This window comes from Rudanella paleaurantiibacter, assembly GCF_009184635.1.
GTDB lineage: Bacteria > Bacteroidota > Bacteroidia > Cytophagales > Spirosomataceae > Rudanella > Rudanella paleaurantiibacter.
This window is the reverse complement of sequence record NZ_WELI01000014.1, coordinates 1-115,343: the sequence shown is the minus strand read 5'-3', so window position 1 is coordinate 115,343 and position 115,343 is coordinate 1. Positions and strand designations below refer to the sequence as shown.

Here is a 115,343-nt window from a genome sequence, read left to right as displayed (position 1 = left end):
ATGCTCACCGGGATGCGCTGCCACTGGGCAATGGTTTGTCTGAGTTGCCGGGCAAACAGAGATAAGTCCGGGTAGATAGTTTCGTAATCGTTTAGATTTAGAAAAGCCTCGTCGATGGAATAGACCTCAACCTCCTCAACGAAGCGGCCGATGGTGGCCATGATGCGGGCCGACATATCCCCGTAGAGGGTGTAGTTACTGCTACGTACCTGAACGTTGTGCTGTTGTCGTAGCTCCTCCAGTTGAAAAAAAGGCGTACCCATTTTGATGCCGAGGGCCTTGGCTTCGTTGGAGCGGGCAATGACGCAGCCGTCGTTGTTGGAGAGCACCACAACGGCTTTCCCTTCGAGGGAGTGGTCGAAGCTCCGTTCACAGGAAACATACATATTGTTCACGTCGAGAAGCCCCAGCATGGTCGTCAGCGCGGTTTTTGAATAACCCACGTGACCACGCCAAATACCCGAAAGTTTTCGCCTTTGTGGACGTAGATGGGATCGTACTCGTCGTTCGATGAGAGCAGCACAATCATTTCCCCCGCCAGCCGCACGCGCTTGACCAGATTATCACCGTTAAGACTGACCACGGCAATGCGACCATCAACGTGATCGAAGGAGCTATCGACAATGAGAATGTCGCCCGGTTCGATGCGGTCGCCAATCATTGAATCCCCCGCAGCTCGCACAAAGTAAGTAGCTTCGGGATTGGTGATGCACAGATCGTTCAGGTCACAAACCCGCTCAATGTAGTCGGTGGCCGGCGAAGGAAAACCGGCCTGCACTCTGGAACTAAAGAAAGGAATCAAATACCGAGTTGTGCGCTTTGCCTTCACCAACTCGCCCGGCAATAACTGTTCGCTACAGGGTATCATAGGCTTAGTGTATAACTAAAATATACAATAAGCCGCTATGTTATACTTTTGTTATGGTTTCTCCAAATGTTGACCGGTTGACGGGGGTGGTTAGGACTCGACAAGGTGCAACAGCCGATTCAGAGCACTTTCCTTGTCGGCTTCGCCGAGACCATAGAAACAGACTACACCGTTGACCAGCCGGACACCATCCCAACGACCCATACTGTCCCGATAGATCACCGAGTAACCAGCCAGGTCGCCGAGTTCTGCGCGAATTTCATTCAGAACAAGCTCCATGTCGTTCGTCACGCTCCGATTTCCTAAATCAAGATCGACGATGGCAATTACGCTGCCCTCGACTGTGTAGGTGTAGTCGGCACTAAATCGGGTACGTTTCATAAGTCTGTTGAGTCAGGAGTTTTGATCAGGCTTCTTCCAGTTTTTTTATTTTCTCCAGGGTCTTCGCCACCTCTTCGTTGGCGTAGAAAACTTCTTCCAGAAATTCCCGCATATTCTTGCCCAGCAGGGCCGACACCTTCTTCAGGTCGCGATGCATGTAGGGCTCAATCAGCATCGTCTTGTACTCGTTGGGATTGGCTTTCTCTTCGCGCCTGATCTTAGATTTCGGACGCCCAGGTCCCTTGTTTTCAGTTGCCGCCTGCTCTTCCATATTACTGTGTATTTTTAATTATTATGCACAAGTTGCAAAGGTAGCTATTTGTTTGAGTATAGCAATTGCAGCCTGTCGCTGGCCCGGACACTAATCGGCACTTCCTACGTCAGTTTCGATCCGTGTTCGGGCCTAAAAAGCACAGGTTCGTACCTCACCCGTGCTGTCTGGTTTCTCGTTGCTTAGTGGTATTAGTTGCTGAAAATCAGCTATTTGTATTCAGAGAAAAAGCCATCCGGTTGCTATTAGGGCCTAAGGGAAACAAAGACCGGAGTTGTTAAAATAAGGGTGCAAAAATAATTATAGTGCATTGTATTTATTAGTGCTGTGTATTATCTTTACAGAGTAATCAATGATACAGAAAAGCACATGAAAACGACCAACCAACCACAAACCGAGCAGCCGACGACGGACGTAAACCGCGAAATGGTCAGCCTATCGGAGAGCCGCCCCAACTATCACAGTTTCGAGGAACGGGGAACGCTCAATAGCACGATTCAAGCCTTGTATATGCCATCCGTCGAGGAATTTTTCACCGAAATCTACTGACCATGACGACGACAGTAACGCTTGAAATCGAACTCGAAGTTGAATTCAGCCATACGCCCGGAACACCTGCCGATTACTGGTATCCCGGAGACCCCGCCGAGGTCGATATAAAGGCGGTGAGATTAGGAAACCACCTGATACCGCTAAGTGCCTTTAGTGCCGACGACCAGCAAGCCATCGAAGAAGCCGCGCTTTGTGAAGCCGAAGAATTTGAACCCGAATACAACTAATCAACTAACGGCCCGGATGGGCAACCACCGGGCCACTAACCAACTTTTTAACCCCTCAACGCCATGAAAGCAAACGGCAAAGTAACCCCCTCAGCAACAGTAAACAACAACACAACCGAACACATGGAAGCCATCCAGAACCCCGACGTTTCAACGGAATTAGTAGCCGCTCCCTCCCTCAAAATTTGGGAGAGAGTACACCCCCTGACGGGTGAAGTAGTCCCCAAGTATAAGTATTTGGAGGGCCACCCCAAGCAATACCGGTTTGATGCCAAAGAGGGCCAGTTTAATATAAACGGCGTGGATAAAATCGGTCAAACGCTCACGTTTCAGCCCCTTGCGTGGCGCATCTTCACGGATAATATCCTGAAAATGGGTACGAAAAACTGGGCGGAAATTTTCTTCATCGACGCGCAGGATTGCGTTTCGGCGGTACTCTTTCACGGGTATTCTGTGGACAATATTTTCCGGCTGATTGAGCCGCTTTACTACGACGACATGACGCTTGCCGACGTGGTGATAACGGCTACCGCTGAGAAGAAGGAAAACACCAAGATTCAGCCAAAGGGCATTTACCACATTGCCAGCTTCAAATATCAGTTTGGCGACCCCGAACGTACCCGCGAGTTAAAGGCATACGCCGAGGGCCGTAAGTTTTTCCGGCAGGAGACCCTTACCGACGTGGCCGACGTGAAAACGGCGTACAACTTCTTTAACCCGTTCAACGGCAACGGCGACGAAGAACCGGCATTACTGACAAATTAAGCAGGAATATGGCCGGGCGTTTCGCCCCACAGGTTGCAGCGTAACGGCTGAACGTCCGGCCCCCTCTCCATCCATTTCAAAACTTTTTAATTTCATCAATGATAATGAGCAAGCCTTTCAAAGTAATCAGCATTGACCCGACGCGCCGGGTAGTCGAAGAAATTGAACTGAAAAACAATAGCCTGAGAGCGGTTTACGACCACATCGGCTGTCAGTGCATCGACATCGTTTGTCGGCAACCGAACGGCGACGCGCTGACGGTGGACGACGAGGCCCTGTTAGTGGAGCCGCAGCCGCCCGCCTTCCAGTTTGACGGGTATTACGGGCGCATTCACGGCATCGCTATCGTAACGGGTTGCGACGACGAGGGCAACACCATTGCACCAGCATCGACGGTCGAAGAAATCCGGCAGAAGGTAAAGTTTATTGGCGACGTATATACAGAGCCGTTTTTGATGGTGGTGTCTTTCGACTGGCCGTAATATGGCCGAGGGAAGGTGGCAGGGGGTACTTCCCCCCTGCACCCCCGCCGTTCCAGGCACTACCCACCCTGCTGGTCTTTCTTCCCCTGTGGCCCAAAATCAAAATCTATGGATTACCGACAATTAAACCGAATTGCCAACAGTGACCTGACCGAACTGAAAAATCACATTTTTGGTCTGCCGCAGCGCAACACCAGTCAGGCGCAGGAGTTTGGCACCCGCTTTCATGACTACCTGCTGCTCGACAGCGACACCGTACCGAGCGGGAAAGGAGCCACCGCGACCCGGCGAATGCTGGACGTAGTGCGGGCCGATGCGTTCTTCGCCCGGCTCCTGCCCGAAGCTGAAATAGAAACCCCACAGTTCTGGAACGACGAGCAGACCGGCTTGCCCTGTAAGGCGCGCTTAGATATTCGCCTGCCCGGTGAAGGGTTGATTGTTGATGTAAAAACGACCTCGGCCCGTAGTCAGCGCGAGTTTGAATCAAATTGCTACCGCTACGAATACGACCGGCAAGCCGCCTTTTACCTCGACGGCTGCCGACAAGCCGGAGAGTGCGCCGACCGCTTCATCCTGCTGGGCATTCAAAAACACAAACCCCATAACCTGTACGTAGTGGAGGTGCTGGCCGACAGCATTTTTATGGACGGTGGCCGAAGGAAGTACCACCGACTGCTCCGCTCCTGGCAGGAAACGGGTTTCAGACCCTCATCGTGGGGCGGCTAAAGAAGCGTACCTTTGCGCCGGGCTGGTATCCAGCTTTATTATCATTGATTACTCGACACCCCGTCGGCGGCTGCTGACGGGGTGTTTTTGTAAGATGTCTAATAATATTTATGTTTCAGTCAAATTTTGATCCCAATGAATAACTCATCTACAGAGGCATTCTCATTAGAAATACTTCTTAAACGATACTGGCAAATACCCGAACTGCGATTTATAGGCCGTTATGTAGCAGACCCTGATGGTAAGAAGGCTAAGTTTGCAGACCTACGCTCCATGTCAGGAGACGCATTGTTTTTTCCGCCTAATAATGAGGCTATTGGTTTAAAGACAGGGAGAGCCTTCGCCTTCGTATTTGCAAACCCAAAACTGGCTGAAGGCGAGTATTATCAGTTTAATGCCCAGATCAATCAAAATGAAAGAGAGATTAAAAGAAACCCCCTTTTTGCTCCCCCTCAGCCTTTTGGTAAAGTATCAAATCTGGTTCAAAAGAGGATGGAAAAAGAGGAGTTTATAAAAAAGATTTTTCGTCAAACGGGAGCATCGCCTAAGGACGCAAAGGACTTAGCCAGATCCTTGAAAAACTTCCAGTTGGAGTTATATACCCGAACCGAACGGTTCATATTTGAGATTCTACAAAATGCTGACGATTTCCCGGTAGACAACCGCCCCGTTCAGGTAAACTTTGCGGCTTTGGATGAAAACATTTTGATTCAGCATAACGGCCGCTCGTTCGATGAAAGGGATGTCAGGTCAATTTGTAGTATAGGAGACAGTGCTAAGTCACAGACTGCATCTGCAACGGGCTACAAGGGTATTGGCTTCAAATCGGTGTTTACCCAGTCGAAACGGGTGTTTATTTCATCAGGTGGATATACATTTTGCTTCGACAAAGAGTACTCTGTCTATTCAGACTTTGGCAAGATGTACCCCAGAGCCGAATCAGAGTTTTTAGCAGAACAGCAAACTTACATTGGTTCAGACAACGTACCCTGGCAGATTAAGCCTATCTGGCGAGAAAAATACCTGTTCCCACGTGAGGTAAGAACCCGCGAAGATTTTTTCAGAGAAAATGTTTCTTTCTGCCTTGAGTTTGGTGAGACGAACAGTAAAGACTTCAAAAACAAAGCCTTGAAGTTTTTCGGGGAGCCGCGCTTTCTACTGTTTCTCAAAAACATAAACAGAATTTCTTATACTGAAGGAGAAGGAGCAAACCGTCTTTTTGTAGAACGGTCTGTGGACGGAGACATGATTACTCTGCTCGGTAATCAAAATCCTAAAACGTACATCATCTACCAAACACCGCAGGTTGATTTTTCCGATCACAGTAGTGAATTAATTGCGATTGGTAACGTACCAAAAAAACTAATTGATTATCCTTACCTTAACCTAACCTTCGCAGGGCTGTTGGAGGATGGGAATATTGTTCCAGAACCTGATACAGTTCTATTCACTTATCTGCCCACTGAGGATAAGACCTATGGATTTCCTTTTCTGGTTAATGCAGACTTTGTGATGACTGCTAACCGGGAGCAAATTCCGCCAGACAATAAATGGAACGAACTGGTCTTCAAAGAAATCGGCTACAACGTATTTGTCTGGATCAAGCATATTATTGAGACGAATCCAGAGCGAGTTGCGTCTGCCTATCGGCTGATTCCAGAACCTCCTGCTCAAGACACCTTAGTTTGCCAGGCGTTTCAGGAAGGGTTTGATAAAGCCATCCGGGAAATTCCATTTATTCTCAACCAATCAGGAACACTCCAATGTCTCGATGATACGCTGATTGATAAAGCGGGTTTGAGCCAATTATTACAGGATGACTTTGCTTCAATCACTGGACAGAGTAAACAGCCAATCAGTGATAAGGCCGAGACTCGACCTATCGAAAGACTCTGCACAACCACAGGGTTAGGCCAGGTATTTGGCAGGGAAGAGTTACTGTCGCTAACCGATGAATCCACATTTCAGGACTGGCTAAAACACCCCACCAACAACGCCAATTTCCTCCAACTCCTCCACGAAAAACGCTGGCTTGCTGGATTTAAAGACCAGGCTATTTTCCTCAACCAGCACAATGAGTTGCAGACTGCCAACGGCCTTTGGCTTGACCTCGGCGATGACCAGCCCCTGCTCGACTGGATGCCAGTGGCTTACCTTCATCCGGAAGTACGCCAGCAAACCAGTCAGTTCAAAGTTCCTGTTGAGTCATACAATCCCATTGAATTCATTGCGGAGGCCATTTTGCAGAACAAGCAGGCTGTTAATGACCTACTCGGCCAAAAAGCCAACAACCTCAGCTTTTATCGATACCTGTTCAAACATCGCAATAAGCTCACCACCGACCATCTTAGTAAGGACAAACTATTCTGGTTCAAAGTATGGGGTAAGCAAGACGATGAAGAGCATATTATCAGCTTTCAGAATGACCTGAGTTTGTACGCTCATCATTCTAAACTAAACCGCCTGTTAGAAAGCCAAGCGTTTCCGAAAGGTCATTTCTGTCTCCTCTCCTCCGAGTTTGCAGAAACGCCCAACCAACAACCAGAATGGGATAAATTCTGGCAACGGTTCAACGTCAACTTATATTCTGCGGCCTCATTTCTAAAGGATGAAATTCTGGACCAAATTTCTAAGCTAAACGCCCACTTCGGCAAGTACACGGCTTTTGATGACGAGGCATCAGAGGAATATCTACAGCTTCAGCAAGGCAGTATTAGCGTATGGCAATCTATAAATGACAGCCTACCTACTATCTCTGCCAATGAGCTGAAGAGTACTCAGCGAAAGTTGAGCACGCTTGTCGTTTTCACAGCTAATGAAGGCCAACCCAAACCACTGAAAGATTGCTACTTGCCAGAAAGCTACACTGGTAGTGATGCCATCAAGCAGCTCGTGAAGGAATATTCCTTAACCGATATTCATTTCGTCTCGGACGTTTATCAAGACCAAACGGGGGTTAATTGGAGAAAGTTGTTTGGGGATTGTGGCGTTGACACCGATACCTCTGATGCAGTTAGGAAGCATGTCCTACCGAGTCTTAAAAACCTGTCAGATGCCCAGAAAATCGTTTCTTTTACCGGGCTGATAATCAGCGAGTACACCAACCTTAAAGCTGACTCAGCAGCCATTGCTGAGCTAATAAATCACCTCAAATGCAAAACAGCCGAGGGTAATCTCGTACCTATGCGGGATGCTTTACTTGGTTCTTACTATGAAGAGAATACACTGATTAACTCGATACTGCCATCAGTAGAGCTGCCCAACCAAATTTCTGACGAATATGCTACGTCCGGGTCCGGCAAGGCGAAATGGGTTGAGTTCTTCAAAGCACTTGGAGCTATAGTACCCACCGAGCAGGACATTATCAGCCGTAAGATAGATCAACTACTGGCGAATCAGTCAACCTATAACACGCCCGAAACAACCGTTTCACTGGTTGGCGAATTACTGATCCTGCACCAGCAGGAAAAGCTGACAGAAGTTCATCTCAAAAAGTTAGCAGAACTCTGGTTGTTAGTTAGCTCCGATGAAGGCACAATGTTGGCGGTCAGCCGGTGCCATCTGCCGAGCGTTTTGAAACCAGCCCTCGATCTGGAACAACTCTTGCCACAGGAGGTTAGACCCAAGATTTTCGTAACGCCTGACTACATCGTTAGACAGGAGGATCAGTTAGAACTTAAAGACTTCCTGATTACTATTGGGGTTCAGACTGATTTAAGGTTCATTTATAAAGGGTCTGTTGGTCGGGATGAATTACCGGATGAGTATCGCAAGTATGCGGATACTACACATAACTACATACCTGACAATGCTAAACTTTATGCGTCTCAACACAGCATAAGCCCTTGGAGTTTAATTAACTATCAGTCTTACCTATCCAGCCCTCAGATAGCGGCCTACTTTTGGGATAAAGTATTGAGTACGAAATGGCCCTTGGTCAAACATCTCGCAAATGTGACCTATAGCTGTAGGTACAATAATTACACATTTAAAAACTATATAGCCTTTACGCTTCAGACAGCGAGAGTTATTCCAAACCTCGCAGGTGAATACGTCACGGCATCGGCCTTGTACTCAATCCAGCATAAAGACCTGATTGACGACCCCGCACTTACCCCAGCCATTGACTTGAGCAGCATTGAGGTTGAAAACAAGGTACTGGAAGAATGGCTGGGCATCCGGCAGTCGGTTCCGTTACGCTATTACCTCCGCCGAATCAGCCAAGTGCATGATCTTTATTCGCTCAAAGAAGCAGGTATCTGGGATAAGGTAGCTGACATTCTAAAAAAGCCATCGCCAGTTCTCGAAGAAGCCGACAAGACCGACCTTGACGATTTTAAGGCCAATGGCACTTTGCCCAACCAGTTGGGCGATTGGCGACCCGTGAAGGACCTCTACGTCATCATCGATGGCTTCAAATTGGGTATTGGTAAATGGAAACAGCTTATCCACAAAGATTTAGTCAAACTGGCCGAAAAACTTGGCGTTACTACCTTAACAGAAGCCGATTTTGAGTTTGCATCTGAAAAGCCGCATCAGGACTGGAAGTTGAGATATGAAATCATTAAACGCTTGAAATTCATAGCCTTTGCTGAAGATAACACCCGTTGGCAAAATCTTGAACAGGAATACCGCCAACGCATAAACAGTTTCACCTTCTATCAGACTGATGAAATTCTCTTTGTGTGCAAAAAGGTGGCCGACCTGAAAAGTACAGAAAGAGATTTCTATGAAAACGGAACAGAAATATACTATCTCGGCTCCTGGAATGAGCCACGTGCTGGAAAACTCATCGAATTCCTTTATCGGAAACTGAGCCTTGAAAAAACTTCACAGAAACAGTTTAATGATTTTCTGTTTGGTACCGAGAAGAAAATAATTGACCTTTTTGACCAGCGCAACCTACCTGTCCCTGAAGAATGGCGACCCAAATCACCTGTTGTAAATCAGCCCGTTCAACTTACAACATCTCAAACGTCGGTTGGGATCTCTCAGCCTGGAGATAATCCGGTAGGGTCATCTGAACAGGAAGATGAGTCTGAATCGGAGCAGACAGTTACCCCAATTGACACCCTCGCCAAAAAAGCAGCTATATCCGTTGGCCTAAGCCCCGAAGAACAGAAGCAACGCAACCAGGAAGCTAAAAATGTACTATTGAACTGGCTTAATGCTCATCCAGAATATGACTGTTCGGATGCCGAATCAGACGACTACCAGATAGCAAACGTGCGGGGGCGGGCGACTGGAAAAACCCTGACCTTCTTTATCAGCAGTGTGGTTAAGGGAACGCTGTACGTTTGGCCCGCCCGATGGCTTGAGTTCGGGAAACCAAACACGCGCTGGGCGTTGGTGATTAACGACCATGTCGAAATATTGAGCGACCAGCAAGAACTGCTTGATCGGTATAGCCGTACCCTACTTCGGGTGCATAACAATGCTGCACCTGTACTGGAAGACCTGACTGCCGTTGCTGAACAGACACAGTATTCTCAAACGTGGCAGTTTATGTTCTACGATCCCACAGACGAATATTACAGCACTCCCCGAACACGACGACCCCAGAGTGATACCGGCCCCGTAGATGTTACCCCCGCCGAAGATGATATTCTCGACTGATGCAAATAACTATCAAACAACACGAACGACTGCTCATTCGGGAGCATAAGTTACAGGAAGACGAACACGCCAGGATTCTGAATGAGTCGGCAATTAACCTTCGGGCGGCTGGCAAGTTATACGTGGCAATGCTGGCTGGCATTGACGAGTTGCGCGGAAACGTTATACTTCGGTTCAGCAGCAAACGTCCGTTTCCCCGGCGCAATGAGCATATAACAGCCATTGTTGCTGCCAGAGAACACAACGACCCGTCCAGATGGCAGCACACCACATACCGTACCATTCAGGCCAAAGCACAGCGTTTTTGTGAGTTGGTGGCAGTCTGGTATCGCTTTGAGGAAAATGACCGGCTTGTCATCGGCTTTCGCGGAGCGACCGCCAATTTCCTCGCTGACTTGCCGCCTGGTACTGCCCTTATACTTGGCCCCCAGGAACCACCAACTGCCTACCTCGAAAATCTGATTTCGTTACTCCAGGATGCTCACCTGTACCCGCGCTTTCAGGATACCGTCAGTATTGATGTATCGGGCAAAACCTGGAACCCCGAACCACTGACGAACGATAGCACCACGTCCCTACTGCTGTCGGCCCAGTTAGCGCTTCACCGGGATATAATTATTCAGGGGCCACCGGGCACGGGCAAATCGTTCCTCATTGCTAATCTATGTGCCGACTTTTTACGACAGGGGAAAAAAGTACTGGTCACGGCCTTGACTAACACCGCTCTGATGGAGTTAGCTGAGAAGGATGGTCTGACTGATTTTTTACAGTTAGGAAGCGTGTATAAAACCAGCCTTTCGACCGATGAGTCCAAGCGACTACCAAAACTGAGAGAGGGTGCCGACTATGCACATTTACCAGGCACATTGCTCCTATGCAGTTACTATAAACTGAGCGAAAAAACACGGCTGGCAACAGGCGCACAATTTGATTTGGTCATTGTTGAGGAGGCCAGCCAGGCGTTCCTGGCTACGATTGGAGCAGCCCGGCATCTCGGCGAACAATGCGTTATCGTTGGCGACCAGATGCAGTTACAACCTATTCGGGCCACTACCGACGGCGACATCGAGCATCCTTCACTCAAAAAAGCCTTTAACGGCCTGTCCACCCTGGCCGACAGTGAACTTACTACTTCAAAATTTATTCTTCAGCAAACGTTCCGGCTACCCCCTTACAGCACGTACCTGACCAATGCGTTCTACGGCGGGCGTTTGCAGTCGGTACAACCTCAACTCAAACCTCTTCACTATCCGCCTGCCTTTCCGGTTCCAGAAAAGAGCGTTCACCTCATTGAATTGCTCATGGCGGCAGGTGTAAAGGCTCCCCAGAATGCCATTGCCCAGGTTACTCAACTGACAGGGGAGTTGCACCGATTGAATCTGAAAGCTACGATTGCCGTTTTGTCGTTTTATGTTGTTACGGTCAAAGAGCTTCAACAGCGTATTTATGCTGATCTTGGCTACTCAGAGCGGGTAACCGTGGAGACTATTGACCGCATTCAGGGGTTGACGGTAGATGTTTGTATCTTACTCATCCCAAACAATGGGCTTAATTTTTCGCTCAACCCGAACCGATTTAATGTGGCAACCAGCCGCGCTCGTCATAGGACGATCATCGTTTTGCCCAATGACCTGGATGTTGATGAACTCGAGCCGCGAGTAAAAAAGTACCTCACTGAGGCTAAGCAAGAATATTAGGAGTACAAAAAAAGCCGCTGATTAAATCAGCGGCAGTAACATCGAATAGAGATTTTTACAACGGCTTCGCCTTCATAATCACCCGATTATTCACCGAAAATGCCAGTTGCCGCCCGCCGTTGTGTTCGCCGGTCTGGACCTGCAAGACCTTGTCGGCGGGGATGGTGAACCGCTGGAAAGCGTAAACTTTCTCGACCTGCGAATGGCCTTTCACGGTGCGAATGGGGCCGTTATGGATGTAGATCGGGCGTACCTCGATTTCCTGATGGGAGGCTTCTTTGGCAACGGTCTTATCAACGATAAAGAAGCGGACGTAATCGAGGTCGTAGTTGAGGTTTGAGCGGTTGCGGAACGCCACGCGGTAATACAGGACGTTTTCTTTCACAAAAACGCCTTTCAGCTTCACGGCCATCTTACTGCGATCATCACCGATGCGCCGGATTCGGCGGGCTTTGTGCAGCACGCGGTCGCTGGCCAGAGCCAGATCAGACTGAGAGGCCGCTACATTGGCGAAATGCACGGAACCCGGGCTGGATTGCCCCGGTCTGGATTGACCAGCCTGCGATTCCGTTCCGCCGAGCGGTTGTGTGCGAGCTTTCAGATTGACCTGGTCGCCCACCAGATTCATGGCCAGGGCAGCCGGGCTTTCGTTGTAGCTGACTACGAAACTGTAGAACTTTCCATCGGCCGTGATGACCGAGAAGTTTGTTTCGTTGAACCCGATTTGATTAGCCTTTACTTTTAGAACGTTCTCGACGTCGGCGGCTTTATCGGCGATGATGTCGCGGCTCCCCAGATCAACGGAGCGCACCGGAGCCGGAAAAATGATGCTCACCGTTTTGTTATAGGCCAGCTCAACCGGGTACGACCGAATAACCTGCGCAGTCGGCGCGGCCATTTCCGGTAACAGGGCCGTTGGAGTAGCCGCCGTATTCGCCGGAGCTGCCGGCATTGCTGGGGCTGTGTCAGAGCCGAGCGAAGCGGGTACGTTCACCGGACCTTTCGCCGACGTAGCCAGCGCCGTAGAGGTCGAGGACACAGCCCGGCGTTTATACGATGCGGGAATTGCTTTCTTTTGGGCGTAAACGCTCGTCAGTGATGTGCTTCCAATCAGCAGGAAACAGACAATCTTTTTCATGATTTCAGTTTTACTAAAAATTAGTAATACAGTTTTATAGTGTTACTGTCTATCGCAGCAATACGTAGTAATTGCTCTTCAGGGCGGCTTTCTGTAATCGGGCTTTGCGCTGGAATAGGTTCTGCACCCCACGTACCCCTGCCTGAGCCGCTGAAGCAGCCGCTGCCTGACCAATGTTGCTGCCGCTGGTTGGCGTATTGATGTTCACCCCGCCAATGGCCTGCGCGGTTGCCAGCCGTCCTTCCTGCACCGCAATCACGTTGGGTACGTAGATGCCGGGTAATCCATCCATGTCATACACCGATAGCCGAATCGGGTAAATGCGGTTTTGAAGCTGCACCGATGTGATCTGCACCCCTACCCGCTCTGCGCCAAAGTTGCCCACGCCGTAGAGCAGTGTTCCGCGAGGGATGACCACGTCCTGAATCGTCATGTCTTCCAGCAGCCGCAGTTGAACGCGCCCCCCGTTCACAACCGTCTGATTCTGGTTGATAACAGCACGGAAGGTACCATTAATGGCCTCATCGCGGCTTTCGCTCTCCTGACGGGATTCCTGCGAGAAAAGTCCATAGAAACTGTTCCGCGACCGGTCGAGGCCATCCAGACCGCTCACCACATCCGACTTCGCCAGCTTTTGGGGCTTTAATTCAGCTTCCTGACGGGCCACCGCCTTAGCGTCCTTGTCGCGCTTGTATTCTTCGAGCAGGGATTTCAGCCGGTTGAGGTCCTGGGCTTTTTTGTATTGCACGGCGGGCGATGCCTGGGGTTTATCATCATTATCATCCTCATCGTCGTTGTGTGCCACAGTACGAGGACGGGCTGAGGACCGGTTCGGTGCCGATTCAGCAGGCGTTTCGTAGTAGTCGCTGAGCGTTTTGAACTCCTCATCGGTGGGGACGTTTCGGCGGTACATATACCGGTCGAGCGAACCCGGAACGGACGCGCCGGGCGCAGCAGCTACCCCTCCCCCACTTGCTGCACCAGTCATGCCAGGCAACGCCATCGAAGGCGACACAGCCGGTGACGAGGGGCTAACCGTTGGAACGCCGACCGTCGGAGCGCCGAGCGGCTGCATCCCTGCACCGGTAGCTGTAAGCGATGCCTGACTGTCTGCACCGGGCAGAGCCATCGGCACCGACTCGTGCGCCTGTGCCATCAGGTCTAATTTCGATTTCGATGTAGAATCGACGAGGGCAGAGGGTACGGTCGTGTTGAGGTTATTGGCTTCAAGTAGTTCAGGTTCGCGGTTCTTCACCTGGTGAACTACAAAAGCGGAGATAGACAGGAGCAACAGGCCGAGGGCCAGCCGAAACCGCCCATCGGCAAGGAGTTCACGGACGTCGCGCTTGTGCTGTCCGGTTTGTGTCAGAGTTGCCATACAGAGTATTTGTCGAGTTTTGGGAATGCGTGTTTTTAAACAGATGCTGGCGGCCATAAAGGACGCTCAGAGCCAGTAGGCATAGCACACCGGCAAACGCTGTCAGGAGGGCCAGTCGCCGTAGTTGTAGTGGATGCCTTTCCCAGCCACGTACCTGCCGCAGCAGGTACCGGGCCGATACCCACCACAGCCGCCTGAGTAATTGGCGTAGTGGATTGGGGTTCGGGCGTAGGTCAATCACGGTTGATGGTTTCGAGATCACCGTTTTCCAGTACTTTCAGCCGCTCAATCATGAAGCCGTGCGAATTGTTGTCGGACCGGTCGATGTCGATCAGGTTGCACTCAGTTATGAGTCGGCGCGTGGTGATGGTGTTGGCCCGCACCAACAATTGCCGGGCGTAGGTACGTACCGAAAAAGGCGACTGGTTTCCTGTCAACGCAATCGAATCAACTTCCACTTTCTGAATCACGTTGCCCTGAATAAGCTGGGTGAAATACCCTTTTTCCCTGAGGTCCGTGTAGAGCCGCATGATCGATGCATCGCCGTAGTATGCCGCTTCGCGGATGTGGGTGTCGATGGCCGTTTCGTCGGGGTCGAGGTTGAAAAACAGCCGGTGAAACGCCCGGACATGGTCTTTTGCTTCGGCAGACCGGTTCACGTTCATATCCTGCGCGAGAGCCAGCGTCAGCGACTTACCATTGTCAAGCACGTAGATTTTCTCCCGGCTCTTCTCGACCGTGTCCAACGCCCAGAAGGCAACGACCGCAGCAAAGGCCAGCGAGAGTACAATCGCGCCGATGGCTACCAGCCGCACCAGCCGAAAGGAGCTTTCCAAATTGGTCAGGTATCTGAAATTAGTGTTCATAACGTAGTTGAATTAGCGAATAGCCCGTTGAAACCGTCCTGACGCACTACCCGCCAGCGCACCCGCCCCGGCACTGCCGACGTTTACCGTTGTTTTGCCTGCCGAGGCAATTGGTTGAATGGCTGACGAAGCCCCGCTGCCCACCCCGGCCGATTCCAGTATCCAGCCGGTAACTTTCGGCACGAGCAGGTAGCCGATGGTACCGATGACATAAAAGACAATCATCGTGAAGTCGGTACCGACGGTGGCTTCGGGAGCCGTGTTCTGCAACTGGGCAATGTCGATGCGGAGCATGGTGATGTGTACCTGCTCTATGATACCGCCGAAAATGTTGGCCACCGGAATCCACAGCATCACGTGGATGACCCGCGCCAGCCAGGTGGCCAGCGATCCATAGAACCAGTCGAAGCAGGCCAGCCCGAACGTCAGTGGCCCCACGATGAAGAGAATGAGCAGAAAGAACGTCTGAATCACTTTGAGCCCAGTTGCCGCAGCCGTGTACAGCATCTCCGATACCCACCGGATCATTTCGTCAAACCAGACGCTCATGCCGTACTGCATGGCATTGGCCGCCAGCCGACCCAGGGCCACCCCCGGAATCACTTTCTGAGCCGTCGACCACCAGTCGCTACCCTCGCCGGTGATGATTTCAGTATTGGTCTGTTCCCACTTTTTCTTGAGCAGGGCATCTTTCTGAGCATTGAGAATCTTCACCTCCTGCCGACTGTCGTTCACCAGTGTCGAGGTGCCGCTATCCAGTGCGTTACCAATGCCGGTCAGCCCATCGACGAGAAAGGGGTAAGCAATGAGGGCCAGGGCCAGCGCAATAGGCCGCAGCAGTGGAAAAACATCAATCGGTTGTCCGCGAGACCAGTCGCTCCAGATTCGATAGAAGACGTAGCAAACGGCACCCAGCCCGCCCACGGCCTGCCCCAGCGAGATGAAATCGCCGAAGTGGGGCCGCATTGTAGCGAACAGTTGCTCAGTGGCCACCTCCACCGATGAGGCTACCGGTGCCTGTAAAAGAATTGTCGATAGCATCCTGATAAAGCGTTAGTAGGTAGTAGTACCGAGCTTCTGCCGTAGCTGCCGTTCGGTTCGTTGTTTCTGCTGGTATTTGATGGCCGAGTTCACATCCTGCCGCATCCGAATCAAACCATTCTGCCGACGCAGGGCCTCCTGCCGGGTTTGCCGGATGAGTTCCAGCCGCTCGTAGGGAGACAGGTACGTTAGCCGCCCGCCCTTTTTTGCCAGGGCCAGCTTCGCTTCCAGCACTTTAGTATCGGCCAGCCCACCCGCCGACGTAGCGAACAGAGCATACCCCACTTCGCCGGGGTACTCGTCTTTCAGCAGTTTTTCGATGTCGGCTTTGCCGTAGTAGTCGTTGATCAGATTCACCGTGTTGCCGTAGAGGTCTTTCATGACCTTCTGCGCGTTAGGCATCCGGCCATTCTGCTCCCACCCTGTCGGGAGTTCGTTCATCGCTTTCTGATAGGCCACCCGCAGTTTCAGATTCTGATACCGCAGTTTGTTGGTACGGCCCATCCCATCCTTCATCAGCGCGGTCAGTTTGCGTAGCTCTTCGGCGAGGGCCTGCTGCTTCTGCTTGTAGCGCATCTGCATGATGGTGACGGCGGGTACGGAAAACACCGTGCTCTCGGCAAGTCCCTTGTACACCTCATCCAGTACCTTCTCGGCAATGATGCTGCCCCAGTCGAGGCCCGGATCGGTCAGACCGCTCATAATCGCCTGCTCGTTCTCGCCGAGTAGCTGATCAATGGCCTGTTCCAGTTCGCGTTGGGAGGCCGGGCCGTTGCGTAGATCGCTCGCGCCGGGTACGTATTGTTGGGCCTGCGCTCCTGACAGCGCAAAGAAACCCCAACCCGTCAGGCAGCACAGCCCGACTCGTAATAGTCGTTTCATAAGAATACAGGTTTTCGGATGCGTCAGGCTGGCTATTTGCTGCCGACGTACCGGTTCAGACTCGATTTGTCTTTATAAAATGCCCTTGCCGCAGCCGTCTCGTAGGTCTGTTTGGCGCGGTAAGCATACGCCCGTTGCAGTTCGCCATGAACGGCCCGTAAGGCCCGCTGCCGGTCGGCCAGCTCCTGCTGTACGTTCTCCAGTATTTTCACCCGTTCGCCCTCCGACATCCATACCGCTTTCTGGCCCAGATTGACTGTGAAGCGCACCTCCATGGCCAGGTCATCGGTGTTGGCCAACTGATCGACGATTTTCCGGTAGGCGGTTGCCTCGCCCGGCGCAAAGACACCCTTGTTGAGCAGCGACCGTATCGGGGTCGCTACGTTGCCAACCTGCGTGAAGTCCGACTTCAGGTTGAGCTGGTCATAAAACTTTACGAACGTAGGCGAAAGCTCCGTGTGCGCTTTCTTCCATTCGTAATTGACCTTGTAGTCCTGATACTCAATCTTCTGTTGCCGGGAGAAGCCTTCCTTCATCATCTTCCGCAGCCGGGCCACCTCGCTCGTCGGCGATACGTTCAACAGATCACCCAGGATGTTCATCAGCTCGTCCTTGATGCCCTGCATGATGTCCCGTTCAGCTTCGCCCAGAATATCCTCAATCTGCCGGGTAATGTCATCCTCCATACCTCTCTCCATCCGATCACCAGGCAGAATAGCCTGCGCGTGAGTCTCAGCGTTCAGGAAGAAGGCTAACAGGGCCGTACCAATCCACTTACATTTCATCCGCACTTCGTTGCATTAGGGTTTATTGTCAGGCTTGCGGGTGAGCACGAGCGGGCCACGACCTGCTGCCGTCCGGTTAGAGGCAAGCGGGCTTTGATTGACCAGCTTACCCGATTTCACAAACAAACTGTCCTTTACGGGCTGCTGATCAGCACCACAGGCCAGACACGCACGATCTTGTATATACGTGCAGGTTAGCGGGCCAGCCGACAGGTTCCGAAACCATTCTTTGCCGGTTTTCAGGTCGACCGCGGCTGCGTACTTGGTCAGCGTGGTTATACCACCGCTTTTCTGAATGACATACTCGGTTCGGTCATAATGGTCCGGCTGAGGGTCGGGCGGTGTTCGTGCCGGCACATCATTCACCCAGGCCCCGACGAATGATTCGGGTACGTCCTTTGTCGCTGAACTGGCACCGGTCTCCGAAGAGCCGGTGTTACCGGAGCAGGCCGTCAGTCCGGCCCACAGGAATAGAAGTATCCGTTGCTTTCTCATCTTATGCGTAGCGGATTTCGTCGGCGTATTCGCGGAGGGCCACGTCGTAGCTGCCTCCATTGTCGTACACTTTCTTCTGAAGCCGCAGTTTTTCGGTTTGTTCGGTAGAAAACGCCAGATACTCCTCCAGCGATACCTCAACCCCGTAAACCTTAGCCATCTGACCGCCCCATGAGATAAACACCTCCTTGTACTTCCGGCGCGGATCGAGGTCGCGGTTCAGCGAGAGGCACAGGTCCTTTTCTTTCACCGTCAGGGCCAGCAGGTCCATCACCTGTTTGAACTTGTTCTGATACTTCCGCTGATCGAGCAAAATCTTTGTGTCAGCGTTGTTGATGATGGATTCCTTCACAATCGGCGAGCCGATGATGTCGTCCACTTCCTGCGTTACAATCCATGCCTCCCCGTAGAATTTCCGCACGGTTTTGTACAGATACTTGATGTACTCCGCCATGCCGTCTTTCATGATCGCTTTCCAGGCTTCCTCGATCAGGATAATCTTACGTACCCCGCCCAGCTTCCGCATCTTCGAGATAAACGTGTCCATGATAATGATGGTCACAACCGGGTACAGAATCGGGTGGTCTTTAATGTTATCCAGCTCGAAGACGATGAATCTTTCGTGGAGCAGGTCTAGCGTTTCCCGGCTGTTGAGCAGGTAGGCGTACTCGCCACCCCGGTAAAACGGCTTCAGCACGTACATGAAATTGTCGTAGTTGAAGTAGTCATCCCGCAGTTTGTGTTCAGCGATGTAGGTCCTGAACTCCTCCGCCATAAACTCGTAGAAGCTGTCGAAGCCCGGAAAAACATCCCGGTTCTGGGCCAGATGCTCGTAGTAGCCAGTAATCGCAGCCGACAGTGCCGTGTACTCAGCCATCGTCTGCCGCTCGTCGCTCCGTTTCCAGAGCGTCTGGAGCAGTACTTTCAGAGCTTCCCGCTTTTCGACATCCGGGTAATGACGACCCTCAATATAAAACGGGTTGAAGCTGATCGGCGATTCTTCGGAGTACGTCAGATACCGACCACCCAGCAGAGCGCATAGCCCCTGATACGAATGCCCCACGTCGACAATGACGGTGTGGCTACCCTGCGTGTGGTACGACCGAAGCGCATGGTTTGTAAAGAACGACTTGCCACTCCCCGAAGGCCCAATAATGAACTTGTTCCGGTTGGTCACCCAACCTTTGTCCATCGGCTCATCAGAGAGGTCCACCAGAATCGGCTTGCCCGACAACCGTTCCACCAGTTTCAGCCCATGCGTACTGGCTGAGTCCTGATAGTTCGTTTCGTGATTGAAGAAACACACCGCCTGGGGCACGAACGACCAGAATTTGTCTTCGCGGGGCAAATCGGCAGCATTGCCGGGAATACCCGCCCAGTACAGTGTAGCCGCATCCAGACTGTTCTCACGGGGCCGAACGCCCATCTTCGCAATGGCCGACGTAACCTGATTACGTAGCACCGGTAGTTTAGCTTTGTCCTCCGTCCAGATCTGCACGTTGTAATGCACCCGCACCGGTGAATAGCCCGTTTCGGCGGCATAATTCAGAAACTGGTCAATCAGCCTTGAATTCACTTCGTTGTTGGTCGAGAAGTTCGACAGTGACCGCATCTGCGTGGCCCGCTGCTCCAGTTGCGGAAACACCTGCTGCCGATCCTCGACGAAGATGTATTGATTGTAGAGGTGGTTGCAATTCAGCATCAGGCTCACCGGCGTCGCGTAGCCCACCGATACGTTGGAATTCTCCGACGACAGGTTCTCCAACCGGTTGTTGGTGCCAAGCTGTTCGGGCAGGTCTTCTACGTCCGAGATCGTGTAGAACTTCGAGTATTTGCCTCCTACTCGTAGCTCTTCCCCCATTTCAATGTCGGCCAGCGTAACGACTTCATCGCGCAGCGACAAACTCATATACCGTTCCAGCAGTCCAGGCGTAGCCGCTTTCCCGGTTTTCCGATCAGCATCGCGCCCGGCCAGGTCTTCGTTGGTTAGCCGCCGGAGTGTGATGCGCCGGGTACTTTCCAGAATTGCCTTGAACTGCTCAATTGAATTCAGAAACTCATCAATCTTGCGTTTATCGCTGAATTCCCTCGGCAGCAGCCGACCTTTAGAGAGCGTGGTTTGTACCGACGAGGCATTGTGCCGGTCGGCATACGTTTTCGTAATGTACAGGTAGCAGGCGTGGTGCAGGAATGGACGTTCGTTGAAGTGCCGCTCACTGGCCTTGTCGAGGAAGTTGGCCACCTGACCACTGGGCGCGTAGCTTTCCTCCACGAACCAATCCTGCTTATGGACAATCGTATGCACAGGCAATACGCCGATGGCTTTCGTCCAGGCTTCGCATAACTCCCGGTAATCGCCCAGCTCGACCCGCTCATCGTACTGCACGTTCAACGTGAAGATTTCGGGCAGCGTCAGGGCAAAGGCAACGGTGATGTCGCCATGCTTGGAGAGCAGGCAGTCGTTTTCAATAGCACCAATCGGAAACACCGACCGGATGTCTTTCATGCGAACTTTCATACCGTTGAGTTTTCGTTACGCCCGACGGGCGGTTGTCTTCCTGAGTTGCCGATAAACCGCTGAGTCCCGTACCAGCACCACGCCCGGCTGTTGTTTCCGGCCCCGCTGTTTATTAATGCCCCGCTCTCCGTATTGCTGCGACAGCCTGGCGAAAAGGGTGTACAGAACCAGCAGCACGAGGATGTAGCCTCCAAACGCAATCTTGGCTGGAATGCCGAACAGGAACATCAGCACGCAGGTCACTAAAAGCAGGCCCACGGCGGCTCCAGCCAGGTAGTAGATGAAATCCATTCCCCGGATGCCCAGTACTTCGGGTGGCCGGTCAATGCCTTTGTTGACCTTGAACATTACATAAAAACCGCTTCGAGCACCACCACCGAGACAGCCGCAAAAATCAACGCACCTACCCAGGAGCCAGCCGACTTGCGGGTATCCGGGTCACCACTCGACATCTTGGAAAACACCTGAATGGCACTGACTACCCCGATGGCCGCGCAGACGTAAAACATGAGCTTCGTGAGGGACTTGAACGTACCCTTCACCTCCGAAGCGGCCTTTTCTAACCCCGAATCAATCGGGCCGGCGTGAACGCCCACCACACAAACCAGCAGCAGTATCGCTGCCATCAACCACACGTTTGGCTTTTTCATGGTACTTGTTGACTATTAGGTATTGAAATTATTGGTTGCTGCACGATTGAGACGGACTTTCAGACCTCAGCTAATTCCGACTCGTGGGCCATTTCGTCGAAGAGACTGGCATAAAATGCGAAGCCTTCGGTGTGTCGGTCTCCCGCATGACCCTCCCCTACCCCATCGGGGTTTGCCGCGCCGACACCGACATCTTCGGCCACAGCATTGACAACCCGCTCCAGGTTGGTATCTCCAAACTGTGGAAGCGATTCGAGATAAGACCGGAGTTGCGGCCACAACTCGTGACTGATGAGGGCGGCAATCTTGGGAACAATGGGCGTCCAGCTATCGACGTAATCGGTGAGGTCCACTTCGGGTAACTCCACTGATTCGCCTTCCTGATCGGAATCAGGAACTACGACAAAATCCTCGTCTGTCGTAGCTAAGAAAGGGCTTACGCCTATTTCGGGCTGTGCAGGCTGAACTACGACAAAATCCTCGTGGGTCGCATCCGGTTGGGCGACACTCCGTCGAGCCGCGTCCGGTTCAGTGGAGGGATTCATGTCAAAATCAAGCCCCTGAGCTTCCGGCTGGACAGGCATCGACGGGTCAACTACGACAAAATCCTCGCGGGCCGCGTCCGGCTGAGTCTGCCCAGCCGGGTACAAACTTGTGAGATCATGTACCCCATCCCACCGGGTATTGGTCTGGCCAAGCAGGTCGTTCTCATCGATTGCAACTGCCTGACTGTCTTTCTGATATGTATCCGTATTTGCCTTTGTATAAGGCATACTACGGCTGTTAGATGCGGAACGTACACTGTTCCAGCCGAATGCCGTCCAATCGTAGTCCCGGTAAACCAGCCATCCAAACCATCCTGCGCCAGCCAGGCCAGCCGCCGATATCCACAATAACATGCGAAGACCGGCGCGACCCGGCATTACGCTAAAATCCTTTAGATAATCGTTCCAGATGCTCTTTCTGCATCTGGTTCAGTACACTTTCATTGTCCTTAATGTGTTGAGCGACAATATTTTCTAAGATTTCCGGCATCGTTATCTTCGTATTGCTCTCTTTCGAACTACGGAGCAAAAACGTTAATAACCGATACGTCTTCTCGCTCATATACATCATGTTCGTCGGCTTTTTAAAGCCTTCGATCCGTTTGAAAAACTGGGCTTCGTAGCGTTCCCGCTGCTTCCCTGGCTTTCCCGAAGCAGGCTCCTGCTTCACGCTCTCCTCCTGTCGGGGAGCAACTACGACGTTTTCCTCCTGTTTTTCCGCTTCCACCGGCGTGACCTGGGCCTTAGCCTGTGGTTGAACGGCTTTCGGCTCCTGCTCCTCGGCTCCCTTCGGCACTTCGATTGCCGCTGGAGTAGTTACTGCCGGACTCTCGCCGATGCCCTGTTTCGACAACCACGAGTCGAGGTCAGAGCCAATGCCTGAGATGCCTGAGGTTGCCATCAGCGCGATGTCGTCGGCTGCTCCCTTGTTCGATTTTTTTGCCATAAAGGTACGTCTGTATTTTAATTCAAAGCAAATTTTTGATTTATCTCGTAAATCAATCTTTTAATTTCGGGATGGGGAAACAACGTTGACCGGTTGTTTTTCCAAATCACCGAATCTTTAATCCGGGTCTCCAGGATGGTCAGGTCACCCCGCTGCGCGGCCATGCTCTCGATGGATTCGTAGATAGCCTGCCGCTCGCTCGACTTGTACTTGTTCCAAAGCAGATAGCTTTTTAGAGGCTTCCCTTTTGTCCGCCCAATTTTACTGAAAGCGTCCAGAGTCATCATGCCGGCTGCGAATGTGAGCTTGTCGGCTTCCATGGGCAGAATAACGTAGTCCAGCCGTTTGACGACCTGATCGTAGCCCGCAATGTTGATGGTGCCGGGCATATCCAGAAATACCAGCGTATCGGGCTGATCGGCGAGACTGTCGAGCATAGCCGGTGCATCGGTCATCGACACTTTCCTTACGTCGTAGGGGGCGCGGCCCTGTTTCTGAAGGTCGGCAAGGAGTTCGGTATCCTGCCGGAGCTTGGTGATTTCAAGCGCCCGCTCGTTAAAGAACGAGTGCTGCGGGAAGTCGGCATCCAGCACAATCACGTTCTTTTTCTCCACTGCGTGGAAGTAGGTCGCCATGTGCATAGTCAGGGTCGTCTTGCCGGTGCCCCCCTTCTGCGTACAGATAGAAATGAATACTGCCATATAGTAGTGTATTATTTATGACAAACATAAAGACTTTCTGTCAGTCATACATACTGTATACCATAATGACTGCTATGCTGACTGTATGACTTACTGCTTAAAAGCATGACAGTTATTATAAAATACTAAAATTATTACAGTAATCATAAAATACTAAAAAACTGCAAACAGTATAAAGATTGTGGAGGGCCTGAGACTAAATTTTAGTATGACAGTATTGTAAGATTACAGTGTTGCAGTGTTTATAAAATACTGAAGGAGGGCGGCAGTTGATACCAGGGAGAGACAACCAAAGGACAGGTTTAATAAAACACTAAAATTTAGTATTACTGCTTTTTAGTATTGTTGCAATAGCTCACTCTCCTCTAACAGACGCCATCCCGAAAAAAGCAAGATGTGTTTTCTGGTACGGAATTCTCCAAAAAATGGCTATACTTATCAGAAAAAGGGAAAAAAGTGCGTAAAACGTGGCGACAGGAAAAGGAGGAAGAAAAGAAAAAAGTGAGGAACAGCAACTCACTCAGGTAGTTAAAACAACCCTAACCAAAACAGACCTAGAGGGACTTCAACGAGCCTACAAACAGCAGACAACTGGCCAGAAAATAAGTTTCGCGGAGTACATCCGTCAGCAATTACTGGCAAAGTCCGACCCGAAAAGCGGTAACGAGGAGCGGTCTAAATTGCTATCCATTCAGCTTGAACTTGCCGAGATAGGCAGTCAGTTGGGCCAGATTCTGGGTAAGATCAGGCAACAGGAAGGTCTTACATTGCCCGAATCAGATCCTGATGGTGGTTCAGAAACTGATAGTGAAAAGGAGCAGTTACAGCTTAGGCTCGCTCAAAACCTTGACTGTGTTGAAGCAACAATCAAGCAGATTTCACAATGGTTGTACGACTGCTCACCGGAAAAAATATAGCGGGTGCCCTGTTCTACAATGAGCAGAAGGTCCGGGAAGGCGATGCCGAACGGCTGGCCGCTGGCAACTTTCCCGACCCGAAGACGGCCCTGGCTTCGTGGCTGGCGAAGCGGGAAATGCTGGAGTTCCTGGCCAGTGGCAACCCCCGCGTCGAGAAACCGACCGTACATCTGTCGCTGGCATTCCACCCGACTGAGCGGATGGGTAATGACCTGTTACGACGTATTTCACAAGAGTTTCTTGACGAGGCCGGGTACGGAAAGCAGCCGTATCTGCTCTACCGACATCACGATACAGCGCACCCGCACGTCCACGTCGTAACGGTGTGCGTTGACCGGAAGGGGCAAAAAATTTCGGACACGTTTATCCGAAACCGGATGAACACCATCCGGCAACAACTCGAAAGAAAGTTCGGACTTATCGAAGCCGAAGGGGAGAAGCCAGCATTACAAGATGGGGTAGGGGAGGGGCAGGCCCGGAGCCGACTCGGCCAGCGGGAGACAAAAGCCGCCATTGAAGCAACGCTCGAACGTGTAACCAGCCGGTACAGTAGCAGCAGTTTCGACGATCTGAAACGGCTACTGTCCACGTACCATATTGATGCCCGCACGGTTCATCACAAGGTCAGCGGTCGGCCTATTACGGGTGTCGTGTTCCGCCTGACGGATGGCACGAAGCCTATTTCTGTAGCCATTAAGGCCAGCAAGCTGGAATGCAAACCAACGTTTGACCGATTGCAGGAACTGTTCAAAGAAGGCCAGGAGCGCAAGGTTGACCGGAAACCACAACTGCTGAACACGCTCCGGCGACAGCTTTCCGGCTACCAGTCACTAACCGAAGCCGACTTCTACAACGTAGTTCGTAGTGCAGGTGTACAGGTTGTCGAGACAGACGGAACGTACCTGTACGTCGATCACAGCCGGGGGAACGTCTGGCACGAGACCGAATTAGGCGGGGCGTGGAGCTATGACCGGCTCAGTAAAAAGTTTGGGAACGCCACTGCGAAGGTACGTACAGATATCGGCCCGGAGACCGGGAAGCAGTTGGGTCAGCAGATTTCCCGGCTTTTTGAACAGTACAGACAACAGGCAGGCAAAGCGGAAAGTGAGCTTGTTGGGGAGTTTCCGTTTACTGAGTTAGTTCAGAGGCTACGGGGCGAAGGGATACCGCTCGAACAGGCTGTTCTGACTGTCCGACAGTTTGAAGAATACAAACAGAGCCAGTTGCCACAGATCAGAGCCAGTGAGCTATTAGGTAAACCAATAACATTGGAGCAACCTCAGCAACCCAATCTGTCGAACAGAAACGAGGGCCTAAAGACAGAAGATACGGTCATTAGTCACCGGATTCGATGATGTATTGGGGCAATCAGCGAAAGGAAGGGGCAGGATTTTATATGATTGATTTGATAAATCAATTTTGACCTATTTCTTTTGTGTCGAACTTGCTGCCAAAGCAGCGCATCGCAGGTTCAATTCAGCTATTACTAACGATAAAATAGCCCCGGATTACCCGGCCACAAAGCCCCTCAAAACGGCTGGCTGGAAGAAGAATCAGGCCATTGACTACGTGGAGTAAGTTGGGGCCGTGAAGCAAACGACAACGATTTAGCGGGCCTCCGGGCGGTTAACATTCAGGTAGCGACCGAAGCGTCGGACCGCGAGGATTTTGTCGTAGTTGGATTGCCATGCACTCCGCGAGGAATCTGTCGTAGTTCAACGGACAAGCCGAACGTGGCCCGACGGAGTGCCGCCCACGAGGTTTTTGTCGCAGTTCACGGACCCAGGTACGTGAAGTAGGGTAGGAGCGGGGCAGGTTTCACTATGAGTTCAGAACAGGAGAAGGAGTATCGAGGCATACTGTCGGTGATACTTTATCTGGCATTTGCCGTCATTGCCGCCCACTTGTATTACGTTGGGTACGATACCTGGCACCGCAGGGGTCTGACGCTGCCGGTGCTCGATCAGTTTCTAATCAACCTCAACCAGAACCTGCATCTGTTCGATAGCCTAACGGTTAGCAAACTGGTAGCATTGATTCCGTTGGCCGTGTACACCTTCGGAAACAAACCCCGCAAAACGCTGACGATTACGTGGCGCAGGGTATTGACGGGCCTGGGAGTTGGGCTGCTGTTGTATTTCGGCAACTCAGTGCTATTCAAACTCGGCTGGCTATCGGCTGACTCGCGGGCCATCGGCTACGCCCTTACGACCGTCACGGGCTTTCTGGTGCTGATCAGGGCGGGCAGCGATGCTAACCGCATCATCAACATCCGGGTGGATAAGGACCTCTTCAACGAGGAAAATGAATCATTTCCGCAGGAAGAAGACCTGGTCAGCAATGAGTACTCCATCAACATTCCCACGGAGTACTACTACAAAAACCGGAATCGGCGGGGCTGGGTTAATGTCGTGAACCCGTTCCGGGCCGCGATGGTGCTGGGTACGCCCGGCTCCGGGAAGTCGTTTGCCGTGGTGAACAACTACATCCGGCAGCACATCGAGAAGGGGTTCGCCATGTACATCTACGATTTCAAATTCCCCGACCTCTCGACCATTGCCTACAATTACCTGCTGAAACACCACCGCAGCTATGAGGTACGTCCCAAATTCTACGTTATCAACTTTGACGATCCGCGCCGGTCGCATCGTTGCAATCCGCTTTCGCCCGAAGGCATGACCGACATCGTGGACGCGCAGGAAGCCGCCCGGACCATACTGCTCAATCTGAACAAAACGTGGATTCAGCGGCAGGGTGATTTCTTCGTAGAATCGCCGATGAACTTCCTGACGGCCTGCATATGGTTTCTGAAAAAGTACCAGAATGGCCGCTTTTGTACGTTCCCCCACGTCATTGAGTTTGCCAACCGGGAGTACGACAAAATTTTCCCGGTGCTGCTGTCAGAGCGCGATGTCGAGAACTACACCATCCCGTTTGCGAGTGCGTTGAAGAAACGGGCGTTCGAGCAGTTGGAGGGGCAGATTGCGTCGGCTCGTATTCCGCTCGCCCGGCTGGCATCGCCCGCGCTCTACTGGGTGATGACGGGTAACGACTTCACGCTGGAGATCAACGACCCGAAGGCCCCTAAGATTCTGTGCGTGGGGAACAACCCAACCCGGCAGGAAGTGTATGGGGCGGCTCTGGGTCTGTATAACGCCCGGCTCGTTCGCTTGGTCAATCGCAAAGGGCGGCTCAAATCGTCAATCATCATCGACGAGCTACCGACGATCTATTTCCGGGGGCTTGACAACCTCATTGCCACGGCGCGGAGCAATAAAGTGTCCACCTGCTTGGGCTTGCAGGACCTCAGCCAGTTGAAGCGAGACTATGGCGACAAGGAGGCCACCGTGATTTTCAACACCGTTGGCAACGTGTTTTCGGGGCAGGTAGTGGGGGAAACAGCCAAGACACTGTCGGCCCGGTTCGGGAAAATTGTGCAGCGTCGGCAGTCCTACACCATTAGCGACCGGGACACGACGACGAGCATTTCGACCCAACTTGATTCGCTGATTCCTGAGTCTAAACTAAGTAATCTGTCGCAGGGCTTTTTTGTGGGGGCGGTAGCCGATAATTTTGCCGAGACGATCAGTCAGAAAATCTTTCACGGGCAGTTAATCGTAGATGAACCGACGCAACGGGACATGCAGACGTTCGGCCCGATACCAGAACTGACGAGTCGGGAGCAGTTATCCGACGACGCACTGGCTACGCTGCTGGAGCAGAACTATCGACAGGTGAAAACCGACATTGATACATTGCTGGCAGATGAGCTTGACCGAATTGAGCAGGACCCGGAACTCAGCCATTTGCTGGCAGGCTCGTAGCGGCCCCGGCACCACCAACCAATGAGATGACCGTTGACATAGACCCTTATCGTACAGAACTGGCCCGTCGGCTCGGGCAATTGAGAACACAGTTTGGCCACTCCCAACGCGACTTCCAGGAAACGCTGGGATTAGGGCAGAATATCATCTTCCGGGCCGAGGGCGACCTGAACGTAAGCGTGGAAGCCCTGCTTAAGCTGGCCCTTTTCTACGTGCAGGAACACCAGATCAACCCAGACTGGCTATTTAACCCTGACAATTCCGACCTGCCGCAGCAGAACGAACAGGCTATACGGAATCGGAGGAAGGTGGTGATTTTTGATAAGATGGTGGAGGAAATGCGGGTGGCGGAGTTAGTCTGACGACTGCAAGCTACCTTGTTTGTAAACGGCGTGGCAAAGGCTAAATATCTGTTCAACGGGGAGGTCTAAGAATGCTGCCAGTTCGCTTATCTCGTGGATGCTTACATTACGAAGGTGCTTTTGCCTTGATTTATACCAGTTGTTGTAGGACATCTGCATTACCTCGGCAATCTTTCCCTGTTTGATCCCCCGAAATTCAATCAGTTCAAGAATATCCTCATAAAGCGGTTTTACTGACTGATCCATAGACGTGTTTCAATTTGCTTAATCATACTTATTCACCAACGCGATAGTTATCTATTTATTTTATTTAACATAATTAATTATCTATTTGTATTGAATAAAATGGCTGTCTCCGATAACTGCCAAAAAACAATACCGCATCGGGTCAACATTTCGCCCCCTGAGCTGCACAATATAATGCAGGTGTGGCCCAGTCGCCGTGCCGGTTTGCCCGACCCGACCAATTGGTTGCCCGCGTCGTATCCATTGGCCGGGCTGAACCTCGTATCGGCTCAGATGCCCGTATGTGGTAACGTACCCACTGGAGTGTTCAATTCGTACCGACAATCCCAAACCGTCTGGTTTTAGGCCGACGTGCCGAACGTACCCGTCGGCGGTGGCATACACTGGGGTTCCGGCTGGTTGCGGGAAATCTATGCCATTGTGCAGATGGCGTTGTCCGGTTATCGGATGGCAACGTACCCCGAAGTGACTGCTGATACGGTACTGCTTGCGGCTCAGTACGCGCAGGGGAGGAATGGACGGTACGTTTTGCCATCGGTCAGCCAGAACCGAAGGTTTTTCCCGGTCAGAGGATAATACCGGTTGAGTAGGGTAGTGGGAAGATACAATCAGACCTGTATCCTTACGCTGCACTTTTTCGCTCCTCTTTGGGAAATTACTGATTGGTTTGGTAAATCGAACTGTGTCATTGAAATGGCTGATTCTTAACGATTCAGGTGCGGCTGATTTCGACCGAAAAATGACTTGAGCCATTAAAGGCATTTCAGAAATGGTGGTTTTGACAATAAAAAGCCAGAAAAAGAGGCATTTCATACGTTGAGATATATAGTCAGAAAATCTATCTTTACTATAGTAAATGTAGAAAAATGATTTTTCTTGTAAATCAACCGTATGAATAAAGCGCAAACAATTGCCGAACGACTGGAGACGGAAGAATACTCGTTACTTCTGCCAGCTAAGTCGGAGCATCTACGTCAATACCTCGGCAATGATGGACTGTTGTCGAACGAAGAAATCTGCCGGGCTTTGTACGACGATGCCCTCACCAAAAAAGCACTTCGGGAAAAGGTCGGGCAGGCGGGCGTTACCACCGACAAAAAGCTAATCGACGACCTCACAAGCCATCTGTGGCAGACGCATCAGTCAGTTCAAAAAGTCAAACACCTGCTACCTGCCGAGGGCATAGACCCGAAGGCAACGTACCGGTTGACGATTGAGCAGAGGCAGGCCCAGAAGCTGGAGCCGGGTAAGCAGGTGGTCGATGCGACACCGATCCCCAAAGTGGTGGTTGTGAACGGCAACCTGCTGGCCAACTTCCTGCACAACTACCGGATGAACCGGGATATGCAGCTACGGGTGGAGAAGCTCCCCGCCAACGAGCGGCAGAGCCAGACCAATACAGCCAGTTTGGGGGAAAAAGCTACGGCAGAAAAGCCGTCGGTTCAGGCAACAGTGCAGGAAGAGCGAAAACCAGCCGTAGAGCTAAAGCCCGCGTTGGTGGCAAGTGCTCAGGCTCCTCAATCATCTGTCGGAACCAAACCGAAACAGGAGCCGAAAAACCTTGATTGGGATCGGTTGGCTCCGCAACTAGCCGCGCTGGGCATCACCCGCGAACAGCTCGAAAAGTCGGGACAGTTAAAGCAGTTGCTGGCAGGTCAGCAAACGGGTCCGCTGACTTACGATCAGAAACTGAGCAACCGCTACGTATCCATGACGGGAAAGCTACGGGTTGTGGAGGTCAACGGGCAGTACCGGCTTCGTTTCCAGCCTTTAAAAGACGAGAAGGTTGTCCGGGCGTTGATCATTCCGAAACAGGTGCACGGCTACACCATCACGCCTGACGACCGCGCCAGCCTCATCCGTACTGGTGAACTGGGCCGTTTGGTACAACTCACCGATCCGGCCACTAAAAAACCTTACCAGGCGTATGTTGGCACGGATAGCCGCACCGGTCAGGTGGTGGTAGCGCGTCCTGAACAGATCAAGCTGCCTAAGACCATCAACGGAGTGCCACTGACGCAGACTCAGCGTGAGCTAATTGGGCAGGGGAAAGCGATTCGGCTCGACGGGCTAAAGGGCGAGAACGGGCAAACGTTTTCGGCCTACGTTCAGGTTTCGGCGGCAAAGAAGGGGCTGAACGTATCGACAATACCAGCCAACGCCGTCCGCAAAACCACCGATGTGAAAACCGCCCTCGATCTGAAACGGCCCAGCGACCGGCTCGAAGGCACCACGTCGGGGCATAGTGCTAAAACGGATAACAAGGCAAAGCAACGTCAGGCACCTACGAAAGAACCCGCCATGCGTGAGGAAATGAATCGAGGAGTACGGATACGCTAATGAAGCCATGCAGCATACACATGGGAACGCCCACCGCTCGTTGGACGATTACCGAAGGGAGATTGATTTAGTGTCGTTTTTGGAACAGGAGGGGTTTCGGGTCAAAACGAGTAAAGGGTCGCGGCACAGTAAATGGGTAACGATGGAAGAGCCGGATTCGGGCCGCTGCCTGATCGTTTCCCGCAAGCAGTCGGGCGAGTACCGGTACTACAACCCCAGCGACGACTTCGACAAGGGCACCATCATCGACTTTGTGGCCGGTAAGAAGCATTACGACCTGAGCACAAAAAAAGGCTGGCGCGAAGTGGCCGACTACCTCAACGATTACCTGGGCAGGCCCACGCACCACCTGCACACCGTGCAGCAGCAGCCAAGCGAAGAAGTCAAACGAAACCGGGCGGTTACACAGTATTTTGAGCTGGAGCCGCTCCGGGACACGCGCTACCTGGAAAGCCGGGGAATTCTGCCCGAAACGCTTTCTTCTTTCCCCTTTGGCCAACGAATCTTCAACCAGACGTTTACCAACGAGGAAAAGACGTTCCGGGTTACTAACACCGTGTTTCCGCTCGAAAACGAAAACGGAATGCTGGGCCTCGTCGTCCGAAACGATGGCTACAACAAAATCCGGGGGAGCAAGGAAGACGGTGTTTGGGTAAGCAACATTGACCCAACCCGGCCACCAAAGGAGGTGTTTATCTGTGAAAGCCCTATTGATGCGCTGTCGTATCACCAGTTGTGCCCGCCCGCGCAGCCGCACGAACGGATGTACATTTCTTTGGCCGGAACGCCCTCGCACACGCAGCCGCTGACGGTGCAACGCTTAGTCAGCCGACTTCGGCCCGAACGTATCGTGCTGGGAAACGACAACGACCCGATGGGCATCTACTACAATACGCTGTGGCTGGCCCAACTGAATCCGGCCCGCACACCGGTTGGCGTTGGGCCGGTGGGCCGGGTGCTGGCCAGCGAGCGGAAATGCACCGTTCTGTTCGATGGATTGCCAACAGGAACACCCCAAACGGAGGCTTATATCCGTTATTGGCAGCAGGGCGTAGCGATACTAAACAAAGGTTACGAGGCCAACGACCAGCGGGCAAAACTGGAGGTAGTAGGAGGGGGGCCTTCGGCCATCACTCAGCTACGGCTCGACCTGCCCAAACAACGCCCGTTTCTGATCCGGCTCGAAAAAATGATGGCCGATTTCCGGGGATTAACGCAGGTTGTCGGCATCAAACGACCGATGGAAAAGGACTGGAACGACCAGCTCAAACAGAGTCAGCAGGAATCGCTGAAGGCCATGCAAAAGCCTCCTGTAAGCCCGAAGCCGGAAGGGGAAAATCAGCGAACATTTCCGCGCCGGTAAACGTATAAGAAGTTACTCAACCCAACCGCCGTAGCGTTCCGGTGCTGTGGCGTGCCGACCAACTATTAAACATGGAATCCCACATTTTGGAGTATCGGAGTGCTGCTTTTGAAGTATGCCAGTGTCAGATTGAGGTGTGTCGAACGATGAATGTGGTAATTGCAACAGAAACCCCCGATGGTATCGAGGTAACGGAGAATGTCGAAACCATCGCCAACGAAGTGGTTCGCCAATTCGACCTCAACCCACATGGTCTGTTTTTCATCGAACGGTGCTACCCCGAAACGCCTTTTGAGAATGCCAGTCTGGTAGAATTCTGCTTAGACGAAGGCGCGGAGCTACGAAACCCAAAGCGTTTCGACCTGCCGCCCTCCGTCCTGGCAAAAATCAAAGGTGTCGGTGTTGGCCCACATTATGACCGTTTCAACACCGTCGTTACGGTTGATGACGACGAACTACCGGCAATAGGTTGCTGACGGGTCAACCGTAACGTGGTTTCATCACGAGTAAGCGCGTAATCCGTTGAGGTACCGTTGGGGGCCGTGAGCGTCAGTTTGCCATCGTTCACGGCCCACCGCGCCCCACCAAACCCAGCCAGCGGCCCGGCATCGCCCACACTCCGGCACGTTGCCGGGTTATCAATCCCCGCTGAGCCATCCGCATTCAGCGACAGTGTAATGTCGCGCAGGCAGGTCGTGCCGGTAAGTTGCTGGTAGAAAGCGGCTACGTCGGTAACGGTGCCAAAGGGTGGTCCCAAGGCAAAGCCGGGGTCTGCCGTGATCGTGCTGACTCTGTATTGTCCGGCAATGCTGGCCGGTGATATGTCGCTGTTGCGGGAGCAGCTAAAGGGAATAGCTAATGCAAGCAAACCAATGTAAGCTTTTTGCCTGAATTTAATACTTAACAAGGTTTTCATAAATGCGTTGAGTTGAGCCAAATTTCGGCTATTTGAAAGCGTCGTCCATGCCCATCTCTTTCAGAGCAGCACGTATTTCCTCGATTTTCTGATCGGTAAGCGTATCGTCTTCTACCTCGAAACTGACTTTAATCTTGAGGTTTGGATTATTAACCAGTTTTGCGAGGACTTTCGTATAGAGTACGTTCCACTTCTTAGGTTCGACTTGATTGGACCACGACACTTTCTTAGTGGCAGAAGAAGGCTTTTCAGAATTGTTAGTGGTCTGTGTGCCGGAAGCGCTATTTCCCGGTTCAGCGACCACCGGTTGGACGCGCTTCTCTACAGTGAGTGTTGCGGTACCAACGATTGATCCACTGCGGGCGGTTATTCGGTACGTTCCTATGTCCTGCCCAACGGTTAATTTGCCTGTCTGCGGGTCGATAGTGCCGGAGGTAGTTTCCCACGTGAGATCATCAATTATAATTTCATCGCCATGCTGATCGTAACCTCGGGCCATAAACGTATAGCTTTGACCCGGCTCCGTTGTGTATGATGGGGGAACAACCTTTAATGTTACTAACCGACGAGGTTCTTTGTGCTTTTGCGCTTCAGTAGCCGTCAGGATGTACATGTCGTCAGAAAGTTCGACATCGGCAGCCTGTAGCGGTTGATTGAACAGGAATGGTTCATAGCGCCCGTTCACTTTCCCAACGTAGGCCAAAAGACCGTTTGACACGCCTTTAGCAATCGTATGTCTGATTGAATCTGCCTTGAGCGGGCGGGGAAATTTAGGCGAAGCATAGAGCGTATCGCGAACGTTGCGGATGCTCCAGCCATCGACAAACGCTGGGGGCCAATTGCGAACCAGAAGAGTAGGAGCCAAATCCTCGACTACTTCGCCTTTACTGAGTAAATGGCTGATCATGTAGTCAGGCAGACTTCGTGACTGACTACTATGTATTAACCCCAAATTCTCTTCTTGTAACACGTTATCACGATCCAAGTACACCAACGTTCGGTAGCTTTTCCATACGTTTTCTACCAAATCGTTTCCTGCCCGTTTGATGTTCGCTGCAATCTGTTTCCGCTGTTCCTCGTCAAATCGTAGATCGGCGGCATCGTCCTGAATGGCTTCCCACGCCAGCTTCTTACGAGCATCCTCACGCAATTGGCTATCATCGTCGGCTACACAAAACAGCAGGCCGCTTTTGAAAGTACGGGTTGTTTGACTGTTGTTACGAACAATGTCTTCCAACAAGGCTTTTGTTTCGGGGTAGCTCAGCTTCTTTGAGGGGTGCATGACCACCAGCGAGAGCGCGGGTCGGTCTGTTACCTGATTGTTTCGCTCTGGAAAGTAGATGCGCTCAATACCCGCCCCTTTCTCAAAAACCTTCCGTACTTCTGCTTCGACCAACTCGTTGATAGCTGGAGCAGCAATGCTGGCTTTACGGTCTGTGAAGCGTTTGATAAGGTTCTCCTGCGTCGAAAACTTGAACTTGTTATTATTACCAGTGAGGTAATAGCAGTTGTCCAACAGCGTTTGAAGCACACTATCCACATGACCGATGTCGAGGTCCGGTTCGCCGACGTTGAATTTAATTTCGGGAATACTTGCCTGTACCTGCCCGGTTTGCCCACCATTTGATTCAAAAAAGATGATGGTGGCACATTTGCGATTGAGTCGGCTCTTCCGAACACTTTCAATAGCTTCGGCATCCATCCGAATGGCATGTGAGTCGGCCTTGCCTGCAATATCAGTTGTTACGGCTGCCTCCAGTCGATCTTCACCCAACTGTCCGAATACAGCCGCCCGAAAATTCTGGTCATCGAGGGGGGCCGTACCGAGCGAGATAAGCGTGTCTTTAAGCCCACGTTGGTAGCCGTCATTATAAGCACGTGCTACCCACAAGGCCAACAATCGGAGTACACCGCGCGTTTGTTGAAATCGGGGAAGCGATTGCCATTTCCGCTCAAACAAGGACAAAACCTGTGGATGAAACGGGTAGGTTGCTTCAAACTGTTCGCGGGCCGCATCGGCGTTGAACGTACCCGGCAACTGAGAACGGTGTTCCTGTACCCAGTTGACGTATTGACCGATGATCGGTTTGGCTTCGGGGGGTAATCCCTGCCACTCGAAAAGTCGTCGGCGAATGATCTCGGTGGTTTCTTTGCCCGCCGACATAAACAAGGGCTTACCCAGACGGTCGAGCATTTTTTTAAACCGGTCATAGTCAGCCTGGTCTTCCGCGTTCATTTCCATTTCCGAAGCCGGGATCGATACGGCCAGCACGATGTTGGACCGACTACGAACAAACTCTGTCAGAGTTTGCAGAAAATTGTAAAATTGAGCCGCAAGGTCTTTGTAATGACGGTGCCGACTGACGTAGTTAAGCAACTCGTCGTACAGCAACAAGTAAGGTGTATTAGGGTCGAAAAGCTGTTTGAGGTCGTCGCCAGAGGGGGGCGTAAAGCTTTCGTCATGTTGGCGTATCAATTCATAGCCAGCCGCTTCACCAATCTGATAAGCCAGTTCGCCCCAGGGCGTTTTGCGGTTGGGTTCGTTGATGCCATCGCCCCGACCCGATACCGAACCAAACTCCGTACCGACAAAAATTCCCACCTTGGCTACGGGGATGTCGGCCACGCCTGCTTTACGCACCACTTCGCCAATGCCCTGGTAGTCGAGGGCCTTTGTTCCGCATTTGGCAAGGTGGTAGAGCATCGTCAGCGAGTGCGTTTTACCCCCACCAAACTGCGTAGTCAGGTTAAAAACGGGCGATGTTTCCGTCGTAATGCCGTTTAGCCGCCGAACGGTTTGCGCGGCCATGTCCAGCAGCGTTTGCGTCAAATAGGTACGTTGGAAAAAACGTTCTGGGTCAACGTAATCGACCGGGGCCGTTCCGGCCCGAACATGGTCGAGGTGAACAGCGAACTCCGAAGCGTCTAAGGGTTTGTTTTCGCGTAAATCTTCGCGGGGAGTAATAATCTGGTGCCAGGCTTTCAATGCCATCAGTGTATAGCGTATCCGCATCGGCCGGTACCGGCTCCCCGGACGGGCCGATGCGGGATGGTTTATAATCCTAAACTTTTTTTGAATGTTTGAACGGCTTCGACCCACCGGCGTTCGGGTGTGTCTTTAGGGTAAAGCGCGTTTAGGGCCTGTGCTAACTTCCAGAACCGTTCGTCGCGGCCAACACCGTCTTCAACCAGAAACCGTTTCAACGCTTCGGTGCGGCCACTATCGAACAGCAGCATAGCCTGATGGAGTCGATCCAAGACGGTTTTGCCCGTTTCCTCTACTTTTAACTCTGGCATTTCATAGCCGACTGCTGGCTCTGCTACGCTTTCCAACGTGGCCGACGCAAAGTTTAAGGCTAACTGCACGACTGGCTTCTTGCGAATCGGAGCCGCCCGCAGCCCCGCCTGACCAAATAAGGGTCGGGTACGTTCCGAGACGGGCAGTAGTCGGGCTTTATCGCCCTTGACTTCGATCAGGCCGTCTTGTTTGCCCAAATCAGCTCCTAAGCCCTGGGCAATTTTTCGGGCCGTATCGTAATCGAGGACAAAGCCGCTAAGTTTTTTCTTGGATGGGGTATTGTTCTCGTCTTCTTCGTCCCCCTCCTCGTCGCTGTCTTCGTCAGTGACCGGGCCTGACGTACTGGCCGAGAGCGTCCAAAGCCACATAGCCGTTAGGCGAGCGTCTTCCTCAAAGCCTTTGGCATCGCCACCCGCGAAGACCTGATTTAACGCTTCCTGACTGACAGCCGCCCAGACCTGCTCAAGATATTCCCGCAGCGGAACGACATCACCGTTGGGTTTTTCGACTCGGCTGTACTGGCTGAAAATCTCCAGCGCAGGGCCTAAGCAAGCGAAAATAGCATCGGCACCTACTACGCCCTCGGCTGCCAGGCGGGGCATCCACTCGTGAATGCGTTTGGGTAAGGCCCGCAGCACATCGCGCCAATCACCTACTTCGTCTTCAATTAACGTACCGTCGGCACATTCACGAGGGCGGCAAACGAGGTGAATGGATGAGGCAAGCGTAACTTGCCTTTGGGCAACTAAGCGTGTCCCCATTTCTGTATCAATTGGCCATGATGCAGTAACATACCAACCTGCCGAAATAAGAGCCGTTAAAAGAGCTTCCCAGGCAGATGTTTCCGTATGGGCGAAAACTAAAACGCTAACAGAATTAGGTTTGGTTATTCTACGCCCTTCAGTCAAACAATCAAGCATTTTAGACTCATAAAATTGCTTGTCTTTTTGAAGGTGAGCAACTGCTGAGTGAGCAAGATTTTGTACGCACTCTTCACCTTTTGGTGTAAGTTGCTCTGTAAATAAGTCTGGGTAAAGTGGGCCTAATGAACGTTTCAACCACACATAGAAGAAATCGGATAGGTCAGAATATGGGACAGAGTAATAGTAAGGTGGGTCTGTTACAAAAGCGTCTATACTATCATCTGGCATTGGATGAGATGCAGCGGATGACTGAACCGAACTTCCAGATACAGCAGTAAACTGACCTGAGTTAGAATCAAGCATCTCGCAAAGCCAATCTAAAAGCGCACCTACATCCCCACTCGCGTCTCCGAAAATGTTAACCTCTGCGAAATCCCAAACCATTGGTAATGCCTGCCTCCCAAAGGTATCCACAACGTTCTCCCCGCTCGACTTCCATCGGCAAAGTGTCGAGTTATACTGAGCAATCTTGTCAATAAGAAAAGCTAAACATGTAGTTATAGCCAATATTAAGTCCTTGCTTAATTCAGAACTATTGCTGTTTTCATGTATCAGCCTACACAGAAATAGAAGAGAATACTGTTGACGAACGGTAAAAATCTCCCCAAATGAATTAATACCATATAGCGGTAGTGGTATTCTCCTTGGTTCAATACCTGTAAACTTTTCATCTGGAACCGTAGCAATTGTTCCATTTCTTAAATTCTCTTGCAGAGTTTGTTGTACTTTCTCAATGGATTCGAGATCGATCTTTTCTGGTAAACGATAGTATCTACCTTTCTCAGAAAATGTTTCCTTTGCTCCACTATTGAGACGCTCTGTTTTTAACGTTGTAACCACCGTCAATAAGCGGGCATCATTACCTCCACCTTGCCTTTTTTGTAGTTGTTTTCTAACTGACGCTACTGGTGTTATAAATCCACAGCAGGGGCAAATTGCGTTTCCTTTCTTAACACTTCCATTTGTATCGGCAGCTCGTATCTCATTAACTAATTCAATGTCAACACGCTTCTCAGTGCGGTTGGGAACCATCCGCAAACCAACGGAACGACTTCCCTTTTTCGCCAGGTACGTACTTCGCATCAGGGGTATTTCGGCCCCACAGCCAGGGCCTTCGCAAACGACGGTTCGCGCCCAGAGGTAAGCAATGGGCGTTTCGGCCACAATTCGCTTTAGCTTCCAGACACGCCCCTGCCGTTTCACCGTTTCAGGCACCTGAGGTACGTAGGTGTCGAGAGTCGGTTCGGATAGGGAGGGGTAAAACTGAGCCAGTTCGTTAGCCGCTTCCTCTTTCATCCAGGTTCCCCACTTCCGTACCTCCTCGGCCAACTGCTTACCATACTTCGGTATGTACTCCAATTGCACTTTGTTGATCAGCACCGGAATAGGATTCAGGTCTGACGCAAACGCATCGGCCCCTACGCGCAGGGCTTCGAGAGGAATAGACCCACCACCCGCGAAGGGATCAACTACCAAGGGGCGGGTGCCGGGTATGCCCCCAAGAGCCTCGTGAGCGGCTACGGTCAGGGCCTGAGCTGTAGCTAAGTAATCGGGATGGGTAGCGTTATCCCAGTTAGCAAAATCGGCGATGAAATCGAGCAGTACATTTCGCAGACAAGCCCGGTCTTCTAAAAATTCTGGTTCAGTACGTACCCGAACGAAGTGGTCATGGCTTTCAATGGAGTGCAGTCGCGCGTTCTCGTGCCGGCACCAATGGGCCATATGCTCCGTTGCCGCCTGAGCAAAGGCTTCGGGGCAGTTGGGGTCGGCGGGATCGGGCCATAGAGCCGCGCATAGCACCGCCCGGCAGGCCGCCAGTGGCCGACGTGCCCACCAGATATGCAATGTACTGATATGGCCATGCCGGATGGATTTCTCACGCCGAGCATGGGCCGAGATTCGTTTTATTGGTAAATCAACTTCGATCAGTCGCTTCGGGTAGTGGTTCATTTTCCTAAAATGTCGGCTGGTTTAGCCATGTACTGTTCTACGCGGGTTACGGGTTGCCAGTTGAGCGACGCCGGGTTTTGGATCACGTGTACGGTTGGGTTGGTCGCACAGTCGTACACCACGTAGAGAAAATAATCTTGTTGGAGCCGCTGGGCCGTGCGGTATTCGTTGGCCGAGAGCGCAATCTCGCCCACGCCCGCCCGTCCTTTTACCTCAATAAATCGCACGTCGATGGCCGTAGCGGGATCTTCTGAATGGAACCGCCGACTGATGAGGTCAAACCCTCTGTTTTCGCTTTCGACACTGTTTACCCTGTAGCCCCGTGCCTCTTCGTAAGCGATTACGGCCCGAATCGCAATCTGCTCGATCTCGGCGTTACTAACCATTGGCTGCATGGCAGGTTGGTTACGGTCTGGGTGGGGCAGCATCCAAGCTGTGCCGAGGTGCTGTGTTGAGGCAATCGTGCATTGACCCTCTTTGGCCAGTTCGCGCCGTCGGTGGTCAAGCCGGTTGCTTAGTTCCAGAATCCGATTCTCAATCTGTGTTTTAAGACCAAGCAGATTGATGGGTAGTGGTGCTTCCATCTCCTGATCAATCAGTTCGCCCAGTTTCAAATTCTGTTTGTTCAGCAGTTCGTTCAGGCTCAACTCAACGTGGCGCGTCACCACCGCTACCTCGCGTTGCCGCTCGGCCTGCACCTCGGCCAGATAATCGCGCAGTGCGTATTGAACAAGGTGTTGTTCCAGGTGCTGTTGGTCGGGCAGATTGGTAGAATCCGGCACAGCGGGGGCATCTGTAGTCGGCACGATGTCCAGAAACAGCGTGGGCTGCTTTAGTTGTACGGTTCCGTCGAGTCTGGTAGCTAACACAAACAGTCGGCGGTGTAGTACATGGCCCATGCCATCGACGATGGCCGCCGAAAAAATATCCAGCTTGGAGGGCTGATCGAGATTAAGTCCGTAGAACACGGCCCCCTTTTTCAGTTCAGAACCGAATTGCTCAACCGTTTCTTCCCGCACTACCTCAAATAGCGGATTACCGGGCGTAATCCAGTCAAGCGTACTGTCTTTGGCAATGATGTCTTTGGAGAACGCTACCTGCCCGTACTCATGCCCCAGCATGCCATATCGTTTCTCGTTCAACTCGCCCCGGTGCCACAGGTTGCGTGGTACCCGCCCGACCGTGAACACGCCACTGTGTTTGCGGGTCTCCCTGGGGGTGATTCCCTGATAGGGAGCCGCTTGTAGAAAGAAATCTTGAATGACTTCGGGCACTAACCGCCGTTCTTTCGCTTCCGCCGATTTCCCCAGAATAGCCGATAGGTTCAGCTCACGCTTAGCCAGACCCTCCAGTGTTGAGTTGGTAATCTGTCGGAATCGCTCAGTATTGGTTTCATGCACAATCCGCTCGACAATCGGTAATTCGCTGTCGTAGTTACGAGCGTACATTTCCCGCAACATTTTTTCCAGCAGGTTCGAGGGGAAAATATCACCCAATACGTTGAAGACTTTGCCTGTGTGGCCAGGGTCCAGATCATCCTCAATCTGGGAGATGCGCTCAAATAGTTTGTGCATCACCCGCCCCTCGCGGGTATTAGTCGAAACAAAGTTCAGAATTAGACAATCCTTCTCCTGCCCGTAGCGATGGACGCGACCCATCCGTTGCTCTAACCGGATTGGGTTCCAGGGGATGTCATAGTTAATCATCAGCCAGCAGAACTGTAAGTTTATCCCCTCGCCGGCGGCTTCGGTGGCCACCATGATCTGCGCTGACTCTTTGAACTCACGTTCAGCACAGATGCGCGTTCCGGGCGTATTACGGTCGCCAATCTTCATGCCGCCGTGGATTTGCGTAGTCTTCAAGCCCCACTCGACCAGTTTACCCAGTGGTCGGCCTTCCTTACCATCGCCAACCAGATAATCAAGCGTGTCTTTGTGCTCTGTAAAAATGAGCAGCTTCATTTTCGGGTCTGAGAAAACGCCCTGTTTGGTCAGTACGTCTTTTAGCTCCACTATCTTATTCTCAACCTCCTGTGCTTCAAGCTCTTTTGCCTGCCCTATTAGCCGACGCAGGGCTTCAATATCTAAGCGCAAGTCGGCAGGATTATATGTAATAATAGCTGCTTCCAGTGATTCCAGTAACGTCTGTTGGTCCTCATCAGGCATCTCATCATAGTTATCAGGCAGACGGTTAATAATTTGCCGCTGTCGGTAGGCTTCGGGGTCACGCAGGATTTCTTCTCGACGTGTTTTCATTCGCTCTAAACTCCGACGTACTGCGAACAGACTCGACGCGAATCGGCGTTGGAGCATGGCCATTGTGAAGCCGACCGCCCGTCCTCGCGCCGTGTTGTCTTGTGAGGCCCGAATTGACTGATCTTCGACGTATTTGGTCAGTTCGTTGTAGAAAGCCCATTCTTCATCTTCAATGCGGAAGCCAATAGTTTGCACATTTCGCCGGGTAAAAAGCGACATGGCTTTGCCGGTTGTCGGGTCTGGAAATGAGACTAAGGCTTCTTTCACCCGGCGCAGGTAAAATGGAGCTTCGTTGTGTTGAATGGCTTCATCCAAACTGGCCACATCGGCATACACATCCCGGTCGAGTAGTTTCAGGAACAGTTGAAACTGTTTTTTGTCGCCTTTGTGGGGCGTTGCTGTCATCAATAGAAAGTGGTCGGTACGTTCAGATAAGGATTCCCCTAATTGGTATGCATAGGTCTTATTATCTTCCGTCGAAGCACTCATTTTGTGAGCCTCATCCACAATGACCAAATCCCACGTTGCCCGAAGGAGGCTTTGATTGGCATCTTCCTGGAGCGCGGCCCACGATACGGACGTTACTACCTGACTTTTCTCCTGCCAGGGGTTGGAACCATAATTTGCCCGTAAGACATCGCCCCGCACGACCTCGAAGTGTTCGCGAAACTTGTCTTTCATCTCGCGCTGCCACTGAAATGTCAAGTTAGCGGGCGTTACAATAAGTATTCGCCGTGCCAGTCCACGCGCCTTTAGTTCTTTGATGAGTAGCCCCGCCATGACCGTCTTGCCAGCCCCCGGATCGTCGGCCAGTAAGAATCGAATGCGGGGCATCTTCAGAAAGTAGTCGTAGACGGCTTCCAACTGATGGGGAAGTGGATCAACCCTCGCAATAGATAACGAAAAATAAGGATCGTATTCGTAGGCGAGTCCCAATCGATGGGCCTCGACGGCCAGCCGAAATTTTTGTGCGTTTCCGTCGTAAGAACCCTGTTCTACGAACGTCAAGCGGTTGAATTGCTCTGGTGCTACAACCCGATCATACGACTGGTTACTGTCGCCCCGACCAATAATTCGTACTGAATCGCCAAACGGCATTGCTACAATGACGTGTACCTGTTCTGGAAACAGGTCACCAGTGATAATTGTATTTGGCTTTAGACGTTCGATAAAAGTTGCTACCATCGCTGACGACCTGGATATTTTGATTCTTAAAGCTTTACTAGGGCAGGGCGAGATCGATAATGATTAGCCTAACGTCGCACAGTACCAATAAAAAAAGGCTTCTGCTGAGGTCTTCTTCAATCTGTTCAACCGGTTAAAGGTCAAGTCAGTGATTTGCAGGTCAATTACTTGGTTTGTTTCCCGATAACGTTGTGGGTCTTCGGCACCGGTTCGGAGTAGGCGGCTCAGGTATGCAGCTTTTGCACCGGCTGTAATCGCGTCCTCGATGCGAAAATCGCTGACGATGAAGTTATTCATCCGCTTGATGCCATCCTGTAGAAACAGGAACTGAGCCTGTTTAGTATCCCGCTGGGCAAGCAACACAGCCGTGTTGAACACATCTTCCAGTACGTCGTCCGGCGAGATGGAAAGCCCACGGAATCCAATTTCCTGCCGGGCCAGCCGCTCAAACGTTGTCCGAACCGACGCGATATCGGTCATGTAGTCGAAGAGCAAAGCCACGTCGAATAACTGTTTCACCACTTCGAGCGGACGCTTCTTGCTGTAAAGAATTCCTGTTGTGTTAGGGGCAAAGGCCGTCAGTTTATCGCCCAGAAGACAGTTCACATCTGGGAGCTGCACTATTGGGTACGGCGCGGCTGTCTGTAGCCACGGATGAGTCAGGGGCTTTTCTACCAATATCTCATAGTCAGGTTCGGCATACAGGATGTCAAGCAGGACAGGCTCAGGACCGAAACCAGCCTGCGCGTCGATGACGCTATCGTAATAAAATTTGTAGTGCTCGACAGGTACGTGTTGGTGGCTCTTGCGCCCGGAATCGTCGCTCCACCGCGTAAACAGGCCTGTTTCTACGATGGCATCGAACAGCGCGGGCAGCGCAGCGTTTCGCTCAACCATCACAATATCAATGTCGATTGATAACCGACGTGGCTGATCGAAGTGCAAGACCAGCGACGTACCCCCTTTGAACACGAACGTAAGTCCCCCGAGTCGTAGTTGTTCCAGCAGGCTCAACGCCCGCAACACCTTCTCCAGTAACTTTAGATCAACAGGCTTCGTGAACTGACCGGCAATGGTTTTAATCCAGCCGGCCGTAAAGGTTTCATTAAGAATCATATCCGGTGGGTAACTGGCTCAAATAGTTTTCTACGTTCGGAAGCTGATGCCGACGGCGGGCATAGCGTCGCAGCCGGTCCAGATTCAGCGCGAAACGGCTATTGAACTCCATGTAAATGTTGGGAAGCTCCTCGGCAAACAGATCAAACACCCTCCGGTCGGCAACCAGGTCAACCAGGATCTTCTCAGCGGTCGGCACGTTCAGGCCGTTACCGTCCTGCTGAAGCGGAGCTTCGCTGACCAGTGGCTTGACCAGCAGGGAGATGGACGAGTCTCTGTTGTAGCGTTGAGCCAGTCTTAGGTCTTCTGCCCGAAGAACAGGGGCCATCTGGAGGATACCTTCACGAGGATGGCGCAGGATGGCATCCAGCACAGCATCTACGGCATCGCGTTCCGTCTCGACCAGCCAGTACGCCACAAAAGGCTGCTGAATCGTAAAGCTGTGTACGGTAGCCGTTGACCAGAAACAGGTAGTCAGGAGAGGAAACTGTTCGCTCAGGTGTCTGCCGAGGCTGACCAGTTCATCCGGCAGGCCCGGCACAAATGACTTTCGGGCCAGTGGCTCCCCGGCTACTTCATAACGCCCTCGTCCGCGTCGTATCAGTTGGCCAGCTTCAAGCAACGTATGAATATACCAGTCCAAGGTCGTACTCGCTGCGTTCGGGTGCGCTTGCTTGAGTGCAGCGCGTAACGCCGACCGCTGTATCATACTGTTTGGCCCGAGTGCCTGTAGGATGCCGGTGTGTTGCATGAGTCCTTCACTACAATATTTTGGCAAATATAAGAAAAAGTGCCGTATTTTGGGAAAATCCTAAATAGGCTGTGTTAAATTCTGAAGCGGATAAAATCAGCAGAGTTTTTAAGCACTTAGCAGGTTTTTGCCAAATCCAATTTGGGTTGTATGACATTCTGTCAAATAATATACTTTGTAAAGCAACTGTCGCAGCAGCAAGCGCATGACGAATTCGCTGACCCACACAGATTCTATGTCATCGTGACATACTGCCCTAATCGGCACTATCATTGACTGGGTGTGTTTGGCACTGTAGCTGCTCGGAGAGCTACCACATTTGAGTTGTACAGTATGATTTTAGATATTTTACCGGCATCATGTGGAGACGCTTTATTATTAAAGTGGCAAGGATCGAGTGGTCGAAATCGTAATATCTTGATCGATGGAGGTGTTACTAATACATATAACCAGTCCCTAAAGTATGAAATTCAGCTTTTGCTTGAGCGAAAGGAGGTAATTGACCTACTAATACTCAGCCATATTGATTCCGATCATATCGGGGGAGTGCTTCGGCTGGTTAATGAAATGGAACTGAGACGGTTGCCTGATAAACTGCTTTCGGCCTGTTGGTTTAACTCTGCCCGTGTCATTTCACGCTACTTTTATAGGATTGATGAGCATCAACACGATGTCATGTTGCCTCATACCGATAAGCAGATTAGTACAAAACAAGGCAATACGCTTGAACGATTTCTTGAACGCTTGCAGATATCCACTAATAAGACGCCAATAGCTGCGATTCAAGAATATGATTTGGACGGGCTTACAATCAATGTAATCTCGCCCGACGAACCGTCTCTCCAAAGACTCAGCAAGGATTGGCAAACGGAAATCATGCCTTCAAAAAATGTACCACTCGCTGGTCGGCAAGTAGATTACCATCTCAGTATTCAGGAGCTAATTGAACGACCCATTCATGAGGACAGAGGAGTGCCAAACGGAAGCAGTATCGCATTTCTGGCAACTCATCGGGAAAAGCAAGTGTTACTTCTGGCCGATGCACATCCTTCGGTAATCATAGCCAGCTTGCAGAAGCAAGGATACAGTGACGTTCATAAACTCAAAGTGGATTGCGTAAAGGTGTCTCACCACGGTAGTAAACATAATACTAATGAAGCACTACTGGCCTTACTCGACTGCAACCGATTTATTGTCTCTACAAACGGGAGCAACACGCACGGTCTGCCCCATAAAGAAGCATTGGCAAGAATCATCTATCATAATTACCAGCGAGGTCAGCCAACCGAGCTAATCTTTAATTACCGCAATGCTATTACTGAGGGAATCTTTTCGCCTTCAGAAATGCAAGCGTTTGGTTTCCAATGTTCGTTTCAAAACGAGATCGTCTTCTAAGTATGACTATATCTGAACTTTTGCAAAAACTAACCATTCGTATCAATCGGCAAGGAAGTGGTATCCTTTTTACGCATCCCAACGACCCGCAACACTACTACGTTTTCACGGCTAATCATTGTATTGAACCAAATCCTAATTTTTGTCTGGTAGAGTACGAGCCGGAGGTTGGTAGTTTCAAGAAGATCGTTGTCGATAAAGAGAACTTCTTTGTCGATCCTAAGCATGATTTTGCGTTACTGCTAATCAACCGATCTGATTTTCCAGTAGGTGAGTCCGCGATTCCGACCATTACAATTGGTCGGGTCAACGATGATTCTGGTACATTTCATTTCAGAGGTTATCCAGCGGCATTGGGAGGAGAAGCGACTAAACTTGAAGCTAGGTTCATCGAAGCGTCTGGACAAGTGTTTAAGATACGAACGAATACCAGTCTCAGCGATTCGTCGGGCGATCTGGCGGCCAGTTCAGTTGCGGGGTTCTCAGGCAGTGGAGTTGTGGTTGAAGCCGATGGCAAACCCGTTTTGGTAGGAATAGTCACGCAATTAGGCAATTCAGCCGGATCATTTAACCAAGTTCATTGTTGTAACTTTTCAATGGTTAATCAGCTCTTCAATCGGTATAGCCTGCCGGAGCTAAAGCTTGAGGATGTTGAGGGAAGCCTGGAAGACAAAACGACAGAAACCCTTTATTCATCGCTTCTGAAGGTCCGTTTACCGGAACGAGTGTTCATTGGGGAAGTCGCTACCACCCGTAGTGAACTCTTCGAATACGGCCGAAGGGAAGAAAAATTCATACCCTACAAGCTGGATAGTCGGCAGTTTGTATATGAGCTATTGAAGATGAAAGGGCTTAAGCTGAGTGGTGACTTTGCGGTTTCCAATAATAAGATCATCACGTTTTATGATCTTACCCAAAGTGATAACTCGTTCCACCATCTGGTTGAACCAGGAACCGTAGAATCGTTTGGTATCGATGAATTCTGTGCGGTAGCCGATCAGCAGCGCACATTCGTGAGCCTGTTGAACACATGCCTAAGCCGAAAGCTTCATCATATGGGTATCGCTTGGAAACACGAGGACAGAACGTACATTTTTGCGCCGGAAGATGATCTCTTGTCCAAACGACAGATTAGATGGAAGGGAAAGGTGAGAACTGAGCGGACTGTGTTTGAAGCGAAAATGCATTCAAAAACGAATCCTGACGAGCCCGACAAGCTTTGGCACTGTACTCATTTCGCCTTCCAATGTAGTTTTCGTCAATTCGGTCAGGAGTGGTATTTAAATATCAGCCCTGATGCTTATGCCACTCACGACGGCAAGAAGAAACACTTTTGGAAAACGCAGGAATTAGCCACTTACAAAAAGAAAAAGGAGCGAAACGGCGAAGTATTTACCCACGTTCGATTTCTGGCTTATTTCCTAAGCCAAAGCAAGGACTTCTTCCTGAACTTTGATGAATTAGTGAGCTTTGACAACGCGCCCAAGCTGACGGATGATTATTGGCACATTAAAAAAGAAAAAAAGTCTTTATGAAGCTGAAATATATTCAGGAACCTGAACTTGAGTTTGCCCAGGACAAACATATTTGTCCCCGAGCTGGAATCAGTACCTTCGATACTTATGAATCGAAGAATGACTATCGGAAGAAGGAAATCAACGTTGGAGGAGTTGGAACCAGTGACAACTTGGGTAAATTATCCGACTGGATTGATAAATGCAGCCGCTTCATTCCTCAGAAAGCTGACAACAATCATCCTCGACTCTATGCCGCGTTCTCTGGATTTAATTTGTCGTCAGGGTTTAAGTCGAATCTGCAATACGGGGAAGCGTTAACCAAAGACATCAACAATTCTGACATTAAACGAATCATTAAGATTGCTAACGATAATGAGCGCATCACAGAGGCCATTGATTTGTATTACGAAAAAGTAAAATTTGTTGCCCAGCACCGCAATGTTGATCTAATTACCTGTGTCATTCCGGCGGAGTTGTTTCCTTACATTGCAAAGGAACCCAAGACGGATCAGGAAGAGACGATTGAAGGAAACGAAGAAGAACCTTCTGATTATGAATTAAACTTCCGGCGTGCTTTAAAAGCAAAAACGATGCACCTGGGTAAGCCTTTACAGTTGGTACGTGAACAGTCGTTAAGTCCCTCCCGTTTTCAACAGGATGAAGCAACGAAAGCATGGAATTTTAGTACGGCTGCTTACTACAAAGCGAATCAGATTCCTTGGCGTCTACCCCATAACATCAATCGGCCGTCCGTCTGCTTTGTCGGTATCAGCTTCTATAAAAGTCGGGACAAGAAAGTTACCCACACCAGTTTAGCTCAGATATTTGATGAATTAGGTAATGGCGTTATCTTAAGGGGAACCCCCGTTAAGATCGATGAGCGGGACCGTAAACCACACTTAGAGTCGGAGCAAGCATTTGAACTCTTAAAAGGTGCCTTAAGCGAATACAATCTGGCTATGGAAACGTTTCCAGCCCGGTTAGTCATCCATAAGTCATCTAATTATAACGAAGACGAATTAGATGGTTTTCGCAATGCGGTCTATGAAATGGGTATCGGTAAAGTAGATTTTGTCACCATACTGGACTCAAACGTGAGAATGCTACGGGATGGTATGTATCCTGCCTTGAGGGGGACTCACATTGAATTAGATAAAAATATTCGACTGTTGTACACAAAAGGGTCGGTTGAGTATTATCGCACCTACCCAGGTCCTTACATACCTCAACCCCTTGAAGTTAGAGTCGTTGAAAGTGATGTATCGCCTGATATCATCTGCGAGGAAATTTTAGCCTTAACCAAAATGAATTGGAATAATACACAGTTTGATGGCAAGTACCCAATCACGATGGTTTGCGCTAGGAAGGTGGGTGAGGTGATGAAGTACCTCGATATTCATGAAAAAGCTCAAATAAAATATGGCTTTTATATGTGATAAATTTGAAAAATCTTTGGAAAAATTCATTTATTTTCCCAAAGATTTGTGTAGTCTATCAACCTTATTGAATTTGACTAAAAAATCTCATTAAGTAGTATGCGTACAATTTCTGTAGTGCCATCTAACATTACACCAGCCTTTAATGACCCGTCAATCGAAGTCCTGATTGACCGGTTCGCGCTGGATCAGGATGTGGTGGAATCGTCGAGGGAGCTGTACGTGCGAACCCTGCGGCTGTTTATGAACTGGCTTGGGGAAAAAGGGTATGCGTTAAGCCAGGTAGATCGGTCCGTGATTATTCAGTACAAGGAGGATGGACTGGCCAAGGGGCTGAGCGGCCTGACGGTTGGCTCGTACCTGACGACGGTTCGTAAGTTCTACGAGTGGGCCGAGGCTAACAAGCTCTATCCGAACGTAGCGCGGGGCGTGAAGTCGCCCAGACGGAAGCGGCAGTTCCGCCGACAGCCCCTCACGGCGCAGCAGGGAAAAGATTTACTGACCAACACTGCGCCCACTGTTGAGTCAACCGAACAATATACCGTAGCCGATCAGGAACACCTACTGACGTTGCGCGATCATGCCATCGCTAACCTGCTGCTGCGAACAGGGCTGCGTACTATCGAACTGATCCGGGCCGACGTGGGCGACATTGCGATGAAAGCCGGGAAACGAATTCTGAAGATTCAGGGCAAAGGCCGCGACGAGAAAGACAACTTCGTTATCCTGACCGATAAGGCATATAGTCCTATTGCAACTTATCTGAAACAACGGGCTGCCGCCACCAGCCGCAAACCTCGTCAGCGACCAAGCGTGGCCCGACCAGATCCTCAGGAGCCGTTGTTTGTGTCCCACTCCAATAATAACCGGGGTGGACGACTGACCACGCGCACGATTCGGCAGGTGGCTAAGGAGCAGCTACGCGAGATTGGTATAGACAGTCCAGAATACACCGCGCACTCGTTTCGGCACAGCACGGCTGTGAACATTCTGCTCAACGGCGGAACAATCGAAGAAGCGCAGGGCGTGTTGCGGCACGCATCACCGGCCACTACGCAGATTTACACGCACACAGTTGAGGAACAGATGCGTTTGCTGCGGGCCAGCGAGGAGCGGTTGGACGATGTGTTTTGAAATGCTATTTTCGACTTCCGTAATGTAATGTTTATGGAAGTCGAAGAATCAGGGATAGGGGAGCGGGGTACTTTGAGTAAAACCATCCTCGTTGCCATTTAGTAGAACGACATCCTTTTTTTGAGACAATCTATGGAGACTCCGCAATTATTCCCGAACCCAGATTCCTTACTTGAGCTGCACCAGTTTCTCCGGCAGCTTGTATCAGTCGATGAAGCAGCCATCCGGGGCGAGCCGGATTTTGCCCGCGTGGAGGCTTACTGGCACATTGGCCGTATCATCGTCGAGACCGAGCAACAAGGTCAGGATCGGGCTGATTACGGTGTACAACTCATCGAAGGTTTATCTCGGGAGCTTACCCACCATTACGGAAAGGGGTACAAGACCTCCAATCTATGGTGGTTTCGGCAGTTCTACATGGCATTTCCAATTCTCCACGCAGTGCGTGGAGAATTCAGTAACCTCCGGCAGCACCTGCGTACCGAACTCACCTGGACACACTACCGCTTATTGTTAGCCATTGATAACCAGCAGGAACGTCATTTCTACCTGCACAATGCAGCCGATGAGGGCTGGTCGTACCGGACCCTAAACCGACTGATTAAATCCCGGTACTATTACCAGGTCGCTTTAGGGGAGGACCAACTGCTCACCACTACTCTGGCCCCAAAAAAGGTCACTAAAACCGGAACGCAACGAAGCCGGGTTGCCCAGGCCCGACAAACGTTGCTAAACCAGTTAGGCTGGGCGTTGGTCAGCCGGGTTGCGTCAGAATTACCCATGTCGGTACTGAAACCCGACGTACTCTTTTTTCACTACCGGCTCCACCGCTTCGTTGGCCTGTGGGTAAGTGAGGCTACACCTGCATTGAGTGAGCAAATACGGTATCAACTTACGGAATGGGAACAGCATCAGCCTGCGGAAACTTCTTCTTTCCCTCTGGCCCTGTTACTGAGAGGTAACAACGAAATACATCTTATTATGACCTCGGCTACTCCTCCCCTTTCGGACTTTGAGACAAGCCTGTTACCCAAGTCATTATAAATCAGACACCGAAGGATTTAGCCGTATAGCCTCCTATGTTCTGAATCTTGTTATCAGAACGTAGTATCTGAATATCATAAAGACGCTTCTGAATGTCGGCGGCACTGAACCGGTCAATCACCATCTGAGCCTGCTCTTTACGGAGCCGGAAATCATTTACTAATCGACTGAACAAAGCAGTGTTCTCATCTTTGTAGTCAATCACCATCTGCTGTGGACCAGCTTTAATGATAAAATGAAGAGAAGCCACCCGTCGTCCCATCTTAACGGGTGTATAAGTTACACGAAGGTCTGTCTTCTCATTGATTTCTTTCTGAGCTACAATCAGTATCCTTCGCTCAAAGTCAGCCCAGTTCTTATACTGCTCAGTTCCCGTTTTATCATCGTAGAGGTACAGCCGTCGTTTCAACTCAATAACATCAACCTTCAGCTCACCCAAGTTACGATATTGAGCCAGCATCTCATACACCCGTTTCGCATATTTACTATCTAGACTCAGAGCCATATGAAGCTGGAAGGCCGTGAAATTCTGTTTCAGGTCAAAGAAGAACGGGCGTATCTTAGGATCAAGGCCAATCTCAATAATACCCTGACCAACTACGTACTCCGCCGAGGAGATCATGGCCACCTGCAACAAATTGCCGTTGGGACGGTGTATCTGGAGTACACGACCTACCAACTGTTCAGTAGCTCGCTTGAAGTCGTCATAGGAGTTTCGGGTTCCGGTCTTATCCATTAACTCCCGAACCGAGATATAATAAATCGTATCCGCCTGATCATCTTTACGGAGCTGAGCCATCATCATATAGATAATGTTCTTTTCCAAAGCATTCATCTCGTACCGGGCACTGGTAATCGCATTATCCTGAACAATCAGCTTACCATCCATCTATCATATAGTTTCTATAATCATACGCAAGTTATACACATCTACGACATATAAAAACGACAGTCGTAATATATTGTCGTAGTTCACGAGGAATTTGTCGTAGATCAACGAGGAATCTGTCGCATTAAACGAGGAATCCGTCGTAAATCAGCGAGGAATCTGTCGTATAAAACGAGGAATCTGTCGCATTTAACACTTACAAACTACAGACAATCAGTGAGTTAAGGAGTACCATAAATAGTAAATAAACCCAAAAATTCCCAAAATTTGTGAGTACGGCTTCTAAAGGTTAAAAAAACAATGCTCATAACTAAAACAATAGTTCTTCTACCATACTGAAAACAAAGAAAAAACAAAAAACAAAAAGGGAAATATACTAAATAGTAAGTGTTGCCGTCCTATTCACGAGGATTTTGTCGTAGTTCACGAGGATTTTGTCGTAGTTAGCAGTAATGAAATAATCGGTCTGATAAAAAACAGCTCCTGTTGAATCCAAGGACGGCTTTTTCAGCAGGTCAAGTGTACGGCTCAAATCACCTGATTTTCATTCTGGCTTTTCGTTCAGAAAGCACTAACGCTTATCGTATCGGTACCGAAACCGGGCGTTGGGGGCCGCGTCGCCTTTGTCGAGCCAGTGGAGCGGGTCACCATCGGCGGGGGCATTGTCGGCCCATTTGAAGTCAAGCGTGAATGTGTTGCCCGTGATGCCGAGTGCTTTTTTGGGAAGCCGAATTTCGAGTTCGCTGCCATTGGTGCGATAGCTCACATCGGCCAGCGGTTCCCAGTTCCAACCGCCCTTTGAGCGTTCGAGGGTGGTCGTGGCGTTTTTGGGCGTTCGGTTCACCATGAACTCAAACCCTTCCCAGGCGGGTTTTGACCCGTCTTGAACGCTGATAAACAGCCGCATCCAGTCGGGGGAGTTCCAGGCCGTAAGGGGGCTGGCGGTGCGGACGTAGAATGAAACGAATTCGGCATCGCTTGCCACTTTCGATTCTACAATGTCGTTGCGGCCCGTAGTGTTCACGTACTCCCGGACGCGGCCCCAGCCGGGGTGTTTCCGGTGGGTCACGTCCCCGACATCGTCCAGAAAACTATTTTTCACGGATTTCCAATCCGCAAATTTCCCGTCGATGGCGATTTTGTAGTTTTCCGAGACAGCAGGCACCGCCCGCGCTCCTTTGAATTTGCGGATATTATCGACCAACTGATAATAGTAATTGTCGGTGAATGCGCCCCGCACCGGTTCGGCATCGCGGCTGTATTCGGCGTTGTAAAGGTCCACAAAATAGGTCTCGCCTTTAGCGATGGGCTTGCCGATCATGGTTTTGGATTTACCGTCGTCGAACCGCATGGCTACCCACTCGTTCCAACCCGTTACGAACACAAATTCCGGGTCAACGTCAAGGGCGCGTTTCCACTGTTCGGCAAAATACAACCCCTCGCCCGACCGCTTTCCGTCGGGTTCCTTGCCATCGTGAAAGCTGCGCCCAATGTTCGACATGGGGTGTTCGGCAATGGACACGCTGATCTGTTCGGGCTTGTCCTTCGACTCGTGCCAGCCGTAGGATTGGGGCGTGTGGTCCAACCACGTCCATTTGTCTTTGCCATCGCCAAACCATGTTTGGCCCTTGCTCCAGGCCCACGACTGCCGGGTGGTAAACGCGCTGTCGATGTCGGGCGTGACGGCTTCGGGCGGGCAAAGTAACAGGGGTTTGCCCTTCCATTGAAACCACAAATCGTTGAGCAGAGCCGGTTTATAGATGGTTTTGTAGAGCCGCTGCACAGTCTGTTCGGGCTTGCTGTTCACGATAAACGATAGGGCGGGCGTCGATTTTCCCTCCCGGCGCATGGCCCGATACACCTCGGCAATCTTCGTCACCTGCGACTGAGGGGTTCTTTTTCCAACGGGGCATTCTTACACGCTAAGCAACTAATGCCTTAGTTATTCCTTGTCAGCACGGCGTAAGGGACGCAGATTACCACTACCAAACCCAGAGCTATTGTCAAAGCTGTATTTTCCCAACCGATTGATGTGTTCAAAGCGACAAGGCGATAAATGCTCAAAATGAGTTTCATCAATCGCGTAGCCTTCCGAGGCCAATTGCCGCAGCACTTCCTGCATATACACCGTGTTCCATAACACCACGCAATTGGCCACAATCGTCAGGCTCCAGCTCGACTCCATCTGCTGCTCGTGTTGTTTGCGCCGGATCACCCCATCCGAGCCGAACCACAACCAGGCCCTCAGACCATTCAGTTCTTCGCCCTTATTTAACTGGCCATGAATGCGCTGACGCATTGGTTTGCTTTGAAGATAACGCAGAATAAAGACCGTTTTGATCAGTTGACCATACGCTTGAAGAACATACGTCAGGTTGTTTTGACGCGGATATGCTTGCAGTTTTCGGATGAACAACGACGCGGCTACCTCACCCGACTGAATCGAGCCCGCCAGCCGAAGCAACTCATCCCAGTGACGCTCAATATAATCAGGATTGATTGTTCCGGTAAATTTCAAGCCCGGGTAAGTCCAGTCTTTTCCCTTGATCTTGCACAGCCGCTGATCGGCAATGTCCCGTAGGCGGGGGGAAAACTGAAGTCCAAGCAGATCGAACAAGGCAAAGATGATATCGGTATAGCCAGCCGTGTCCGTGGTATGTTCGGTGATCTTCAGATCGGTCTGATTACCAATGATTTCGTCCAGGACGACCGTGGCATCTCGTAGCGTGGCGGGTACAACCTTGGTCCCATATTGGGCATACTGATCGGCAGTGTGGTTTTGCTGGGTAACGCCTTTTCCGGGTCCAAAGTAATTAGGTAATGGACGAGCATTGCGGATTTTTCCGCTGACGGGGAAACGCTGACCGTCGGAGGAAGAAAACGTGCCATCGCCCCAATAGGCGGCTAACCACTGGCGATGCTGCTCATTGACCAGCACGTTATTAGCCGCGCGTAGGGTTTCTTCCCGTAAATAGTTGGCTCCTGTCCACCAAAGGCTTTGATAGGCTAAACCCGATGAGCGGGCCATGTCGGATAAAGGGATGTTACAGCCTAACGCCAAAAGGGTGGCCAACAGCCGAGTGGGGTGGTCCTCACCCCGGGCGGCATGTTCCAGACCGGGTAGGTGATGCGTAAAACCTACCCAACTGTCCACCTCAACCAGAATATCCGTCAGGTCAACCGCTGGCATACGCCGATTGATCTCCTCTTGCAGTGCTTTGGTCGTCAGTGGCACTTCTTCAGCAGTTAATCGGGTCAACACCAGATGGCCGTCCTCCAACCGCAAATCGCCACCCGCTTCCAGTAGCTTCTGCATGGGGACCAACAACGTTTCCAGCTCGGTGATGCGTTGTTTAAGTCGGTCAGATGATGGGGCTGGTAGGTTCAGTTGCCGACATAGTTCGTCCCGACGGAGTACCCATTCTGCCGGTGCCATGAGATAACTGTTGAGATTGCCATACTCATTGGAAGTGTCCACAAACACATCCCCCGAACGGAGCCGGTCCCGCAAGGTGGCCAGCACACTCAGCTCATAACCAGCACGGTCCCAGCCCGTTTCGGTATTGTAGGCAAACTTGCGCCAAACAGGTTTGATAAAGTTACTGGGTGGCGCAGGTGGTAATTTGCGTCGACTACCCTGTTGGAGTTCAATCACCAGTTGCAGTGCTTTCTCAAAATCATCTCCGGTAAACCCTTGTTGAAAGACGATCTGACCTAAAAAATAGGGCGTAAACTGCTTAAAAAAGCCATAGCGTTTAGTTAGAAAACTCAGTTTAGAGTGGCGCGTAGGGTACAACAAGGCTTCCACCGCTTGCCAGGCCAGCAGAAGTTTATCGCGGGGAGTCGTCTGGTAAATTTGGGGGCGCACCTGTTCGGCAGGCGTCCCAGCTTCATCCAGCACGACCTTCACCGCTCCCCCCAGCAGGTGCATGGCCGTGTCTTTGGCCGCAGCGACCTCCTGCTGGTAGGCTTCGTATTCTTTTCTGGCTTTGGCCAGATTGTATTCCCAAAAGGCATCGAACATGCTCAGAGCCTCATCAGTCAGTGTCAGTAGCCGTTCGCGTAGAAAAGCCACCAGAATCGGATAGCGTTTATGAACTGGTAGACGTTCCAGATGACGATTCGAGCGATGTCGGCCAATCATACTCAACCTCTTTTGGCGATTGCCAGTCATCAGATCGTCTGGCCAGGTAGGTACGCCAAAATCCCGAAGGTATTTCAGTTTATCCAGTACGGTGCGAATAGCTGCCGGATTGCTTCCCGTTGCTGTCTGCACTAACCATCGGTGTCGGGTGATTGCCCAATCCTTCTCTGGTGTCAGCAACCCATCCAGACGGGTTTTCAATTCATCGGTCAGTAGTGGACTCAGGCGACGGTAGGCTTCTTGATGAGCCAACTCATTGATACTGCTCACCAGCCGCTCCAGTACGGCAATAGGGGGACGTACTACCCCTTGCTGGTGCAGTTTTTGAACCGACATGGCCAGTAACACCCGCTCTCCATCATGTTCCAAAGCGCGTTCCAGCAACCAGGGTTCGAGCCAGACCACATCCAATGGTTCCCATCGACGGAAGCCCAGGTGTTTAACGACTAATAGGAAATGGTCGCTGCGCGTTTGTTGGCGATGCCCATAGGTAGTTAGGTTGCCAGGTTCGATGCGAAGTTGGGCAGCGACAAATTCGACTACGTCAAGGGGGAGTTGTGTCCACCAGTTATCGGGTAGAAAACCCATCAGTCGAAGCAGGCCGATCTGCAAGGCGACGCCTAACCGATTGGTCTCTCCCCGTAAGGGAAGCACGATCAAGCGGTCGGCATAAGTCAGGTGAAAATGTTGGCGGATGTCTACTTCCAGAATGGTGGGTGGAACGATCTCGTAACGCGTTCGTTCAGGCATGGAGAGAAAATCGAGAGGCATTGGGATGGGTTATCAAAAAGGGTGTCTAAAACGGCCTTCGTTTTTAGCGTCTCAGGGCCGATTTTCGAGCTAAAAAGTTAGCTTTGTAAAGGAACTCCTTTTTGATAAGTCAAGATGACCAGGAAATCGTCTGATCAGCCCAAACGGGTAGCCCTATACGCCCGCGTATCTACCCTCGACAAAGGACAGGACCCAGAAACGCAGCTCCGGCCGTTACGGGAGTATGCCGACCGGCGTGGTTTCGCTATCGCGGCTGAGTACGTCGATACAGCTTCGGGTACAACGGAAGAGCGGACGCAGTATCGGGCCATGATTGGGGCCGCCCGCAAACGACAGATCGATGTGGTGCTGGTCTGGCGGTATGACCGCTTCGCCCGTTCGACGCAGGCACTGGTCAATGCCCTGAAAGAGTTCCAGAGTTTGGGGGTTGACTTCATATCGTATCAGGAGAATATCGATACGACCACGCCGACGGGCGAGTTGATCTTCCATGTGATGGCCTCGCTGGCCCAGTTCGAGAGTTCGCTCATCAGTCAGCGGGTACGAGCGGGTATGGCACGTGCCAAAGCGCAGGGCAAACCCATTGCTCGTCCCCCGTTGGCCGAATCGAAACAGATCGAGATCGCCGTGTTGCATGGTCAAGGCGTATCAATGAATCAAATCAGTAAGCAGCTAGGAGTCGCCTATGGGACTGTTTACAATTATGTACAGAAAATCAGGCTTAAAACTAAGGCCTTAGTTGCTTAGCGTGTAGAAATGCCCCGTTGGAAGAAGAACCCCTAATAGCAGTCTGGATGCCGAACACGAATACAGTAGGTGAAAACAAGTGGAGTAACTACCGCGTGAGTGTCGATGAGATTGAGCAGCGGACGGGGTACAATCTGTTATCGAACGTGCCTGAATCGGTGCAGCGAGCTATTGAAGGGGGAGTGGATAAGGTAATGGTGCAGTCGGTTTGGCTGGAACTCTAGTTAGTTTGTGAGTAAGAATAGAAGACAATGTAAATAAAAAAACTATTATGGGTACATATGCAGAATTGTTAGAGGATTCCAGATGGAAAGAAAAGAGGTTAGAGATATTAAGAAGAGATGCATTTAAGTGCCTTCATTGCAGTAATCAAAAGGTTGTTTCAAACTTTCTGATCTCACCCACCGCTGTTGGAAAAGTCAGCCGCCTGACAGGAAGTAGTTTGAATTTTGTAGTTTATGATAATCAATTAAAAACGCATCATCGAATAAAAGCAGATTCCTCATTGTCATATCAGACTTTTATGGAGACTTTGGGCAATCACAAAGACGCGACCCCTGTGCTTTTGTTTAAGCCAAGACAGATGTATTGTGAGTTGACAGGTCTTTTCTTCACTAACACAAAAGTTCATTTCTCAGACTTCGTTGGACTTGATCTGGTAGCCCAGTCTCAATCTCGACTTAATGACATTGTTAATTTTTTAGATACATGTTCAGTTGAAGACTTTCGCGAATTTGATTGGCTTTTTTTAAAAGGACTTCATGTTCATCATCGATATTATCAAAAAAAACGGTTACCATGGGAGTATATGAATGACGCGTTGATGACTCTTTGTTGGAGTTGTCATGAAGAATTACATAAAAATGAGAAAGTACCATATCTGGATGAAGAAGGAAAAGAAATTGATAACCTAACCCCATGTCCAAAATGTTATGGAGCAGGCCGTTTTCCTGAATTCAGACATGTTCAAAATGGTATTTGTTTTGATTGTAAGGGAGCTAAGTATATAGAGTTTGTGTAATCGCTTCATTATTCATTAGCCAGTATACTTGAGCACTTCTGGTTTCATCGATGCATTAATGATAATTAGCTGACTAATAAATTGAATTGTGAGATTATCACACAACTGCTATTAAGATAGTGTCTATTATAAATCCTAGTGCGCTTGCTCAATTAGTACGTGCGACAGAAAATACCATAAGGCGGTATGCGACGACTACCAACTATTATGCAATTGGCAGTCGTCAGGGTAGGATTAATGTCTACTCTTTCCTAATTTTTATGTTGTTAAAATCAACAATTGTAGCTTTGTACGTACATCCCATTTGCCCTTTAGCATTAAATATATCTTTCAGACCTGTATGGTAAATACGAAGATATTTGGGATTGTTCTTATCCCTTCTCAACTCACACCTAAGCCGTTGCCCATTCCACAATGTTACGGTGACTACACTTCCATGTGAACCAAAAAACGACTCAAATTCAGTGGGAATATTTATTGTTCCACTTGTATGACTGGCGACCATCGCTGTAAAAGAGAAATGCGGGGCGGGGCGGCTGTTTGAAACACACATAGTTTATCTTTTTTGTTTAGACTACAAAATTATAGATCCATATTTTATAAAAAAAATAACAATAAATGTAATTATTTAATTTTAATTACAATAAATTATAGGTAATTCAATATAAATAGATGAAATTCAAAAGAATTGAATATAATTAATTAGAAAAATAACTAAGTCCGTATCATGCCTTGACATCTCTTTGGCCCACAAATGCTTCCACTCGGCTCTCAGAAAAGAAGCTCTAAAACAGCAACATCAAGATAATAGCCGAGCAAATGAAGGTCATGCCTTGCTGCCTTGACTCGTGCTCCAATGCTGAAACAGAATAAGCAAACCAAGCCGTAACAACAGATACGGTCTAGCGTAGATCTCTCGCGCCTCGTGACCATGATATTCACTCGGCGTTTGTATTGTACTCCTGCTCAACCGGAAAATTTCGATCTTCAGCTGAGTAACTATTTGAATGACACGAGATAGGGGAATATTGCATAGAGCAGGGTAATCATAGTTCGAAGTCCCCTGCGTATTCTGTACCACTCTACGTATGGGTTGACTTGAAGCTTAGCGCTTATTACTTTATTTGTTATTCATCAGGTATAAAGGCCTAATTAAACAAAAAACAATTTTCGATTTTGGTTTGTAAATAATTGTAAGACAGCTATTTAAATATTTGGGCATCTGCCGTAAAGAGATACTTAGGGACTGTCTAAGAAATTCGCCAATTCCAAATTTTTTTTCAGAAATTTAATACATTCTAAAATTGACTATTTAACCTAGTACTGAAACGGTACTAAGCCCCTATTAAGGCCCTTTTCTTATGTAAAATTCTTAAAATTTTCCTTATTTAAGTGTTTGTTTATCAGTTATTTATGCCTTTGGACACCTGCCGTAAATCTATATTTACGGACTGTCCAAGAAATTCTTGAATGCCTGATTATGAGCATAAAATATCGTATTTGGATCGCGGAAATTTCGAAGTATCTAACCTATTCAATGCGCTTGTTGAATGCTGTATTTCATCTGTGAAGCAGGAGTTGTAATTGCTTAACTATTTGTATATCAGTTATTTAAGACTTGGACACCTGCCGTAAATGGATATTTACGGACTGTCCAAGAAATGGTCTAACTTGTTGGTTTTCAGTAATTAAATTTTAAGGTCTACTGTGTTAATATACTTTATTATTGACGTGTTTTTTCAATTAAAATACCGAAAGTGGTAGCTTTAATTTTTAAGTTTTTAAGGTGCTATACCGCCAATCCCCATACTTAGATGGTTAACTTAAAAAATGAGAATGGTTAGTATATGTGTAAAATAGAGATAATGGCAATGGCTAATATCTACCTGCTATAAATTAGATACACTCTATCATCTAGAGCATAGGGAGGTTCGTCTTGAGTTGACAAAGTAGGACTAATATTGTAATAACGGTCCGCCCAAAATCAGGTACGATGGATCTACCTGCTGAGTCGGTTTGTGGACCTTTTTGGGTGATTCTCTGCAGTTGGTGCTGGGGGACCGCAGCCTTTTAGGCGCTGAATGGCCAGGGCTACTCGTTGGGCAGTAACTAGCGGTTTCAATTAGACTCCGCCAGAATTAATGGGCATATCGTCGGGCAAAGATCCGGTTTAATTCCAAGGGTTACTGCATGTTCTAGCCCTGCATTATGCACGCCAATTTATTAAGCCTTAGTTGGTAGATTATTTAGTATAAAATCCAGTTATTTGAATCGTATGACAATAATTTGATTAGTATATTCAACGATTCTAAGTGCATCAATACAAGATCACTTTTCCCCAAACTGATTGCAAACCTTAAGTTCGGTTTGGGTATGAGAATCTTTTTCTTACATTCTGGAGTTTGGCGATGTACTCCTCACATAAATTATCGTAGCTTTTTGAAACGTCAGAGTTAACCTGAAATGCATTGATCACCGTTCGCATGGCCTTGCTTTCTTGATAATTAGCCATGTATTCAATCTGCGTTTTGAAAATATTACGGGATAGAGTTTTACTAATTTTCTCTTTAACGATATCTGCAGCAGAGTTCTTCTTCACCATCGTAAATACGATACCGTCAATCACCAACTCAAAATTTGTATTTTCACTCACATTTCTATAAAGTCTTAAAAATGAATTGGCCACGTTAGTTGCTAAAGTATCGGGTATCAGTGTAATTAAACAACTTTTTGCGGCATTCATAGCTGAGGTCGTTAACATGCCCAAAGAAGGTGGACAGTCAATTAGTACGTAATCAAAGTCAGTAAGGAGAGGTCTTATCTTATTTTTCAACCGTAGATAACCAAACATAATTTGATGGAGCTGAACTTCGGCATCAGCAAGTTTAAGATCAGACGGGGCTAGACTCAAATTTTCTGAAATTTTGACAACCGGTAGGGGAGCTTTTGTTAACAAGGCTTGTATTACCTGGTGTTCGGGTTGCTCTATTCCTAAAATCTGACTAAGGTTACCTTGAGGATCAAGATCAATCAACAATACACGATAACCACGTCTCGCTAGCTCAGAACCGAGCAAGGCTGTAGTTGTCGTTTTACCAGCTCCGCCTTTGTGGTTAATTACTGCAACAACTCGCGCTTTTGTGTATAAGCCGTTCGTGTTTGGGTGTAAGTAATTGTCATAGCCATATTTATTTAAAATAGGGATAAGTCTATCCAGAAGGTTTTTATTGAGGGGGCGTGAGCCTGTGACCGCATGTGCAAGCGTTCCTTTGGGTAGGCCAGCTTCTCTTTCTAATACTGAAAATCTTAATGCAGAATTATACTTTAAAAATTGCCTTACACTTTCCATCGGTTGCATTATACTAATGTGTTTTAAAGATAAGGTGAAGTTTCAGTCAAATAAATGCAGACGAAGTACTTATCAAGAATCGATATTCTCAAACTTTGACTAGAGGGAGGAAAAATATCTCTTTGCGGTCAGTCTGGATGCGCACACCTGGATACTTTTCTCCAAAAATTGCGGCTTGTTTATTCGAAGGCAATATACCGATTCTTTGCACAGTTTAGCCATTTAAAGATTCCAGTAACCACAGATTTCGCACTTCATCAAAAGCACATACTGTGATTATCCGTTTAAGTTGTATACAGTAACGAATCGGTAAAGCATGTATTAAATACCCAATCGTTACAAGCCCAACCCATACAATCAATCTCAATTCCTCTTGTGGATTGCTCGAATAAGTTCGTTAGTAATTAAAGCGATGTGGACAGGCGGAAGCAGATACAGGTCCTTTTTGCTGTTTGCAACTGTCTCCTTAATTTATTGGCAAGTGAGGTGGTGTATTGCATTTTTTACTTTCAGGTAGGGTGGCTATGTAAAACGGGCTCAAAATGAGAGGCCATTCTGTCTAACCTAGGGCGTATCCTACGTTGCAGGAGATACAGATTGGAAGGCCCACGAAATGCCTCAATCCCAGTATTGAGCTATCAGCCAAAAATACCCTGACGGATCCTCGCCTTTCACACCCTTTTCTCAAAGGTTAGGCTGAGTATGGCCTTTATCTTGCCAATCTTGAACAATCGACTGTCCCATTGGCAAAATCGACCTTGACGTTATGCTTATACAAAAAAATATATTAATTGTGTTGCTTTGATCTTGCCGTCAGCTTGTCTAAGTGCTTGTGGAGTAACGTAGTCTTTTCTCCATTCGAATATAGCCGGTATCTGAACGCCTTGAGCAATGTTAATGACACGTATATTTTCTTAACCAAGTAAGGAGCTTATGCCATGTTACTTCTTGAGAGCTGTCTAAAGTGAGTTAACAGATAATGCAAACAATTGTCCTTATTTTGAGACATTTTATTGTCTAATGTCCTATATTTATCCCTGAATCAAATTCAGTTTTTTTATGGTCACGCATGAACAGGTCGTAAGTTTCCTTCAGCGTAATCCTGCTTTATCAGCCTCAGCACTAGAAAAAGAAGCAGGTTTACCTGCCAGTACGTTGAGAAAAGCGGTAGCTGGTGATCGTACGCTTAATGTCAAGCACCTGACTGCTTTGTTTCCGGTTCTAGTCCGGTATGGGTATCAAAATAACCCTAAAGCCAAAGTGATTTCTATAGTTAATCACAAAGGGGGAGTTGGTAAAACCACCACTACTCTCAATCTTGGACGAGCCTTAGCCAGAATGCATAATCGCGTACTATTAGTTGATATGGATAGCCAGGGAAACCTGTCGCAGGCGCTGGGAGTTGATGAACCCGATAAGCAGGTACGGAACGCTCTCCTCAACAATGAACCACTGCCTATCTATTCCATTGATGAACGTTATGATCTGGCCCCAAGTGATTTGGAGCTGGCTTATGCAGATTTAGAACTGGTACAGGCAGTCGGTGGAGTCAATCAACTTAGAAATGCGCTGACACCCTTACGTTCCGATTACGATTATATCCTGATTGATTGCCCTCCCGCTCTTAATATTTTCACAAATTCAGCGCTAGTGGCTTCTCAGTCTTGTTTGATTACACTTCAACCCGAGGCTTCCGCTCTCAAGGGCGTAAATAGTTTGCTGGAACGAATTATGCAGGTTCGAGATCGAATCAATTTTGAATTGACCATCGAAGGAATATTACTAACTATGGTTGATCGTCGGTTGAAGGTACATCGTGATATGATTGAATACATCCACGGTAACCTGAGCCACCTCCGTATTTTTCAGACTGAAATCAGGCAGAACGTTACGCTGAAAGAATCACAGGTAGCTCAAAGTGATATTTTTACTTACGCGAAGGACTCTATTGGTGCTCAGGATTATTCAAAATTAGCTCAAGAATTTTTGATGCCTTCTTCGGCTTCTAAAGCAAACTAAGTTTTACTCACGATGAAAAAAGGGTATTTGGACGCATTAGGCAGTAAGAAGATGATCAAGGATCAGGGCTTGCTGCGTCATGAAGACATTCGGCATCGTTTGACCATTTTACCGGAGCTGCAGGCATTAATCCCCCCTCTCCTACCCGATGAGTTATCTCAACTGGAAACCAACATTCGACGGGATGGGTGTCGGGAGGCTCTGCTGGTTTGGGAGACAACCCAGGGCATTGTTCAGCAAACGGAAGATCTTACGCCGGCCTACGTTCTTATTGACGGACACAACCGCTATACAATTTGCCAAAAAAACGGTCTTGATTTTCGTATGAACTTGCGGTCCTTCAGTAGTATGGAGGAAGTCCGATCGTTTATGATCGAAAATCAGCTGGGCCGACGAAACTTAACCCCGGAGCAGACTTCATATCTGAGGGGACTTCGTTACCGTCAGGAGAAAGGGGAGAGAGGTCAGTATGATCGAAGTGGGCATAAAGGACAAAATGTCCCTTATGAGCAGGAGGCAACAGAGTCTTCACTTGTAACGAAAGTAGAATCGAGTTCAATGACAACAGCGCAACGTTTAGCTAAGCAGTATAATGTCAATGAAAAAACAATCAAGCGTGATGCGGAATTTGCGGCTGGGGTTAACAAACTGAATCCAGACTTAAGAATCCAGTTTTTGGCAGGTAAGCTTTCCATTAATAAATCCGCCATTCAGCAGCTAGGCAAAACGAATCTGCCTGATGAAAGCGTTGATACAATGGATGAGCTGATGGCAAGTCTTCTCCCGATCCAACCCGCTCCAGTGACCGAAAAAAGTAAGGCCGCTGGGCAATCGTCTTCGTTGAAAAGAAAAGCAAACGCTATGGCCTTACGAGTTAAATTACAAAACTTGTTAACCCAGATCGCTGAACCTTCAGAGAAAGATCTTGAGCTTTGCGATGAAATTATCACGTATGCATCACAGCTTAAATCAGCGATACAAAAAGGAGCTTAGTACAAAATAGGTTTTCCTATTTATACTGGTCCCTTAAGGCTGACCTACTGAAAAGAGAGCAAACAACTTAAATTTTTACGATGGTCACCGAATTGCATGCGCGGACCTCTGGAGCGGTGATAGTTTGGTTGATGGGCGTAAATTTCGCTCATTAAGTTTAGAAGGTGGATTAATTGGCATCCTCTTCCCGGCTAAAGCGCGAAGGTCGGCCGCTGTCGCCTGATTACCATCATGAACTTTCTCCTTGTCAGACTAGCATGCTTAAACTGTCTATTGTCCAAATGACGAATTGTTGGGGCGGCCCGTGCCGTACTTTTCGGCAGAACGACCTCTATTGGTAATGTAAGCGATCTGTTAGCTAGAAGCGGCTTGACATTATTGATTAATAACTCTAACTTTCATCTCTACACTCAAAGTCATCACTCGACGGTAGTTTATGCGCATCAAAAGAATTAGTTATCCTGAATGGGAAAAAACATACATACCTGTTCAAAATCACCTGCTGGCATCAAAATCAGAAAGCAGTTCAAACCCAAACTTATTTGAACCACAAGGAGAAGATCTAGCCTACGTTCATCAGATATATGAAGTTGAAGATGGGCGGATTTGGACGTTAGTTAGGAATTACTTGTCAGAGCTTCAAGGTTCTCAAAGCGAAGATAGCCCAACTTTGGCAAACGAGCTAGTCATCCTCTCGGGCTATCATGAACATGATCGAGTTGGCTACTTTATCACAACTCAAGGCGTTGAAGCTGCCAATGTTTTAATTGAGGTTTACACCCAAGAAGTGCTTCCCCAAGTAGAAAGATTGGTAAGGGAGGAGGCTTAGAGTCTATTAATTTCGTCTTACCAATAATTTGGGTGCTCACAATGCTGGAGTCTATACGGAATTTATTACATCAGAACTTCGAGCTCCCAAACAGTCGTAAATGATTTAAACAAGAAGCCCCAGTTTACTGGGGCTTCTTGTTGTTAGTAGGAAATTAACCTGTGGAAGGTCCCCCTTAGGGAATAAAATACATAGAGCCTATTTTAGGCTTTTAACTTTACAGGAAATTCCCAAAATCGGGTGAATTTTGAGAAGTGAACTTCAAATAAACGCGAACATGGTGAGTTTAACCAGCTTCTAAGTTTCCAAATCAAATTTTATGACACAACATTTACAAAAAGCCCAATTAATTAAGCTGCTTTTTTCTAGTTCAACGGCTATAAAATTGATCTTTTATTTTCTGATTGCCTGTACCTTACAGAGTTCACCGGTCCAAGCTCAGATTGGCATGGGTGGACAGCCGCACCCCTCAGCCGTACTTGATCTAAAAACTACTGATAAAGCCTTTTATCCACCACGTCTTACAACCTCCCAGCGTAAAGCAATTGCAAATCCTCAAGCGGGTGCTTTTGTCTACGACCTTGATCAAAACTCGCTTTACTTATATGATGGTACCAGTTGGTTACCCTTATCGTTTGCAAACATTCCTCCGATCAACAGCTCAGCTACTGATGGGGCAGCTTTTGATTCATTTGGTCTTGTAGTTGCTATATCGGGGGACTATGCTTTGATCGGGGCGTTTGGAGACGATTTCGGTAGCACTCAAGATCAGGGTTCGGCTTATATATTTATGCGCAGTGAAAATAGCTGGGTACAGCAAGCTAAACTCATCGCCAGTGATGGTGCTTCTGGGGATACATTTGGACGTAGTGTAGCTATATCCGGGGATTACGCCTTGATTGGAGCTCCTGGAGATGATTTAAGTAAGGGTTCGGCTTACGTATTTATGCGTACTGGTACCACCTGGACTCAGCAAGGCAAGCTTGTTGCCAGTGATGGGACGGCTAGCGACTATTTTGGCTTCAGTGTAGCTTTATCAGGGGATTATGCCTTGGTTGGGGCATATTATGATGATAATAGAAAAGGGTCAGCCTATATGTTCATGCGAGATGGCACTACATGGACTCAGAAACAGAAGCTAACGGCTGATAATGGTGTAGTTGATGAATATTTTGGATATAATTTGGCTTTGTCAGGAGATTACGCCTTGGTTGGAGCCTATGGTGAATCCCAAAATAAAGGATCAGCTTATGTATATATGCGTACTGGTACCACGTGGACTAGGCAAAGTAAGCTTGTTGCTAGTGATGGAGTAGCGAACGACTATTTTGGTTACAGCGTAGCTATATCAGGGGACTATGCTTTAGTGGGAGCATATAAAGATGATAATGGTAAAGGGGCGGCTTACATATTCGTACGGGACGGGAGTAACTGGACACAACAAGAGAAGATAACAGCTAACGATGGATTGGCTGGTGATGGTTTTGGGTGCAGCGTAGCTTTATCAGGGAGTTATGCTCTCGTTGGTGCCCGCGAAGATGATCTGTGTTGTAAAAATGATCAGGGTTCAGCATATCTGTTTGTTCGGAATACATCTACTTGGAAGTTAGTTCGGAAGATTACAGATAATGCTCCTGCTGGGACAAATAATGGCTATAGTGTTAGCCTTTCAAATAATGCATATATTATCGGTGGCCCTTATTTTCAGAACTATCAAGGTAAAGTTGCTTTCGGAATAGTTGAGAACTGAATAAACTTAAGAAAGGCCAAGAACCTACAATGCATAGATGCATGCATTGTAGGTTCGATAATTCAAGATCAAACACTCAACTTTCGGCTTCTTATCGTTGCAGCATCCGACCCCGATGAGCGCCTTTACAAGGAGCTATTGTTGATACGAGAGCCCCTTTTTTACTACAGTCATGTGTTAGTTGCTTCGCGTTAAGTTCTAGAAGTGTAGGCCTTTCTGAATCTCAACAGAGCAATGCCCTCCAGCCTGTCACTGACATGGAGCTCTTGAGCTGAAAAACTGGCTCTGATTAGAAAAAGAGCAGGATAGTTAACCCATCTGTAAACCCGACAGGCTCTCTGCTCGAGGCCTTGGTCGACTGCCTGAGAGGAGAAGCAGCTGGGTGTACACTCTCTCAATTCCTTACGTGAAATTATTGTTGCGGCATTGGATGTGCTCAACAAACTTTTAAGAATTGTTCAAAGGAGCCTCGCATGATTCACGAGGATTTAATAGTTTTCATTACGCTCTAAAAAAGGAGGATATATAGTCCGGAAACATTTTTTGCATAAAGCCCTATCTACATAAAGCCCTATCTAGCTGATACTGACCAATGGTCCATGGTCGAAAGTATGCTCTTGGAGGTAGAACGAAATAACAAATTCATCAATGCTGTTACCATAAGCAATAATAGCTTCTGTGACTGGCCTATAGCCTATGCAGGATGACCGGGATATGTCCACCATTGGACGAATATTGATCAGGATCGCCATACTGTGGATAATAGCTGAGCAGTTCTGTATTGGTCAGGGTTCTGAAAAAATAGATGATAAATAAATTATTCGTTTTCGCTGATGTGCTTTGATGTTAAAGAGTTAATACAAGTAATGTAAGTTGATTGGTACGCGTTAGCATATCTCCCATATTTTAGGGACAGTATGGTAGGATTTAAAAGTCATCAGGAAGCTTTGTCATATAGAGTTCTTTCGTTTTACGCTTAGTGTAAAGCTGCGTCGTGTCGAAGCGGGCATGCCGTAGGTGTTGCTGCACATACACGCCATCCACGCCTGCTTCCAATAGTAGCTGCGCTGCCGTGTGTCGTAAGGAGTGTGCTGAAATACCTTTTGCTTTCAAACCAGATTTGAGGAAAATGGCATCTACATGATGACGTACTTTGCGAGTAGTTAATTGTGGGAACAGCAGATCGTCAGCACAGCCGCTGTGATGGTGTTCTAAATAGCATCGCAGGTGGTCCATTGTCGGTTTAAAGAGTTTGACTTTCTGCTGCGTATATTTTCCTTTTCCAAGGACGAGAATCATTCCCTCCACGAGGTTAATGTCTCCGTGACGTAACCGGATCAGCTCAACCGTCCGAAGACCTGAATACACCATCAGGCTAACTAAACAAGTGGTCAGTGGCTCTGTGCATTGCTCTATTAATTGGTACCTTTGTTGTTTAGTAAGTGCTTCTTTGTAAAATGTTTTTTCAGTTGCTAGTGGGGTAACCCGGGTAACTAAATCCATACCTTTCTTCTGAACTTCGTTGAAGGAGAATCGTTCGGCGTTTTCTAGTACCCACTTCGCTAGCGCTTTAAGTGCTGCTATACGCAGGTTGATCGTAAAAGGCGAGAGTCGTCTTTGCCGACAATCATGCACGAAACGCTCTACACCTGGGCCATCGAATCCAACGCTCATATCGCCTTGTTGCCGCTGCTTTTCAAGCCAAAGGAAAAAAGCATTGAGTGATTTTTGATAGGTTGATTTACTCTCATCACCTCGAAGCTGGCCAGCTTCGTATATAAACTGAAGCACAAGCTCATTGCCGGCCGGTGCTCGTTTCGTTTGGATAGGATCAGACGTGACAGGTGGGCAGCCGAGTTGCTGATAAAAGAAGAGAAAACTTTTGACGGGCGATATATAGCTAGGCTTGACCATAGACCGGTAGTCAATGTGTCCGAACGCAACCGGCTTGTTATTCTTCAGGCAGTAGATCAAATATTTCTTAACCAGCTTGGCATAGTTGGATGTGTAACGTCGCTGCTGACGTTCGCCTGTAAAATACCAGTTCGCATAAGCTTCTACCAGTTGAGAAACTGTGAAGTGGTTACCAGCGGGGTAGGGGTGATGCTGCGAGGTACTGGTGGGTACAGGAATTATGGAAGAGAAAACAGTGTCCATCTGTGCTCCTTTTACGTTACGAGCTTAAGGTATTGGCCTGTGTAAATTTAGGCTGTAAAAGGATTTTTTCAAACTGCCGGAAATGTTGATTTCCGGCAAAATTTGAAAAATGCTAATAGACGGTTTTCTTAAGTAAGGCGAGGTACACGATAATGCCCTAGCCAAGTCAGTGGCTCTGGAGTTTCCTGCTGGTCAGTTGTTACAATAAGATACGGGCTATCAACCGCAGGGGGCTCTTTATGCTAATCCTATGAAAAACTATGCAACAAGACGTTGACTGACTCGCAAAAAGCCAGCAACAAGGTGATCTCCTTCCAGCAAGTCATTGTTGAACATGCCACTGATGACATTAATCGCCTGTATTACCTAGAGTGTGGCTATGGATGAAAAGGTGGAGCATTCGTGATGCGTTAACATGGGTAGATACTGCCTTGCTTAATCAGTGGATTAATAGTCCTTACTGAGCTTACAGTACCCTCATGCTCACTTGGACATTGTATTCCGAACCCGAAATTATAACCTCTAATTTGTCTAGTCTGACTAGCTATTAATTGCCACAACATTTGAAGAACTGCCCATTTGCTTTACAATGGTCCAATCATATGTTTCGAATTTGGGGTTTACCGTAAAAGGGAGCTCTTGTTCTATTCTTGAAAGGGGGATAATATCGATACTTTCTTGGCGAATACTTATTGCACTCCATTCTACTTTATGTAAAGAAATATCCTCTTCTTGGTTGAATAGCCAATGTCTGAAACAGGACTCAATATGCCAATTCGTTGTAAGCAAGAAAGAATGTCGCAGAATCTTGTGTAAAGTCTTTTTGTCTGAGCTTTGTAAGTATTCGTCGATCATAAATTCTAAACCTTTACCTCCGCACGCCTTGCGAGCGCGTATCACAACTTTACTTTCCTCGTCGTTATCAAAATATTCATCTCTATAGAACAAGTTACAAAACGCATCTATCTCTGCATCGGACATGAGAACTGGATAAAAAAAGTGCCCTCCTCGAGAAAAATGCCGCAAATGCCCTGGCCTAGCGTAGGCGTAAATCGCTTCATTAAAATAAGTACTGATTGGCTGTTTTCGAACAACAGCATGTTCTTTCGCTGCCGCCAAGGAAAAATCGTCCACGCGAAACGTTACTTTTACCTTTCTAGTTCTATGCGTTTTCATTGTTTGTGAAATTTATACAAGATAAAATACAAAATGGTTAAAAAAAATAATTTTGACACATCTCCATAATCGGTAGTGTTTTTTTGAGATGCATTATGAATCTAATGTTGTTACTCGCTTAATAATTTTTGCCGCTTTACCATATTCCGCTTGAAACCGGACCGAGAAAAATTCGCATAGGACTAACTAATCTTGCTTTTAAAGTATGGTAATATTTTACTAGTTGAAGATTAGAATAGTTTTTTATATCTATATTCTTTGTTACTATATACTTAGTTACGATAAGCAAAACTTATCGTAACTAAGTAGAACCCCTCTAAACTACAATGATGAGATCTCTTAAGCACTATAAGCATCCATATCTATGCTTATAGTGCTTAGCAATAAATGGCTTAGTTACGATAGCGCCAAATTATCGTAACTAAGTATCTCAATGGGAGGCTCATGAATTTACCCGAATCTTGACTTTTTCGTCTGGCTCGATCAGTCAAATAAAGAAGTATTAGGACAGGCAGGGCATACCCTTTCTCGAATTGTGTAATCTGGCCATTGGTGATATAGTCCGCCCTTTAAAGCATGACCCCCCTTCACGAGTATGAATCCATGTGAAGTTTATTCAGTAAAAGCAGTGTTTATCTGGTAAGATTGCACGCATCAGGTTAATAGCTTATTGATGAGGGTTGGGGAGCCAATCGGAGCCTCTACCCGTTCCTGTGATCGTGACTGATTGAACCGCCCGGGTCGAAGCTACGTATAGTAATGACCGTTCGGATTGCAAATAATCCGTTTGAGTGGCTCCATCCCAAGCTGCGTAACTGGCTGGTTTGAATGGTAAGGTGCGCTGATTAATATCAATCAGAAAGACCGATTTAAACTCCAGTCCTTTGAGGTTGTGAAACGAACACAGTCGTATGCCCGTCGGGTCGTTTGCTTTGCCGGGATTGCCCAGATCTGAATAGGGCAGCTTTCGGTTGTGCAACTGGGTTTTTACGGTTTTCAACTCTTCTTTGGTACGGCTGGCCACCACCATGTCTGCATAGGCGATTCCCCGCTCATGATGTTCATCAATTTTTTTTAGCACGTACGCCAGCTCCTGCTCCTTGGACTCGAATACCTGATAGCTGGGGGCCTGCCCATGAAAGAGCGAACGGTACCCCCCTTTTTCTTCCGTGCCTCCGTCAAAGTCATCAAAGTCAGATTGCTGAATAACCGATACCGCAAATCGCTTGATTTCTTCAGTTGTGCGATAGTTAATCCGAAGTCGGCGGCTACGAACCCCCCTGATATTGATTCCAGCCTGCGTAAAGTTTACTTTTCGGGCGTAAATACGCTGAAGCGGATCGCCAACCAGAAATAAATCGTTGGGCCCCTCTTCGGTAAGAGCACGCAGAAAACGCAGTTCTACGTTGGCCAGGTCTTGTAACTCATCGGCAATCACGTAGCTGTAGGGCCTTGTGGGTAACTGACTCAACTGCGCTGATACGCTGTTAAAGAGGGCATCGCGATGAAAGAAATTATTTTCCCGTAAGTAGGCGTTGTACTGCTCGATGAGTCGCCAAACTTCCATCCGCTGTTTGCGGGTGAGCGGTCGGCTACGGCCTGCTCTCGACACGGCATAATAAGCCGCCGGACTGGTTACGTTCCCCGCCAGAACGACTTGTTCATACTCCGCATTCAGAAAGGAAGGCTCAAATTCGGTTAGCTGACTTTCCAGAAAGCTCTCCCAGAGCTCGAGTGAACTCCGGCTGTTGGGCCAATTGGTGAGTTTATCGGCATCGGAAAGCAAACCATATTGGCGGGCCAGATCGAGCATGAGCGCGTCGATATTCCGAACCTCGTAGCGATTCGTTGGTACACCCAATTCTCTTATCAGCTGCTCCAGGTTATCGGTCAGCGAACGGGTGAAGGTAGTGAACAACAGCTTCCGGTCAGGATTGTATTGCTCGATGAGGTGTTTCAGGCGGTGAATAGCGGCCACCGTTTTGCCTGTACCTGCCCCGCCACTTACTTTCACAGAACCGTTGAAATGGCCCTCTACCAGCTTACGCTGTGAGGGATGTAGGTAAAACTTCCACTTGCTGAACTCGCCGGTAAGGGCCTGATTAAACAAGGCATCATCGGTCAGTTCGATAAAATGGCGCTGATTGTTTAGGCTCCCGGCGGCTTCGGTCTGCGTTGCGTCTACTTTGCCCTCGGCCACTTCCTCAATCAGCCGGTCAATGTCGGCTCCTTCAGCTGCATAAAAGAGATTTTCAAACGCATCCCCAGGCAAATACGGCTCCATCTGATCCAAAGCGTTCAAATCGGCAATGTTTCGAACGGCGGGGATCAGGATGCCGGGAACCCCAATCGCCAAAAGCTGCTCATCCGTGAGCCGACCATAGAGCGTCTGTTCAGGCGAGTTCGTTACAGACTTCGAAGTAGGTGAAAGGACGGCATCGCCCGTAGCGGCTTCGAACAACTGCGCGGCCTGTGTCTGCTCATTCCAATGAAACTGCTTGTTCCGGGCCCAGTCCATCGCTTCATCGTGGTTATCGACCCACAATAAATAATAGACATCGCCGGTGGTAGGAGCCGCCACTATAGCCCGGTACTTCAGATCAACGCGGGCGGTGCGGAGTTGCGGGTCTAGAAACGTATGGATTGGTTCCAGATGGAGAGCCGCCGACCGGGAGTCCTGCCGGAGCTTATGCTGTAAATCAATTACTTTTTGCTGAATCCCTTTGGGGAGCCGCATAAACGAATCCCAGAATTTATCGTACAGTAATAGTTTCATTGTGGTAGGTCGGTTATGGAAAACGTGTCGAGTGTCTGGATTTGATAGCCCGCATTCAAAAATGCTTTTCGGTCGGCAACGTCCAGGGGGGCAATTACGATTTTGGCCTTTTCGAAGCCCAAAACAGCTTCCGCCAGTTGTTCGCCCTGCTCACCCAGCAAAAAGAAGCTGCCATCTTCGCCAAAGGCAATACCCTGTGCGTGTAATTGACGGACCAGCTCATGATAAGGCTCGTCGTAATAGGTCAGCAACTCGTCGAGAGAGGTCGCCACAGCCACTTCGGTGGGGGCCTGACCCGGTTGACCAAACTGACTCAGGTTATGAATCCACCAGAAAGCCTGCCAGTCGGCTCGGTCCAGATCGTCGCTACCGGCTGTTTCACGTAGGCCGGTCAGGGGAGGTTGGCCGCTCAGGTTGACCAGCAACCGGCTCTGAAACAAGGTATTGTCGGGCCAAAGGTTGGCCAGCATATACCCGTCGGTTAGTTGCGCTTTACCCCGGATGTAGGGCGGTTGCATGGTCAGAGGTTCGGTAAAGGTAGCCACCCGGTGGGCGCTGGGCGTATCGAACGACGGGCTGAAAAGCTGAGCCTGATAACAAGCCAGCAACAGGCTCCAGGAACCCTGCTGATGGTTATCGCGTAGGGGATAGGCCAGTAAACACAGCAACCGCTCCATATTGTTACGGGCCTGCCAGATGGGCTGGTAGGCTTTGGGCGCGCACAGCTGAATCAGGCTCGTGGTCGTTTTCGTAAAACCATCCTGCTTTAGCCGCCGAAACAGTTCGTCCTGTATGGTTTCGGGTGGGGGAGCCTGACCATCGAGACCCGGCGTGACAAGGCCCGCATCGAACCGTTCCAGATCCTGCCACGTGAGGGTCCAAACCTGGTACTGCCCGGTTTCAGCCACGGCGTTGCGCCGGGCTACATCGTTACGGAAGCGGGGGTTTTGGGCCGTAGCATGGAATTGGTAACCATCCAGATAAATGGCCATTCGGGGAATTTGCAGCCGTTCCTTATCCGTGAGCTGCTTTCCGTTCAGAGTAGCCGTGGTGCAGGTAAGCAGAAAATCGGTACGGGTCAGCAGCCGTACGCCCTGCGAGGGGCCAAGCTCCACCTGCGGGCGCATGAAGTAGCCAAACGAGTTGGCCCCGTCGGCCACCGTAAAGCGGTAGCAAACTACACCACCTTCCTGCACGGCCTCGAACTGATTGGCTCCCAGCCGTTTTTGCAGCGACCGGACAAACCGGTCTTCCAGCTCGGATTCTTCAATTTGGCCCGTTGCACTTACGGCCGACAAACTGCCCATTAGCCGGTCCCAGCTTTCCTGCTCCCGCACAATTCGACCAAAAAACTGCTCGGCCTGATGCCGGCTCAACTCCGCCCGGTCGTACTGATTGCCATAGGCGTACAGGCATTTGTAGCAGCCATCGTGGCCTTCGTGCTGACAGCTACAGTCGCGGACCGTTTCGTAAGCCCGTTCCAGAACAGCCATGAACGCTTCGGGCCGGAATAGCTTCTCGAGGTAGCCCGTACCGCCGGGAATGGTATCGTACAAGACCAGATAATGGTCCTGCCGACTTGTTTTGGGGTTGTATTCCGAATAGTCGCTAAGCGCAAGGTGATCGGGTGCGCCCTGGTAATAGCGGTTTAGGCCCAACTGAAACCCTGCCCGGAAAATGGCCAGGGTAGCGCTGCTATTGACCTCCTGCACCGGTAACAGAATTTTCAGAGCCTCCGTCGGGAGTTGGCGGCACAGGTACACTTCGTCGAAAACGGTATCCGACTGTCCTGCGTACGTGGCCTGCCGGTGAGCACAGTAGGGGTAATGGTAGCTGTAGTCGGGCAGATTCATCTCGTGAGAAGTCGATTTGCCGCAGTGCCGACAGGTAATAAACCCCTGCACGGGCACATGCTCATGACCGTTGATGCTCAGGTGTCGGGCATTGATGACGCCATGACGCCCAAGGTTGATTTCGGTCAGGGCCACGTTGCGAACAAACTCGATACCGAACGGAATCTGACGCATGGCATAGGCCCCCCGTACGCCCTCGGCCGGAAAATGAAAATGCCGCGAAATCCGGTAAATATCGGCATCTCGCTCGTCGCGGCTGTCTTCAAGCGTCGCGTCGCTCTGACGTACCACTGACCGAACGGCTGTTAGCTTAACGACTGTATGCACGTTGGCGCTGTCCTGCCACGACGGATGGCCACACTTTGGACAAAGACCAGCTGCCGGGCCAACGTCGTCGGCCACCATATCGCAAACGGAACAGAACCGCTTACGCATCCGAATCGCCGGGTCGCTCCACTCGTGGGTGAGCAGCCCGCTGATGGGCAGTCGGAATCCCTGTGTATGAAAGTGACTGCCCGGAGCCAGTTCGCGCAGGGCTTGCTGGGCGGGCCGGACCAGCGTCAGTTCATAATCCAGCGGGGGCTTGCCGCTTTCGGCTGAGGTAGCCCCCAGGATGCGGGCATTCAGTTCAACCCCCGTCTCGGGAAAGGCGTAGTTGGGCAGCACGCCCACGTTGGTCAGGTGTTCAAGCAGATTCCGTTTTTCCAGACCCCGGTATTGCCGATACAGCTGCCGTACTTCGGCATCGAGGAGTTTTTTTTCCTCGTCCTGATCGCCCAGCTTTTTGGTCTTTATATAGTTGACTACCTCGCGTCGTTTCTGACGCAGCCCCCGCATTTCGTTCTGTAACCGGCCAAACACTTCCCTGAACTCCTCGTAGAGCGTGTCGTTTTGCAGACGGTATTTCAGGTCGGTCAGCGTCGCATCGCTCAGGTCGGGCCAGTAGCGGGCGGCAAACCGGTCGAACAGGGCATTTTCGTGGGCTTTGATGTAGTTTATAATTCGATTAGCCCAGAAGTCGGGAGCGTTCAGGTTGGTGTTACCCAATCGAAGAAGCATCAACAGAGAAGGGATTCGGTGGTTCACCGGATCGGCGGCCGTCCACGAATCCAGGCAATAGGCCATAAAATGCCGCTTCAGAATGGCCCCCGCTTCCAGAAAACAGCCCGGTGTGGTCACCTCGCCGAGCATCATTTCGCCCGGCTGGGCAAAATAAAATAGGTCGTGCGCCTTGTTCGGAACAAAGTTGACCACTAAAGCCGAGCCCGTTTGCCTACCGGCCCGTCCGATACGTTGGAGAAAATTACCCGGACGGGGTGCAGTGTTGTGGTTGAGAACCACGTTGAGCGTACCGATGTCGATACCCATCTCCAGCGTAGAGGTAGCTACGAGCGCGTTGTAGGAGTCAAAATGGGGCCGCTTCCTGAAGCTGACTTCAATGGCCTCGCGTTTCGGACGGTCCAGTAACCCTGTGTGCTCGGTGGCATGAATCCGGGGCGACCGCTGCCGGTTATATACCGCCTGGTAATAGTTGAGGTCCGGAGTAGCCGGAATGGTGCTGTAGGTACCTGTGCAGCGAAAGGTCAGGCACCGGCCTCCATCCGTCAGTGTATCCGTCGTATGGGTTGTCAGCGTATGCCCACACCGATTGCATTGATGTTTCTGCACGGTTTTTCCAACCCGTAATGCACTGGTAATTAATCCATGACTTAACGTCTGATACTTATCGGTTGCCGGTATGGCGTCGAGTAAACCAGTGTCAGTCAATGCTGTAATCAGTTGTTCGTAAAACGCATTGACCGCATTAGGGTGGGAGGGGGCCATCTGAAACGTTTTCCGAAAATAAGCGTGAAAGTAGTTGTTACCTTTCGAAGAAAACGTGCTATCCAGGCTGTCGGCCGTTGCTGGTTGGGCAGTCAGCAACCGGACTCGCCGGGTATTTCGGCCAAAGTAAGGGTTCAGGAAATGGCGTCCATCCTTCCGCCAGTTCAGTTCAAACAAGTCAAATTTTCCGCGTCGGAATTTATCCATAAACGGGTGAACAATCCCCCCTCTTGTGCGCAGCCGGTGTAACAGCAGGTTAATGAAGAAGGGGAGTAAAGCAGGCTCAACCGCTTCCATTTGATTGTCGATCAGCCAGGGGCGTAGTTGTTCGGCTACCTGAAGAATCAGGCTCTCGTCAAACACCACACCGGCTGAGCCGGTTTTTTCAAGCGTTCGGCCAATGAGTGCGTTATACCCAAATTCGGCCGCAACTTCCCAGTCAATCCGGCAATCGAATTCCTGCTCGAAGCGCGGCAGAAAACCCTGACGGCCCGGTAGCCGGTAGTCGTCGAGTCGGGCGCGGCCGAGGTAGTCCGTTGGGAAAAAGCGGTAATAATACGCGTCGAGTGGCTGCTGACCCGTGGGGTCGGCATGCTGCTTCCAGAAGGTCTTGAACTGTTCGGACAGGTTGGCCAGGGTGAGCGTGCCCGTGGGGTTGCCGCTTTTGACCAGGGCCTCGTTGATGACCCGTTGCAACGACGTTCGGAAGGTGAAGCGGTAATTACGGGCTTCCAAAAAACCGGCCTGATGGGCAGCATCCTGCACACTGTTGGTAAAGGCCAGCACTTTTCGCTCCTGATCGGGGTGGGTGTCCAGGTCAGTGGATAAGATCTGACTGACCGTTACCGACGAGAGCGTAGCCACGCCTGTACCAATCAGGGCGAGCGTGTGCCGACTGCCGCACTCCGGGCAAACGGGCTCAAACCGGCCTTTGGCATCAATCCGTTTTAGGGCCAGCAGGTTGGTCCGGCCCGGCTTGGTGTGGTCCGGAGCCGGCTCGTTGAAAAACTCCAGGCTCTCGTGGCTTACCCAACGCTGTAGGGCGTCGGTGGCTTGAAACTCATCAATAGGCTGATGCTCCTCCGTGTTGGTGTTGATCAGGTAGAGGTGCTTATTGTTGCGACCGCTGATAAATTTCTCATAGACATCGGCCGGGTCATTTTCGAAACGGTTCTTGTTATCGTGTTTTACTGCCAGCCAGCCACTTGCCCCGCAGTCCCGGCAAAACCAGGGCGGCAACGCACTCGGCTGCCCGGGTTCGGTGGGGTTGCTGCCCCACCGAAAAACGGGTTGCTCGCCCACTTCGCGCAGCACCCCGCTCAGGGCGCGTACCCATAAGTGCACCTGCACATACACCAGCGGAAACTTCTCGGCGTCGGGAAGTTTGGCCACCGACAGTAAGGTGAGCAGCGACAATACAACCCCTTCCTGATGGGCCGCACTGAGCCGAGCCACATCGGGATTGATCTGAGCCAATTGGCTCAGTACGGCTGTTAACGTGGGCTGCCCTGTATGGCAAATGGATAGCAGATCGTACACCACCCGTAAGCGAAGCAACTCCCGGCTAAGGTCGGCCGGGGTCAGGTTGGCCGGCAGCTGCCAGAGGGTTTGTTGCCGCTGCCGGTACTGCTCAGGGGTGTCGGACAGGGCAAACTGACTACCCCCGAGCACAGTGGGGCGGGGGATAAAATCGTCCAGGTCGTGGCGGGGTTGGCAAAAAAAAGTGTCAAGTTCCAGCCGTTTTTCGGTGAGTACGGCCGTGGCCGGGTCGAACCGGACGCCGAACAAGGTGCCGGCATAGTCGCATAGTTGTTGCAGGGCGTCGGGGCCGGAGCCGAGCGTCGCTGAGGTGCCCACCGGGCAAAGGGTACTGTCGGGCAGGTTGAGCCGCAACCGTAAGCGCCGGATAAGGTTGGCTACATCGCTGCCCTGGGCTCCGTCGTAGGTGTGCAGTTCGTCGAGCACCAGAAACTGCAACAGGCTAGGGTCGGCTTCGTTATCCTGCCAGAGCCGGGCCAGCTGATCGCGCATCAGAGCCTGATCAAGCATCTTGAAATTGGTGAGCAGGATGTCGGGCGGGCTATCCAGAATACTGTCGCGGTTTTCGATAACCCGGTCGGGCAGCATCTGCACGGAGTATTCTTTTTTGCTGGTGCCCAGACCAATAAACAAACCGGCTGTGAGTTGCCCGCGTAACCGGTCGTCACTATGAATGATCTCTGCCACGCGCCCCGCCTGATCGGTGGCCAGGGCGTTCATGGGGTACAGGATAATGGCTTTGATGCCCCGCCGGTGCCGGTTTTGGTAGCAGTAATCCAGAATGGGATACAGAAACGACTCGGTTTTACCCGAACCGGTTCCGGTGGTGAGCAGGGTAGGCTGGGGGTGGTGCCCCTGTTGGGTCGACAGCCGCCGGAAAGCCCGTAGCTGATGGTCGAAGGGCGGAAACGGGGGCCTGATGGTCAGGGGAATTCCGTCGCTCTCGCTCGCCCGCACAAAAGGCAGGCGAATGGAGATGTAGGGACCTTTGAGGATGCCCTGCTCAGGGTGGAGCAGAAACTGATCGAAGGCTTGCCGGACGGCGGGCTCCCGAAAGCCGAAGGTGGCCCGCAGGTACGCTAATATGGATTCCTGAACTTCAAAAGCCTGATGGAGTGGAAGCATTGGGCATTAAGGGCAAAAGGTCGTATCGACAAAAATACAACCCTTTGCTTGCTTAGAGTACCTTTTGCTGCCTTAAAACTACTTACTCTTGAACGCGTACTGGAGACCTGCGTAAAATTGGGGGCGATTTCTAAAAGGTTCCCAGAATCCCTGGTACTTCAGATCGTTGTCGATTTGGGACTGCCCGCTGATCGTTTGTCCCAACTTAAGTTCATTCAGTTCTTTTTTCCACGCCCAGATTACACCCAACGAAATGACCAGGGGATTTGCTCGCCGGAACCGAACTCCACCACCCAGCAGAATACTGGGTCGTCCTTTGCCTGTGCCTACCCCAAACTGAAACACAGGGTGTGCTTCACCCGAATACGTATTGAGCGTCAGGTTCAACATCCCGGCCAGAACCATAGGGTTTTTATCGCGTCCTACAACGGAATCGACGGTGGTAGCGGTTTCGACCAGACTACTACTGAGGACTTTAGAACTGACTTTAGCGTTGTATAAATTATAGGTAAGACTCGAGTAATAGGTTCCAATCGAGAATTCTGGAATCAACCGACGGTAGGCCCTTAACCGGATTTTAGCTGTGATCTTCTCGTTCAACTCGTTTATTTCTGGCTGATCGGCCGAGAAGTCCACCTCTCGTTTTCGCATCACCAACGTCAGGTCGCTCATTTTATCAAACGAAACCCGGTACGTACCCAGAATGAACGAATTGGTTGATTGGGTACCATTGGCGGTGTTTACAAGGCCGGTTTTGTTCAATATTTGTTCGAGCGATTCATCCAGATTAACCGCTATGGTGATTAGCTGTTCGCGTTTTTTTTGCTTTGTTTGCAGAGTTTCAACCACCCGTTTAAAAACGAGTTTTGAATAATCGCCAAATGCCTCACAAACAGTGTTGCTACTTCCCATCGTGATAAAGTCTTGTGTGGCGACTGCTTCAACAAAATTGCTCAGCTTACGATGATTCGTTTCGTTGAGTTTTTTAAGGTCTTTGAGTGTTTTCGTGAGGTCTGTCCGAATTCGTTTAAACTCGTTTAGGCTTTCGGCTTCTTTGAGTCTTTCCAGTACATCCGTTAAATCATGGTTGAACGTAGTCTTTGAAAATTCTTTATCTAACCCAATTAGCCATTTTATAGTGGGTGATTGCAGGTTTATGCAGTCCAGACTGACAGACGCTGCCAAGTAACCCCACTCCGCTAATTCACCTAATTGAAGGTCTAAGGTTTCGGCAGCTGCTGCACCCTGCACCGAGCCGCCTGCTTCTCCGATAATCATCGAAAACCGCCCTGTTGCCAGGTCTTTGAATCCATGGTTCTCGAAATCTGAGATTGATTGGGAAGGAATTGTTAAACCCGTCTCTTTAAGTATAGCCGTTATTCCGTTTACGTGATCCGAGACACTCTGATAGCTGGGATCAATCAAAGAAGTGTCGCTCACGGTCAGGGAAAAGCGGAGTGGGTTGTAAAATGGCGTGACGACGTTCACCGATTTGTCTTTCAGGCTAACAGCGAAAGTTACGCTACCTGAAAGTGGTTTTGCTGTTTCGGTTCCCTTTGATTCGTCCAGTTCAAACTTAAATAACGGGTCTTTCTGTGTAAAGTCTGGCCATAAAATGATCTTCTGCCTCACCTTCGAGGCGTCAAGTAGTTCATCAGTAGGTGTTTGTGCGCGGGTACTTGTGCCAATCAGTAGTACCGAAAGCCATGCGTAGAGGAGTTTCATCAGGATTGAATAGAAAGTGAGTGTTTTTTTGTCAGTGGCGAAGTACTCCTCATGCTAGCAAAAGCACCACGTGAAATCCCCCGTAGTTTTCTGTCGGATTTCCCGTTTTAGTACCCGAGACGCTTCATTCTTTTTACGTCGGCCCCAGCTAATTCCGTTGGACTCTCATGCGCAAGAATGAATGGTGCTATTCTGACCAGACTTATGGATACGTAGATACGTTGCCGTTCTGATAGTGGGTGTAGGAGTCGGTCGGTAGCACTAGGGAGCTGTCAGGTCTTGTACACGGTCAATAGTCTGCTCAAACAATTAGTTATTCCAAAAAGCGAGTGCGCAACCGTTCGAGCAGGTCCGACAGGGGGGGGGGGCGGGAGCAGTACTCACGAGACAGACTCGAATGCCCTGGGGGTTTGGATGGATTGTAAGGGGTTGATAAATAATGTATTATAAATCAAAAGCCCGGTGGTTTTTTATAACACACCGGGCTCATACAACCCATTGAACTCGTACCTTGCAGATACCCCACTTAGGGTTTGTTGCCAGGCCCTTTGAGTGGCTTTTTCTTCGAGATATCGATCCAGATATCGATCATTTTCTCGATAAAAATCAGCAACACAAAGGGCTGAACAGCTCCGCTGTCTATGACAAATGCCTTGCTTGGAACCTGAACTGGTAGCGTTGTTAAAAACAATAAATACGGCGTTAGCGAAAGGCTAATAATACCCACCCGAATCCACCACAACTGGTTGGGGGTTGATTTGTGCCGGTGATAATTGCGTTTCAATAACCATAGCGTGTAATAGGCTATGGCCAGCATGAGCGTGTACCATAGTGGGTGTGGCATGTGCGACAACTGGCACAAGGTGAAACACTCGAAGAGTGAGTAGCCAATCAGAATACAAAGAATGATTGGCGCGTGGTGTTTGAGTGCGTTAGGGATTTTCATTGGTTCAAACGGAATAGTGTAAGGTGAAAAAAATTACAAACATCCGTGTGTGTGTCCCCAGCAGAATACTTCCCGCTACAGACAACGGATGGAAAATGGCAACTGTGTCATATTATTTGGAAGTTTTACTCTTGCAACAAATATATAGCATTATTTTTCGGCTTTTACAATAGTATGTTTGCTTTGTTTGGACAACTTACCAAAAAAAATTTGGTCATTTTGGGTCGTGCATTTTTCAATTTTCGGGCAAGTTGGTTCTTTAAGCAGGTACTATTTTGTTTAAACATTATCTCTAAAAAAATTTAAATGATTTAAAGTATACATACCCTATTTTTCACTTTGCCATAAAATATACAGAGCTAAAAACCAGCTGGTTATGTCTCTGTCTTATCGTATATCCTACCTGTGGAATCAACCCCTTTTCTCACAAAAACGGCTACAGCTATCGACTGTAAGCGAGCTTTGCTGACCATCATGACGGCGGCTATCTACGTCAAAATGTTTGCCGATGACAAAGAAATGGTGGATGGCGAGAAAAAGAGGGTTAAAAAACGTGGCATCAGTACGCTTAAAAAAGCCATAAAAGAGTACAATGTCGCCTTCCCAAATGAGTGGGGCACGGGTGGGTCTAATTACGTCGGGGAGTTATTGGACATCAAGGGGCTTCCGACTCTGGAAAAGTTGTGTACGTGTATCAATAATTTGACAGACCCAATTCCAGTGGCTCTGTACGAGCGGATCGTCGTGCTTTTAGGTGGCGCCACGCTCTCAAAAGGTTCTGATGCAACCCGCATAAAGGCCGCTATCGATTACATAAATGGATTCTCCTATTGCCAGCAACTTATCCAGAAGAAGTTTCCGGATATAAACAGGTTTGCGCTCGAATTATACATCCCCAGACAAAAAACGCCCTACTCATCGATCGAAGCGTTTCTGAAAAGCAACCAAACGCTTAAACGGTGCGTGGTACGGCTTGAGAGTCAGCTCCTGCGGCCTAAAGCTAAAGCCACAACCGGTATTGAACCGCCAGAGAAAACCTCGACGGGTATTGAAGTCAAATCTGATACAAAGAGTACCGAGCCACCGACAGAAGTACTTGAACGTGTCGATCGATGCCTGGCCCATCATTTGAATTTTGAACGACAACTTGTATTGGCTGACACTACCCTGACCTGGTCGGGCTCTACACTGACCCGAGTGGTGATGGTGCAGCGCGACGAGTTCAGAATCAGAGCCGGGCGTAATACTTTCGTGGGCGAGGGCCCGAATATTATTAGTGAGGGACGAACGATTTATATTGTTCTGAAAGCCGAGGGGAATCCGGATATACAGTTGCAGGTAACTATAGAGCGCCAACCCGACGAACTGGGGCAACGCAATGGTGTTTTTACTTACATGAAGTATAAGTTGGATGCCCCCCAGCAACCAGCGGTGCCATTTAGCGGATTAGTGGTGTTACAAAACGTTCCTGAAAAGTTGGATATCCAACTTTTTGAGCAGGAATTGCTGCGGGCCGCGGCATCTGATTCGAAACGTAACAAGCCTAAAAACGACTTGTTGCGTGATGCATTACGCATCCGGTATCGGATACTGGATCAGATAGCGACGTTTCCGAAGTCGTTGGCTAAGGCCGAAACAGCTCCTTGGGCGGGTTTGCAAGACTTTGTAGGCAGGTATGTGTGTTACTATATGCGGCTATCGTTTGTGCCTGCCCGGTTCGAAATCAGCCAGATTGAGATTTTTGCTGATGGCCGTGCTTCCTTACGCCAGCCTCCCAATGAGGCAAGATTTGAAGGCTATGTTCGGGTCAATGCCAATCGGCTCTGGATCTATTTCAGACCCAATTACGATGAAGTGACGGGTAAAGAGCCAATACGGTTTATAGTTGATAAAGGAATGACCCGGGAAAGCATGGTTTTTCGGGGGATGTTTAGCAGCCAAACCATGACCGAAAAAAAGCTAGTCTCGGGACGCATGCTAATGAAACGATTGCTCCCCCGCGAAGCATGGCCTAAACCCCTCTCAGTGCCATTTGACCAGATAAATCTCTCCCATTTGCCCGATGCCGAGGACCGAACCTTCTTTATGGAAGAATGGAAACCGGAGGCCAACCTTACCGATGGGCCGATCTGGGCGGAGGTAGCCAACCGGCTGCAAAAACATTCAGCATTGCCTGTGCTGAACCAACTCTGCACCGACTCTTCGCGCGGTAAAAAAGCCTTTAACCGCCGACATTTTTACTATTACTCGTTTAAAAACGAAAGCGACGAGGAAGATCAGTTTTTTATTCAGCGAGATCTGCTCACCTTTTACGAAAACGGAACGGTGACCATCCAGGCGGGAAACACCACGTACAAGGGGGTTGCTTTCTACCACCAGCAAACGCTGCGGCTGTCACTGTCTAGTGACGAACACGGTTTTCTGGAAATATTTCTGTCTGTAATGGCCGATAAGTCAGATCTGCACTCGATTGAGATTTTGTACGGACAGTCGTTGTGGCGAAATGGAGCTCGAATTCAGGGTAAAAACGTGGTATTATCGCGGTTAGAACGCCAAACGTTTAGCCCTAAACAGGAGAACTTCTATTTTCTGCATCCGAACGATAAGCGGTTTAAAGCTGAGCTAAAACGACTGACGGATGAAGATACAAACGGAGGTGGGGTGATTAGTTACCAAAGGGGGGAGGCAAACCGGTTTATGCACACCACGGCCGGGGCTTCGCACCGGCAGTTTAGGCCGCGCGACCAACGTTTTCGGGAAGCACATTTCCTCATTGCCTGTTATTATGGTTTCCTGTTTCACCAGGGGTGGCCAACGGCTATTTTGCCGGGTACTGATGCCTATACTCAGTGGCTTAGAAACTGTGAAAACCACCTCAAATTTGCATTCACTCATGGGTATGCGTGTAATTTCGCGGGCATATGTCTGAGTCTTGATGGTGAAGTGCCTCCTTTTGCTACCGTGGAGTCAATATACCATGACCGGTTTAAGAATGCCCGGCGAAACCACCGCAAAACCACAGATATTATCCACCGGATTAGGCAGATTGCGGCTGAGCAGCGCTTTCTGCGGAAGGCGTTTGCGCTCGGCGGGCCCCTGGCATTGGACGTGCTCTATGAGTTTGCCAGTCATTACTGGCCAAACTTACTGCCAAGCAGAAAGTAGCCTACTTCCCCAAAACCTATTATTGCCCTAGGAAGGCCCATACAAGTGCCACCTCCTGCTCAATTTTCGTACTCTTCCGTTCGGGGCTCATGTAGTGTGTGAACTGGCTACTTAAAATGACGGGTACTGTCAAGGTGTTGTGGGACAGGATAACCACATTGGGCAAATCTGTTGGTTGAATATAGAAATCAGGAGCCAGTGGGTTATACTCTGGTGAACGCCCCCTGAAGAATTTGGTAACAGCTCCATTGGCGGCAATAATGATTCGCGGTTGCTGTATTTCCAGAAGGGCGAAGAATAACCTCAACTGTTCCTTAGCAAAACCCACATAGGGGGGCTGTGTTATGAGCTGGGTAAACTCGTCCTGTTTGGACTTTCGTAGCTGAAACAAGTCAGCCTGCTCCCAACCCATGCCCAGTAGATCGGCCGTTTTACGATGCCGGGCAAAATAGGGAAGTTTGTCATGGTGCAGCCGTTGAATAGCCTGTAAATCGGGTATTCTTTCGGATACTATGCCTAAATCAAACCGAAAGAAATCATCTACCGCCTGATCTGTAGCGAACTGATTCGCGTAATCAGTTCGCTTTAAAACATTCCGGATATCCTGTGCATTGTAAGATGGATTTATCCCAACGTATAAAAGTGAATTGGGTACCGGCTCAGGATAAATCATCGGAACGATAGCAGACAGCTCCTGATTTTTCCAAAGAGACACCAACTCATGGTGCCATCCCTCCAGGCGTGCCGATACTGGCTCGATGGTCAGCGGCCGCACTGGGGCCAGGCTATATTCTGCCAGATACGTCCATTGGCCATTGTGAACTTGTAAGCGGATACCAAGCAAGTTTTCGTACTGTCGTAAGCTGTATGAGATTGCGGCCGTTTCGCGACGTCGATTTAATAGGTACAGTAGAGCGGACCGCACTAAATCGTAGTAATCGATATGAATCCATTTGGGGAATAGCCGATGCCAGGGGTAGCGACTATCGATTTGAGCGAAGGCCTCTATGAAGCTACGATACTTGGTTACCCGTTGAACATCCTCCGTTTCATCCCATCCCGTTTCGTTATGGTGATAATAAAAGGTAGGGGTGGTAGAATTGTCAACACGGCTTATAGCCAGGCTCCCTCCCTCTCCCAACAAAGAAAACACAACTTCGTGGTGCTGTTCCATACTAAACTAGCGTGGGTTATAGACTATACACATCCCAATTATTTATAAAGCAAATAGTTGCTGCCGATTATGGCCGACGAGCAGCTCTGAAACGGATGTCAGCCCGGGTTGCGGAAGGTTGAGCCTGCCGAAGCCTTAAGCGGCAGCCATTTTCCCTCACACACCGCAACTATATAACTAAAATTAATTCAGTAGGTGCGAGGTCCTAAACCTACAAGGTCTTCAAGACGGCACCAGGCTCCCAACTTACAGGTTTTTGCGCAAACCCTCTCCACACCCGTTTATAATCCACAGCCCGGTCTTAGCGGGGGCAGGTGGTGGTGTGCCGGTACGGCACCTACTCCCGGCTGAGGCCTTTTAGCGCGTTTTCCAACAAAGCGCGCTCCAAGCCTGTGAGGCCCCGGCTGCACGCAAACACAATGCGCCCACGGGCATTGTACCAGGTGTCGGCTTCGTTTTATTACCAGAACCGTTCGTTCTGATAACCTATTTTGTTGTTGGTCAGCAAGTGGTAGGCATATTATTTAGTGTGCTGTCACGGTTATTGATCAATTGGTGGCCAGTGTTCGAGCGAAGTAATTTTATTCTGCCAATTCCTAAACAAACAACGATAAGAGCGACCTGAAATAGTGAGTCTATTTACGAATACCTTCTTTGTGCTGGAAAAGGAAATGGTCGAAGGCTTATCCGGAAGGTCTAGCATGGAAGGTACTCGTAAATGGATTCTCGGACTTCAAGAGCCTGTTGTAATGGAAGTATGCCGGTTTAAATTTCAATTCGGTATTCAATTATTGCCTCTGTCAGGTACCTAATAACAGCTGGATTAGCAGCCGCTAGCTTAGAAATCTGATGATGAGCAACAATGATAGTTGCTTTACGCGCGCGACTGGTTGCTACATTAAAACGATTTTGGTTCAAAGAATGTGGGTAGCCGTCATCAGGAAGTATATAGAAGCAATAGTCCACATCTAAACCCTGTACACGGTCAACTGTCTCAATGAGCAAAGCTTTCTCCGTAAATCGTGGCTTAAGTTCGCGTTGACACTGCGATAACGTTTCTCGAAACGGCACTAACACAGCTACCTCCTGCCTATTGAGTTTAGTAAACAATGCGTCGAGCAGATTTGTGATAAACTTCATTGCCTTGGCAGGCAGTTGTTTTCCAACGCTTGTGCTAGCATACGTACAAAGTACAGGCCCCCCAGAATCAGGGATCTTATCTTTCCAATCCGGTCCGAGCAGTTCTCTATCAGTTTCAAGGCTCTTATTCAACGCCAGGGAGCGGATAGTATTTTGATAAAACAGATTCGTGAAACGGGTCGACCGTTCCATAAGTCGGCGCGTTTCAACCTTACGATAAAAGGGAATAGTTGGCATCGAACATAATGTCTGAAGCCCATTTACCAATTGCTCAATGCCCTTAAATTTTTCAAACGCTTTATTACATTTTATGATTGGTTCGAGCTGGTAAGGATCGCCAACTACAATAACATACTGGCCCAGTTTCAACGCCCCCGCCAGTGTAGTTAAAAATGCCTGACTTGCCTCCTCAACAATTATGTAGTCGAAGACAGGCTCTTCATACTTCTCCCAGTGCATGGAGAATTGATAGAATGTTGTTAGAACAGCATGACCCGGTTGCGCTGTGACCTCTTTCGCTGGCAGTAGTGCTGGGTAAGCCGCTTTTTCAGAGCCAGACAGGCTTGTTTTACTAACCTTTCCATCGGTTAGCAATGGTTGTAAAAAAGGTTTGGCACAAACCTCAACCACTGAGCGATTGGTCTGAGCTGTTAATAAGACGGATTGGTTTTCATTCAGTAATCGCGCAATAGTATCCGCGATTTGATGCGTCTTGCCTGTTCCAGGAGGGCCTTGCAATACGATAAGTCGGTGGCTATGTACAGCATCTTCAAGTACTTGAGGAATATCCTCTGCTTCCGTTAGTAGTATCGGAAGGCGGTCCGGCTTAAGAGTAGGCGAATTAAGCAATAGTTTTTCCCATGACCTACGAGGCTTATCGCTAGGTAATAGTTCAGTAAGATGGCGTAAGTTAACCAGATACTCTACCGGTGGTTCAGCCGGACCCAAGCAAATCATCTCATTTCGCTGCCTGCAATCAATGAATGATAGTGATACATCCCTGCATATAGCCCTGATCATATCAGGATTATCGGCCGAAATAAAATTGACGACTTTTAATTCAGAAAGGTCTGTTTCACTATTTAATGAACTTAGTAAATCACAGTAGAGAATTTGTTTCCATCGTTCTAATGATTTGTTTTCGGCACTCACTACGAAAGCCGTAAATAGTTGATCGAGCCGGGGAGTTGGCTTGTCTCTCCGGAAGTCGATGAAGATGTTGCCCCTGAGTACATCATAACCCTGATAGAGTCCCCTGAACAGTTCTTCGTTGGCAACTAAACTGATAGGAAGGGACTCACGGGTTCGTTTAATGTCTAACTCAATCTGGCGCAGTTCGCATTCGTAGAACTCTATCTGGGTTTCCCGGCTAGTCATATCTTCTTATAGCTCGTCAGGGGTTGACGTAGCGGCATTTATGGATTTGTTTGTTCGTTGAGCGAGTTTGTCCTGATACAAACTCTGATACATTTTTTCGCTTGTTACAAACAGTAGGTGGGTTGTTTTCTCATGGAGGGTTATGCCCTCATAATTTGCATCAATCTTATCAGGTTTTTCCACACGGTAAAGCATGTATTCATTCCATTTCTCGGCTAGCAACTCTTCTTTCGAGGAAAACAGACGCATCTCACCTCCCTGATATACGACGATCAGCACCTCATTATTAACTCCCAGCCGTTTCCAGGCACCCAGGTTCAGGTAAAGGAGTCCCCGTTTCGCGCTTCTAAAAGTAATGTTGTATGGATCTTTAAATCCAGCCCGCTTAACATTCATAAAATGAAGGCCAAGTGAGACTTCACTTTCGCTGAAATCAAATCCTTGTTCTTCCAGATAAGGAATACCCCGAAGAACAGCTGATTTAAATTCTTTCCCCTGTTGTATATCGTTCAACTCGTCACCTCCGATGATGCGTTCAAATTCTGGTGTGTAAAACTTACGCTGAGAACGAGGCTCATCTTCTGGGTGTTCTCTTGATTTTAGAGCCAGTTCATATAATTCATTTCTGGGTGTTTCAGGAAAGCATTCAGGTAGATTAAGCGGAAAACTCTTTGCAGGTTTGGCTGTCAGGTAGGTGGTACTTGTTTCTTCGTTAAAATAACTTTCTCCGTCCTCTTCAACTGATACAAGCTGATCGTCGTACCAGACCTGCCACGGTATCCTATTACTTTGAATTACATGGATCGGATACTCGTCTTTTAATTCCCACGTCTCGTAAAAGGGGGCCGATGGTGAAGTCGAACCCTCCAAAATATCCTTAGCCAGCTCTCTATTCGGGCAAATGGTAGCCAGTTTCCCGATTAGTTTATCTAAAGCGACAGGGAATGAATTCTCGACGACCCATGCCTTCTGTGTGGTCAGTAGGCTGTGAATTTCTGTCTCGTAGGGTTTCCAGTCATCCGACCACGTATGCACTACCTGATTAGCAAACTCAGCCAATCGGTAGGTCTTAACGCTGGCTTCAATGGAGGTTATAATCGGGACAATGGGTTGTTGGTCAGCAGGCCATTCGATTTTATTCAGCATCTCGCCGATACAACCGATACACGCCGTGACGAATTCGTCATTTTGCTGCGCGCTTAGCCAGTTGAGCGTGTTGATACGTAAGGGGTTGTCCAATGTTCGCTGGCATACCTTAGCGGTGGCGTCATCGCTATTGAGTAAGGCTTTTCTGAGTTTTACCACGTCGGAATCAGGGCCATTGGGTCCGTCGCTAAACTTCGTCAGGAAGGTTTTCTTGTCTTCTGTATCGGCCCATTTGGCGTAAAAATCAGGTAGCAATTCATCCGGTTCCAGGCAATAGTCGGGGTCTATCACACAATGCTCCAGGCCCAGCGGAATATGGCTCTCTTCGATCCCTTTGTCGTGCAGCAGGTTCAGGTACGTACCCAATTCGGCCCAGGCTTTCGCTTCCCGCTTCTTCTCACTCCAATGGTCAAAAAAGTGTTTAGTCTGTATTGGGGGGAGTTGAGATTGAGCGAGCCGACGTACCTGCAGGAAAACGACCTGTATTGGCGTTAGGTACGTTGGAGTGGCCTTGAAAATTTCTGATTCAGCATCTGCTGGTTTGAGAGTTTTAGCGGAGAAGACTTTCTCCCGTAGAAAGCGCTCACTGACTAGTTTACTGCAACTGCTGAAAGCCTTAATAGCTTTTTCAATCCGATCAATCCGATTGGCATTGTTTGGTAGCAGGTCGGCGGTCGAAAACTCGTAAGGCTCCTTTCCAGATACTAATTCGACTTGTACCATATCCGAAAAATCGGAGCACTCGCTGATGGGTAGCCCATCCAGCATTGTCTTGTCCAATAGTGCCTGAAAGGCCGCTGAACTTTCTGGCTCCTGTAAGTTGCGGGCCATCTTCAATACCTGCACTTCTGGCGATTCTGGCGAGTAGATCGCGGAGGAGGAGATAGCTAAAACTGGTAGTTTGTGAAGATAAGTAGCATACAACTTCGGATCTGACCGTTTCAGCAATAGCGGGGCCAATGCAAGGGTAGCCTGTTGTTCAATAAGCAAGTTCAACAGCGCATCGCCTGTTACGGCACCTATGGCCGCTAAGGTATCGGTATCGGCCAGCCCGTCGGGCATCGTTACGAACCTATCATCAAGGCCGGAGGTCTTTATAAATGACTGGATAGATGCGTCGGCAGCGTAAACGGTTTGGTTGAGCAGCTTGCTGAGCTGATAGCCAGCTTCTGTGGCCGAAATTGTCCATTCTGTTAGGAACGCAGCTTCATTAGCTTTTTCAAGAAAATCAATTAATAGCCGGGTTTCAGCTTTGCTCAGCGTCTTATCGGTATGAATAATACTAGTGGTGAGGGGGGCCGACCTGATTGCTAACCCAAAGTGCTCGATCAGCGTTTGGGAGTCTGGGTGAGGCATTAACCAGCCAGTTAGCGATTCGATGACTGCCTGCGCGGGTATGGCAGTTAGGACGTGGTGATCCCAAAGCGCTGCCGCAGCCTGGAAGCGGTGGGTGTCGTTGGTGTATAGCCACGGTAGGTCATTCCAGCCTGCCGTTGGCGTTATAGAGTCTTTGGCTCGCCACAGTTGCAGTTGCCTACCCCACTCCGCAACGTTTTGACTATCCAGATGCTGCGTACAGTCAGTCAGCACGTTTGGGTCGCAGAGGAGTTTTGAAAATAGAGTGGAAGACTTCACGAGCGCGTTGCGGGCTGCCGGGGGTAGTACCTTAAACTCCGGCTCCCGGATCGTGTAGGAGGTCAACCAGTGTGGCAGTCCTTCTATGTTCCTGTTCAGGAGCTTGTCTAACGGGCGTTGTACGCCCTGCTCGTCCGAAAATAATCGAAGCGTTCGGGTGTGTTTTTCGTCGCCAACCCGATTGAGCCCAACGAACAACGAAAATAGAGCTGCTTTTTGCTCCGGCTCAAGGCTGTACTGACTGCACCGCTCACTCACTTTGTCGTAGAGCACCACGTCTGAATCTAAGTACGTATCGCGTGTTTGAAATGCCGACTTAATAGCTGGAAATAGGTCAATATTGACGGAGGATACCTTAAAGCCCAGTGCGGATAATTCGGCGGGCAGGTCTTTTGTTCGGTTATCAATCAGCAGGTAGTCATCCTGATTAGCAATAGCTGACCACGATACAACCTCGTTGCCGAATCGAAGAATAGGAAGGTTAGGTAGTATGGGGCCCAACAAGTTGGTATTTTCCTTGCAATGAACATGGAGCCAGTCCAGAAATGCATTATACCGCAGCTCGTTTAACCCGCTGACTGCTCCGGCTAATATCTTCACCGATTCATCCTGTGCCAACCGATCTACAAACTCTTTGATCTCAAACCGGTCGATGGACAGAAATGCACGACGTAGGATCGCTGGTTCTATACGGCTGTCGGGCATTTGCTTCGACGTACCTGTAAAGGCATAAAAGAATGAGGTACCCAGTACCTTCGCTAATCTAACCTCATCCAGTATGATATTGGCAGGTAACTCCACGTAACCCGTAACAGAACGGATAAAAGGCAGGTCGCTGACGGCCTTACGGACCCCCCGGTTGAAAGCTGCGTTGATGTCGGACTCCGAGGGGTGCTTTTCATCTTTCAGGTCGCTGACCAATAGATTGAGGTACGAAGCGGGATGACGGTTGCTTTTGGACAGTCGGCTCAGCCAGTTGATGTGCGAATAGCCGATGTGATAGAACAGATATTGATTCCACAGGTTTTCGTGCAGAATAAACTCTCGGTCGGTCTTAGTAACGAAATCACCGTTTACCAGAAAGGGGAATGCGAAGCGTTTGTCAGACGTAGGCAGGTAGTTGAACAAAATAGCTTCGTCTTTATCGACCCGTTTTATTTTGTCCTCTTCAATCTGAGCCGCAAACGTCAGCGTAGTGCGTTCGAGGATCGCCAGTTTTTCGGGTATGTTCTTGACCTGCTGACCATCTTGGGTAACAAACTCATACTTACCGTCCTGCAACGCCCGTTTCTGAAACTGCAGGCCCGCTTCGGTAAAACTCTCGTTTGATATGGTGATCTCTGCATCCCATTTTTCGTAGGTGGCCTGTAACCTATCGTTACGCCGTATTTCCAACTGCGGCCCCGCCGTTTGCAGTGCCAACGTGCTTTTCTGGTCGTTGTGCGTATAGCTAACTGAGGTTATGTTCCGTAGAAAAAGTAGAAAACGGGGTTCACACAACAGCTTGCTAATTTTTTGGTCATACTGCTTCTCGGCCAATGTTGCCTGCCCAATCTCTAACGCAATGGCTACGTTCTGGCTGGCCCAGAAGTCAGATCTTTTTAGCTCATCGGGGTAATCGGCCAGTTCTACCCAGATAGGCTTGATTTGCCATGGAATGCGTTCAATCTGGGTAAATTCGGCTTCCCGGCCGGTGTATTCCCGCCTGATCTCGACCCGTTTGCTTTCCGACGAGTCCTCCATGTATTTGGCATATAGTTGCCAGAAATCAGAATAGATGGGGTGAAGCTTATCGAATTTGAATGAGTAGCTTTGTGACCTGATGAACACCCGGTTCGAGTCGGTAAACACTGATTTGAAGCCGATACCCTTGTAGCCGGTTTTGGTTTTGTCACGTGACTTGGTGCTTCGGGCCGCATCAGCGATGGCCATTACGTCGTTGCGGTCGAAGAATTTTCCGTCGTGCAAAAACAGAAAATAATCGCCCAGCAATTCCATTCGAACGTTGACCTTTTTGCCGCTGGTGGGCATATCGTCTGCGTTCTGCAAAAGCTCAAAAATGAATCGCTCAGTTTGGGTGTACAACTCCAGTTCGTTGAGCCGTAGCTGGGAAGCAATGGTGGCTGCATCGCCCGGATTTTCGCCCTTTCGGCTAAACCATTTCTTGATAAACTCCTGTGGCGACTCGTATCCCTCTATTTCTAATACCTCATCTATTTCTACCAAATATGGATTGGTGCTTCTATTCTTGATGGCGGGTTTAACCCGCACGGCATAATGTTTACCGATTATCAGGTTTTCGTTATGAAGTAAGTGCAATACAACTCGTTCTGCTTGTGCATGCCCCTCAACAAAAGGATAAAACACTTTGCGATCATTCGCTGTACAATTGGTGAAATACCCATATCTCGGATTTTTTTCTGACCTTCTGTATTCAGCAATTAGTAAAAGATCGTCGATTCGCCAGTGACCTTTTAATTTCTCTTCAACTAGTTCAGCTTCCATTTCTGGTAATTTTGGGTGTGTAATAGATGGTTATTTAAGCTAAGAGTTACTGTTTACCGAATTTTTTCAAGGCTGTATAATTCTGTAAAAGACTTCCACACCGCCCGGTAATCCTCGGCGCGGTCTTGCCGGGTAAAGGGCGGGTGGAACTCCACCACCTGCCCCCGGTACAACTCCGAGCGAGTGATGGTGTAGTGGTAGGGGCCCTGCTCCGGGCTGCGGCCTTTTAGCTCGCTCTCCCATAGGGTGCGCTCCACGCCCACGCCCGTGAGGCCCCGGCTGCACGTAAACACAATGCGCCCGCGGGCATCGTACCAGGTGTCGGCTTCGTTTTGCTGGAGCACGGGGAACTGCACCTCGTAAATGAGCAGCAGCTCATCTAGCGTGAGGCCCAGCGCCATGGCCGACAGTACATCGATCTCGACCAACGCCTGCCGACGCTCAAACGCGTTGCGCAGGGGCGTAGCCCAAACCCACTCCGCCGTGAGCGACCCAAACGGCGACAGCCGGGCATCCTGAACGGCCCACTGCTGCGCCGTAAAGGCGGGGCTAAACTGCCGCTCCCATAGCGGGGCGTAGTACTTGTTTAAACAGTTAAGCCGCAATGTTCTGACCGCCAAGGCTGTGCGGTAGGGTTCGGAAATGCCGAGTGGGAAGTTTACAATGGTAGATTGATAAAGGTCTCCTCGTCCTACTGTTTTTACAAAAAAGTCGAGTACAATAGAAGACGTGATTGATGCGATATCAACTAAGATGTCTTCTTTTTTTGCAGTAACTGAGATGACCAGGTTTATATGTGAAACTCTGGGCGGAATTATGGCTGGTTGTAACGTTCTTTCTCCAGCATTGTTCAGCATTTTGCTAAAACAAACTTTAAAATAGTCAAACCAATTATCATATCTAGCCTCAGTTTTATTGAATTCTTTTTGCTTGGAAGCATTTTCATTAATTACAAAGCCTCTTTGCTTCTGGACAAACTCCGAAAGGCCAATAGCTGGAATGTAATTTGTACGCGGAAAGAAATCGGGACTAATTGATTCTGTATCAATCACATCATAATGTGCTTTGTCAGTACAGATCTCTCTTGGAGTTTTATAAAAAGGGTTTGCTAAATAGAAATGTGGTCCACTAAAGATCATCCCCATCTCTTCATATAATGGAAATGAGGTTTCTCTTTTGATTATCCCCGCATTAACTGCATTGGTTTCATCCCAACAAACCGTAACCTTATTTTCTACACTGTTTACTGTTTTTGATAATACACTCAGCTTTTTAAGAATTGACATTATTGCCTCTGCATGTACGCTTACAAGCTTAGTCGTTTCCCACTCATCTGAATTTTCAAAAGTAGAAGCCAAAACTCGCAATTCATTTGCAGTAAACTTGACAATCCTCTCCTTATGTGGTCTGACATTCCAAGTAAAACTGTCATCTTCTGAGCCTGACATTATTTTAATTCCTCCAACAGGCCCGAAACCGTTGTGTATAAAGCAACCATCCAAAGTATTGGGATGAAACAGGTTATTGATTGATTCAAAATTTGGTTCCCTGCTTTCAGTACCTGAGTACACATTGATTCCGTATTTCTCTCTATGTGCGACTTCTGCAAAAAGATTGAAAGCGTTCTGAAATTGAAAATGATACCGCAATCGCTGATAAACAACTCGTCGAAGCGGTTGGCCATTGGGGTCGTCATAGATACTTTCGGGATGGAGCAGGCCGGCAAAGCCTTCGGGGGCCAATAGCCCGAGGGTGTTTTCCAGGACGCACTTGTAGAGGTTGGTTTGCTGCCCCACCAAGAGCGGGTAGTTCTGGAGGCCGTTCATGAAGTTGGCCGTGCTTTCGGCGGCTACCTGCTCGCTCAGGTACAGCTCGCGCAGGCCGGGGGCACCCGAAAAGTAGCCGGTCAGCTTTTTGCGGACTTCGGGGGCCGTTACGCCCCGGATGGCCACTTCGGGGAACCGCTCGGCCACAATGTCGGCTTCAGCAAACTCCATCTTGAGCCAGGGCGGGTTGCCCACAATCACATCAAAGCCACCCCGCTCGGCAAAAACCTCCACAAACTCAAGCGGGTAATGGAAAAAGCGGTAGCGTTTGGTGAGGGCCTGCACCACCCGCAGCCGTTCGTTGGCAAATAGGTCTTCGTCGGTGCGGTCGGTGTACTCCACAATCGCTTCTTCTACGGCGAGTTGCTCGTCGGCCTGGCGGTAGGTGTTTACCCCACCACCGTCCCCTCCTCTTTTTTCAAGGGTAGTGGTGAAATCAAGCCGGGTTTGCACGACGCGGTCCGGCGTTCCGGTTGGGGCAAACATATCCAGTTGGGTAGCCTCTAGGGCTACGCCAGGGCTGTTGGCCCTTTCGGGCTTTCCACCATTTCGCCGTTCCTCGTCCATATCCAGCTTCAGGAGGTTGGCTACATCGGCATACCACTGACGGCGGGAAGGGAGTTGGTCGGCCTGCCGCACATCCCAGAACCAGAGTGCGCACCAATAGTCCATAATGGAGCGCAGGATAAAGTAGGGCGCGTTGGTGCGTTGGCGGTTTTCGGCCATTCGTTCGCGCTCGGCATAATCCAGAATAAGCTGCCCTTTGGGTTCAAAGCCAAAGAAAGGCTCATCCTGCCGGGTTTCGTCGGCCACCCGTCGCTGAAAGCGGTAGTGCTGGGTGAGCAGTTCGTCTATTTTCTGGCAAATGCGCTGTAGCTGCCGGTATTCCTCGGCATCAATGGGCTTGAAAAACTCTTTTTTCCAGTTGGCAAAAGCCGTTTTGCGGTTTTCGGCCTGTTGCTGAGCGAACAAGTCTCCGGGGTCCGTAGCTTCCCAGAGGGCTTTGATGCCCGCGGAGGGCACCATGTTTTTGTCGGGGAGCAGGAAATGGTAAATCTCGTCGTCGCGCCGGTTTACGGCAAAGGCTTTGCTTTTGGGTTTCCAGTTGAGGGGTTTGGGGGCTTTGGTCCACCACTCGCGCGGTTCCCATTTGGTGCGGGTCTTGTTGGTGTAGGTCAGCTTAACGTCGGCGTAGGCGTAGGTTTTCAGGCCCGCGCCCACCACGGCATTGCCCACCCCCAGGCGGTAGCCAAAAAAAGGCGGGGGCATGTCGCGGTGAATCACGTTGAGCCAGAGCGAGAGCTTGCCCAGTTCCACGGCCGTGGGGTTCAGGTCAACCCCATACACGTGGTTGGTGGCGAGGTGGGCCTTTACGCGCTGTAGCTGCTCGCGGTAGTCGTTGGGGGCAATTTTGGTTTTCAGCTCCTGCTGCCGGTGTTGCAGGTAGGCTTCGGCCAGTTGGTTAATCACCTCATTATGAAAAGCGGCCGCGCCCATGGCCGGTTCCAGAATATTCAGGTTTAGCAGGTCGGTGGCTGAGAGGCCGCCGTGGATTCGGTCCTTACCCAACCGTTCCAGAATGGGTTTGAGTGTATAGCGCACGGTGGCCTGCGTAAGTACCTCCGGCGTGTAATAACTCGCCGACTGCTGCCGGTCGCGCCCGCTGAGCCGGTACAGAAACCGCCCTTTCGGGATAATCAGCTCCCGGTGGGTTTCTTCGCCCGACTCAGTTCGTTCACGCACGATTTCGTTGTCTTTGAAATCGTCGCGCCGTCGGCGGGGCACCACCTCCGCGTCGGCATCGGGCGATGAGGGGTTCTTTACCAGAATATGGTCTTCGTCGGCAAAAAAGCCCCGGTAAGCCAGCAGGCTTTCGTACACGCTACCCAACTGGTTAATACCCAGATTGGCATAGCTGATACGGCCCCGGCTGGATGGCCCCCGACTGGATGGAACCTTTCCCTTCCCTTTCCCTTTAGCCGCATTGCCGCGTGGTCCGGCACTCCGGCGGGATAGCGACAGCCGCCCGATGATTTCCTGCCAGACCACATTCCGAATCCGCACCGATTTCAGCAGCGTGAGCCGGTTTTCATCGAACAGGGGCGAGTCGAGCGGGCGCACCCCAAACGAGCGTTCGGGGTCGGCGGGTTTATAGCCCTGCCGGAGCAGCCGGAAGAGTTGCCGTAGCGAATCGTCGAAGAAATACCCGTTTCGGCTCGAATCGGAGGTGAGGGGCACCAGTTCCAGATCGCGCAGCCGTTCGAGCGAGTAGCCTTTGGCATACACGGGGTCGTCGGTGGGCAGAATGTTCAACTCGGGCCGGGACTCGGCGTAGAACAGAAACAGCAGCCGGTACACCAGCGTCAGGCATTCGTCTTTGAGTTGCCGGGCATCGACCTCGGTCGCATCGTCGGGGGCAGTACCGGGAGCTGGGTTGTTTGCCCAGTACCAGACGGCTTCATTGGCAAGGCCTTCTACGGCGGCCACAATGCCTTCGCGGAGGTCTTTGGTTACTTCATAGGCCGAGCGGTGGCTGTCTTCGTCGAGCTGATCGAGCAGAAGCCGGCCAGCGGATTGGTGGCTATCCGGAGCGAGGGCGTCCTTACCCACCAGGCACCAGAACAGGCCGTAGAGGGTTCGGTCGCGAGCGGCTTCCGCAAAGAGTTCTTCCAAGTCGAAGGTCAGGTAGGCACCCCTAAACCATTTTTCGCCTTCGAACAGGTACACCACATTACCGGCCAACAGCAGAATATAAGGCGGCCGCCGGTCGGTTTCGAGCAGAAACAAGGTCGAAATGGCCTCGTTGATAATGCTAGGCGATAGTTTAAGCCCTTCGGGCACCTGAAACACGTTGTCCCACTGCGAGCGGTGGAAACGTTGAGCGGGTGCTGGGTCCGCGTCGTCCTCGGTGTTGTAGCGTTGTTCAAACAGGCCGGGCGGTTCATTATCGCCGTCGCGGATCAGGGCCTGCATTTCCAGAATCATCAGGGCCGGTCGGCCGTCGGTTCGGCGCAGGGTATGGCGCACCGGCAAAACCTCGGTTTCGGAGAGGTGAAAGAGATCGGTATAGTCGGGCCGGGCACCGGGATAGCCTAGCGCATCGAGCAGGTACCCATGAAAGCGGTGGGTTTCGGTGATGCGGTCTTTGGCCCGCATGGAACCGCTGAGGTAGGCATCTTTAAAGGCAAAATAACGGTTTTTGAGGCCAGCCAGCTTGTCCTGAACCGGTTTTAGAGCCTCAGCCTCGTACCCCGATTTTTGCAGGACTTTACGGGCAAACTCATCGTCGAAATAGTTGGAAGCGAAAAACTCGCCGGTGTTCTGTATGGATTTCAGCATACCGTTTAGTGGATGGTGGGGTCTGATGGGTTGGGTAGATGGCCGGTTTCGCGCCGGATAAAGTTCAGGAGTTGCTCCCGGTTGGGGAGTTGGGCCATGTATGTTGATACAAACAAATCGTTGCTCAGGCCGCTGGTCGCATATTCCACCAGCGTTTCGTCTTTATCGGCACACAGAATGATGCCCACGGGCGGGTTATCGCCTTCTATCATTTCGTTGGCCTTGTAGTAGTTCAGATACACGTTCATCTGCCCGGCATCGGCATGGTCGAAACGGCCGATTTTCAGGTCGATCAGGACGTGGCAACGCAAGATGCGATGGTAAAAAACCAGGTCGATCCGGTAGTGGCGATTGTCGAAACTGATTCGTTTTTGACGAGCCTCAAAGCAGAATCCCCGACCCAGTTCCAGCAGGAAATCCTGTAGGTGAGTGATGATCGCTGTTTCCAGTTCATTTTCTGAGTATTCCGGCCGTTCTTCCAGCCCCAGAAACTCCAGCAAATACGGATTCCGTATCAGATCGGATAGCCCTGCTGGCTTGTCTTCCTTTATTCGGCCAATTACGGCGGCTTTATCGGTCGAAAGGCCGGTTCGTTCGGCAAGCAGGGTGGTTGTGGCCCGGGCCAGTTCGCGTACCGTCCAGTTATTTTTCAGGGCCTCCACTTCATAGAATCTACGACGAAGCGGGTCTTCCACGCGTAGGAGTTCGGCAAAGTGCGTGTACGTCAGCTTATCCAAAAGTAACTGAACATCGAGTGGTGGCACCCCCTCCTCCGCTGCCCGGATACCTGTTTTTGGTTGGGGTAGTTTCTTAATAAGCTCTTTGTTAGCTAATTGTAATTTGGCAATCACTGACTGCCAAATCTCTGGATACGTTAAATAGAACTGACGATATTGCCGTAGGGTCCGGTCGGCCATTCCTTTTATTCCACGCTGTTTCAGTTCGGCTGACAAGCGTTTCAGAAGTTGCTGCCCATAAGCTGCCCGGTCTTCGCCGTTTTGCTCAAACTCAACGATGTACAGCCCAAAGAGCCAGTTCCGAAGGGTCATCAGCTGATCAGCCTGCCGGGCCGCCTGTACACTGAGTTGTTGGTGCAGGCTTTCAAGGTTGTGGATAAGGGTGTCGAATTGCATGGTAAAAAGGTGTTGGGTTATTTCCAGATGACTGCAATCATTTCGAAAAGTAGTCGGTGGCGCTTTTCCAACTCCTCTGGCCCAAACTTGTTGAATGGCTCAAAATGAAGGTTAAACGTATCCATCATCTTGTCAAAGTCTTTCTTCGATTTATAGGAGTCTTCCCTGAGCGTTTCATTCCAGTAAAGCGTATTCGCATAGCTTTTCAGCTTTTGAGAGTACGACTCATTGTTACTCGATTGATTGTCTTTTCCCTTCAATAATAGAAGCCCACCTAATCGATTCCGCTCACGTTCAAATAAATCAGGATCATTACCGAAAAGCTGGCGATTTTCATCATTTTCGGCAAGAATATGTTCGATGTGAAAGCCATTAACTGACCCCGTTTTAGTTACGAGATCATTAATGGACTGCTTCATATTCTGTTGCGTGTTTTCGCTTATAAATCGCTCGATTCTTGCGAAGAAGTAGCGTTTGAAGCGCTTTTCTAATTCGATTCCAGTTTCTTTAAACGCCCCATACGTAAGTACCTCGCCATTTGCAGAACTTTTGACATTTTGTAGCAACTTCTTAAGTACGTCGTCAAAAGCTGTTCTTATGCTCTCGACGCCGTTATCCCGTATAGCTTTACTGATGTCGTATATAGCTCGGTTAAATGCATTGCTATCATAGCCTCGCTGTAGTTGCAGGAGGCAAAAAAGGCGGTCAACGTGATAGGATACCTCTTTTACTTTTGTTATTTCGTCAGGGTCATCTAGTTTACAAGCGGACAGAATAAGTAGTAATTGACTGTCCATATCAGTCAGCCCATTGAAGTAGACAAATGGCTGTTGCGGAGATTCTTCTTTACGCCATTTCCAAAGTGTGATGTAAAGATTGGTGAAGTATCGAAAATCATGAAGAAGAAAATCAGTTACCCGCTGGGGATTGTGATCAAGTTGTAGCACCTCATTCACTTCCGGAGTGAACATTGCTCTGTGATAGTCGTTGTCAAACGTCTTTCCTTGCGCGGTTGTATCAGCAAGTTTTGCCTTTAGATAGTAGATAAAAAATTGGTCAATTTCATCATCTTTAAAGGCATTAATTGCATTAACCTGATTGTCCCAAAGCTCATTCAGTTGCAGAGAATCTAACTCTTCTTTGCTGACTTGTCCCAAAAGCTTACCCTTAAGAATTTCATATGGTTTAAGACGTACACCACGGTCATTAATGACTTCAAAAACCATGGGCACATCAGTCTGTTCTACATGTAAATTGATAAGTACTAAGCGCTGAAGAAAGTAATGAATGAAAGTTTCAGTGCGTTTATCAGAAGTTAATTCTTTATCAAGAAACTTACTGATGGTTTCATAATTAGAAACCATGTTCCGGGCGGTAATCCCTGAGTCAATTGCAATTTCTTTTGCAGGCTTACCTTCATAAAGATCTTCAAGAGTTGTTAAATGAGCTTCATGATTCATCCAGAATTGTATACCACTGCCCGAATACCCGAGAATTTTCCCTTTAATCCACTCCTGAAGGTGTATTGAGAAAACGGCTTTATGCTTTAACTTAATCAGGATAAGGGTCAGAGTCGTCAACCGTTGTTGACCATCAACGATATACGTTTTGTCATCGATTGCATTAGTGACATAAGTATTCAAATAATACCAATTGTATTTAGTCACTAACTGTTTTGGTGGTAAGCTACTTCCAGAGTGCTCTTTATAGCTCTTATTGAATTGATAGAAAATATCATTCAATAGCCTTTCCACTGGTACATTCGTCCATTTATATTGCCTTTGGTAGAAATCAATATAAAATGGTGTACCAGCGAAAACTTTGTCAATACTTTGTTTGTCGGGTTGAATATCCATTGTCTACAAATTATTCAGGATTGTAAAAAACGGCCAGAACGCGTAGATACGAGTCGTTTTTAAGCGAACTCAAATCGCGGTAATACTGCCCCGACTGATCGAGGATGGTCGTGATCTCCCGCTCGTTTCGGTCGCGCTGTACCTTCCGGAACCCTGAGGCCGCCGTATCGCCAAACTGAAGCTGAAGTTGTTGGGTGGCATCGGCCCGCCAGCGGTCCAGGTGTTGCTGGTAAAGGGCAAGCTGTCCTTCGCGTCGTAAGGCTTCCTGCTGTTGTTGCTGCTGCATGTATAATTCCTGGCCAAAACCGATGGCATCGGGCAACAGGCTTTGCAGGTGGGTAATATGCTCATCAGGCATGAGCTCGGTATAGAGTTTATCCGCCAGCCGGTAGCGGGTCATAAAGGTCGACAGGGGTTCGGGCCGTTCGCGCAGAGCCCCGTCGAGATAGGTAAGCGTGACTACAAAAAACTCCGATAGCACCGGTTGCCCCAACTGGTTTGAGACCTGCCCATGCAGCACGTACGAAGCCGATTGAGCGGGTAGCTGACGAAGCCGGGCCACCAGGGCCTGAGCCTTGTCTACGCTGACCGCCAGCTTGTTGAGCAGGTAGCGGATCACCGGATGCCCATCAAACATGGGCTGAAACCTGGCCCACTCGCCCCGCCGGTTGCGTGACTCGGTGATGCTTTGCTGCACCAGTTGCCGGTCGGTAGTGAGCCGGTAGCAGTCGGTCACGTCGGGTTTGGCTTCGGGCGGCAGATCGTAGAGCAGCCGGTTCAGATCGGGGGTATTGGTCAGTTCCAGGTAGGTGCTATCGACCCAGGTAGCTTCCGATGGCTTCAGTTGTCCCACGCTCACGAGCTGTTCGGTTAGTTCTCGGTAGAAGGCACTGTCCGAAGGGTAAAAGCTCGTTGTCTGCAGCAGAGCGGGCTCCGAAGCCGATGCTGCGCTGAGGGCCGGGGTGGTGTCGTCTTCGTCGGCAAACAAACTGCTGAAATCCAGCTCAATGTCGGCCACGGCCTCTTCGATATGCTCAAAAACGGCCGTGTCGGTATGGAGCAAGGCGTTTTCGATTACTTTTTCCTCCTGCCGGGCATCGTACAGCTTCATCACTGAGCCCACATCGCCCAGCGTGCGGTAGACTTCCTCTTCCTTGCGGGTCAGGTTGTCGATAATGGTCAGGTCGGTACGAAGGCCGCTTTTGGGCGCGTTCGGGTCAGTGGGTTGCTGCCCGGCCACCTCGGCCACCAGGTAGTAAATGAATGGCGGCAGGGTTTGCCCGTATCGGTCGATCCGGCCGTTGCGCTGTTCAAGCGTGATGAGCGACCACGGAATGTCGTAGTTGATCATCTGGTGGCAGAAATAATGGAGATTTACCCCCTGCGAGCCGGCATCAGAGGCCAGCAACAGCCGTATAGGGGAGTCTTTCTTACCAAAATCTTCGACTACAGCTTGCTGCTCTACATCTGATAAACTGCCGCTAAAGAGCGTAACGCGGGTTTCGTCCAGCCCGAAAAGCTGGGTAAGCCGCTGTTGCAGGTATTTTAGCGTATCGATGCGCTCGGCAAAGATTACAAGCCGGTTGTCGGCCTGTTTGCCCCGCCAGTTCATGCTTTTCAGAAGCGCCACTAGCCGGTCGAACCGCGCATCACGTTGCTGGTCGATCAGCTCGTCCAGATCGCTCAACAGCTCTTCTAGCTCGGCCACGGCTTCAGCCCTGGGTTTGGCTCCTCCCTTTAGTTTAGCCAAGCGGTTGGTAATGGTTTCTTTGGCCGCACTGGGTGATGATAGGTAAGCCTTAAACAGCCCAATGGCAAAGAGTTTATCGGTACGCGAATCATCGTGCAGCGCCTGAATTTTGAGCTGTTGCTGTTTCTCCAGAAACGATACTTCCTCCGGGTACAACTGCGTCCCCAGCCGAACTACTTCCCGTTCCTGAAAATTGGCCCGCACCCCGGCATCCTGAATATGGTGCTTGAACCGCCGGACATAGTAAGGCTCCACGTCGGCCTTTCCATACTGCCCCGAACGCGGAATAGCGGTAGGTTCGATAAGCCGGATCAGGTTGGCAAAACTCTCAGGCTTACCATTGTGGGGTGTGGCTGACAGCAATACCAGTGATTCGCACTGATTGGCCAACCGCTGGGCCAGTTCGCCCCGTAAACTTCCCTGATTGGTGACGGTATGGCACTCGTCAATTACGATAATATCCCAGCGCGACCGCTCCACGAAATACCGAAACCGGGCGTTATCCTTGAGGGTATCAATCGAGATAATGGTTTTGTCGTAGTAATCGAACGGATTTTTGTTCAGGGGTAGATCGGCCCGTATACGGGCTAGGCCGTCGGAGTCGAGCCGTACGAGCGGAATGGAAAATCGGTGCCAAAGTTCCTGCTGAAACTGCCCCAATACGGATTTTAGCGCCAGTACCATGATGCGCTGACCACGCCCGCGCCGGATGAGTTCGGTGAGCAGAATACCGGCCTCAATGGTTTTGCCCAGGCCTACGCCATCGGCAATAAGTAGCCGGGGCCGGGGGAGTCGCAGCGCCTTGAGAGTTGGCTCCAGTTGGTAATCGGACAGGTTAAAGGCGGCTTTATGGGCGAGGGTAATTCGGTCGGATGTCTGACTTGCCTGCCGAAGCGCTGTTTCGAGGAACAGGCGGGTCAGGCGGTAACCGCCCTCGCGGTCAGGTCGGAGTGTAGTGTGGGCGGGATTTAGCTCAGCCACATCGGTATCGAGAGCGGTATCGAAACAAAAGGTTTGTCCGCGTACCAGTTCGCTTATCCCTTCGGCATCGAGCAGGTAATGGGTACCGGATGCTTTAACGCTGGTAATGAGGAAATCTTCGCCCCGAACACTGATTCGGGAGCCAATAGAGAACGTTGTCAAGCGGATTGGGTGGATTGAAGGTTGAAAAAAGGTTGCAGGTAGTTTTCTATGTTCGGTAGCTGATGCCGACGGCGGGCATACCGTCGAAGCCGGTCCAGATTCAAGGCAAACCGACTATTGAACTCCGTGTACATATTAGGAAGCTCCTCGGCAAACAGGTCGAATATCTTGCGGTCCGCAACCAGATCAACCAGGATCTTCTCGGCGGTCGGCACGATGAGGCCATTACTGTCCTGCTGAAGTGGAGCTTCACTAATGAGCGGCTTGACCAGCAGACAAACAGACGAATCCGTGTTGTAACGTTGCGCCAGTCTTATATCTTCCGTTCTGAGGGTAGGTGCCTTTTGTAGCGTACCACCTCGCTGCCTGCGCAGAATGGCATCCAGCACGGTATCCACCGCATCACGCTCCGTCTCAACCAGCCAGTATGTCACAAAAGGCTGTTGCACCGTAAAGCTGTGTACAGCGGCCGTCGACCACAAACAGGTGGTCAGCAGGGGGAACTGCTCACCCAATGACTTACCCAGTCTGGTCAGTTCATTAGGTAGAGAAGGAACAAACCGCTTTTGAGCCTGAGACTGCCCAGCAACTTCGTATCGCCCTCGGCCCCGCCTGATTAATTGACCGGTTTCATGCAACGTATGGATATACCAGTCAAGGGTGGAAGTTGCCGCATTCGGATATGCTTGCTGAAGTGCTACAAGCATATCCGAACGCTGTACCAGACTGCTTGGCTCAAAAGCCTGTAGTATATTCCTTATCTGCATAATTCTTTTGTGCCCAAAAGTTGGCAAGTATAGGCGAATGTGCCAAATTTTGGTAGTAATTTATGAAGATTCGTTACGTAAATAATTTATAGTTTCATGGCATAGCATACAGGAAATGCGATTACAACTTCTAAGGGCTTGAGCTGTGGGTATAGCGGCTGGTACTTCTTATCTCTTGTTTATGGAGGCTAAATCTTCGTTGAAGTCTTTATGAAACGCTTTGGTAATCATAATTTGCCTGTCATGTCCTCTTAGTCTCAGTAAGCCTTGGTTAAAAGTCGATAAGGCTGCGACTGTTTTGGGGATGCTTACTGTAATCTTATCCTCAGTATAGAATATCTGTATTCGTTTCCCACTTGTTTCAACCTTATCATTAAACTCCTCTATGACAGCTAGAAGTGCTTCCTTGAGCGGTTGGTGAGGGCTGGTGATAGGTAGTACATAATCGATTTGATCAGGTGCCGGAGAAGCCTGTGTCAAGGGAAATTGAGCCCGGATTATTTGCTCGATGAATTGGAGATCGTACAGACAACCTTTTACATCGTTGTCAAAGGCCACATGAATTTTAAAATCGGGTGTTTTCTCAATAGCTACAATGTAGTGCAGTAGTGTCTTGATTTGCTGTGGTGTGAGCTGACCACCTACAGAAAAGTAGACAGAATCAAATCGATTATCTCCTCTTAAGAGGCGGAGCTGACAATGTGAGAGAACATCAATTACACTTTCCATTATGAAAAAGTGTGATGTTTTGGCTGGCGGATTTGAAACGAACACACTGCTATTGCGGTCGCTACCAGGCGCATGTAATTTTATAGTTTGATTCCGGATTTCCAGCCCAGTTACGCGGGTTGACTGGCCATTGTAGTACGGAAAGGCAACGTTCGAAAACTGTGTAAATTGATGATTAGGGTTAGATTTAACGGTTGGCAGATCAACCGTCTGACTTGTGGCAGCATCGTAATAGGTAACCTGAGTTACTACTTTACCTGTAAACTCGGGACGGTTTAGCGTTTCAGGGGTGATATGTCTTTGAGTCAGAAAATTATCCTTTTCCAAGGGTCTAAGGTCAAAGTCAGCGATATTGAAGAGACGTTTAGGGCTAGTTACATTATCTGCGAGCTTCTGTTCCGGTTTTGATTGTGTTGGATCAACCCGTAAATAGTCGTAAAGTACTTTTGTAATATTTGTCAGAGAATGCTCATCAGGCTGATTGTAAGCTGAGAAGACTGTAGTAAGCCGGTTCCGAATAAAATCAACGATAGTGCCCGAGTCAGAAAAATCTCCAGCACGCTGATACACTTGTACATCAGCGTGATTAGGGTTTTTAATAATGATCGTGTCGTTATAGCCAGTATGCTCCAGAACAGGTCTGGATTTGCCTTTCTGACGTTTTAGTTCATACCCCCAATGTAAAGCTAAGTCGATAATGGAAACATTAGCTCGTAATTCTGAAATAGGAATTAGGTTAGGATAACGCTCTCTTAATTGATTAAACTTAGACATACCATAGCCAGTAATTCGTTATCTTCCTTCTTCCGGGCTGTTTGAAAATGGGAACAAACCACCGAGCAAATCTCCAACTGAACAAGTGGTTCCTGTTCTGATGTCAGGACCATTTGCAATGAATGACAGTTGGGTGCCTGTACCTTGCGGGTGTTGCTTCTGCGTGCTCTTTTGGGATTTGTTCTCACGAACCTGATCAAGGCCAAGTGATTTCACTAAATAGGCGGTGGGATTCTTGACATTAGAGCGTACACCGTTTGACAACTCTGAGTGAACACGGAAGAGTGTTTCTAGCTTCTCAATATCACTCACGATTATATCTTTCTGCCAATCCTTAAGTTTGTAATCAGACATCAACTTGTAGGCAATTTGAATGGCTTCGTGGAGTGGCATGTCACGGATCTGTCTACGATCCTGCTCAACGGCTTCTGCTGCTATCTGCTCTGTGGTCTTGATAAAGAACTTGAGTGCAACGATTCGTTTTCCTTCTTTGCGGGCCGGCTCCCAATCAATTATCAGCTGCGCTTTATTTTGCAACTCCCTTTGTGCAACCGATAATACGTTCTTGCGAAAATCATTGTAACTGTAGCTATCAGGGACGTTTAGGACAAGGCGCAGTTCAGCTATATCATAGATAAATTCACGTTGCCCTCTGTGGTAGAACATTGACACGATCTCAAACAGACGCTGAGCGTATACAGAGCTTAACGACAGCATAACATCTATATCGTACTTAGTATAGCGCTGTCCAAGCTCCGCAAAGTAAGGAATTACATCTGCGAACATCGTCAGCTCAATGACCCGGCGACCATTTTCAATTAGAGACCGGATTCGAGGAAAAGGGATGATGTAATCAAACTGCTCTTCCTTATCACGACGATATCCAATTCGTTTAAGTTGTAGTGATTCAGCAGCCGCTGCAATCTGATCGTACCGAACCTTCGTTAACTCTGAGAACGGAATGTGGACTGTTACATTGAGCCCCATTGGTAACTCTTTTTTCACAGCCATTAGACCTATACGATTGACAACTAATACAACTATCTTTTTTTCCAGTTCCGTGAACTCCTGCTTCGATAGTGTTAAGATGTTAGGCTGATAGTTTGTTGTGTGCCTGGTAAAGTCAAATAGAGTTAAGGCATTTGCGTCTGTAGTCTTCGCCATATCAGAAACATGAGTACATTCAAAGATACAGAAAAAGGAGGTTACTTTGTACAAACTCCTTTTTCTGTGTTCCTCTTTTTATGATACCTACTAAACCTCCTTTTTCTCACTTTTCAGGAGAAAAACTTTGCCAGCTACACCTACTAAACCTCCTTTTTCTCTAAAAAAGCATCAAGATAGCCTCGGTTTTTCACGAAAAATAAGTATACAATACTACTAAAGTATTGTATTAATAGAATGTATGTAAACGCATTTGAAATTACACGCGATAAATCAATGAAATATTTTGTTAATGACTAGCTTCATCTACCAAACCTCCTTTTTCTCGGAAGGCACCTACTAAACCTCCTTTTTATGACCTACTAAACCTCCTTTTTCGACCTACTAAACCTCCTTTTTCTTGATTCTCAAACCTACTAAACCTCTTTTTTCGACCTACTAAACCTCCTTTTTCTATTTGCAACATTATGATTTTCAGTAGTTTATAGACCTCTTAAATATCAATCAAAAAAAGGATAAAGGTTAAAAAAGATCAAACCTTATTGGAAAGGGGAAAGAGAATGTGGAAAACTTTTTTATAAATTTACCTTTATGGTAAATAATGGAAACTTTGAATACTAGCATGATAAAGAAAAGAAACGAAGAAGCGCCCCTTGATGCACTCCGCATATTACTTAAAACGCAACATGTAGAACTTACCCCAATTGTGAACCAGATTAGTGCTTTACCTATAGACGATGAATTGGAGTACTATTTTATACCTATGGATTATATGAAAGAGTATAGTCCATACTACCGTCCCGGACAACCCTACAAAAATTTAAAGCTCATCAACTTTAACCGCCCTGCTATATCCCTCTCTTTTTTTAGCAAACACAAATATTCTATTGTAAAAAACCCTCCTAAAGATGAGGTTTTACTACATCTCAAAAACTATCGAGATGAACTGCTTAACTATTCCCTATTCGAGCAATTAAGCAGAAGTAAGCAGCAGGAATTGCAACGCGTTGATGAACTCTACCGGTCTTTACGAAATAATCCAGGCGGCTACGAGGCATGCTTGTCTAACTATCACCACTATTACAAGTATTGGTATTGTGCTTGTCGCTATTTCGAAGATGCTACATTGACAAAAACAGGAACACTTAGTGAGCACATGCTAAAACATACGGGAAAAGCCAAAGGGCAAATAAATGAGCGTTTAAACATAATATTCATTGACCCAAAGTATATAACTCGACCTGTGCCATATGATAACAAACTTGTAGATCGAGAACTGGCTAATTATCCAACACGATTAAAGTTAGGTACAATGACGCTTTACATACGTGAAGGGTAATCCATTGCTGGGTTGTCTTGCTGGAAGTAGAGATAGTACATACGCCCCATCGTAGTCGTGTGTGAAACTAATATTCTGCAACGTGAGAGTGTTCAATAAAGTGTGTCAAGTTAGCTAATCACAACTTGACACACTTTATTGAACACTCTAGGCTGGGCGTACCCATCAATACCATTATTCGGATGCATCTAGACTATGGACATTATTCTTCACTAAAAGAGTAATTGAAGAAGCGGAAAATTTCTTCGCAAACCTATATTGATTTTGTACGAAACACCGTTCCCTGCATAAAAAATGGGTGTAACTACCGCAATAGCCTAATGGTGATTTGCAACTTATAGTTAAAAGGTACATAGCGATACCTCCAGCTACTTTTGTCTGCACTGCACTAACTACTAACGATGGAAAATTCATACCGGTAAGTTCAGGTGGAGCAGTATATTCAGATCAGAGGAGCAGTTAGTGGGGATCTGATAGCTGCAACAATTAAACCCAATGAATCCGAACAAGAATAGTCTGCTATTGAGCAGAATGACATGGCCACCGACTAACTTGTCGAGGATATCAAGCTGATCAATATCGATGCACTCGTAGGTTTGTCAGATAGAAAGGCACTGTTTTGCAGGAAAGTGATCTGTCGAACGGCAAAGTTGAGTTTGACGTCAACAAGCTGTCCAACGGTATTTATTATGCCTACAAAAGGTAAGCGGATTCGAACGTAGAGCAAGGCTAAGCATCAATTTATTAAGTCGCGAATGACAAATACCACGTTTATAAATGATCTTTCATCATTCATAAGACAGTACCCAGCGAGTCGCGTTATTGAAATTAAAAGCTTGACGGAGTTTTGATCTGCCAAGCCAATTGAACCACTAACGGTTGCCGACGTAATTCGTTATAGTCGACTGCAGTACAGGCCACCTTAGATGTAAATCCATTAGTTGGTGTGTTTGGGGCTTATCAACTTGAAGAGTACTACAAGTTAAGAAGGATCAATCTCAAAGCGATGACGGTTGATGTTTGGTTCGGCAAAACTGGGGTGGTCCCGTTTGGCCGGACACTTTACTTATGAGAGTTTAACTGACTAGTTTGTTAATATTGGTTTTCAAAATCAATTGGTGAACGGTAGCCCAGCGATGAGTGAAGCCTACGGACATTATAGTACCCCTCAATATAGTTAAACAACTCATTACGGGCATATTATAAACTGATAAAACAGCCATCCTCCAGCAACTCGGCTTTTAAACGGCCCCATAACGACTCGCCATGAGCGTTTTGGTAGGGATTATTGGTTTCCGCCATGCTCTGCCGGCAGTGCCATTTATCGAGCCGCTTTCGGAAATGGTAACCAAAATACTGACCACCCCGGTCTGAGCGGACGATCAAACCTGGTTTAGGTTGACGTTGCTTAAGGGCCTGGTCAAAGGCCTGCACAACCAGGCTTTCTTTCATGTGCTTGTCGATCCACCAACCGACGATCCGACTAGAATACAGGTCCATCCAACTGGCTAAATAAGCACAATGCCCATCAGCTAAAGGTAAATACGTAATGTCGCCGACCGCAACGGCGGCCCGGCCAAGCTTGATTAGGAGCAGTAGGTTTGCCATACTCAATTAAGCGGTTGGGACAGGCGATTAAACCATGATTAGAGTTAGTCGTTTGGGGTATGAAACTACGGGACGGCCGGCCGCTGCCGCTGAATGGCCCGCCAGCCCTGCTCTTACATCAAACGACGTACCCAATGTCGACCGGCCTTTACTCCCTGTTCCTTCAGCGCTTCCACCACACGACGGCTGCCGTAGCGGCGGGAGTTTTCCCAGAAAATTTTATCGATGGCGGTAGTCATGGCTAGATTGCTGTCTGACAGAGTAAACGTTGTTCCATTACGATACGTGTAGTATGCGGTTTTGCTGACATTCAGTGCCTTACAGAGTAATCGTACTGAAAAATTGGTTTCTTCAGCCTCAATAAACTGGTAAGTCTAAGTCAGGTTTGTCGGCTGAAAATAGCCAAGGCTTTTTTCTGTACAACTCACTACTACGTCACTGACAACGAGTGCTTTGCAACTAAGCGATCTAACTCTTCTTTGCTCAGTTGAAGCGCGTGCAGCTTTTTATCCAAGTGCTTCAACTGTACGGCCCGCTGTTTTTCTCCATTCACTTCCACTCGTTCCTTATGGTACGCTTCGGCTTTGGTGAGCATGTTCCAGATGATCACCGCCAACTTGCGGGCCGTGGCGATAATGGCCGCTATCCGGCCCTTCTTAAAGGCAATGCGCTTGAAAAAAGGCGTTAGTTCGTGGTCCTTTTGGTTACCAATCGAATTAGCCGCATGGCGCAAGGCCTTGGCGATGGTGTTTCGACCAGAAGGTCGGCGATTACTGATGACTTTACCCCCACTCACTTTATTATTGGGAACCAGGCCCAGCCAGCAGGCAAAACTTTTCGCATTTGGAAATTTGTGAATGTCATGACCCAAGCTGGTTAACAGGCACAGCACCGTATTATAGCTGATACCCGATACGGCGAACAGATCGGTTCTAAAGTATTGATAAGCCAACCGCGAGAGATTAAAGCCAGGGGCATGTTTACCAGCTCGTTTGCGGTGTGTCTTGAGTTGCTTCTGCTCGTCGGCCGTCACTTCGATTGGAGGAGCATACTTAATCAGAAACGTTTCAATAATTTTGTCACATTCCTTGATTTTATCTTCGTAGAGCCGGTAAAAATCTAGTGAGGCCCGCAGCTCGAAGAGTAGTCGCTTCGGCGCTCCGATCCTCGCGCCACCAGCCTTGCAAAGCGTGGCCGATCTCCTGACGGGATTTTTTGACCCGAACACTAACAAGAGAAACTAAGTGTTCAGGGTCATGCTGCCTCGCCAGAATAGCCTCAATGACAGCCATTCCTGACTGACCGGTGATGTCATTAAGCACCACATCCAGGCGAATATTCATCAACCGGAGTGCCTTCTGCATCTTATTGGAGTAGCGGGCTGACTGCTGAACCAGATGCTGACGATGGTAATAGTAGGTACGTAGCTGTTGAAAAGTATCACTCAGCAGTAAACTGCCTGATAGCAAGCCAAGGGAATGTAATTTCTGAATCCAGATGCAGTCAATAACATCCGTTTTGCGTCCCTTGACGTTCTTGGTCTGGCTACCACCTACTAGCAAGACCTCAAAACCCGCTTGCTGAAGTGCATTGAATAGAGTTTGCCAGTAGCTGCCAGTGCTCTCCATGGCAATAGTCGTGATACCATGTTGACGTAAGTGGTCAATGAGCTGAAGGTGATCGTTAGTGTAAACTCCGAATTCGCGCACATTGTCTTTGTTTTGATCAATAGCGACCAGATGGCTCCGTGAGCCCACATCAATCCCGGCTGCATGGGGGTGAATAATTCGGAAGCTGTTTTGGCTGTTTCCCATAGTGCATGACTTTTTAGTGACTTCTGGGAGCGCACCGTGACTGTAAGAGTTTTCTGTACGGGATTCGCCGAAGCGATCACCAGCGCATTCACCAAATACTTTTCGGGAAGAAAAGCATCGCGCGCTCCAGCCCAGATTTTAAGGGAGGACTCAATTAAGTACCAGTAAAAGCGAGAGGCTTGGTTCAGAAAGTCGGTTAAAGGTAAGACTTCTGGCCGGAACGTAAGTTGTAGTGGCTATTCAACAGCGTAGGCGCTGTACAACGATTTTAGGATTTCGCGCTCCATCTCACTTTGGCGCAGTTGTCGGCGCAGGTTATCAACTTCTTGTTGAAGGCTTTGCTCAGTTTTCTTTTTCCCTTTGCTATTGGTGGGGGGCTGCCCACATTCGTACGAAATGTTCCATCAAACTGGTTTTGCTTCCTCCTTTAAGAGTTGACCCAATTCTAGACTGACCAAATTTCGTAACGTGCCTTCCGAAAAGTCATATTCGCCTTGAAAATTGATATGTTTCCAACTCAGCGGAGCTGTATCAGGCAGACCGCTTAACAGTTGACTGCGCTCAAGGGGATTCAATTCCTGGAGTTTTTGAGAGATATGCAACATATTCCAGCACGTCATCGCATTGATTAGCAACTGCTTACTGCGAGCCATCACGAGTAGGTCTTCCTTGGTGGCATACCGCACTAAACCGTTTTGAGGTTTTTCTTACAAATGTCCGGAAAACGGCGTTAGTAAACTACGCTTTTAGTTTTGAGGCATAATTTATACACTGTTCTATACGAAATTTCCAGTTGCCTTGAAATAGGGTTCTTCTGGTCCGCC

At 49.2% G+C, this 115,343-nt stretch carries 80 protein-coding genes (1 of these 80 running past the window's edge); 28 read left to right on the top strand and 52 right to left on the bottom strand.

What is annotated here, in order from left to right; genetic code table 11:
• From F5984_RS23985 to F5984_RS23970, 4 genes are all read right to left on the bottom strand, one after another.
• On the bottom strand, window positions 1-413 hold the start of the coding sequence (locus F5984_RS23985) for a Y-family DNA polymerase (protein WP_152126762.1). 868 nt of this gene lie to the left of the window's left edge; only the first 413 of its 1,281 coding nucleotides appear in the window; its start codon is at window positions 411-413; the stop codon falls past the left edge of the window.
• Window positions 414-418: 5 nt separating this feature from the next.
• Complete coding sequence (locus F5984_RS23980) at window positions 419-868, bottom strand: LexA family protein (RefSeq protein WP_152126761.1); 450 nt, start codon at window positions 866-868, stop codon at window positions 419-421.
• 90 nt (window positions 869-958) lie between these two features.
• Window positions 959-1,249: a hypothetical protein gene (locus tag F5984_RS23975; protein WP_152126760.1), complete on the bottom strand. Its 291-nt coding sequence runs from the start codon at window positions 1,247-1,249 to the stop codon at window positions 959-961.
• A gap of 25 nt (window positions 1,250-1,274) precedes the next feature.
• Window positions 1,275-1,520: a hypothetical protein gene (locus F5984_RS23970; RefSeq protein WP_152126759.1), complete on the bottom strand. Its 246-nt coding sequence runs from the start codon at window positions 1,518-1,520 to the stop codon at window positions 1,275-1,277.
• 369 nt (window positions 1,521-1,889) lie between these two features.
• On the opposite strand from F5984_RS23970, the gene F5984_RS23965 reads away from it, so the two are divergent.
• The 7 genes from F5984_RS23965 (at window position 1,890) to F5984_RS23935 (ending at window position 11,585) form a co-directional block, all read left to right on the top strand.
• The gene (locus F5984_RS23965; protein ID WP_152126758.1) at window positions 1,890-2,069 is read left to right on the top strand and encodes a hypothetical protein; all 180 of its coding nucleotides are present in this window, start codon (window positions 1,890-1,892) and stop codon (window positions 2,067-2,069) included.
• Between the two features lie 2 nt (window positions 2,070-2,071).
• Entirely contained in the window at window positions 2,072-2,299 is a 228-nt protein-coding gene (locus F5984_RS23960) for a hypothetical protein (RefSeq protein ID WP_152126757.1), read from the top strand.
• A 63-nt stretch (window positions 2,300-2,362) separates the two neighbouring features.
• Window positions 2,363-3,064 carry a hypothetical protein gene (locus tag F5984_RS23955; RefSeq protein WP_394367451.1) on the top strand — a complete coding sequence of 234 codons (702 nt, stop codon included), beginning with the start codon at window positions 2,363-2,365 and terminating at the stop codon, window positions 3,062-3,064.
• Between the two features lie 104 nt (window positions 3,065-3,168).
• Window positions 3,169-3,546: a DUF3846 domain-containing protein gene (locus F5984_RS23950; protein ID WP_152126756.1), complete on the top strand. Its 378-nt coding sequence runs from the start codon at window positions 3,169-3,171 to the stop codon at window positions 3,544-3,546.
• A 108-nt stretch (window positions 3,547-3,654) separates the two neighbouring features.
• Window positions 3,655-4,272: a PD-(D/E)XK nuclease-like domain-containing protein gene (locus F5984_RS23945; protein WP_152126755.1), complete on the top strand. Its 618-nt coding sequence runs from the start codon at window positions 3,655-3,657 to the stop codon at window positions 4,270-4,272.
• A 135-nt stretch (window positions 4,273-4,407) separates the two neighbouring features.
• Window positions 4,408-9,888 carry a sacsin N-terminal ATP-binding-like domain-containing protein gene (locus F5984_RS23940; RefSeq protein ID WP_152126754.1) on the top strand — a complete coding sequence of 1,827 codons (5,481 nt, stop codon included), beginning with the start codon at window positions 4,408-4,410 and terminating at the stop codon, window positions 9,886-9,888.
• Window positions 9,888-11,585 carry an AAA domain-containing protein gene (locus tag F5984_RS23935; protein ID WP_152126753.1) on the top strand — a complete coding sequence of 566 codons (1,698 nt, stop codon included), beginning with the start codon at window positions 9,888-9,890 and terminating at the stop codon, window positions 11,583-11,585. Before F5984_RS23940 ends, F5984_RS23935 begins: the two co-directional genes overlap by 1 nt.
• 55 nt (window positions 11,586-11,640) lie before the next feature.
• Here F5984_RS23935 and traN read toward each other — a convergent pair whose 3' ends face one another.
• From traN to F5984_RS23870, 14 genes are all read right to left on the bottom strand, one after another.
• Window positions 11,641-12,723 (bottom strand): conjugative transposon protein TraN, encoded by a 1,083-nt coding sequence (gene traN, locus F5984_RS23930; RefSeq protein ID WP_152126752.1) that lies wholly within the window; start codon window positions 12,721-12,723, stop codon window positions 11,641-11,643.
• Between the two features lie 49 nt (window positions 12,724-12,772).
• A complete protein-coding gene (gene traM, locus F5984_RS23925; RefSeq protein ID WP_185155631.1) occupies window positions 12,773-14,101 on the bottom strand; it encodes a conjugative transposon protein TraM in 1,329 nt (442 codons plus the stop codon).
• A gap of 102 nt (window positions 14,102-14,203) precedes the next feature.
• Window positions 14,204-14,338: a hypothetical protein gene (locus tag F5984_RS26945; protein ID WP_262884518.1), complete on the bottom strand. Its 135-nt coding sequence runs from the start codon at window positions 14,336-14,338 to the stop codon at window positions 14,204-14,206.
• Window positions 14,335-14,967 (bottom strand): conjugative transposon protein TraK, encoded by a 633-nt coding sequence (gene traK, locus F5984_RS23920; protein WP_152126750.1) that lies wholly within the window; start codon window positions 14,965-14,967, stop codon window positions 14,335-14,337. The genes F5984_RS26945 and traK overlap by 4 nt, the downstream gene beginning before the upstream one ends.
• 12 nt (window positions 14,968-14,979) lie before the next feature.
• Window positions 14,980-16,008 (bottom strand): hypothetical protein, encoded by a 1,029-nt coding sequence (locus F5984_RS23915; RefSeq protein WP_152126749.1) that lies wholly within the window; start codon window positions 16,006-16,008, stop codon window positions 14,980-14,982.
• A 12-nt stretch (window positions 16,009-16,020) separates the two neighbouring features.
• Window positions 16,021-16,890, bottom strand: coding sequence for a hypothetical protein (locus F5984_RS23910; RefSeq protein WP_152126748.1), 870 nt, complete (start codon window positions 16,888-16,890; stop codon window positions 16,021-16,023).
• 32 nt (window positions 16,891-16,922) lie between these two features.
• Complete coding sequence (locus F5984_RS23905; RefSeq protein ID WP_152126747.1) at window positions 16,923-17,675, bottom strand: hypothetical protein; 753 nt, start codon at window positions 17,673-17,675, stop codon at window positions 16,923-16,925.
• Window positions 17,676-17,690: 15 nt separating this feature from the next.
• Window positions 17,691-18,170: a hypothetical protein gene (locus tag F5984_RS23900; protein ID WP_152126746.1), complete on the bottom strand. Its 480-nt coding sequence runs from the start codon at window positions 18,168-18,170 to the stop codon at window positions 17,691-17,693.
• A gap of 1 nt (window position 18,171) precedes the next feature.
• Window positions 18,172-20,688 carry a TraG family conjugative transposon ATPase gene (locus F5984_RS23895; protein WP_152126745.1) on the bottom strand — a complete coding sequence of 839 codons (2,517 nt, stop codon included), beginning with the start codon at window positions 20,686-20,688 and terminating at the stop codon, window positions 18,172-18,174.
• Window positions 20,689-20,703: 15 nt separating this feature from the next.
• The gene (locus tag F5984_RS23890; protein WP_152126744.1) at window positions 20,704-21,036 is read right to left on the bottom strand and encodes a DUF4133 domain-containing protein; all 333 of its coding nucleotides are present in this window, start codon (window positions 21,034-21,036) and stop codon (window positions 20,704-20,706) included.
• Window positions 21,036-21,338, bottom strand: a complete 303-nt coding sequence (locus F5984_RS23885) for a DUF4134 family protein (protein WP_152126743.1) — start codon at window positions 21,336-21,338, stop codon at window positions 21,036-21,038. Before F5984_RS23885 ends, F5984_RS23890 begins: the two co-directional genes overlap by 1 nt.
• Window positions 21,339-21,397: 59 nt before the next feature.
• Window positions 21,398-21,883 carry a hypothetical protein gene (locus tag F5984_RS23880; RefSeq protein WP_152126742.1) on the bottom strand — a complete coding sequence of 162 codons (486 nt, stop codon included), beginning with the start codon at window positions 21,881-21,883 and terminating at the stop codon, window positions 21,398-21,400.
• A 382-nt stretch (window positions 21,884-22,265) separates the two neighbouring features.
• Entirely contained in the window at window positions 22,266-22,829 is a 564-nt protein-coding gene (locus tag F5984_RS23875; RefSeq protein ID WP_152126741.1) for a DUF3408 domain-containing protein, read from the bottom strand.
• Window positions 22,830-22,846: 17 nt separating this feature from the next.
• Entirely contained in the window at window positions 22,847-23,530 is a 684-nt protein-coding gene (locus tag F5984_RS23870; RefSeq protein WP_152126740.1) for a ParA family protein, read from the bottom strand.
• Window positions 23,531-23,997: 467 nt separating this feature from the next.
• Between F5984_RS23870 and F5984_RS23865 the strand changes: the two genes are divergently transcribed.
• From F5984_RS23865 to F5984_RS23850, 4 genes are all read left to right on the top strand, one after another.
• Entirely contained in the window at window positions 23,998-24,447 is a 450-nt protein-coding gene (locus tag F5984_RS23865) for a hypothetical protein (RefSeq protein WP_152126739.1), read from the top strand.
• A complete protein-coding gene (locus tag F5984_RS23860; protein WP_152126738.1) occupies window positions 24,414-25,802 on the top strand; it encodes a relaxase/mobilization nuclease domain-containing protein in 1,389 nt (462 codons plus the stop codon). Before F5984_RS23865 ends, F5984_RS23860 begins: the two co-directional genes overlap by 34 nt.
• Before the next feature lie 468 nt (window positions 25,803-26,270).
• Window positions 26,271-28,271, top strand: a complete 2,001-nt coding sequence (mobC, locus tag F5984_RS23855; RefSeq protein ID WP_152126737.1) for a conjugal transfer protein MobC — start codon at window positions 26,271-26,273, stop codon at window positions 28,269-28,271.
• Between the two features lie 26 nt (window positions 28,272-28,297).
• Window positions 28,298-28,633 carry a helix-turn-helix domain-containing protein gene (locus tag F5984_RS23850; RefSeq protein WP_152126736.1) on the top strand — a complete coding sequence of 112 codons (336 nt, stop codon included), beginning with the start codon at window positions 28,298-28,300 and terminating at the stop codon, window positions 28,631-28,633.
• Here F5984_RS23850 and F5984_RS23845 read toward each other — a convergent pair.
• Both F5984_RS23845 and F5984_RS23840 read right to left on the bottom strand, forming a co-directional pair.
• Window positions 28,625-28,879, bottom strand: coding sequence for a hypothetical protein (locus tag F5984_RS23845; protein ID WP_152126735.1), 255 nt, complete (start codon window positions 28,877-28,879; stop codon window positions 28,625-28,627). The two genes, F5984_RS23850 and F5984_RS23845, sit on opposite strands and share 9 nt — an antisense overlap.
• Before the next feature lie 81 nt (window positions 28,880-28,960).
• Window positions 28,961-29,785: a M23 family metallopeptidase gene (locus tag F5984_RS23840; protein WP_152126734.1), complete on the bottom strand. Its 825-nt coding sequence runs from the start codon at window positions 29,783-29,785 to the stop codon at window positions 28,961-28,963.
• Between F5984_RS23840 and F5984_RS23835 the strand changes: the two genes are divergently transcribed.
• The 3 genes from F5984_RS23835 to F5984_RS23825 all read left to right on the top strand — a co-directional run bounded on the left by F5984_RS23835 (window position 29,771) and on the right by F5984_RS23825 (window position 33,058).
• Window positions 29,771-31,219 carry a DUF4099 domain-containing protein gene (locus F5984_RS23835; protein ID WP_152126733.1) on the top strand — a complete coding sequence of 483 codons (1,449 nt, stop codon included), beginning with the start codon at window positions 29,771-29,773 and terminating at the stop codon, window positions 31,217-31,219. The two genes, F5984_RS23840 and F5984_RS23835, sit on opposite strands and share 15 nt — an antisense overlap.
• A gap of 7 nt (window positions 31,220-31,226) precedes the next feature.
• Window positions 31,227-32,582: a toprim domain-containing protein gene (locus tag F5984_RS23830; RefSeq protein WP_152126732.1), complete on the top strand. Its 1,356-nt coding sequence runs from the start codon at window positions 31,227-31,229 to the stop codon at window positions 32,580-32,582.
• A gap of 71 nt (window positions 32,583-32,653) precedes the next feature.
• Entirely contained in the window at window positions 32,654-33,058 is a 405-nt protein-coding gene (locus F5984_RS23825) for a hypothetical protein (protein ID WP_152126731.1), read from the top strand.
• On the opposite strand, the gene F5984_RS23820 is transcribed toward F5984_RS23825, so the two are convergent.
• The 6 genes from F5984_RS23820 to F5984_RS23795 all read right to left on the bottom strand — a co-directional run bounded on the left by F5984_RS23820 (window position 32,995) and on the right by F5984_RS23795 (window position 44,868).
• Window positions 32,995-33,498 carry a hypothetical protein gene (locus F5984_RS23820; protein WP_152126730.1) on the bottom strand — a complete coding sequence of 168 codons (504 nt, stop codon included), beginning with the start codon at window positions 33,496-33,498 and terminating at the stop codon, window positions 32,995-32,997. The genes F5984_RS23825 and F5984_RS23820 overlap by 64 nt on opposite strands.
• Before the next feature lie 28 nt (window positions 33,499-33,526).
• Window positions 33,527-36,490, bottom strand: a complete 2,964-nt coding sequence (locus F5984_RS23815) for an ATP-binding protein (protein WP_152126729.1) — start codon at window positions 36,488-36,490, stop codon at window positions 33,527-33,529.
• Between the two features lie 62 nt (window positions 36,491-36,552).
• Window positions 36,553-39,669, bottom strand: a complete 3,117-nt coding sequence (locus tag F5984_RS23810; protein WP_152126728.1) for a DUF1156 domain-containing protein — start codon at window positions 39,667-39,669, stop codon at window positions 36,553-36,555.
• Window positions 39,666-42,932, bottom strand: a complete 3,267-nt coding sequence (locus F5984_RS23805) for a protein NO VEIN domain-containing protein (protein WP_221412975.1) — start codon at window positions 42,930-42,932, stop codon at window positions 39,666-39,668. Before F5984_RS23805 ends, F5984_RS23810 begins: the two co-directional genes overlap by 4 nt.
• Window positions 42,933-43,172: 240 nt before the next feature.
• Window positions 43,173-44,225, bottom strand: a complete 1,053-nt coding sequence (locus tag F5984_RS23800; protein WP_152126726.1) for a nucleotidyl transferase AbiEii/AbiGii toxin family protein — start codon at window positions 44,223-44,225, stop codon at window positions 43,173-43,175.
• Window positions 44,215-44,868, bottom strand: coding sequence for a DUF6577 family protein (locus F5984_RS23795; RefSeq protein ID WP_152126725.1), 654 nt, complete (start codon window positions 44,866-44,868; stop codon window positions 44,215-44,217). Before F5984_RS23795 ends, F5984_RS23800 begins: the two co-directional genes overlap by 11 nt.
• 441 nt (window positions 44,869-45,309) lie before the next feature.
• Here F5984_RS23795 and F5984_RS23790 point away from each other — a divergent pair, with 441 nt between their 5' ends.
• The 5 genes from F5984_RS23790 to F5984_RS23770 all read left to right on the top strand — a co-directional run bounded on the left by F5984_RS23790 (window position 45,310) and on the right by F5984_RS23770 (window position 51,502).
• The gene (locus F5984_RS23790; RefSeq protein ID WP_152126724.1) at window positions 45,310-46,371 is read left to right on the top strand and encodes a ComEC/Rec2 family competence protein; all 1,062 of its coding nucleotides are present in this window, start codon (window positions 45,310-45,312) and stop codon (window positions 46,369-46,371) included.
• 2 nt (window positions 46,372-46,373) lie between these two features.
• The gene (locus tag F5984_RS23785) at window positions 46,374-47,906 is read left to right on the top strand and encodes a S1 family peptidase (RefSeq protein WP_152126723.1); all 1,533 of its coding nucleotides are present in this window, start codon (window positions 46,374-46,376) and stop codon (window positions 47,904-47,906) included.
• On the top strand, window positions 47,903-49,324 hold the full coding sequence (locus tag F5984_RS23780) for an argonaute/piwi family protein (RefSeq protein WP_152126722.1): 1,422 nt from the start codon (window positions 47,903-47,905) through the stop codon (window positions 49,322-49,324). The genes F5984_RS23785 and F5984_RS23780 overlap by 4 nt, the downstream gene beginning before the upstream one ends.
• Window positions 49,325-49,423: 99 nt before the next feature.
• Window positions 49,424-50,458 carry a tyrosine-type recombinase/integrase gene (locus F5984_RS23775; protein ID WP_152126721.1) on the top strand — a complete coding sequence of 345 codons (1,035 nt, stop codon included), beginning with the start codon at window positions 49,424-49,426 and terminating at the stop codon, window positions 50,456-50,458.
• A gap of 132 nt (window positions 50,459-50,590) precedes the next feature.
• Window positions 50,591-51,502 carry a DUF1016 N-terminal domain-containing protein gene (locus tag F5984_RS23770; RefSeq protein ID WP_152126720.1) on the top strand — a complete coding sequence of 304 codons (912 nt, stop codon included), beginning with the start codon at window positions 50,591-50,593 and terminating at the stop codon, window positions 51,500-51,502.
• A 1-nt stretch (window position 51,503) separates the two neighbouring features.
• On the opposite strand, the gene F5984_RS23765 is transcribed toward F5984_RS23770, so the two are convergent.
• The 3 genes from F5984_RS23765 to F5984_RS23755 all read right to left on the bottom strand — a co-directional run bounded on the left by F5984_RS23765 (window position 51,504) and on the right by F5984_RS23755 (window position 57,306).
• Window positions 51,504-52,391, bottom strand: a complete 888-nt coding sequence (locus tag F5984_RS23765; protein WP_152126719.1) for a replication initiation protein — start codon at window positions 52,389-52,391, stop codon at window positions 51,504-51,506.
• Between the two features lie 571 nt (window positions 52,392-52,962).
• The gene (locus tag F5984_RS23760) at window positions 52,963-54,270 is read right to left on the bottom strand and encodes a hypothetical protein (protein ID WP_152126718.1); all 1,308 of its coding nucleotides are present in this window, start codon (window positions 54,268-54,270) and stop codon (window positions 52,963-52,965) included.
• A gap of 63 nt (window positions 54,271-54,333) precedes the next feature.
• Entirely contained in the window at window positions 54,334-57,306 is a 2,973-nt protein-coding gene (locus F5984_RS23755; RefSeq protein ID WP_152126717.1) for a Tn3 family transposase, read from the bottom strand.
• A 114-nt stretch (window positions 57,307-57,420) separates the two neighbouring features.
• Between F5984_RS23755 and F5984_RS23750 the strand changes: the two genes are divergently transcribed.
• From F5984_RS23750 to F5984_RS23740, 3 genes are read left to right on the top strand one after another with little or no spacing between them, the layout of a single operon-like run.
• Window positions 57,421-58,053: a recombinase family protein gene (locus tag F5984_RS23750; protein WP_152126716.1), complete on the top strand. Its 633-nt coding sequence runs from the start codon at window positions 57,421-57,423 to the stop codon at window positions 58,051-58,053.
• A gap of 17 nt (window positions 58,054-58,070) precedes the next feature.
• Window positions 58,071-58,277: a DNA/RNA non-specific endonuclease gene (locus tag F5984_RS23745; RefSeq protein ID WP_394367450.1), complete on the top strand. Its 207-nt coding sequence runs from the start codon at window positions 58,071-58,073 to the stop codon at window positions 58,275-58,277.
• A gap of 47 nt (window positions 58,278-58,324) precedes the next feature.
• A complete protein-coding gene (locus F5984_RS23740; protein ID WP_152126714.1) occupies window positions 58,325-59,074 on the top strand; it encodes a hypothetical protein in 750 nt (249 codons plus the stop codon).
• A 2,356-nt stretch (window positions 59,075-61,430) separates the two neighbouring features.
• On the opposite strand, the gene F5984_RS23735 is transcribed toward F5984_RS23740, so the two are convergent.
• A complete protein-coding gene (locus tag F5984_RS23735; protein WP_152126713.1) occupies window positions 61,431-62,432 on the bottom strand; it encodes a ParA family protein in 1,002 nt (333 codons plus the stop codon).
• Window positions 62,433-63,482: 1,050 nt separating this feature from the next.
• On the opposite strand from F5984_RS23735, the gene F5984_RS23730 reads away from it, so the two are divergent.
• The 4 genes from F5984_RS23730 (at window position 63,483) to F5984_RS23715 (ending at window position 68,014) form a co-directional block, all read left to right on the top strand.
• Window positions 63,483-64,442, top strand: coding sequence for a ParA family protein (locus F5984_RS23730; RefSeq protein WP_152126712.1), 960 nt, complete (start codon window positions 63,483-63,485; stop codon window positions 64,440-64,442).
• A gap of 12 nt (window positions 64,443-64,454) precedes the next feature.
• Window positions 64,455-65,435, top strand: coding sequence for a ParB N-terminal domain-containing protein (locus F5984_RS23725; protein ID WP_152126711.1), 981 nt, complete (start codon window positions 64,455-64,457; stop codon window positions 65,433-65,435).
• A gap of 436 nt (window positions 65,436-65,871) precedes the next feature.
• Window positions 65,872-66,264: a hypothetical protein gene (locus F5984_RS23720; RefSeq protein WP_152126710.1), complete on the top strand. Its 393-nt coding sequence runs from the start codon at window positions 65,872-65,874 to the stop codon at window positions 66,262-66,264.
• A 319-nt stretch (window positions 66,265-66,583) separates the two neighbouring features.
• A complete protein-coding gene (locus F5984_RS23715) occupies window positions 66,584-68,014 on the top strand; it encodes an FG-GAP repeat protein (protein WP_152126709.1) in 1,431 nt (476 codons plus the stop codon).
• 927 nt (window positions 68,015-68,941) lie between these two features.
• On the opposite strand, the gene F5984_RS23710 is transcribed toward F5984_RS23715, so the two are convergent.
• From F5984_RS23710 to F5984_RS23685, 6 genes are all read right to left on the bottom strand, one after another.
• Window positions 68,942-70,171 carry a tyrosine-type recombinase/integrase gene (locus F5984_RS23710; RefSeq protein ID WP_152126708.1) on the bottom strand — a complete coding sequence of 410 codons (1,230 nt, stop codon included), beginning with the start codon at window positions 70,169-70,171 and terminating at the stop codon, window positions 68,942-68,944.
• A 540-nt stretch (window positions 70,172-70,711) separates the two neighbouring features.
• Window positions 70,712-71,347: a hypothetical protein gene (locus F5984_RS23705; RefSeq protein WP_152126707.1), complete on the bottom strand. Its 636-nt coding sequence runs from the start codon at window positions 71,345-71,347 to the stop codon at window positions 70,712-70,714.
• 667 nt (window positions 71,348-72,014) lie between these two features.
• Window positions 72,015-74,123, bottom strand: coding sequence for a UvrD-helicase domain-containing protein (locus F5984_RS23700; RefSeq protein ID WP_152126706.1), 2,109 nt, complete (start codon window positions 74,121-74,123; stop codon window positions 72,015-72,017).
• Window positions 74,120-80,464 carry a DEAD/DEAH box helicase gene (locus F5984_RS23695; RefSeq protein WP_152126705.1) on the bottom strand — a complete coding sequence of 2,115 codons (6,345 nt, stop codon included), beginning with the start codon at window positions 80,462-80,464 and terminating at the stop codon, window positions 74,120-74,122. The genes F5984_RS23700 and F5984_RS23695 overlap by 4 nt, the downstream gene beginning before the upstream one ends.
• A gap of 78 nt (window positions 80,465-80,542) precedes the next feature.
• Window positions 80,543-82,189, bottom strand: a complete 1,647-nt coding sequence (locus F5984_RS23690; RefSeq protein WP_152126704.1) for a hypothetical protein — start codon at window positions 82,187-82,189, stop codon at window positions 80,543-80,545.
• A gap of 526 nt (window positions 82,190-82,715) precedes the next feature.
• A complete protein-coding gene (locus F5984_RS23685) occupies window positions 82,716-83,135 on the bottom strand; it encodes a hypothetical protein (protein ID WP_152126703.1) in 420 nt (139 codons plus the stop codon).
• A 498-nt stretch (window positions 83,136-83,633) separates the two neighbouring features.
• Here F5984_RS23685 and F5984_RS23680 point away from each other — a divergent pair, with 498 nt between their 5' ends.
• Window positions 83,634-86,300 carry a hypothetical protein gene (locus F5984_RS23680; protein ID WP_152126702.1) on the top strand — a complete coding sequence of 889 codons (2,667 nt, stop codon included), beginning with the start codon at window positions 83,634-83,636 and terminating at the stop codon, window positions 86,298-86,300.
• Between the two features lie 19 nt (window positions 86,301-86,319).
• On the opposite strand, the gene F5984_RS23675 is transcribed toward F5984_RS23680, so the two are convergent.
• The 10 genes from F5984_RS23675 to F5984_RS23630 all read right to left on the bottom strand — a co-directional run bounded on the left by F5984_RS23675 (window position 86,320) and on the right by F5984_RS23630 (window position 109,758).
• Window positions 86,320-87,474: a hypothetical protein gene (locus F5984_RS23675; RefSeq protein ID WP_152126701.1), complete on the bottom strand. Its 1,155-nt coding sequence runs from the start codon at window positions 87,472-87,474 to the stop codon at window positions 86,320-86,322.
• Window positions 87,475-88,239: 765 nt separating this feature from the next.
• Window positions 88,240-89,991: an AAA domain-containing protein gene (locus tag F5984_RS23670; protein ID WP_152126700.1), complete on the bottom strand. Its 1,752-nt coding sequence runs from the start codon at window positions 89,989-89,991 to the stop codon at window positions 88,240-88,242.
• A gap of 6 nt (window positions 89,992-89,997) precedes the next feature.
• Window positions 89,998-95,277 (bottom strand): sacsin N-terminal ATP-binding-like domain-containing protein, encoded by a 5,280-nt coding sequence (locus F5984_RS23665; RefSeq protein WP_152126699.1) that lies wholly within the window; start codon window positions 95,275-95,277, stop codon window positions 89,998-90,000.
• Between the two features lie 53 nt (window positions 95,278-95,330).
• Window positions 95,331-100,442 (bottom strand): Eco57I restriction-modification methylase domain-containing protein, encoded by a 5,112-nt coding sequence (locus tag F5984_RS23660; protein ID WP_152126698.1) that lies wholly within the window; start codon window positions 100,440-100,442, stop codon window positions 95,331-95,333.
• 5 nt (window positions 100,443-100,447) lie between these two features.
• Window positions 100,448-101,575 carry a PDDEXK nuclease domain-containing protein gene (locus F5984_RS23655; RefSeq protein WP_152126697.1) on the bottom strand — a complete coding sequence of 376 codons (1,128 nt, stop codon included), beginning with the start codon at window positions 101,573-101,575 and terminating at the stop codon, window positions 100,448-100,450.
• Between the two features lie 17 nt (window positions 101,576-101,592).
• Complete coding sequence (locus F5984_RS23650; protein ID WP_152126696.1) at window positions 101,593-103,431, bottom strand: DUF262 domain-containing protein; 1,839 nt, start codon at window positions 103,429-103,431, stop codon at window positions 101,593-101,595.
• Window positions 103,432-103,441: 10 nt separating this feature from the next.
• Window positions 103,442-106,324: a helicase-related protein gene (locus F5984_RS23645; RefSeq protein WP_152126695.1), complete on the bottom strand. Its 2,883-nt coding sequence runs from the start codon at window positions 106,322-106,324 to the stop codon at window positions 103,442-103,444.
• Window positions 106,321-107,031, bottom strand: coding sequence for a DUF6577 family protein (locus F5984_RS23640; RefSeq protein ID WP_152126694.1), 711 nt, complete (start codon window positions 107,029-107,031; stop codon window positions 106,321-106,323). The genes F5984_RS23645 and F5984_RS23640 overlap by 4 nt, the downstream gene beginning before the upstream one ends.
• 228 nt (window positions 107,032-107,259) lie before the next feature.
• Complete coding sequence (locus F5984_RS23635) at window positions 107,260-108,594, bottom strand: toprim domain-containing protein (protein WP_152126693.1); 1,335 nt, start codon at window positions 108,592-108,594, stop codon at window positions 107,260-107,262.
• Between the two features lie 18 nt (window positions 108,595-108,612).
• Window positions 108,613-109,758, bottom strand: coding sequence for a replication initiation protein (locus tag F5984_RS23630; RefSeq protein ID WP_152126692.1), 1,146 nt, complete (start codon window positions 109,756-109,758; stop codon window positions 108,613-108,615).
• Between the two features lie 601 nt (window positions 109,759-110,359).
• Here F5984_RS23630 and F5984_RS23625 point away from each other — a divergent pair.
• The gene (locus tag F5984_RS23625; protein WP_246169341.1) at window positions 110,360-111,097 is read left to right on the top strand and encodes a hypothetical protein; all 738 of its coding nucleotides are present in this window, start codon (window positions 110,360-110,362) and stop codon (window positions 111,095-111,097) included.
• Between the two features lie 1,092 nt (window positions 111,098-112,189).
• On the opposite strand, the gene F5984_RS27055 is transcribed toward F5984_RS23625, so the two are convergent.
• The 6 genes from F5984_RS27055 to F5984_RS27050 all read right to left on the bottom strand — a co-directional run bounded on the left by F5984_RS27055 (window position 112,190) and on the right by F5984_RS27050 (window position 115,205).
• Entirely contained in the window at window positions 112,190-112,282 is a 93-nt protein-coding gene (locus tag F5984_RS27055) for an IS3 family transposase (RefSeq protein ID WP_152126691.1), read from the bottom strand.
• A 15-nt stretch (window positions 112,283-112,297) separates the two neighbouring features.
• Window positions 112,298-112,705, bottom strand: coding sequence for a DDE-type integrase/transposase/recombinase (locus tag F5984_RS23615; RefSeq protein WP_152126690.1), 408 nt, complete (start codon window positions 112,703-112,705; stop codon window positions 112,298-112,300).
• 113 nt (window positions 112,706-112,818) lie between these two features.
• Entirely contained in the window at window positions 112,819-112,944 is a 126-nt protein-coding gene (locus F5984_RS23610; RefSeq protein WP_152126689.1) for an IS3 family transposase, read from the bottom strand.
• A 191-nt stretch (window positions 112,945-113,135) separates the two neighbouring features.
• Window positions 113,136-113,738 carry a transposase gene (locus F5984_RS23605; RefSeq protein WP_185155630.1) on the bottom strand — a complete coding sequence of 201 codons (603 nt, stop codon included), beginning with the start codon at window positions 113,736-113,738 and terminating at the stop codon, window positions 113,136-113,138.
• A gap of 61 nt (window positions 113,739-113,799) precedes the next feature.
• On the bottom strand, window positions 113,800-114,519 hold the full coding sequence (locus tag F5984_RS23600; protein WP_152126687.1) for an IS110 family transposase: 720 nt from the start codon (window positions 114,517-114,519) through the stop codon (window positions 113,800-113,802).
• Between the two features lie 404 nt (window positions 114,520-114,923).
• Complete coding sequence (locus F5984_RS27050; RefSeq protein ID WP_394367449.1) at window positions 114,924-115,205, bottom strand: Tn3 family transposase; 282 nt, start codon at window positions 115,203-115,205, stop codon at window positions 114,924-114,926.
• Window positions 115,206-115,343 lie beyond the last annotated feature (138 nt).

Bases quoted from the DNA above. Each gene is read 5' to 3' on its own strand.
- F5984_RS23650 (WP_152126696.1), bottom strand. From the start codon at position 103,431: ATGGATATTCAACCCGACAAACAAAGTATTGACAAAGTTTTCGCTGGT.
- F5984_RS23775 (WP_152126721.1), top strand. From the start codon at position 49,424: ATGCGTACAATTTCTGTAGTGCCATCTAACATTACACCAGCCTTTAAT.
- traN (WP_152126752.1), bottom strand. From the start codon at position 12,723: ATGAAAAAGATTGTCTGTTTCCTGCTGATTGGAAGCACATCACTGACG.
- F5984_RS23830 (WP_152126732.1), top strand. From the start codon at position 31,227: ATGCAGCATACACATGGGAACGCCCACCGCTCGTTGGACGATTACCGA.
- F5984_RS23965 (WP_152126758.1), top strand. From the start codon at position 1,890: ATGAAAACGACCAACCAACCACAAACCGAGCAGCCGACGACGGACGTA.
- F5984_RS23755 (WP_152126717.1), bottom strand. From the start codon at position 57,306: ATGCCTCTCGATTTTCTCTCCATGCCTGAACGAACGCGTTACGAGATC.
- F5984_RS23635 (WP_152126693.1), bottom strand. From the start codon at position 108,594: ATGTCTAAGTTTAATCAATTAAGAGAGCGTTATCCTAACCTAATTCCT.
- F5984_RS23960 (WP_152126757.1), top strand. From the start codon at position 2,072: ATGACGACGACAGTAACGCTTGAAATCGAACTCGAAGTTGAATTCAGC.
- F5984_RS23785 (WP_152126723.1), top strand. From the start codon at position 46,374: ATGACTATATCTGAACTTTTGCAAAAACTAACCATTCGTATCAATCGG.
- F5984_RS23665 (WP_152126699.1), bottom strand. From the start codon at position 95,277: ATGGAAGCTGAACTAGTTGAAGAGAAATTAAAAGGTCACTGGCGAATC.
- F5984_RS23910 (WP_152126748.1), bottom strand. From the start codon at position 16,890: ATGAAACGACTATTACGAGTCGGGCTGTGCTGCCTGACGGGTTGGGGT.
- F5984_RS23880 (WP_152126742.1), bottom strand. From the start codon at position 21,883: ATGAATCCCTCCACTGAACCGGACGCGGCTCGACGGAGTGTCGCCCAA.
- F5984_RS23835 (WP_152126733.1), top strand. From the start codon at position 29,771: ATGAATAAAGCGCAAACAATTGCCGAACGACTGGAGACGGAAGAATAC.
- F5984_RS23810 (WP_152126728.1), bottom strand. From the start codon at position 39,669: ATGAACCACTACCCGAAGCGACTGATCGAAGTTGATTTACCAATAAAA.
- F5984_RS23725 (WP_152126711.1), top strand. From the start codon at position 64,455: ATGAAAAAAGGGTATTTGGACGCATTAGGCAGTAAGAAGATGATCAAG.
- F5984_RS23905 (WP_152126747.1), bottom strand. From the start codon at position 17,675: ATGAAATGTAAGTGGATTGGTACGGCCCTGTTAGCCTTCTTCCTGAAC.
- F5984_RS23790 (WP_152126724.1), top strand. From the start codon at position 45,310: ATGATTTTAGATATTTTACCGGCATCATGTGGAGACGCTTTATTATTA.
- F5984_RS23895 (WP_152126745.1), bottom strand. From the start codon at position 20,688: ATGAAAGTTCGCATGAAAGACATCCGGTCGGTGTTTCCGATTGGTGCT.
- F5984_RS23765 (WP_152126719.1), bottom strand. From the start codon at position 52,391: ATGGATGGTAAGCTGATTGTTCAGGATAATGCGATTACCAGTGCCCGG.
- F5984_RS23850 (WP_152126736.1), top strand. From the start codon at position 28,298: ATGACCGTTGACATAGACCCTTATCGTACAGAACTGGCCCGTCGGCTC.
- F5984_RS23780 (WP_152126722.1), top strand. From the start codon at position 47,903: ATGAAGCTGAAATATATTCAGGAACCTGAACTTGAGTTTGCCCAGGAC.
- F5984_RS23740 (WP_152126714.1), top strand. From the start codon at position 58,325: ATGGGTACATATGCAGAATTGTTAGAGGATTCCAGATGGAAAGAAAAG.
- F5984_RS23890 (WP_152126744.1), bottom strand. From the start codon at position 21,036: ATGTTCAAGGTCAACAAAGGCATTGACCGGCCACCCGAAGTACTGGGC.
- F5984_RS23715 (WP_152126709.1), top strand. From the start codon at position 66,584: ATGACACAACATTTACAAAAAGCCCAATTAATTAAGCTGCTTTTTTCT.
- F5984_RS23800 (WP_152126726.1), bottom strand. From the start codon at position 44,225: ATGATTCTTAATGAAACCTTTACGGCCGGCTGGATTAAAACCATTGCC.
- F5984_RS23685 (WP_152126703.1), bottom strand. From the start codon at position 83,135: ATGAAAATCCCTAACGCACTCAAACACCACGCGCCAATCATTCTTTGT.
- F5984_RS23660 (WP_152126698.1), bottom strand. From the start codon at position 100,442: ATGCTGAAATCCATACAGAACACCGGCGAGTTTTTCGCTTCCAACTAT.
- F5984_RS23625 (WP_246169341.1), top strand. From the start codon at position 110,360: ATGGAAACTTTGAATACTAGCATGATAAAGAAAAGAAACGAAGAAGCG.
- F5984_RS23640 (WP_152126694.1), bottom strand. From the start codon at position 107,031: ATGCTTGTAGCACTTCAGCAAGCATATCCGAATGCGGCAACTTCCACC.
- F5984_RS23615 (WP_152126690.1), bottom strand. From the start codon at position 112,705: ATGGCAAACCTACTGCTCCTAATCAAGCTTGGCCGGGCCGCCGTTGCG.
- F5984_RS23720 (WP_152126710.1), top strand. From the start codon at position 65,872: ATGCGCATCAAAAGAATTAGTTATCCTGAATGGGAAAAAACATACATA.
- F5984_RS23670 (WP_152126700.1), bottom strand. From the start codon at position 89,991: ATGACTAGCCGGGAAACCCAGATAGAGTTCTACGAATGCGAACTGCGC.
- F5984_RS23825 (WP_152126731.1), top strand. From the start codon at position 32,654: ATGGAATCCCACATTTTGGAGTATCGGAGTGCTGCTTTTGAAGTATGC.
- F5984_RS23710 (WP_152126708.1), bottom strand. From the start codon at position 70,171: ATGGACACTGTTTTCTCTTCCATAATTCCTGTACCCACCAGTACCTCG.
- F5984_RS23750 (WP_152126716.1), top strand. From the start codon at position 57,421: ATGACCAGGAAATCGTCTGATCAGCCCAAACGGGTAGCCCTATACGCC.
- F5984_RS23705 (WP_152126707.1), bottom strand. From the start codon at position 71,347: ATGAAAACGCATAGAACTAGAAAGGTAAAAGTAACGTTTCGCGTGGAC.
- F5984_RS23700 (WP_152126706.1), bottom strand. From the start codon at position 74,123: ATGAAACTATTACTGTACGATAAATTCTGGGATTCGTTTATGCGGCTC.
- F5984_RS23630 (WP_152126692.1), bottom strand. From the start codon at position 109,758: ATGGCGAAGACTACAGACGCAAATGCCTTAACTCTATTTGACTTTACC.
- F5984_RS23735 (WP_152126713.1), bottom strand. From the start codon at position 62,432: ATGCAACCGATGGAAAGTGTAAGGCAATTTTTAAAGTATAATTCTGCA.
- traK (WP_152126750.1), bottom strand. From the start codon at position 14,967: ATGAACACTAATTTCAGATACCTGACCAATTTGGAAAGCTCCTTTCGG.
- F5984_RS23950 (WP_152126756.1), top strand. From the start codon at position 3,169: ATGAGCAAGCCTTTCAAAGTAATCAGCATTGACCCGACGCGCCGGGTA.
- F5984_RS23860 (WP_152126738.1), top strand. From the start codon at position 24,414: ATGGTTGTACGACTGCTCACCGGAAAAAATATAGCGGGTGCCCTGTTC.
- F5984_RS23980 (WP_152126761.1), bottom strand. From the start codon at position 868: ATGATACCCTGTAGCGAACAGTTATTGCCGGGCGAGTTGGTGAAGGCA.
- F5984_RS23900 (WP_152126746.1), bottom strand. From the start codon at position 18,170: ATGAGAAAGCAACGGATACTTCTATTCCTGTGGGCCGGACTGACGGCC.
- F5984_RS23815 (WP_152126729.1), bottom strand. From the start codon at position 36,490: ATGGCATTGAAAGCCTGGCACCAGATTATTACTCCCCGCGAAGATTTA.
- F5984_RS23870 (WP_152126740.1), bottom strand. From the start codon at position 23,530: ATGGCAGTATTCATTTCTATCTGTACGCAGAAGGGGGGCACCGGCAAG.
- F5984_RS23945 (WP_152126755.1), top strand. From the start codon at position 3,655: ATGGATTACCGACAATTAAACCGAATTGCCAACAGTGACCTGACCGAA.
- F5984_RS23820 (WP_152126730.1), bottom strand. From the start codon at position 33,498: ATGAAAACCTTGTTAAGTATTAAATTCAGGCAAAAAGCTTACATTGGT.
- F5984_RS23975 (WP_152126760.1), bottom strand. From the start codon at position 1,249: ATGAAACGTACCCGATTTAGTGCCGACTACACCTACACAGTCGAGGGC.
- F5984_RS23970 (WP_152126759.1), bottom strand. From the start codon at position 1,520: ATGGAAGAGCAGGCGGCAACTGAAAACAAGGGACCTGGGCGTCCGAAA.
- F5984_RS23690 (WP_152126704.1), bottom strand. From the start codon at position 82,189: ATGAAACTCCTCTACGCATGGCTTTCGGTACTACTGATTGGCACAAGT.
- F5984_RS23695 (WP_152126705.1), bottom strand. From the start codon at position 80,464: ATGCTTCCACTCCATCAGGCTTTTGAAGTTCAGGAATCCATATTAGCG.
- F5984_RS23730 (WP_152126712.1), top strand. From the start codon at position 63,483: ATGGTCACGCATGAACAGGTCGTAAGTTTCCTTCAGCGTAATCCTGCT.
- F5984_RS23600 (WP_152126687.1), bottom strand. From the start codon at position 114,519: ATGGGAAACAGCCAAAACAGCTTCCGAATTATTCACCCCCATGCAGCC.
- mobC (WP_152126737.1), top strand. From the start codon at position 26,271: ATGAGTTCAGAACAGGAGAAGGAGTATCGAGGCATACTGTCGGTGATA.
- F5984_RS23845 (WP_152126735.1), bottom strand. From the start codon at position 28,879: ATGGATCAGTCAGTAAAACCGCTTTATGAGGATATTCTTGAACTGATT.
- F5984_RS23935 (WP_152126753.1), top strand. From the start codon at position 9,888: ATGCAAATAACTATCAAACAACACGAACGACTGCTCATTCGGGAGCAT.
- F5984_RS23770 (WP_152126720.1), top strand. From the start codon at position 50,591: ATGGAGACTCCGCAATTATTCCCGAACCCAGATTCCTTACTTGAGCTG.
- F5984_RS23955 (WP_394367451.1), top strand. From the start codon at position 2,363: ATGAAAGCAAACGGCAAAGTAACCCCCTCAGCAACAGTAAACAACAAC.
- traM (WP_185155631.1), bottom strand. From the start codon at position 14,101: ATGGCAACTCTGACACAAACCGGACAGCACAAGCGCGACGTCCGTGAA.
- F5984_RS23875 (WP_152126741.1), bottom strand. From the start codon at position 22,829: ATGGCAAAAAAATCGAACAAGGGAGCAGCCGACGACATCGCGCTGATG.
- F5984_RS23940 (WP_152126754.1), top strand. From the start codon at position 4,408: ATGAATAACTCATCTACAGAGGCATTCTCATTAGAAATACTTCTTAAA.
- F5984_RS23885 (WP_152126743.1), bottom strand. From the start codon at position 21,338: ATGAAAAAGCCAAACGTGTGGTTGATGGCAGCGATACTGCTGCTGGTT.
- F5984_RS23610 (WP_152126689.1), bottom strand. From the start codon at position 112,944: ATGACTACCGCCATCGATAAAATTTTCTGGGAAAACTCCCGCCGCTAC.
- F5984_RS23675 (WP_152126701.1), bottom strand. From the start codon at position 87,474: ATGGAACAGCACCACGAAGTTGTGTTTTCTTTGTTGGGAGAGGGAGGG.
- F5984_RS23680 (WP_152126702.1), top strand. From the start codon at position 83,634: ATGTTTGCCGATGACAAAGAAATGGTGGATGGCGAGAAAAAGAGGGTT.
- F5984_RS23915 (WP_152126749.1), bottom strand. From the start codon at position 16,008: ATGCTATCGACAATTCTTTTACAGGCACCGGTAGCCTCATCGGTGGAG.
- F5984_RS23655 (WP_152126697.1), bottom strand. From the start codon at position 101,575: ATGCAATTCGACACCCTTATCCACAACCTTGAAAGCCTGCACCAACAA.